Raw genomic sequence first — 89,024 nt, 5'->3', positions numbered from 1 at the left:
TCAACGTCGGGAAGGTGACGATCGGGGGTACGTTCACCAACACCTACGCGATGAAGGCGAACAAGCTGGAGGGCACGAAGGTGACCACCACCCCGGCCGGCGCCACCGGCTGACCGAGAACGCACGAGGGCTCTGATCGCGGCCGCGATCAGAGCCCTCGTCGTCTGGTGGGATCGATCCGATACGTGAGCCGGAGACAGGAGTCGAACCTGCGACATCCTCATTACAAGTGAGGCGCTCTACCAACTGAGCTACACCGGCGCAGGTCCGCGACATCGCGCGGACCGGCACCGATCGTACCGGCGGTCTCAGGTGGCGGTGAGCAGCGCTCCCAGCGCACCGACGAGCAGCGACGGGCCGAGCGCGACGTGGGTATGGCGAGTCGCCCGGCGCGCGAGCACCAGCACGAGCGAGACGATCCCGCCGATCACGAAACCGCCCGCCAACCCTTGGATCAGCACCGGGTAACCCCACCATCCGAGCGGCAGCCCGAGCAGGGCGGCCAGCTTCACGTCGCCGAGTCCGAGGCCGCCGGGCACCGCGAGCGCCAGGAGCAGGAAGACCCCGCCGGCGAGCACCGCGCAGACCAGCGCCCGGAGCATCCGGCCGCCGTCCCACTCCAGCGCGAGCAGCACGGCGACCGCCGGGATCGCCGGCAGGGTGAGGCGATCGGGCAACCGGTGCACGTCCAGGTCGATCGCTGCCAGCGGGAGCGAGACCGCGATCAGCACGGCGTACGCCGCCGACAGTCCCCAGCGGTGCACGTCCCCCAGGTGCCAGACGGCACCGGCGGCCGCCAGCGCCGCGACGGGCGCGAGCCACCTGAGCGCGGGCAGCGGCCCGGTCTCGTCGACGAGCCGGTAGCCGCCACGGGCGAGCGCACGCCGCAGCCACCCGCCGTACGCCGCGCCGAGCGCGGCAGCGAGGACGACGGCGACCGCGGTCATCGCGTCAGTCTGATGGAGCGAGCGCCCGCGCGTGGGCGGTCTGTGGACAAAGCCGACCCCCACCACGGACCACGGGGGCGGGCACCCCACGTTGTGGACTGAGCGGGCCCGAACGAGGCCCATCACTCTGCCGTGCAGCACGTTTCGGGCCGAGCGGGCCAAAACGAGCCCGCGCACGTCGCTAGGGCGTGCGTTGCGGGCCGAGCGGGCCACAACGTGGGCGACGCCGCGACAATCCACCCGCATCACGACGAACCGCCCGCCCCTGCGAGAGGGACGGGCGGTGCGAACGCTGGCTCAGACCAGCACGTACGTGTTCAGGAAGGTCTGCAGACCGCGGACGGTGCGCGTGTTCATGTACGACGCGCCGTCGCGGCTGATGCCGATCTTGGTCTGCAGGGCGGCGATCGTCTTGGGACCGACGTCGCCGTCGGGGGTGGTGCCGACCTTGCGCTGCAGGGCGGTCCGGGTGCCGTAGGTCATCGTCCCGGTCTGCGACACGCCGACCCACTGCTGCAGGGCCTTGATGGTGAGCGGGCCCATCGAGCCGTCCACGGCCAGCTTGCGGACGGTGCCGCGGGAGGGCGGCGGCGCGGGGGTGGGGTTGCCGGCGCCGGGGTCGACCACCACGGCGAGACCGTTGGCGCGGGTGAGGCCGGCGCGCACGCTGCACACCGGCCAGGCACCGGGGCCCTGCGCTCGCAGCACGGCCTGGGCGATGTAGATCTGCTGATCACGGGTGGCCAGGTTGGCGGTGGTGCCGTACTTCGAGCCGCCGAAGCCGGTCCAGGTGCTCGCCGAGAACTGCAGTCCGCCGTAGTACCCGTTGCCGGTGTCGATGGTCCAGTTGTTGGTGCTCTCGCAGGTCGCGACGCGGTCCCAGACGTTGTACGGCGACTCCGCGTGGGCGGCACCCGCCGTGGCGAGACCGGCTCCGACGGTGGCGGCGGAGGCCATCATGACTCCGGCCGTACGCCGTCCGGTGATGGACGATTGTTTCGTTGCAGCGTGCTTGGGGGCGTAACGCAACAGCGTTCCTTCCTGACGAACGCCTACGGGGTGAGCTGTCGGGTTCGGGCTGTCAGGTGCCCGGCCGGTGTACCGGCTTCACCCCTAGGCAGACACGCACGGCGTCCGCCGTTGTTGGGTCCCCCGTCCTCGGCCGGCGTCCTCGGGAGTGAGGGGCCGGTGCGTCCGATGAGGTTCGGCGTCCGGACGCGCGAGTGGAACGGTATGAAGTTGTGGCAGATCCAGATCCATCCAGGCCGCGATCGTGTGACGCATGAGGTGCGTGTGACTGGTGATCACATCGCTCGCGGCGGCAAACGTTACCGGAGGTTTGCGACACGCGGGCGAAAATGCTTGCTCTATTTGAAAGATCAGCGTATGCGCGCTCGGCGGCGGCGCAGTGCGTTGCGATCCAGCGGTGCGGCGAGCACGTCACCGAGCACGACCCCCGTGCTGATGGCGAGCGCGACCCCCGCCGCGCCCAGCAGGGTCGGAAACGCCGCCGCGCTCTGGGTGTTGGAGGCGGCGGAGCCGATCACCGAACCGACGATGGCGTCGTACATGCCCTCGAAGATCCGCAGACCGGGAAGCATCGGCGAGACCGCCGGCAGCACCAGCACGAGCGCGGGCGCACCGAGTCGGAGGCCGATGACGCGGGCGAGCAGTCCCACCGCCACCGACGCGACCGCGATGGAGGTGGTCGCCCCGACGGCCCACACCAGGTGCGCCAGCCCCGACAGCCCCAGCGCCAGGCTGCCGAGCACGGCGGTCGGCAGGATGAACCGGGGCTTGCTGCGCATCGTCAGCGCACCGGCGGCCGCACCGACCGCGCCGTAGACGAACTGCAGACTGAGCGTCGCGCTCGAGGATCCGAAGTGCAGGGCCCCCGGGGAGGTCAGCTCGAGGTTGAGCGCCGAGTCGAGTTTGAGCGTGAGGGACAGGCCCCCGGCGACCCCGACGATGATGCCCGCGGCGCTCAGGAAGACGGTGAGCAACCGTCCCGCGCCGGTCACCGGATACCCCGTGATGGCGTCCTCGACCGCCGAGGCCATCGCACGTCCGGGCAGCAGCACGACCAACCCGCCGGAGACGGCGTACGCGAAGTCGGACGTCGACATCTGCAGCCCCAGACCGCCCTTCGCGGCCAACAGGTACCCCAACCAGGCCAGCATCACCGACACCGCGCTCCCGACCGCGTCGATGTAGAACGACGGGATGTTGCGCTTGCGGATCAGGCGCCCGAGATAGTCGGTGACGAAGGCGGACAACACGGCCACGACGATGGCCATGCTGCCGCCGCCGAGCAGCGCGCACACCGACCCTGCCAGGGCCGAGTAGCCCACCGCGATCGACCAGCGCGGGTAGATCCGTGTACTGCGCTGGATCCGCTTGAGCCTGCCCAGCGCCTCGTCGATGTCGGTGAAGCCGCCCCTGGTCAGCTCCTGCACCATGACGTGCACATCGGTCAGCCGGGCGAAGTCACGGGTGCTCGACCGTACGACGCGCAGCATCGTGACGGTCTCTCCCGATGGTCCGGGCGCCTGCACCAGCAGCGACTGGTTGGTGATGTCGACCTCGAGGCGCCGCAGCCCGGCCGCCGCGGCAACCGCGACCACGCTGGCCTCGACGTCCCTGGTGCCCGCACCGCAGCGCAGCAACAGCTCGCCCACGCGCACCGCGAGATCCAGCGCCTTGCGGGTGCCGTCGTCCTTCTCCGGTGCGCTCATCGTCGCCGGGTGGCGGTACGGCGAGGTGCGCAGCGCGTCCGCGATCGGCATGGGCTCGGTGACCGGCTCGCCGCGCAGGAAGCGCATCCGTCGCTGCACCGGGAAGCCGTGGGACGGCGACTCGGCGAACGGGGCGTCGGTGCCCTGGCGGCTCGGATAGCTTCCGGAATCCGGATCGGGCAGGGGTGCCTCGTGGCCGTACTGCGCCATGGGTCTCACGCACCTCCAGTACGTCGTTGGGGAAGGGTTCGATGGTCCCGCACCGCACCTGGCGTGCACAGGGGACCACGCGGGTCGGTGGCACACCCCCTGCGCAGGACGTGCGGGCACCACCCTCAGCGGAGCGATCCCGTCATGCTGCCTCAGCCACCTGGCAGGGAAGGAAGAACGTCGCTCAGTGGGAGCTGTGAGGTGTCGGCGTACGGGAACGTGCTCACGCCCTGGTCCAGGGAGCCCAGTCCGTAGAGCACCGCGATGACCGCGAACGCCAGACACACCCCGATCACGACGCGGGTGACGAGCTGCTCGCGGGCCACCGATCGCACGATGCTGCGCGACCCGCGGCGCATCCCGGCACTGCCCGGGCCCCACCACAGCACGGCGCACCCGGCCAGGGTGCCGAGCACCATGGGGATCGGACGGTCCACGGCGGCGGGCGCGTGTCGGGCCAGCGCGGTCACCACGGCGGTACCGGCGGCGACACACGCCCCGACGAAGAACGGGACGACCATCGTCAGCAGCGCCGAGAACGCGCCGATGACGGCGTGCAGCGGCGAGGTCGCGACCGCGACCATCGGATCGGATCGGCGCGGTCCGGAGTTGTAGCGGCGCAGCACCATCGAGGTGATCGCCCGATCGTTCCACCGCGCGGCGAACGACCACAGGAACGTCAGGATCAGGGCCAGCACCGGCCAGTGGACCGCAAGCCCCACGTCGGCGGCGGCGAGCGACGCCAGGGTCCCCGTCCGAGCGGGCCGTCCGATGCGCGGGTCGAGGTGCGAGCGCGCGGGGCCGGCGTACGACGGTTCCTGCGCCGGCGTGGCGCCGTACCCGGGCTCGACGCCCTGCCGTGCGACCGGTTGATAGTTCCGAGTCGGATCCGGGGTGCGGGCGACCGGAGGCAGAGCGGGCGCAGCGCCTCTCGGCTCCGTACGGCGCGGCGCCTCGGGGCCGGGGGCGACGTCTCGACGGCCCCCGCGATCCCTGGGACTCTCGCGCCCCTCGGGCAGCTGGGTGGTGGCGGGCCGCGTGGCGCGACGGACGGCGATACCGGTGGTGTGCCCGCCCGTGGAGTAGACGTGCAGCTGCTCGAGCACCTCGGCCGCGCTGGGGCGGGCTTCGGGCTCCGGGCTGAGCGCCGCAGCGAGGAGGGGCCGCATCCGCGGATCCACCCCGCGCAGGTCGGCCCGGCCCTCCGACACCCGGTCGAGGACGGCATGCATCGGGCCGCGGCCGAACGGGGGCGTGCCGGACGCGGCGTACGCCAGGGTCGCCGCCCAGCCCCACCAGTCGGTGGCCTCCGTGACAGCACCCCCCTCGACGATCTCGGGAGACAGGTAGCCAGGCGTGCCCATCACCAGACCGGTGCTGGTCAGCCGGGTCTCGTCGGCGACGTGCGCGATGCCGAAGTCGATGAGCACCGGCTCGTCGCCGTCCATGAGCACGTTGCCGGGCTTGAGGTCGCGGTGCACGATGCCGGCGCGGTGGATGTCGCGCAGCGCCTCCGCGACGCCGCTGCCGAGCGCCGCGAGCGGGCCCGCCTGCAGCGGCCCGGTCTCTTCGACGACGGCGTCGAGCGGCGGACCGTTGACGTAGCGGGTCACGAGGTAGGGGCGGTCCCCGTCGACGTCGGCGTCGAGCACCCACCCGATCCGGGCGGAGCGCACCAGCGAGAGCGTGTTGACCTCACGGCGCAGCCGCTCCCGGGCACCGTCGTCGTAGGCGATGTGGGCACGCAGCACCTTGAGGGCGACGACCTGGTCGCGGCGGTCCAGCGCCTTGTAGACGACACCCATGCCGCCCTCGCCGACCTTGCCGAGCAGCCGGTACGGACCGATCGTGTCGTACGCCGAAGCGCTCTGGTGCGGGATCTGCCGGGTCGGCCCGGTGGGCAGCCGAACGGCGTCGGTCGATGCACCGGTGGCGCCCGGTGACGCATCGGCGCGGCGATCGGAAGACATGGTTCAACCGTAAGTGCTCGCAGGGAGAGGTGCGCGAGAGCGTGCCCGGCGCGGCGTGGCACGGCGCCTGTTCACTCGGTGCGCGAGGCCGCCGGGCGAGCATCGCGGCGATCAGGAGCGTGCGACCGTCCAGCGGCCCGACCTTGCCGGTGCCGGCCTCGCCGCGGGCCGAACCGGTGAGGAACGGCACCACGACGAGCACCCCCAGCCCCAGCACCGTCTCGCCGACGGCGACCCTCGGGCGGTGGCAACGGCGAACTCCGTCATAGCTAGGGAAAGCTCGCCTAATTTTGAACAAGACGCAGACGTGGGCCAACGCGGGCGCATTGCGTGCTGACCCGGCGAACGCGGTAGACCTGAGGGTGCGACGATCAGCCCGAGGATCCCCAGCGCAGGAGCGTGTTACGTGCCCGACCCAGATACCTTCGATTTCGTCATCGCCGCAAACCGGCTTCCGGTGGACCAGACCACCGACGACGCGGGCAACGTGACGTTCTCGCGGAGTCCCGGTGGCCTGGTCACGGCCATGGAGTCGGTGATGCGCGGGCGCGAGGGCGCCGCGTGGATCGGCTGGGCGGGCGAGACCGGCGAGCCGCCCGCGCCGTTCGAGGACAGTGAGATGTATCTGGTCCCGATCGGTCTCAGCGACGACGAACACGTCGACTACTACGAGGGATTCAGCAACGACAGCATCTGGCCGCTCTACCACGACGTGATCGTGCCGGCGACCTTCAAGCGGCGGTGGCGCACGGCGTACGAGCGGGTGAACCAGCGCTTCGCGCAGAAGATCGCCGACCTGGCAGCGCCGGAGGCGACGGTCTGGGTGCACGACTACCAGCTGCAGCTCGCGCCTGCCATGGTCCGCGAGCTGCGCCCCGATGTACGGATCGGGTGGTTCAACCACATCCCCTTCCCACCGGTGGAGCTGTTCATGCAGCTGCCCGGCCGCGAGGATCTGCTCTGGGGACTGCTCGGCGCGGACTTCCTCGGCTTCCAGCGTGCGGCCGATGCCGAGAACTTCCTGCGCTCCTGCCGCCGGCTGCTGCACGTGCATGTGCGCGGTGACGTGGTGCAGCACGGCGACGGGCGGACGACGCGAGCGGCGGCGGTGCCGATCTCGATCGACTCCCACGACGTGTACGAGCTCGCGCACTCCGACAAGGTGCGCGAACGTGCCGCCCAGATCCGCAAGGACCTCGGCAATCCCCAGAAGCTGCTGCTCGGCGTGGACCGGTTGGACTACACCAAGGGCATCCGGCACCGCCTCAAGGCGTACGGCGAGCTGCTGGCCGAGAAGACCCTCGACCCTGCCGACGTCACGCTGGTGCAGGTGGCCACGCCCAGTCGTGAGCGACTGCAGGCCTACCGCACGCTGCGGGGGCAGGTGGAGCAGACCGTGGGGCAGATCAACGGTGAGTACTCCCCAATCGGCTCGCCGGCCGTCACCTACATGCACCGGTCCTTCCCGCGCGAGGAGATGATCGCGCTCTTCGTCGCGGCCGACGTTGCCCTCGTCACGCCGCTGCGCGACGGGATGAACCTGGTCGCCAAGGAGTACGTCACGTGCTGCGCCGACGACGGCGCCCTGGTGCTGAGCGAGTTCACCGGCGCCGCCACGGAGCTCGCCCGCGGGTCGTTCCTGTGCAACCCGCACGACATCCGCAGCCTGAAGAAGACCATCGTCGCCGCGATCGACGCGCCCGAGAAGGAACGCCGGGCGCAGATGAAGCGGTTGCGCAAAGTCGTGCTGGACAACGACGTCCAGAAGTGGGCGGGCAGTTTCCTGGACGCGCTCAAGGCTGCTCCCGAGCGTCCGGCGTCATGACGGACCTCGACCCGGCCCTGCGGGACGCGCTCACGGCGTACGCCGCGCACGACCGCATCCTCTACGGCACGGACTTCGACGGGGTGCTGGCGCCTCTGGTGCTCGACCCGTCGACGTCGGCGCCGATCCCCGGCTCGGTGCAGGCCCTACGCGAGCTGGCGGCGTCGGACGGCGCCACCGTCGCCATCGTGTCGGGCCGCGACCTGGCGACGCTGCGCCACCTGTCCGGAATCGCCGAGGACGAGCCCATCGTGCTGATCGGCTCGCACGGCGCCCAGCCGAGCGTCCCGCTGGACACCGGTGAGGCGTGGGACGACGCCGCCGCGGACCGGCTGCGCACCGTCGTCGAGGCGCTCGAACGCGTCTCGGCGCAGCACCCCGGCACCCGCGTTGAGCGCAAGGCAGCCGGCGCGGCGTTGCACACCCGCGGGCTGGACGACGCCGTCGCGGCCCCCGCGATCGCGGCGGCCGAGGGGGCTGCCCGGCAGATTCCCGGCGTTCACGTGATCGCCGGCAAGAACGTGCTGGAGATCGGCGTCCTCGACACGAACAAGGGCGCGGCCCTGCACGCGCTCGCCGAGCACGTGGGGTCGAAAGTCACCTGCTACCTGGGCGACGACCGCACCGACGAGCGGGCGTTCGAGGTGCTTCCGGCGAGTGACGGGCACGTCACGATCAAGGTGGGCACCGGCGACACTCTCGCCGCGCACCGCATCGAGGACTCCGCCGACGTGCTGGCCGTGATCCGCCAGGTCGTTTCCGCGCGCGCCGCGCGATCGCTGACGTAAGTGCCCGCAGCCGCATCCCGCCTTGTCGGGCTACCGCACCGGCGAGGCTTATGCGGAGAGGCGGGCGTAGACCACCGTGTTGTTGCGCAGGTGCCCGGTCGCCGGGTCGAAGGAACCGCCGCAGGTGATCAGGCGAAGTTCGGGGTCACTGGTATTGCCGTAGACCGCCTGGGTGGGGAACGCGTCCTTCGGGAAACTGGCGACGCGGTAGACGTCGTAGGTCAGGACCTTGCCGCTCTTCAAGGTCACCTGCACCTTGGCGCCGTTCTTGATCTGGGCCAAGTGGTAGAAGACCGCTCCCCCGCGTGAACTGGTCACGTGCCCGACGATGGTCGCCGGGCCGACCGCGCCGGGTGTCGGCGAACCGGTGAACCAGCCGGCCTGGTCGGCGTGCTTGTCGTCCGGTACGACGATCTCCCGGTTGGCGGTCGCACCCAGGGTCAGCAGCGACGAACCCTCCTTGAGGCTGGGGATGTTGATGCTGCTCGGCGCTGAGATCGGTGCGGCGGCAGGGGCGTTGGTGGATGCGGACGCCGACGGCGCCGAGGGGGTCGAGGTCGACGAACCGGACGGGGCGCTCGAGGCACTGACCGACGTACTGGACGACGAGCTGGACGATGAACCCGAGGCGCCGCCACACGCGGCCAGAGTCAGAGCAAGACCGACGCCTGCGATCGCGACGGCGGGAAAGCGGGTGAAGGACTGGGTCATTGGGGTGCTCCTGGGATCGAGGCGGTCGGCACGGACGTCAGGCGAATCAGTGCCCGCACCGCCAGGTGCCGTTGCACCGAACGACCGCTTGGTAGTACGGAACGACCACCGCAATGGATCGGGTCCCGGACCTGCAGGTCCAGGTTGAGACCCTCGTCGCCGACGACGACCCGGTTGCTACTCGATTCGTGGCAGTAGCGCAGCGCTTCCGTCAGCCGGCGGGGGTGCCGACCGGGACGGGCTGTTCCGCGGCCAGGCTGTTGCCTGCCGGGATGGTGGCACAGGTGCTCGGTGCAGGCACGCCGGCGAACCGGGCCTGCACCCAGGCGGCCGCCGACGTCAACCAGGTGATGCCCACGTCGGTGTGACCCAGCGTGCCGAACTCGGTGTACTGGACGGCGTTCCCGGCCGCGCAGTACTTGCGGGCGATGCTGCGCACGTCACCGGTGACCATCACGCCGTCGCCGGTGCCGTACTTCGCCGACGGCTGGGTGCCCTCGCCCACGCCGTACGCGCCCTGCAGGATCTGGAACGGGATGGTGGGCGACGGCGCGAGACCGGCGTTGACCGTGTTGAGGACCTTGGGCAGGCCCGGGATGGAGTTGGGGTTGGCGTACTGCGGCTTCACCAGCTGCTGGAACGTCAGGCCCGGGTACTTGCCCTCGGCGTCGCCGATGCCCGCGTTCTTCGTCGCGCCGAGCACGGCCTTGCCGTACGTCGACAGGTACGGCGTCAGGTCCATGTTGAACCCGCGCTCCAGCCCGTTGATCGCGAGCAGGGCGACGCCACTCCACTTGGTCGAGCCGTTGACGTACTTCAAGTTGTGTGCCGGGTCGACGTACACGCCGCCCTCGGTGGCGCCGACGAGGTGGCGGTTGATGTCGGGCGCGTACGACGGCGCAAGTTGCGCGGCCCACTCCGTCGCGATCGATCCGCCGGAGTACCCCATCATCGCGAAGTCGGTGTTGGCTCCCAGACCCACCGCGGTGGACTTGCCGACCGCGCGCATCGAGTCCAGCGTCATGTAGCCGTTCTCCGGGCCCACCGTGTAGTGCGGCACCTGTCCCTCGAAGTCCGGCACGTTGACGTCGTACCCGGCACTCAGCAACGAGGTGAAGGCCAGCTGCTCCTCCGCGAAGGTCTGAGCGCCCGGCGAGGTCGAGCCGGCGATGCTGCGCGACGGGCTGTCCTCGACGTTCAGCGAGTCGTAGAACGAGTTGTAGGTGACGACCTTGTGCGTCACGTCCGGGACGGGTGAGTGGATCACGCTGGTCACGTTGGCGACGGCCTGACCCAGCTGGGTGCGGGTGCGGTAGAGCAGCTGGGTGACCTGCACCGGGGTCGCGATGCCCTGCACGTGGTAGGTGATCGTGCGGCTCTTCAGCACCGTGCCGGGCTGGAACGACGCCAGCGTCCGCGCCCCCGTATAGGTGTAGAACGATCCCGTCCGGGCCCATCCACCCGTGGACCGGGGCGCCGCGGCGTGCGCCGGGAGGGCTCCCACCGCGATGCCGCCGCTCGTCGCGAGCAGCGCTGCGGTGGCGACGGCGTAGCGGCGCAGGGGGGTGATTCGCATCGTGGATCCTTCGAGAAAGAGGGAATCAGCACCCGGCGGCGATGTGTCGTGGGTCACTGTCGTGACCTAGACGTTACCTTCGGGTAACCACGCGGACAAGGGACCCGGGGTCGGCCGGGCCATGGTTGGTGTTCGCCGGAGGTGACACGATGCAGGTGTGGGCCTGGACATCACCGCCGCCCGGCCGTGGCCGGCACTGCTGGATCTCCCGTGGGAGACCCCGTTGGAAGACTGGCCGGAGGACCTGCTGGCGGCGCTGCCACGCGGGATCTCCCGGCACGTCGTGCGTTTCGTACGCATCGAGGGCCGGATCATCGCGGTCAAGGAGATCAAGGCCGACATCGCGCGCCGCGAGTACGCGCTGCTGCGCAACCTGCGCCGCCTGGACCAGCCGGCGGTCGAGGCCGTCGGCATCATCGCCGGGCGCACGGACGTCGACGGCGGACCGCTCGACGCATGCCTGCTCACGCGGCACCTGCAGTTCTCCCTGCCCTATCGCGCGATGCTCAGCCAGGCGCTGCGATCCGGCACGGTGCAGCGCCTCATCGACGCGCTTGCGGTGCTGCTGGTACGGCTGCACCTCAACGGTTTCTGGTGGGGCGACGTGTCCTTGTCCAACACGCTCTTCAAGCGCAACGCCGGCGAGTTCGCGGCGTACCTGGTGGACGCCGAGACCGGCGAGCTGCACAACCGCTTGAGCGACGGTCAGCGCGCCCACGACCTCGACATCGCCCGGGTCAACATCGCCGGTGAGCTGATGGATCTGCAGGCGGGCGGGCTGCTCTCCGTCGAGATCGACGCGATCAGCGTCTCCGAGCGGATCATGACCAGGTACGCCGAGCTGTGGGCCGAGCTGACCCGCGTCGAGACCATCGACCGGGGCGAGCGCTGGCTCGTCGACGAGCGGATCCGGCGCCTCAACAACCTCGGTTTCGACGTCGGAGAGCTCGATATCACCACGGACGTCGACGGCACCCGGATCCGCATCCAGCCCAAGGTGGTCGATGCCGGGCACCACTCGCGACGACTGTTGCGGCTGACCGGACTCGACGTCGAGGACAACCAGGCGCGGCGGCTCCTCAACGACCTGGACTCCTTCCGCGCGGCGCACGACCGGCAGAACGATGACGAGGAGATCGTGGCGCACGACTGGCTGACCACGATCTACGAGCCGATCACCCGCGCGGCGCCCCCGGACCTGCGCGCCAAACTCGAGCCCGCGGAACTCTTCCACGAGGTCCTCGAACATCGGTGGTACATGTCGGAGAAGCTCGAGCGCGACGTGCTCATCGAGGAGGCCGTGCGCGACTACGTGGACTGGGTGCTCCCCGACAAGCCGGACGAACGATCCGTCGTCGGCGTCGACACCCAGTCGATCCCCGTACGCGCCAAGGACTGACTCCATTCGAGGCCGCGAAACACGGTCTCGCGGAGCGTGATCCCGCTACTCTGCTGGGCATTGACCACAACGTCGACGGGGATGGCGCATGAGCAACAACGACAATCCGTACGGACAACCTCCCGAGGGTGAGGGGCAGCCCTCGGGGTATCCGCAGTACGGCGGATACCCCGACCAGGGCGGGTACGGCCAACCGCCCGCGCAGGGCGGGGACTACGGGAAGCAGGGCGACTACGGCCAACAGGGCGGGTACGGCCAGCCCCCCGCTCAGGGCGGCGCGTACGGCCAGGCGCCCGCTCAGGGTGGCGGCTACGGATCCGCGCCGCAGTACTCCGGTGCGCCTGCGCCGACGCAGGGCAACCTGTCCAGCTGGGGCAAGCGGGCCGGCGGTTACCTGATCGATGCCCTCGTACCGAGCCTGGTCGTCTACATCGTGGTCATCATCGCGGCGGCCATCAACAGCAAGCTCGGCGCGCTGGTGGCGGTCGTGCTCTACCTGGGCCTGCTCGCGTTCCTCATCTGGAACCGGTGGATCCAGGGCGGCAGAACCGGTCAGACCATCGGGCGCCGCCGGTTGGGCACCAAATTGATCAGTGAGGAGACCGGGCAGCCGATCGGCGCGCTGATGGCGTTCGTGCGCGACATCGCGCACTTCGTCGACAGCCTGATCTGCTACATCGGGTGGCTCTTCCCCCTGTGGGACAGCAAGCGGCAGACCCTGGCCGACAAGATCATCAAGACCGTGGTCATCGACGTCCGCTGAGCACGCGACGCTGCACGAAGCAACGAGCCCGCACCCTCCATCGAGGGTGCGGGCTCATCTGCCGCTGGGATCACCGCTCGTCGTGGGGTACCAGCGCACCCGACAGGTGGTCGTACGCCACGTGGGCGTGCAGCCGCACCCCGGTCGCCAAGGCGTCGTCGTCGGCGTCGACACCCACTCGATCGCCTACGCGCCGACAACTGCCCAAAAGCGCTGCTGCGCTTAACCACTGGGAGAGTTCCAGCGTTGTTAGGTTATGCGCGCGGCACGTCGCACATGCGTCGCCGCTGGGGACACACAACGCACTTTCAAGGGGTATCCATGTCTGATTACGGAAACGCACCACAACCGCATTACGGCGAAGATCAGGGCCCCGGCGGCTACCAGGGCTCCGGCGGACCCGGCCAGCCCGGCGGCCCTGGAAACGCCTACCCGCCGGGGCCGCCTATCCCATCGGGCGGTCCGCAGGCCGCCCAGAACTCGAAGGGCTTCTTCGGCGCCCTTTTCGACTTCTCGTTCACTCACTTCGTCACACCGATCATCGTGAAGGTCGTCTACATCCTCGCCACCGTCGTCCTCGTACTGGGTTGGCTGGGCTTCGTGATCGTGGGCTTCAACCACTCGGCCGGCTCGGGTCTGCTGTTTTTGATCGTCGGGGCGATCGGCCTGATCGTCTACCTCGCCCTCATCCGGATGACGCTCGAGTTCTACCTGGCGATCGTGCGGATGAGCCAGGACATCCACCAGCGGCTGCGCTGACGCCCAACGAAGCGACGAGCCCGCACCCTCCATCGAGGGTGCGGGCTCGTCGCTGCTGTCAGGACTTGGTCGCGCGCTTCCGAGCGATCTCGTAGAGCGTGACCGAGGCTGCGATGCCGGCGTTCAGCGATTCGGTGCTGGCGCTCATCGGCACGGACACGATCTGATCGCAGTTCTCCCGGACGAGCCGGGACAGCCCCTTGCCCTCCGAACCCACCACGATCACGAGCGGCTCGGTCGCCAGCTGTACGTCGGGCAACTCGACCTCGCCGTCCATGTCGAGTCCGAGGACGAAGAACCCGGCCTTGCGGAAGTCCTCCAGCGTGCGGTTCAGGTTGCCCGCCAGGGCGACCGGCACCCGCGCCGCAGCACCCGCCGAGGTCTTCCAGGCCGACGCCGTCATCCCCACCGACCGCCGTTCGGGCACGATCACGCCATGGCCGCCGAAGGCGCCGACCGACCGCAGGATCGCGCCGAGGTTGCGGGGGTCGGTGATCCCGTCCAGGGCGACGACCAGGGGGATCCCGGGTGCCTCCGGGTCGAAGAAGTCGTTCGGGTGCGCATATTCGTACGGCGGCACCTGCAGTGCCAACCCCTGGTGCACGGCCCCGTCGGTGATCCGGTCGAGCTCACCGCGCGGCGTCTCCAGGATCGGAATCGCCCGGTCGGCAGCGAGTTTCAGCGCGCTGCGGACCCGATCGTCGGACTCGATCCGCCCGGCGACGTACATCGCCGTCGCGGGGATCTGCGCGCGCAGCGCATCGAGCACCGAGTTGCGGCCGGCGACGATCTCCGAGCTGGGCTTCTTCGAGCCCGAGCGGCCCCGCGACGGGCCGCGCGAGGCGGAGCCGCTGCTCCCACCGCTCGACGAGGACTTGCTGTACGCCTTGTGATTGGGCCGCTCAGCCGCCTTCGGGGTCGGGCCCTTGCCCTCGAGGCCGCGTCGTCGCTGGCCGCCACTGCCGACACTGGCGCCCTTGCGGCTCGCACCCTTGCGGATGGCGCCGCGGCGCTGGGAGTTGCCGGCCATGATGTGCTCTTTTCCTTGAAGTACGTGGTGCGCGGTCGCTGTCGCGCTCGGGTCAGGTCTGTTCGGAGGGGGGCTCGGCCAAGGACCAGCGGGCGCCGTCGGCGGTGTCCTCCACGACCACGCCGGCCGCGGCCAGCTGGTCTCGGACCCGGTCGGCCGCGGCGAAGTCCTTGGCGGCACGAGCCGCGGCACGCTGCCCGATCAAGGCCTCGACGAGGCTGCCCAACGCCTGCCCGGTCCGGTCACCGCCACCGGAGACCCATTCCGGCGCATACGGATTCACCCCGAGCACATCGGTCATCGCGACCACCTGCAGCGCCAGCTCGCGCGCTCTGGCGGATTCGTGTTCGTCCAGAGCGATGTTGCCCTCGCGCACCGTGTCGAAGACGACGGCGAGCGCGCCCGAGACGTTCAGGTCGTCGTCCATCGCAGCCGAGAACGCCTGCGGCAGCCCTGCGTCGTACGCCGTCGGCGCACCTCCCAGCGCACGATCGAGGAACCCCTCGATCCGAGCCACCGCGGCCGCGGCCTCGTCGAGGGACCCCTCGTGGTACTCGATCGTCGAGCGGTAGTGCACCGCGCCCAGGTAGTAGCGCAGCACCAGCGGCCGCACGGTCTTGGTGATCTCGGTGACCGCCAGGGTGTTGCCGAGCGACTTGCTCATCTTCTCGCCGCCGAGCGTCACCCAGCCGTTGTGCATCCAGTAGCGCGCGAAATCCATTCCGGCCGCGCGCGACTGGGCCATCTCGTTCTCGTGGTGCGGGAAGCGCAGGTCGATGCCGCCACCGTGGATGTCGAACGTCTCACCCAACCAGCGGCGGGCCATCGCCGAGCACTCCAGGTGCCAGCCGGGGCGACCGCGGCCGAACGGCGTGGGCCAGCTCGCCGACTCCGGTTCGTCGCTCTTGCGGCCCTTCCACAACGCGAAGTCACGGGGGTCGCGCTTGCCGCGCGGGTCGGCGTCGGCGGCGTCCTCCATGTCGTCGATGTTCTGGTGAGTCAGCTCGCCGTACGCGGGCCAGGACCGCACGTCGAAGTAGACGTCGCCGCTGTCGTCGGGCGCGGCGTAGGCGTGGCCCTTCTCGATGAGCGTCTCCATCAGCTCGATCATGTCGGTGATGTGCCCGGTCGCCCGGGGCTCGTAGGTCGGGCGGCCGACTCCGAGCAGGTCGAGCGCGTCGCTGGTCTGCCGCTCGTGGTCGTAGGACCACGCGAACCACTGCGCGTCGTGCGCGCGTGCCTTGTCGAGGATCTTGTCGTCGATGTCGGTGACGTTGCGGACCAGGGTCACGTCGTACGCGTGCCCGATCGTGAGCCAGCGACGCAGGATGTCGAACGCGACGGCGAAACGGACATGCCCGATGTGCGGGCTCCCCTGGGTGGTGAGGCCGCAGATGTAGAGCCCGACCCGGCCTTCCTGCAACGGCTGGAACTCACGCAACTGCCGCGTGGCGGTGTCGTAGATGTGCAGGCTCACCCGCCGAGTTTATCGGGACCGCGCGGGCACGCCGGACCATCGCGGGTGTATGGGTGGGTTGTGGGCGCCGCGGTCACTTTCCTGCACCGGCGTACGGGTCGGGTCAGGAACCGGCGTCGATCCACTCCTGCAGGTGCGGCGCCTCGTCCCCGATGGTGGTGGCGTCACCGTGCCCGGTCAGCACCCGGGTCTGCGGCGGCAGCGTGAGCAACCGGTCCCGGATGGAGTCGATGATCACCGGGAAGCTGCTGAACGAGCGTCCCGTCGCGCCCGGGCCGCCCTGGAAGAGGGTGTCGCCCGTCAGGACGACGCCGAGCTCCGGCAGGTGGAAGCAGCAGGCTCCCGGTGAGTGACCCGGGGTGTGCAGCACCTCGATGCGCGCACCCGCCACCGTGCGCACGTCGCCGTCGGTCAGGTCGTCGTCGAAGCGCTGGTCGGGGTAGGTGAGCTCCCACAGCGGCCAGTCGTCGGGGTGCAGCGCGATGCGCACGTCGGGCTGCACCTGCTTGATCCCCGCGGCGGCGTCGATGTGGTCGTTGTGCGCGTGGGTGCACCAGATCCCTGCGATCCGCCGCCCCCCGACCGCCGCCAGGATCGGACCGGACTCGTGCCCGGGATCGACGATCAGCACGCTCTCGTCGTCGCCGATCAGCCAGACGTTGTTCTCAACGTCCCACGAACCGCCGTCGAGCTCGAAAGCGCCGGAGGTGGTGACCTTCTCCACCCGCACGCCGTCGCCCTGCGCCACGACCTCGCTCACAGCACGACCACCGAACGCAGCACGACGTCCTCGCCGCCACCCTTCATCGTCTCGAACGCCGCCTCGACCTCATCGAGGGCGATTCGCTCGGTGACGAAGGTGTCCAGGTCGAAACGACCCTGCCGGTAGAGGTCGATCAGCATCGGGAAGTCGCGCTCGGGCAGGCAGTCGCCGTACCAGCTGGACTTCAACGCACCGCCGCGGCCGAAGAGGTCGATGAGCGGCAGCTCCACCTTCAGATCGGGCGTCGGTACGCCGACCAGCACCACCGTGCCGGCCAGATCCCTTGCGTAGAAGGCCTGTTCGTAGGTCTCCGGCTTCGCGACGGCGTCGATGACGACATCGGCTCCATTGCCGTCGGTTAGTTCGCGGACCCGTTCGACCACGTCCTCGGAGCGCGGGTCGACGGTGTGGGTGGCACCGAAGTGCTTGGCCAGCTCCAGCTTGCGCGGGTCGACGTCGATCGCGATGACGGTCGTCGCACCGGCGATGGACGCGCCGGCGACAGCGGCATCGCCCACCCCGCCGCAGCCGATGACGGCGACGCTGTCGCCGCGGGTGACACCGCCGGTGTTGACGGCCGCGCCGAAGCCCGCCATCACCCCGCACCCGAGCAGCCCGGCCGCGACGGCAGGCGCCTCCGGATCGACCTTCGTGCACTGCCCGGCGGCCACCAGGGTCTTGTCCGCGAACGCGCCGATGCCGAGGGCGGGAGTCAGCTCGGTGCCATCGGTGAGCGTCATCTTCTGGGTCGCGTTGTGCGTGGCGAAGCAGTACCAGGGCTTGCCCTTCTTGCAGGCCCGGCACTGACCGCAGACCGCACGCCAGTTGAGGACCACGAAGTCGCCGGGCGCCACTTCCGTGACGCCCTCGCCGACCGCTTCGACGACACCGGCGGCCTCGTGCCCGAGCAGGAACGGGAAGTCGTCGTTGATCCCGCCCTCGCGGTAGTGCAGGTCGGTGTGGCACACCCCGCAGGCCTGCACCGCCACGACCGCCTCGCCCGGCCCCGGATCGGGGACCACGATGTCGACCACTTCGACGGGCTGGTTCTTGGCGCGGGCGATGACTCCCCGGACGGTCTGCGGCATACCGAAACTCCTCGATCGACGTTTCCCCCAACCTAGGGGTCGGCCTCTTCACCCATCGAGCGGAGGGGTTCGCCGCCGAACGGAGGGGTCCTATGCCCTCCGCTCGACACGGGACCCCTCCGCTCGATGGAACGGCAACCGTCAGGCGGTGCGCCGCCGACGCAGGAACGGGTCGGTGAGCGCGTCGGTGACGTACGCGTTGCCGTCGTCGGAGATGTCGGTGCCGGGTGCCACGATCTCGTCGATCCGATCGAGCACCTCGGCGCTCAGGTGCACCGCGGGGGCGGCGAGCTGGCTCTCGAGCTGTTCCATCGTGCGCGGACCGATGATCGCGGAGGTGACGCCCGGGTGCTGCATCACGAACGCCAGAGCCAACTCGATCAGCGTGATGCCGGTCTGCTCGGCGAGCACCGCGAGATCCTCGACCGCGTCCAGACGGCGTTGGTTCGCCGGGGTCGACAGGTCGAAGCGCTTGGGCATCATCTTGGTCCGGTTCGTCGTGGGCATGTCCTGGCCCTTGCGGAAGCGCCCGGACAACCAGCCGCCCGACAGCGGGCTCCACGCCAGCACTCCCATCCGGTACTTCTCGGTGACAGGCAGCACCTCGCGTTCGATGCCGCGCGCCAGGATCGAGTACGGCGGCTGCTCGGTCACGAACCGCGACCACCCGCGGTCGCGTGCGATGACCTGGCCCTCCACGATCCGGTACGCCGGGAACGTCGAGGACCCGAATGCGCGGATCTTGCCCGCCCGCTGTAGGTCGGTCAAGGCGGCGATCGTCTCGTCGTCGTCGGTGCCCGTGTCGGGGCGGTGCACCTGGTAGAGGTCGATCCAGTCGGTCTGCAGCCGCCGCAGGCTGTTCTCGACCTCCTGCACCATCCAGCGCCGGGAGTTGCCGCGCTTGTTCGGATCGCCGCCCGGTGCGCCCATCGCAACGTCCATCGGGCTGTGGAACTTGGTCGCGAGGATCACGTCATCGCGCCGGCCCTTCAGCGCTTTTCCGACGATGGTCTCGGACTCGCCCTGGGAGTAGACGTCGGCGGTGTCGACGAAGTTGATGCCGGAGTCCAGCGCGCGGTGGATGATCCGCGCTGACTCCTCGTGGTCCTTCTCGCCCCACGCGCCGAACATCATGGCGCCGAGGCAGAGCGGGGTGACGTGCATGCCGGTGTGACCGAGGTTGCGAGTGTCCATGTCTCGCAGCGTAGGCCTGCCCCCGAGTGGCATACATATGCGTCGAGTGGCGCACCTCTACGGGGTGCACTCGATGGATATGTATGCCACTCGGCGGGGTCAGGTGGTGGGTACGACGAGGGCGGTGGCGATCGCCGCCACACCTTCGCCGCGGCCGGTCAGGCCGAGCCCGTCGGTCGTGGTCGCCGCCACGGAGACGGCAGCACCACCCAGCGCATCCGACAGGGCCCGCTGCGCCTCGAGACGACGGGGACCGATCTTGGGCCGGTTTCCGATGACCTGTACGGCGACGTTGCCGATCTCGAACCCGTTGTCCTGCAACAGCTCTCGCACCACACCGAGCAGCACTGCACCTCGCGCTCCGGCGAGCTCAGGCCGAGAGGTCCCGAAGTGCTCGCCCAGGTCGCCGAGTCCGGCCGCGCCGAGCAGGGCGTCGCACATCGCGTGCGCGGCGACGTCACCGTCGGAGTGGCCCTCGATCCCGCGCTCCCCCGGCCAGTCCAGGCCGGCGAGGTGCAGCGGACGGTCGTCGTCGGCGTACGGGTGGACGTCGACACCGATACCGATACGCGGCAGGGGACTCATGGCGCGATCCTCTCCTGGACACCACGGGAGGTCAGCGCCGCCAGGATCGCGTCGGCGGCCTGGCCGGGTGAGTTCGCGGCGGTGTCGATCCGCAGGTCCGGATGCCACGGGTGGTACTCCCGCTCCTGGATCTGCTCCCAACTCGGCTGCGGCAGACCTTCGATGTCGCGGACCCGGGTGGACGCGCGACGCCGGTGCTCGGCCTCGTCGTTGCAGACGAGTTCGACCTCCAGCAGACGGACGTCGCGACGATCGGCCAGTGCGCGCCACGCGTCGCGCGCCTCCGGCACGCCGTTCACCATGTCGGCGACCACGGTCATCCCGAGATCCAGGTGGTGCGACGCGAGCTCGTAGGACACGCGGTAGCCGACCTCGCCGACGGGATGCTGCTCGAGGCCGCTGTCGACGACAGCCTGCTCGATGACGTCGACCCGCAGGTGCGTCAACGCCTTTCGCGCGGCGAGCGCCCGCGCCGTGGTGGTCTTGCCCACCCCGGGGAGACCGCCGAGCACGATCAGCGTCGCGCCGTCCGCCGGCTGCAGGCGGCTCGCGGCGTTCTGCAGGTCGGCCGCCGTCGTGATCTTCTCGGCGCGACGGTCACCCTCGATGACGAGCACCCGGCCGCCGGATCGCTCGACCATGGCCGCGTCGTCGGTGGCGGCGGCACCGCCCGCGTGGGCCCGCTGCAACGCCTCCCTGGTGAATCCCTGCGGAGTCTGTACGGCGCGCAGCTCGTCGCGCTCGGGGGTCGCGGTGACCAGCCCCGCGCCGTCGACCTGCTTGACGGTGTCGTGCACGGCCAGCCCGGGAACCACCGCGTCGTACCCCTCACGGACGGCGGTCACGACCCGATCGAAGAGGGCGGTGGGCGCCAGCGCGCGTGCCGCGTCGTGCACCAGGACCACGTCGATGCCGGGCTCCAGCACGCGCAGCCCCGCCGCGACCGAGTCGGTGCGTTCGCTGCCGCCGGCCACCACCACGGCGTCGGGGACGAGGGAGCGGAACTGCTGCAGGTGGGTGGCGGGCGCGACCACGACCAGTTGCCGCAGACCCCGCACGGCACGCGCCGCACGGGCGGCGTGCACGACGAGGGGTTCGCCACCGAGCGGCACCAAGGCCTTCGGCATACCGGCGCCGAGGCGGGTGCCGAGCCCTGCGGCCACGATGACGACGCCCACCTCAGCGGAACTGGGGTGGGCGTCGGTCATCTGCGGATCGGACGTCAGGAGGCGAGCACCTCGTCGAGCGTGGCCTCGGCCTTGTCCTCGTTCGTGTGCTCGGCGAGCGCGAGCTCGGAGACCAGGATCTGGCGCGCCTTGGCCAGCATCCTCTTCTCACCGGCGGACAGGCCGCGGTCCTGGTTACGACGCCACAGGTCGCGCACGACCTCGGACACCTTGATGACGTCGCCCGAGGCGAGCTTCTCCAGGTTGGCCTTGTAACGACGCGACCAGTTGGTCGGCTCCTCGGTGTGCTCGGCGCGCAGCACCTCGAACACCTTGTCCAGGCCCTCCTTGCCGACGACGTCGCGGACGCCGACCAGGTCGCAGTTGTCTGCGGGTACCTCGATGGTCAGATCGCCCTGGGCGACCTTGAGCTTGAGGTACAGCTTCTCCTCACCTTTGATCGTTCGTTTGTTGATCTCTTCGATGAGAGCCGCACCGTGATGCGGGTACACGACCGTCTCGCCGACCTTGAAAGCCATCTGTTGTTAGCCCCTTTCGCGACCTCAAGAATACCACGGCTGAACGGGCCGCCAGAAACGTTTCCGCAGGTCAGAGGCCATGCCGACGATCCACAGACCGGAAATCGACCCTTGACAGATCGGCGTCTGTCGTGCACGCGCGCGGTCCATCCGGACTCCCGGCCCAGCAACCGGCCCGCACCCCCGTCCGTGGGAGCCGGTAGTCTCAGCGCCGTGACGCGACGACTTCGAGCCGGCAGGGCCGCGTTCGGCGCCCTCGGGCTGGCGACCTCGGTTTCGCTACTCAGTGGCTGCATGTACCTGTCACCGACGCAGACCGACGTCAGCTACAACGGGAGCAACGGGACGAACGCGACCGTCGGCGACCTGACCCTCTCCGGCGTGCTCATCGTCGCCTCGAGCAAGGGCGCGCCCGGCGCCCTCCAGGGGATGGTGACCAACAACAGCGGGTCCGCGATCGCCGTCACCGTGGCCATCGGCAGTTCCACGGCCCAGCTGTCCGTGCCTGCCGACACCGCCGTGCGTCTCGACGGGCAGGCATCGGGCAACTCCACCCACACCGTCGGTCCGGTCAAGGTCGCCTCGACCCCGGCCGCCCCCGGCGCGAAGACCACGGTCACGTTCGCGACCGCCGGCACCGGCAACTCCCCCGTGGTCGTGCCGGTGCTCCTGCCCGGCCAGACCTCCGGCTGACCTTCGGCCGCGTACGTCGGCCGTCAGTCGGTCGCCTCGAACTTGTAGCCCAGTCCACGCACCGTGAGGATGAAGCGCGGGTTCGCTGAGTCCGGCTCCAGCTTCGCCCGCAGACGCTTGATGTGCACGTCGAGCGTCTTGGTGTCGCCCACGTAGTCGCTGCCCCACACCCGGTCGATGAGCTGACCGCGGGTGAGCACCCTGCCGGTGTTGCGCAGCAGCATCTCCAGCAACTCGAACTCCTTGAGCGGCAACGCGACCGCTGCACCGTCGACGCTGACCGTATGCCGGTCGACGTCCATCCGCACCGGCCCGGCGGCGAGGGTGGGGGCCATCAGCTCCTCCGGCTCCTGACGGCGCCTGATGACCGCCTTGACCCGGGCCAGCAGTTCGCGTGAGGAGTACGGCTTGGTGACGTAGTCGTCCGCGCCGATCTCCAACCCGACGACCTTGTCGACCTCGCTGTCCTTGGCCGTCAGCATGATCACCGGCACGTTGGAGCGCTGCCGTAGCGCGCGGCATACGTCGATCCCGGACAGCCCGGGGAGCATCAGGTCGAGCAGGACGAGGTCGGCCCCGTTGCGGTCGAACTCGGTCAGCGCGTCCGGTCCCGTTTCGGCCAACCCGACGTCGTACCCCTCCTTGCGCAGCAGGTAGGACAGCGGGTCCGAGATGGACTCCTCGTCCTCGACGACCAGGATTCGGGTCATGGGGTGGCCTTTCCAGAGACGGTCCGTGAGGCGTGCGACGGCAGACGGTCGACTGACCGGCCGCCAGGGTGCGGCGCGTCCTCGAGAGCGGGCGGGACGGGAAGGTGGAGGGTGAACGTCGAGCCCTGGCCCTCCTCGGACCAGACCGACACCTCCCCGCCGTGGCCGGCGACGACGTGTTTGACGATGGCCAGCCCGAGGCCGGTGCCTCCGGTACGCCGCGAGCGCGCCGGGTCGACCCGGTAGAAGCGCTCGAAGATGCGCTCCTGGTCCGCGGGCGAGATGCCGGCCCCCTGATCGGTGACGGCCACCGAGGCGAGGGCGCCCTGACGGCGCACCGTGAGCGCCACGCGGGTGCCGGGGTCGGAGTAGTGGATGGCGTTCTCCAGCAGGTTGCGGATCGCGGTCGTGAGCAGCGCCGGGTCGCCGAAGATCCGCACGTCGGTGCCGATGGGGCTCGCCTGGACCAACTCGATCCGCTTGTCCTCGGCGAGCAGCCGCACGTGTTCGACGGCCTCCCGGGCGCACGCGACGACGTCGACCGGCACGGGTTCGTCGAAGGTGTCCGACACCTGCAACCGGGACAGCTCCACGATCTCCTGCACGAGCCGGGTGAGGCCTGCGGTCTCGGCATGCATCCGGCCGGCGAAGCGGCGTACGGCCTCAGGGTCCTCCGCAGCACCCTCGACAGCCTCGGCCAGCAGTGACAGGCCGCCGACTGGGGTCTTGAGCTCGTGACTGACGTTGACCACGAAGTCGCGCCGGGTCTCCTCGACCCGGCGGGAGTAGGTCAGGTCCTCCACCAGGGCGATGACGTGCTCGGCGCCCAGCCGCGCCACCTGAATACGCAGAGCCAGTGTGCCGGGACCGACCGGTCCCCGGGCGACGTCGACCTGGACCTCGCGGGTGTCGCCGTCGCGGCGTACCGATCGGACCAGGTCGAGGATCTCCGGGTGGGCGAGCTCGCTGCGACGCACCAGACCCAGCGCGTCGGCGCGCGGCGACGCGCGCTCCACACGGTCGGAGGCGTCCACCACGATCGACATGCCCGGCAGCGCCTGGATGACCTCGATGACCTGCGGTGACAGGCTCGTGAGCCGCGTGCTCGCAACGGCCTGAGCGGTCGAGGTACGCCGACGCCATCCCGCGGCGGCGACACCGAGGAGGAGGCCGACGACCAGAGCGGCAGCCAGACCGAGCACGACGTACACGCGGGTTAGCGTACGCAGCGATCGGGACGTGGATGACGCGTCGGTTCGTGTCTGCCTGGTGTTCACCTGCGAGTCTGGTCCCGTTCACCGACCGATGTCAGCCTCTGGGCGACCCGCCCGGCAAGCCGAGGACAATGAGCGTATGCGCGACGCCTTTCACGAAGACCTGGACAAGATCTCCGACGACCTGGTCGAGATGACCCGACTCGTCGGGATCGCGATGACCAGGGCGACCGACGCACTCCTGCAGGCGGATCTGTCCCTGGCCGAGAGCGTCATCGCGGCCGACGACGACATCGATCAGCTGCGCCGGCAGGTCGACGACCACGCCATCGACCTCCTCGCCCGCCAGCAGCCGGTCGCCACGGACCTGCGGATGGTCGTCACGGCCATGCACATGGCCTCGGACATCGAGCGGATGGGCGACCTGGCCCGGCACATCGCCAAGGTGGCGCGGATGCGCTACCCCGAGCACGGCGTGCCCGACGAGCTGCGCGAGGTCATCACCGACATGGAGACGACCGCCGCGCACCTGGCCGCCAAGACCGGTGAGGCGATCGCCCACAAGGACGCGCTCGCCGCCGTCGAGATCGAGAAGGACGACGACGCGCTGGACCAGCTGCACCGGAAGGTCTTCGCGACGCTGGTCGACCACAGCTGGGCGCACGGCACCGAGGCGGCCGTCGACGCGACGCTGATCAGCCGCTACTACGAGCGGTTCGGCGACCACGCGGTCGCCGTGGCGGCCCGCATCGTCTACCTGGTCACGGGCCGGTACGCCGACCAGCAGAGCTGACGCTCGCGCGCCGGCCGCACCCTGACGGCGTTCGCGACGGTTGACGGCGTTCGAACGCCGTCAATGAATGCGAACGCCGTCAGGGCGAAGCCCACCGACCGGCGGTCAGCGGCCCTGGTTGGCCACCGCTTCGGCCGCGGCCTTCGCGGTCTCGGGGTCCAGGTACTCCCCACCGGCCACGGTCGGCGTGAAGTCGTCGTCGAGCCGGTAGACCAGCGGCATCCCGGTGGGGATGTTGAGGCCCACGATGTCCTCGTCGCTGACGCCGTCCAGGTGCTTGACCATCGCGCGCAGGCTGTTGCCGTGCGCGGCGACCAGCACGGTCTTGCCCTGCTGCAGATCCGGCTTGAGGTCCGACTCCCAGTAGGGCAGGAAGCGGGCGATGACGTCCTTGAGGCACTCGGTGCGCGGTGCGTCGGCGCCGAGGTCGGCGTACCGGGGGTCGCCGTCCTGGCTGTACGGCGAGCCGGGCTCGATCGCGGGCGGCGGCACGTCGTACGAGCGGCGCCAGGTCATGAACTGCTCCTCGCCGAACTCCTCCAGCGTGGCCTTCTTGTCCTTGCCCTGCAGCGCGCCGTAGTGCCGCTCGTTCAGCCGCCACGAACGCTTCACCGGGATCCAGTGGCGGTCGGCGACGTCGAGCGCGAGCCCCGCGGTCGTGATCGCCCGGCGCAGCAACGAGGTGTGCACGACATCGGGCAGCAGCCCGGCGTCCTTGATCAGTTCGCCGCCGTGCGTCGCCTCGTCGCGGCCCTTGTCCGTCAGCGGGACATCGACCCACCCGGTGAAGAGATTCTTCGCGTTCCAGTCGGATTCGCCGTGCCGCAGCAACACCAGGGTGTGAGTCATGCGGGCCAGTCTAGAAGTGGGGAGCGGTCAATCCTGGAGCAGATGCTGGAACGCCTCGAGGTTGCGCGTGGACTCCCCGCGCTTGATCCGCCAGGCCCATTCGCGTTTCATCGACGACAGGAAGCCGATGACGAGCAGTTCGTTGAAGGGCGCGTCGGCCGCCTCCAGGACCGCACCCAGTACGTCGTCCAGGTAGTCGGCCCCGACACCGGCGAGCGGTACCCGACCGCCGACGTACACATCGCCGGTGCCGTCGATGGAGTAGGCCACCGCCCCCATCCGCAGATTGCGCCGCAGCAGGAAGGTGTAGAACTGCTCGGCGTTCTCGTCGGGATGGCGGATGACGAACGCCGTCGTGGTCAGTGCCTTCTCGCCGACCAGCAGCGACGTGACCGTCTTGAGCTTGCGATCGCCGGGGAGGGTCACGATGTACTCGCCGTCGCGCGCACCCGTCTCCCACTCCAACTCGCTGGCGGCGAGGAAGTCCCGGATCGTCTCGTGCACGTCGCCGTTCACGGGGCTCACGGGATCACCGCCTCGGCCAGCGGCAACTCCAACAGTCGGGCGGAGCCCTCGTCCTGCGCCGAGATGTCGGTGCGAGCGTCGCGGCAGGCGCGCTCGTAGACCGCCAGCAACTCATCGGTCGTGCGCTCCCAGCCGTACCGCTGCGCATGCTCGACGGCCTTGCGCGCCACCTCGTCCCGCTCATCCGGGGCGTCGAGCACGGACAGCAGCTGCTCGGCCCAGACGGCCGGGTCGTGTCCCTGCACGAGCACGCCGGCAGCTCCGACCGCGCGCGGCAGGCCGCCGACATCGGCCGCCACGACCGTCGCGCCGCACGCCTGAGCCTCCAGGGCCACCAGGCCGAACGATTCGGAGCGGGACGGCACAGCGACCGCGTCGCTCGCGCGGAACCACCGCGCCAACTCCTGGCGGGGCACCGGGGGCACGAACTGCACGATGTCCGCGATCCCGAGCTCGCGCGCAAGAGCCTGCAGGGCCCGGGGCTTGTCCAGCCCCGATCCGCTGGGACCACCGATCACCGCGACGATCAGCCGCCGCCGGCGCTGCGGGTCGCGCCGCACCATCTCGGCGGCCGCCTTCAGCAGCACGTCCGGGCCCTTCAGCGCCTGGATCCGGCCGACGAAGAGCACCAGCTCCGCGTCCTGTGGCAACTCCAGCGCCTCCCGCGCCGTCCCGCGGTCACCCGGCGCGAAGGTGACCAGGTCGACACCGGGCGGCACGACGCGCACTCGGGCGGGGTCGGCGTCGTACAGCTCGACGAGCTCACGCGCCTCGATCTCGGTATTGGCGACCAGCAGGCTGGCAGCGCGGACGACCTGCTCCTCGCCGATCTCCCGACCGGGGGGCTCGGGCCGATCGCCTTGTGCCAGAGAGCGGTTCTTCACCTTGGCCATCGTGTGCATGGTGTGTACGAGCGGCACGTTCCACCGGTCGGCGGCCAGCCACCCGACCTGTCCGGACAGCCAGTAGTGGGAGTGCACCAGGTCGTAGTGGCCCTCGGGGCTGATCGCGACCAGCCGCATCACCCCGGCCGCGAACGCGCACAGCTGGCCGGGCAGGTCGTCCTTGGACAGACCCTCGTACGGTCCGGCGTCGATGTGGCGCACCAGGACCCCGGGGGCCACCGGCACGACCTCGGCCGAGGCAGCACTGGTGCGGCGGGTGAAGATCTCGACCTCCACGCCACGCTCACCGAGACGTCGCGCGGTCTCCAGCACGTAGACGTTCATGCCGCCGGCGTCTCCGGTGCCGGGCTGCTCCAACGGCGAGGTGTGCACGCTGATCATCGCCACTCGCCGCACGGCGGAGGGGATCTCGGGGAGGAGTGACATCGCCATCCAGTCTGGCACGGCCCCGATCGGGCAGGTTGGGTAACCTTCGCCCCGTGCAACAGGTGAAACTGGTGGGTCTGACCACCAGGGGCACCACCGCACCGAACCGGTTGCGGCGCTGCGACCGATGGCTCACCGGGCCCCAGGCGTGGCGGTTGCGGACCGTCGATCGGCCGCTGGTCGTCGATCTCGGATACGGCAAGTATCCCGTCACCGCCGTCGAACTGCACCACCGGCTGCGCGCCGTACGCCCCGACACTCACGTGGTCGGCGTCGAGATCGAAGCCGCGAGGGTCGCCGACGCGCTCCCCCTACAGCGACCCGGACTGTCCTTCGTACGAGGCGGATTCGAGATCCCGGTGAGCGGACGTGTGCAGGTGGTGCGCGCGTTCAATGTGCTGCGCCAGTACGACGAGGCGCACGTCGAGCAGGCCTGGTCACGGATGCGTGAGCGATTGGCGCCGGACGGCCTGGTGGTCGACGGCACCTGCGACGAGATCGGCCGGGTCGCGAGCTGGGTGGCGCTGGACGCCGACGGGCCGCTCTCGCTGACCGTCTCACTACGGTTGGCGGATCTGGCGACACCCTCGATCGTGGCCGAGCGGTTGCCGAAGGCGCTCATCCACCGCAACGTCCCCGGCGAGCGGGTGCACGCGTTCCTGGCCGCACTGGACGAGGCGTGGGAACGAGCCAGTCCCCTGTCGGCGTACGGGCCGCGGCAGCGCTACCTCGCGGCCGCGCGGGCGTTGCACGACGCCGGCTGGCCGTTGCACGACGGACCCGCCCGGTGGCGGATGGGTGAGATCACGGTCGACTGGGCCGCCGTACGACCCGGCTCCTGATCAAGGAGGTGCCGGGCCGGCTCAGGCAGGTCGACCGGGGGCCGCGACGTACGCCGTCCCGGGGCCGCTGATCGTCAGGGCACCCTCTGCCGCCTCGACGAAGGCAGCCTCGCCCACAGCGAGAGCCAACGCCTCCCCGTCGCACGCCACCCGCACCGGCCCGCCCAGCGCCAGCACGATGCGCGGGCCGGCCACGGCGACCGGCGCGGGCTCCTCCCCCGGGTCGACCAGACAGAGTGAGAACTGTTCTGCCGACTGTGGATACCGCACCACCCGCCCACGCCGCTCGCCGACCTCGGAGACCATCTGGCGGTGCACCTGCACGATCCTCAGCAGCTCGGGCACGTCGATCTTCTTGGGTGTCATGCCCGCGCGCACGACGTTGTCGGAGTTGGCGAGGATCTCGATCGCGGCGCCTCGCACGTACGCGTGCAGCACCCCCGCGGGGACGAAGAGGTAGCTGCCCGGAGCCTCGACCCGGTGCTGCATCGTCAGCAGCACGATGAGGCCGATGTCACCGGGATAGTCCTGCGCCACGGAGCGCAGCGCGTCGGCCACGCCGTCGGGCACGGCGTGAGACCCGTCGAGGGCCGACAGCATCCGCTCCACCAGATCGGGCCGTGCATCGGCCGGTGTCGCGAGAATGCCCGCCAATATGTCGTGGGCGGTGAGGGATTCGGCGGCGAGCGCGTGCAGCTCGGGGATCTTCAGACTGACCAGCCGGGCCACGATCTCGTCGTACGGGAGCATCCCGGCGAACATCTCGAACGGCGTCAGCGGGACGACGGCCTCCGGCTTCGGCGACCGGTCGGCGTACGTGCCGGGCACGGCGTCGAGGGCCTGCCGCGCGTCCGGATGACACTGGATCGACAACGCACGCTCGGGTGCCAGCACCTTGAGCAGGAAGGGGAGCCTGCCGCCGGTGTGTGCCGCCAGGTCGGCGCCGAGGGTGCCGGCGGGGTCGTCGGCGATGACGTGGTCGAGGGTGTTGTCACCGACTCCGGCGGGCGCCGCCTCGTGCGCGCCCAGCCACAACTCCGCCTCCGGCCCCTCCGCCGGTGAGGGGCGTCCGGTGAGTTCCGCGAGCACGGTGCGCGAGCCCCAGGCATACGGCTGCACCCGGCCGATCAGCTTCCGCATCAGCGCAGGTGATTCACCAGGGTCCGTAGGGGCCCTGGTTGCTGGACTCCCGTGCCTTCCCGAGCACCTGTCGCAGCGCGGGGCGTACGTCGACCAGATAGACGGCCGAGCCCACGATCGCGATGATCCCGAGGAACCCGATCGGGTTGGTGACGGTCAGGAAGCCGAGCACCAGCGCGATCCCGGTGATGAGCAGCCATTTGTTCTTGGTCAGCTTGCCGGCGGCACGGAACGCGTCCTCGCGGTGGCGCAGGCAGTCCACGAACGCCACGACCTCGCATCCCAGCATGACCAGGCCGAGGACCAGACCGAGCCAGAACTGGACGACGAAGAGGCCGTTGAGCGGGTTCATGGCGAAAGTCTACGGTCGCCGCCTGTGCCGACCGCCCGATATCCGCAGCGACGATGCGGGACAACCGGGATCAGGAGCCCGCGGCGGCCGGTCTCAGGTCTCGACGAGGACGGTGAAGGGGCCGTCACCGGTGAGCGTCACGCTCATCTGCGCTCCGAAACGCCCCGTCTCGACGTGCACGTCGCGCTGCCGCAACTCCGCCACCAGGTGCTCGACGAGCGGCTCGGCGTGCGCCGCGGGCGCCGCCGCACCCCAGGACGGGCGCCGCCCGCGCCGGGTGTCGCCGTACAACGTGAACTGGGAGACGACGAGCACCGGTGCGCCCAGGTCGAGCACCGACTGCTCGCCGGAGAGGATGCGCAGCTCGGCGATCTTGCGGGCCAGAACGTCGGCCTCGGAGGACGAATCGTCATGCGTGACACCGACGAGCGCGACCAGGCCGGGGACGTCGATGCGCCCGACGCACTCGTCACCCACGTCGACGCGCGCCCGGGTGACGCGTTGCAGCACGGCCCGCATCGCGGTCTCAGATGCCGATGGGGAGGACGGCGCCCACCGGCTCGCCGTGGCCGAGCACCGGCACCGTGCCGATCTCGTCCAGACCGGCAGCGTCGATACCCGCCGCGCGCAGCAGCGCGACCATCACAACCTGACGCGCACGCTGGGTGCCGTCGGCGATCTTCACGGCGAATCCCCGACCGTCAGGGAGCCCGACGGCGTAGACGGCCTCCGCGCCGTCCTTCGCGACGGCGCCCGGTACGGCGCGGATGAGTGCCGTGACGTCCCGGCGCGTCCCGCCGAGGTAGTCCGGGTGGGCGCGGATAGCGCCCGCCACGCGGCCCTCGTGGGTGCGCTCGGGCGCGGCCGCGACCCTCCCGAACGCGCGCGCGAGCCCGGTCAGCGAGATCGCCATCACGGGCGCGCCGCATCCGTCGGTCGCGGTCGCGCTGACCTGCTCACCGGCGAGCTCGGAGATCGTCTGCTCCATCGACTGCTGCAGGGGATGCTGCGGGTCGAGGTAGGTCGCCGGGTCCCATCCGGCCGCGCGGCACGCGCCGAGCATCCCGGCGTGCTTGCCGGAGCAGTTCTGCGTCAGGGAGGTGGGGCCGTGGCCCGCCGCGAGCCAGGCGTCGCGGGCCTGCACGTCGTACGGCAGATCCGGGGTGTTCTGCAGGTCGTCCGGCGTGAAGTCGCTCTCGGCCAGTATCTGCCGCACCCCGTCCAGGTGGAAGGCCTCTCCCGAGTGGCTGGCGGAGGCCAGCGCGAGCAGCGGGGCGTTGAGCTGCAGCCCGGCCTTCAGCATCGCGACCGCCTGCAACGGCTTGTTGGAGGAGCGGGGAAAGCACGCGGCGCCGGCATCCCCGACCTCCCGGACCACCGAGCCGTCGGGGTCCGTCACGACGGCGCACCCGTGGTGCACCGACTCCACGAACCCGTTTCGTACGACGTGCGCCACCACGGGCGCACCGGACAAGGCTTGGACCGAACTCACCCGCAGCACGATAGGTGCCCACCCCCGAGAACGCCGAAACTCCCCGTCGTACCGACGAATCGGTAGGACAGGGAGTCGCGGGGAGTCGCGTGGTGCTGCCCGGTGCGCCGCCGTCGGGCAGCGCACCGGACAGGGCTCAGGAGTTGGAGCTCGTCGTGCTGGGGGTCGAGCTCGAGGTCGTGCTGGTGCTGGTGCTCGCGGTGGTGCCGGTCGAGGCGGGCGTCGAGGACGTGGTCGTCTTCTTCGCCGCGGTCTTGCGGGCCGGCGTGGCCTTCGCGGTGGTGGTCTTGCGGGCGGCGGTCGTCCGGGCGGAGGTGGTCTTGGCCGCGCTCTTGTTGGCGGTGGCCTTCTTCGCGGTGGACTTCTTGGCAGCCGCCTTCTTCGGGCCGGGCTTGCGGGCGCTCGGCTTGGCGTTGCCCTCCTTGGCGGCGGCGCTGCGGCCGTCGCGCTCGGCGGCGCGCTCGAGGCGCGCGGTGTCACTGGACACGCGGGCGGCCACACCGGCGACGTTGCGGGCGACCTCCTTGCGACCGGCGAAGACGGTGCTCTTGGCGGTGGAGGTGGTCCCCACGGCGGCCTTGCGGGCCTGCTTGCGCACGCCATCGGCCTGCTTACGCACGTCGTCGGCCTGCTTGCGGGCCCGACCGGTGAGGCTGTCGGTCTGTGCCTGCAGCTTCTTGGCGACCGGCTGGTTACGCAGGTCGTCGATGACCTTCTGGCCGCGGGCGACCAGGTCGTTGTAGGACTTCTCCAGGTCGCTCTGCACCTGGGTGACGGTGGACGTCGCCGTCTGCGGGAGCGCCTCGATCTGGGCGACGAGGTCGTTCACGGCCTCGGTGACGCGGCCCTGGGTCTCGGCGAGCCGGGCCTGGACGGCCTTCGGCTGGGTCTCGGTGCGCAGCGCCTCCGCGCGCTCACCGGCCTGGTCGAGCAGTTCGAGCACGTTGTTGACGGCCGCGTCGGCAGCACCGACGAGCGCGTAGAGCGGGGTGTTGTTCTCGGTCTTCTTCGATGACTTGGCAGCCATGATCGGTACCTTTCCGTTGGACGTGATGGATGTTCGGTTCAGCTGGAGCGCATCGGTTCGTCATCGACGAACGATGCGTAGAGGTCGAGCAGGACACCGCGTTGGCGATCGGTGAGCAGCGGATCGGCGCGGATCGCCGTACGCACGTCGAGGGCACTTCGCTCGCCGCCCGACGGATCGGCGTCGAGCAGACCGGCGTGCACGTAGAGCTGCTCGGCGGAGATGCGCAACCCCTTGGCCAGGGCCTGCAGGATCTCGCCGCTGGGCTTCTTCAGACCCCGTTCGATCTGGGACAGATAGGGATTGCTGATCCCGGAGCGCTCCGCCAGCTGCCGCAAGGACAGCTGCGCCTGCTGGCGCTGCTCCTTGAGGAAGCCGCCCAGATCGCTCACGGGACTCGGTGTCATACGAACAGTATGCTTGCTGCAGTTAGCAAGATGCAAGATCAAGCAAGCGTGATGCTACTCACAAGTAGTAAGTAAGACCGCGTACGCCGTCGGCGAGGTGGGTCGGAGCGGGCGGGAGCGGAGCCGGGGGGTTACGCCGGGCGGGCGAGGAACAGGTAGCAGCGGCGGCTCGGGTACTCGAGGTCCGGGATGGGCGCGCGTATGCAGCGGGCCACCTCCACCAGCCCGGCCTCCACGGCGACCTCCGCGATGTCGTCGGGATCGAGGAACCAGCCGTCGAAGGTGACGTCGTGGCCCAGGAACTGAGGCTCCCGGTGCGCGGTGCCCATCGGGATGCCCGGGGCATCGACGTGGAAGGCGACCAGCACCTGACCGCCCGGCCGTAGCACCCGGGCCATCTCCCGGAGCACGGCGAGCCGCTGCGACGGGTGCAGATGGACGATCGAGTAGAACGCTGTCGCACCTGCGAGGACGCCGTCCGCCAACGGCAGCGCGCGCAGGTCCCCCGCCGCGAAATCGAGGTCGCTGTGCCGCGCGTGACCGGCGGCGAGCATCAGCGGGGACAGGTCGATGCCCACCACGTGCTCGACCCCGCAACGGCGAAGCTGCGCGGCGACCTGCCCAGGTCCGCATCCGAGGTCGGCCACCGGGCCGCCGCCGGTGCTGTCGACCAGCCCCGCGAGCAGTGCGCGGTCCAGGGGCTTGCCGTCCAACTCGTTCGCGAGCGCCTCGTCGTACGCCGTCGCGACCGTGTCGTAGAGGGCGCGAACCGGGTCGCTCACGGCGTGACGATCACCGTTTGCGCTGCGGCACAGTCGTCGGCGACCAGGTCGACGTCGGTCGGGGTGCTGCGCTTGATGACCGCGAGCGCGATCGGGCCGTCCTCGTGGTGCCGGGCGACCGTCGTCACGGTGCCGACCGGACGCTCGACGCCGGGGACGCGCAACTGCGCGCCCGGCTCGGGCAGTACGTGACCGGAGCCGTCGAGGTGCAGGAAGACCACCCGACGCGGCGGGCGACCGAGGTTGTGCACCCGCGCGACCGTCTCCTGCCCGCGGTAGCACCCCTTGTGCAAGTGCACGGCGGTGCGCAGCCAGTCCAACTCGTGCGGGATCGAGCGGTGATCGGTGTCGGAGCCCAACCGGGGCCGCCAGTCGGCGACCCGCAGTGCCTCAGCGGCCAGGGTGCCTGACAGGGGCCGGTCGCCGATGAACTCCGCGGCGCGCTCGCGCGGCACGATGACCTCGCGCCAGCGCCGTCCGGCCGCCGGGTGCGGGTCGGCGTCGGAGTACGACGCGGTGTCGGGTCCCATGGTCGGCCACGGGTCCACCCAGACCAGCGTGCCGTCCGCGGCGTACTGCTCGGCGCTGCCCGCCTCGCTCGACACCTGACCGAACTGAGCGAAGTCGGCGCTCACGTCCGTGACCTGCACCCGGAGCATGAACTGCATCGAGGTGAGCCACTGCACCAGCGCCTCGGCCGTGCCCGGCTCCACCCCGAGCCACACCGACTCGCCGTCGTCGACGACATGGATCGCGTGCTCGACGTGCCCGTGCGGGCTGAGCACCAGCGTCTCGGCGCCCTGGTGCGCGGCCAGGTCGTCCAGCTTCTGGGTGGTCATCGAGTGCAGCCAGGTGAGGCGGTCGGGTCCCGTCACCCGGACGAGGCCGCGGTGCGAGAGGTCGACGAGTGCGTCACCGGCGACGAGGCGCCGCTGCTCGCCCATCGGGTCGCCGTAGTGCGCGGGAACCCCCGCGTCCATCCCCTGTCCGTCGACCGCTCCGGAGCGGGTGAGCGAGGGACTCGGCGTTGTCGTGGTCACCATGTCAACGGTACGCCGGGACTGTCCCGGGCAGTCCCGGGCACGGACCCGCCCGACCCGTCGGACCTGTCAGCGCCCGCGGCGGAGCGTCTTCGCTTCACCCGATGACCAGGCTCGGGACCCGTTCTCGGCCCGGACGCCGACCTACACTGACCGCCATGACGCAGGACCCCGCGCATCAGGGCGCCGCCTCCGAGCCCGTCGACGACCTCGATCAGGGCGGCGGCCCGGAGCTGCCGGAGGAGAAGAAGAAGGCCGGCTGTTTCAAGGTCGGGTGCCTGACCCTGCTGTCGATGCTCCTGGTGATCGTCCTGGTGGTCGGCGGCCTCGCGCTCTACGTCAATCACCAGCTGGACCAGATCCAGCACTCCAACTCGTTGCTGCCCTCGGACGGGCCGACCCGCGACGCTGCGGCCGGCAAGGCGCAGAACATCCTGCTGCTCGGCTCGGACTCCCGCGGCAAGAACCTGCGCGAGAACGGCCGCTCGGACGTCATCCAGCTGATGCACGTGAGCAGCGACCGGCGCAGCATCCAGGTGGTGCACTTCCCCCGCGACCTCTACGTGGCGATCCCCGGACACGGGATGAACAAGATCAATGCGGCGTACTCCTACGGCGGGTCCAAGCTGCTGGTCTCGACGCTGCAGAACCTGCTCGGGCTGCACATCGACCATGTCGCCCAGATCGGCTTCGACGGGTTCACCAGCCTGACGAACGCGATGGGCGGGGTCGACGTCTACGTGCGCTACCCCTACAGCGAGGGCAGCTTCGGCTCCTGGACCCAGGGCTACCACCACATGAACGGCCAGCAGGCACTAGGCTTCTCCCGCGAGCGCCACCAGCTGCCGCGCGGCGACATCGACCGCGGCGTCGACCAGCAGGAGTGGATCAACGCCATGGTCACCAAGGCGCTGTCCCGCGGCACGCTGGAGAACCCCAAACGAGCCCTCGACATGGTGTCGGCCATCGCGCCGTACACGCTGACGGACACCTCGACGTCATACCTGATCGGGCTCGGCGTGAGCCTGCGCAACATCAGCGGCAACGACCTGACCTTCTACACCGCGCCGTTCTCCGGCTTCGCCACGAACTCCGTCGGTGACGTCGACGTCGTCGACATGCCCAAGATGAAGCAGCTCGGCACCAGTCTGCGGACGGACACGATGAGCAGCTCCTCGGCGACGCCCAACACGGTGAGCTGAGCGCGCCCGCCCGCATCCGCCGTACGATTTCGCGCATGCCTTTCGAACTGGACACGGACATGCCGCGCGAGTTGGCACCCCTGGCGTGGCTGATCGGCCGCTGGGAGGGTGCCGGCGTGATGGGCTACCCGGGCATGGACTCGGTGAACTTCGGCCAGGAGGTCGTCTGTGGCCACGACGGTCGCCCGTTCCTGGAGTGGCGCAGCACCACGTGGCTGCTCGACGAGGCGGGCAACCAGGTCGAGCCGCTCACCAGCGAGCTCGGCTACTGGCGTCCGCTGCCGGACGGTGAGGTCGAGTTCGTGCTGGCGCACCCGACCGGAGTCGTGGAGATGTACTACGGCAACACCACCCCCGCGAAGATCGAGCTGCGGACCGACGGGGTGCTGCGCAGCCCCACGGCGATGGAGTACGCCGCCGCGACCCGCCTCTACGGCTACGTCAACTCCAACCTGATGTGGGCCATGGACATGGCCGCCACCGGTCATCCGCTGCAGAGCTACGCGTCCGCGGAGCTCAAGCGGGTCAACTGATCCGGGAGAAGATCCAGACCGCCGCGGTCGGCAGCACACCGACGAACAGCACGGTCGCCGCTCCCAGCGCGAGCTGAGCCTGCGGCCCACCCGTACGCGCCGGCCCGCGCAGGATCGTGCGGAACGCGTGAGACACCGCGGCGCCGAGCAGACCCGCGACGAGCGGCGCGTTCCACGGGACACCGGCGATGCCCGCCGCGATGAGTCCGGCGCCGATCCCCAGCAGCAGTGAGACCGGCAGGGTCGCCTCGGACAGCCGACCTCGCCCGTGCAGCACGGCATCCAGCGCCGTACCGAGCGCGGCCCCGGCCAGGGCGGCGACGACCGCCTCCCGGCCGTGCACGCGCAGCGCCGCGTCCGCCAGGAACGCACCGCTGGCGAGCGCTCCGAGGCCGAGGCTCATCACCGCGAGGGAGATGACGACCCGCTCGCGCTCACCCCGACTCACCAGCGACTGCAGGAAGACCAGCGCCAGGGAGATGGCCAGTGCCGCGGTGACCCAGCGGATCCCGTCGGCGGTGTCGGCCCAACCCACGATGATGGCCATCGAGACCGCGCCGATCCCCAGTACGAGCGCACTGGACCGCTCGCGCTGCAGGCCGAGCAGCATCGGCCAGCCGACCGCGACTACCAGGGCACTCAACAGGTAGGCGGCGGCGAGTGCGACAGACCCGGCGTACACGCAGACGACCAGAAGGACGGCGAGCACGACCGCGCCGACCCCCGCCAGCAGCGGGGACGCGGAGCCGCTCCTCGCCTGCGTCGCGGATGCGTCGACCTGTTCGGCGGCGGTCTCGCTTCCCTCGGGCACGACCCGAATCCTGCCATCACCTCGGCGATGAGCGCGCCGCGTGGCGCAAGCAGGCGGGTCGGGGCGCCTGCAGAGGGCGCCGCGGACGATGTCAGCCGCCGGCGAACGGCGGCAACACCTCGAGGGTCGCGCCGTCGACCAACGGGACTTCCGCGTCGACCCGACGACCGTTCATCAAGAGCGCGGCGAGCGCGAAGACCGGGCGCAGCTCGGGGTGCCGCTCGGTGGCCGAGTCGACCACGTCGCCCACGGTCAGGCCCTCCAACTGCTCGGTCGCGGTGCCGGCGGCGGCCTGCGCGCCGGCCCAGTACCGCACGACGATCTGCACCATGTCCCCTCCTGACCCCTCCTGGTCGTTCGGCCAGGATCCCACGCCCCGAGCCGCCTCCGCGCGGTGTGGCACGCGTCACGCCCGGCCGTTCCGGCCCGTCGCCCTGCCTGCGGCATCGTATTCTTGAGCAGCATGGCACGCCTGTTGCTCCTCACCGACGCTCGCGGCGCGAGTGTCGAGGTGCTTCCGGCCCTCGGTCTGCTCGGCCACCGGGTGCGTGTGCTCCCCACCGAACCGCAGGCGCTGGTCGACCCGCCGGAGTGCGATGTCGTGCTCCTGGACGCCCGGCGCGACCTGGCCAATGCGCGCGGCCTGACGCGCGTGCTGCGAACGACGGGCCTCTCCACGCCGCTCATCGCCATCTTCACCGAGGGTGGTTTGACGGCGCTCACCAGCGAGTGGCAGCTGGACGACGTCCTGCTGGAATCGGCGGGGCCGGCCGAGGTGGAGGCCCGGATCCGGCTGGCCATGACGAGGACGACGCCGCAGACCGAGGACGAGCCGACCCGCATCTCTGCCGGCGAGCTGACCATCGACGAGGACGCGTACTCCGCCCGGATCCGCACCCGGGCGCTCGACCTGACCTACAAGGAGTTCGAGCTGCTCAAGCACCTGGCGCAGCATCCCGGCCGAGTCTTCACGCGTGCCCAGCTGCTGCAGGAGGTGTGGGGGTACGACTACTTCGGCGGCACCCGCACCGTCGACGTGCACGTCCGCCGGCTGCGCGCGAAGCTCGGCCCGGACAACGAGTCGCTGATCGGGACGGTGCGCAACGTCGGCTACCGCTTCGTGGGCGTCCACGAGATGCGCGCGCCGGAAGAGCAGACCGCTCCGGCCTAGTAGCCGCTGCCGGGCGAGCTCGTCACGACGCCGGCCCGCGCGCCGCGTGTGCGAGGAGTCAGGACAGTGTGAGGAAGAGCTTCTCCATGGTGGCTTGATCCTCGGCACTGATTCCGTCGGGCGAGGTGAGGCACTCCCGCATGCCGGAGGACACGATCGCGAACCCGGCGCGATCGAGGGCTCGGTTGACGGCCGCCAACTGGGTGACGACGTCCCGGCAGTCGCGACCGTCCTCGATGAGGCGGATGACGCCTCCCAGCTGCCCTTGCGCTCGGCGCAGTCGGTTGAGGACGGGTGTCATGTCGTCGGAGGGGAGAGTGACCATGGGTGGGTGTCCTTTACGGGCTCGGAGTCAGTGGCTGATGGGTCAGGACGCGGTGGGTCCGGTCAACGAGGCGAGGGCCCGGGTGAGCCTGCCACGAGCGTCGGCGGCAACGTCCGCCAGCCGAGCGTTACCCGTCAGGGTCACCATGACGTCCGGATCCATGGCCTCGACGGCGGTTCGCCGCTCGTCGATCGAGCGGACGACGACGTTGCACGGCAGGAGAAGTCCGATGGACGGCTCGGCCTGAACGGCGGCGTACGCCAGCGGCGGGCGACAGGCACCCAGAATGACCTGCGGCTCGATGTCGGCGCCGATCTTGGTCTTGAGGGTGCCGGCGAGGTCGATCTCGGTGAGGACCCCGAAACCCTGGTCGGCAAGGGCCTCACGGGTCGCCTGGACCGCGTCGCCGAACGGCCGGTCGATGGTCGTGCTGAGGGTGTAGCTCATGAGAGTCCTCTTTCGTGTCGCGCCGGAGCCGTGGGTCGAATACCCACTGGGGTATGCAACGACGGGGCCGGCCGCACCATTCCTGCCGCCCCCACTCCCGCCGCGTGACGTAGACCACCGACAGATCCGCCTCGTCATGGAATACCCCTAGGGGTATGTACTCTTGTATCTCTCGATACCCCCCAGGGTATCGATTCATCCCCGTTACCCACAAGGAGCTCCTCATGTGCCGACCCGCCACCTGCAAGGCCTGCGGCAAGACCACCTGGGCCGGCTGCGGACATCACGTCGACCAGGTCATGGCCGGCGTCCCCCGCGCCGACCGCTGCCCCGGCCACCCCGCCGGCGCCACCGCGCCTCAGGTATCCCTCCTGCGCCGGCTCCGTGGCCGCAACTGACCCACGCCCGACCACACCGCGAAAGAGACCGACGTGACTTCCATCAGCCGGGCCACAACGCCCCACCACTCGACCCCATCCCCCGCTACCACCGACGGCGAACAACCTGACAAGAGACGTCATACCGGTCTGGCGCGCCTCGGAGCCTGGGCAGGGTCGCACCTCGGCGCGGTCCTAGTCCTGTGGCTGATCGCGCTGGCCCTCTTCGGGGCCTTCGCACCCAAGGTCGAGTCGGCCCTGTCCGGAGCGGGATGGCAGGACAGCGGTAGCCAGTCCGTCCAAGCGCGCCAGGTCATCCAGCGCAACTTCCACGGTATGGGTGCGACTGCCTTGCAGGTCGTCATCCACGACGGCACCGGGCCGATCGCCAAGGACCCCCATGCGCAGAAGCTCGTCTCCCAGGTCGAGGCGCTGCTCAAGGCCGACCCACGGGTGAGTACGGTCCTCGGCCCGCAACCGGGGTCGTCACTGTCGCGCGACGGCGCGACGGCGATCGTTCAGGCGGGCGCCGCAGCGGACGCGAACACGATGGTCCGCGCCGCGGACGATCTGACTGCGCCGCTGGCGCACCTGGCCACTCCCACCGTGTCGGTCGACCTCACCGGCGACAGCGCCCTGTGGTCGGACTTCAACAAGGTCAACCACGCCGCCATGATCAAGTCCGAGGTCCTGTCCTGGCCGGTCACCATGATCGTCCTGGTCCTCGCGTTCGGCGGCCTCGTGGCCGCCGGACTGCCACTGATGCTCACCATGGTCGGGCTGCTCACCGCCGCCGGCGCGCTGGTCATCTCCACCCACATCGCGCCCGTCAGCGTGTGGGCCCTGAACTTCGCGATGATGTTCGCCCTCGCGCTCGGGATCGACTACGCCCTGTTCCTGGTCGTACGGTTCCGATCTGCACTGCGCCACCGGTCCGCCGCACCCGGAGACCGACAAGCCGCGGTCGACGCGATCGCCGAGACCATGGGCACCGCCGGCAAGGCCGTCGCATTCTCCGGGATCACCGTGCTGGTCTCCCTGTCCACCGTGCTGCTGGTGCCCAGCCCCGCGTTCCGTTCGATGGCCCTGGGCATCATGCTCGCCGTCATCGCCGTCCTGGCTGCCACGCTCACCCTGCTACCCGCCGTCCTGGGCACACTGGGCACCAAGATCGACGCCGGCCGCGTACGACTGCCCGGCACTCTCCGCCGCACCGCCCGTCACGCCGCCACCGGTCGACGAGGAATGGAACTGGTGATGCACCGCTGGGGCGCCCTGCTGCACCGTCACCCTTGGGCCACCGGCACCATGGCGTTGGCGGTCCTGGCGATCCTCGCCGCCCCGGTCGCGGGGCTGCGCACCGGGATGCCCTCGATCGCGATCATCCCCGCCGATCAGTCCGCGCGCGCCGGCTACCAGCAGGTCACCACGGCGTTCGGGCCGGGCGCACCCGGCATGCTCCAGGTCGTCACCCCCACCACCGAGGCCACGGCCACCCGAGCCGCCCTGTCCAAGGATCCCGGCGTCGCGGCGACACTGCCCGGGGGCCAGCACAACGGATGGACCATGGTGATGACCGTCCCCACCACCGACGCGTCCGCGAAGGCCACCGGCACCACCATCGATCGGCTTCGCACCGAACTGCCCCGCGGCACCCTGATCGGGGGTGCCGCCGCGGAGAACCACGACCTGGAGAAGGTGCTGTCCTCGCGCACTCCTCTCGTCTTCGGCCTGCTGATCGGGCTCGGCTTCCTGCTCCTGCTCATCGCGCTGGGCAGTCCCCTGGTCGCGTTCGTCGGCACGGTCACCAACCTCGCCTCGATCGCCGCGGCGTTCGGCGTCGGCAAGCTGATCTTCGCTGACGGCCACCTGTCCGGTCTGCTCGGATTCCAACCCCAGGGGTTCGTCGACGCGTGGGCGCCACTCTTCTTCGGCGCGATGCTCACCGGGGTCGCGATGGACTACACGCTCTTCCTGCTCTCCGCGGCTCGGGAGCACTACGACGCCACCGGCGACCCCCAGCACGCGATGCGAGAAGCGCTCCGCACCTCGGGGCGGGTGGTCGTCGCTGCGGCCGGGGTCATGGTCGCGGTCTTCATGACGTTCGCGTTGTCCGGGCCGCTGGCGCCCAAGGAGATGGGCATCATCCTCGCGGTCGCGGTCTTCCTGGACGCGCTGTGCATCCGGCTCATCCTGCTGCCGGTCGTCCTGCGGCTGACCGGCCGCGCGGCCTGGCATACCCCCGCCTGGCTGGCCCGGGTCCTGCCGAACGTCCGGTTCTCCCACTAGGGGGGCAGCGGCGACGTCAGCGGCGACGTCTCGGCCGTCAGTCGGTGCCGAGCTGGTTGCTCAACCCCAGGCGCAGGTGCTCGGTGTGGTCCAGGGCCTGGTCCAACAGCTCGGCCACGTGCCCGTCGTACAGGGCGTAGATCACCGAGCGACCCTGGCGGGTGCTGACGACCAGTCCGAGCGTGCGCAGCAGCCGCAGCTGGTGAGAGCACGCCGACTGCTCCATCCCGACCGCCGCCGCCAGCTCGGTCACCGGCAACGGGCCCTCGCGCAGGCAGTCCAGGATCAGCAGCCGCGACGGCGTCGCGAGGGCCTGCAGGGTCTGCGCGACGGCCGTCGCGGTCGAAGCACTCAGCCGACCGACCGCCGCCTCCGACGCACGAGGCGCCCCTGCATGACCCATGGGGCGAAGCATATTCGAGGAACGTATGAATTTATGTTCATGTATTCCTGATACCGTGACGGCCGGTTCGACGACGGTAACGGGAGCAGCGAGACAGATGGCCACACGATCACCGCAGCTCGATGATCACCGCCCTCATGAGCATCGGCACGACCATGACCACGACGGGTCGGGATGGGGGCGGATCCGGCATGCCGTCTCAGAGGTCTTCGGCGCCCACGCGCACGACAGCGCCGACCAGATCGACGACACCCTGGAGGCCAATGCCGAAGGCAGGCGTGCGCTCGTGATCTCGTTCCTGCTGCTCGCACTCACGGCCCTCGTCCAGGGCGCGATCGTCGTGCTCAGCGGCTCGGTCGCCCTGCTCGGGGACACGCTGCACAACATCGTGGACGCGCTCACCGCGGTCCCGCTGCTGATCGCCTTCCGCCTCGGGACCAGGGCGGCCACCAAACGCTTCACCTACGGCTACGGCCGCGCCGAGGATCTCGCCGGGGTGTTCGTGGTCGCGATGATCACGCTCTCCAGTGTGCTGGCGGCGTACGAGGCGATCCGACGGCTGCTGCATCCCCAGGAGGTGACCCACCTGTGGGCGGTCGCCGGTGCCGCGATCATCGGGTTCGCCGGCAACGAGGTCGTCGCCCGCTACCGGATCGGCGTCGGGCGCAGGATCGGCTCGGCCGCACTGGTCGCCGACGGGTTGCACGCTCGCACCGACGGTTTCACCTCGCTCGCCGTGCTCCTGGGCGCCGCCGGAGTCGCGCTCGGCTGGCGTGCCGCGGACCCCATCGTCGGGCTGCTCATCACCGTCGGCATCCTGGGCGTCCTGCGCTCGGCGATCCGGCAGGTCGGCGACCGGCTGATGGACGCCGTCGACCCCGACCTCGTCGACCACGCCACCGCGGCCGCCCTTGCCGTCCCGGGCGTCGAGGACGTCCGTGAGTTGCGGATCCGATGGATCGGACACACCCTGCGCACGGAAGTCGACGTCTCGATCGCACCGGAGCTCAGCCAGGCCGAGGCGCACGACCTGGCACACCACGTCGAGACCCGACTCGTGGCCCAGGTACGCCGGCTGACGGCTGCGACCGTCCACACCAGCCCCGCGGGCTCGCACCGCGCCTGAGACGAGCCATTCTCCGGCATACCCCATAGGGGTATACCGTATGAGCGTGAATAAGCCTGTGACGACAAGGAACGTGACCCGCCGGTCACTGTTCACGCTGGCCGCGGCTGCGGGCGTGGGCGTCGTCGGCGCGTGTTCGAACGACGCGGCGACGACCCGTACGGCGGCGTCCCCGAGCTCCCCTGTGAGACGCGTCGGCCCCACGGATCCACTGGTGCGACGGACGGAAGCAGGGCGGCCGGGAAGTGGGCGCACGATCGGCGCCGCGCTGAACGCGACCGCGATGAGCACACGGATCGGGGGCGCCCCGGTGCAGACCTGGGGCTACAACCGGGGACTGCCCGGCCCGCTGCTGCGCTCCCGGGTAGGAGACACCCTGGCCGTCGCGCAGCACAACGGCCTGCCCGAGGCGACCTCGATGCACTTCCACGGGCTGGCGCTGCGCAACGACATGGACGGCGTCCCTGCCCTGACGCAGGCCGCGACCGCGCCCGGTGCGGCGTTCACCGCGACGTTCAAGACCGCGCACCCGGGCACCTACTGGTACCACTCGCACATGGAACTCCAGCGCGACCGCGCGCTGTACGGGCCGTTGATCGTCGACGACCCGCACGAGCCGCTCCCCTACGACGCGGAGTGGGTGGTCCTGCTCGACGACTGGCTGGACGGGATCGACGGTCGCACGCCGGCGATCCAGGCGGCCACGCTGTCCAAGGGCATGGGCTCGACGGGCTCGGGCAGGTCCGGGATGTCGGGGATGTCGGGGATGAGTGGCGGCGGTTCGTCGACGGCCAGCCCGTTCCTCGGCAGCGACGGAGGGGACGTGAACTATCCGCTCCACCTGGTCAACGGTCGGGACCCGCTGGATCCGGAAGTGTTCCGGGCCAAGGCCGGGCAGCGGGTCCGCATCCGGCTGATCAACTCCGCCGGTGACACCGCGTACCGGGTCGGCATTCCGGGGGTCCGGCTGACCGTGACGCACACCGACGGCTTTCCGGTGGTGCACCAGGAGGTGGACGCCCTCGTCCTCGGGATGGGTGAGCGGTTCGACGTGCTGGTCACCGTGCCGGATCATCCCGTGCCGTTGACGGTGCTGGCGGAAGGGAAGACCGGCCGGACTTTCGCGATCCTGGATGCCGGCCGCGGCCGCCGCCCGACCGCCGCGAGCGTGCCGACCCGACTGGGCGGGAAGGTGATCGGGGCGAGGATGACGGCCGCCGACCCCTCAGTGCGGCTGGCGCCCAAGGAGGCGGACGTGACGCACACGCTCGCGATGACCGGCTCCATGTCGAGGTACGACTGGGGCATCAACGGCCGCCGGTACGACGAGTCCGACCCGTTCGCGTCCGCCGTCGATATCCGGGCCGGCCACCGGGTGCGCCTGGATTTCGCGAACCGCACGATGATGTGGCATCCGATGCACCTGCACGGGCACACCTTCCAGGTCGGGGCCACCGGGCCCCGCAAGGACACGGTCGTGGTCAAGCCGATGGAGACCGTCAGCGTCTTCTTCGACGCTGACAACCCTGGGCAGTGGCTGACGCACTGTCACAACGCCTACCACGCAGCCCGCGGGATGATGGCCGTCGTCTCCTACGTGCAGTGAACGGAATCCGCGGCGGCGAGGGTGAGCTCAGCCTCGCGGGGTGCGGCGAATCAGCCGGATGATGCTGACCGGCAGCGCGACCAGGACGAAGGCCGGCAGCAACCACCAGGCCGGGGCTGCGGTGGCGTGCGCAAGCAGATATGTCCCGTCCAGGCCGAGGACGACGAGAGCGGCCACGAGCCAGTCGTCGCCGATGACGAATTCCCAGCAGAACCGCCCGAAACCGACGATCCAGCGCATCTCAGACCGCCCCCGTGGCGCCCGCGTCGCGCGACGCCGGTCCGGGCTGCCAGCGACGGAATGCCTGGACGTGTGCCCAGGTGACGACCGCCGTGAGGGGAACGATGACGAGCAGTGCGGCGTCGCCGCCGGGCCAGCGCGCGCCGGCTCCCTCGGCCCCCCAGAAGGTGCCGAACGACACGAGCATCACGCCGACGACCAGCTTCATCGCGTTCTCAGGCACCCGTGCCAGAGGTGCGCGCACCGCGAAACCCGTTGCCGCCACGACGAGTACGGCGGCCAGTGCGGCCACTGCAGCCAACGGGACGTCGTGCTGGTTGCTGCCGAAGGTGAGCGCGATGAAGACGACCTCGAGCCCCTCGAGCAGGACCCCCTTGAACGCCAGGGTGAAGGCGAACCAGTCACCGACCAGCGGCCGTCGATCCGGGTCGGCGGCACGAGCCGCCGCGACCGCGCGCTGGTAGGCCGCGTCCTCGTCCCGCATGGCCTTCTGCCCGCTCGCGCGCAGGATCGCCTTCCTCAGCCAGCCGATCCCGAAGATCAGGAGTAGACCTCCGACCAGCAGTCTGAGCGCGGTCAACGGGATTGCGCTGACCGCGGGCCCGAGCACCGCGACCAGGACCGCGAGGACGGCGATCGCGGCACCGACTCCCGTCAGTGCCGAGCGCCGGTCGCGTGACGTCCCGGCCGCCAGCGTGATCGTCAACGCCTCGACCGCCTCCACGGCACACGCCAGGAAGACGGCGAGGAACAGTGCGGTGCCGGTCATCGGGCTCCTCGACTCATGCGGACTGGTCGACTCCTATCGTGCCGCTGCTCCGGTGCTCTCAAGCCCGGTACGCGCGCGACGCGGACGCTCTCGGATCGGTGGCGGGCGTCGTACCGGCCTGGACGCGCGGGCCGAAGACGTTGCGCAGTCCCGGCAGGACGCGGATCCGGTGCACTGTCGCAACCAGGATGCGGCGCACGAGGATCCACCCGAGGACTGCCACGGCAGCGCCCAGGATCAGACCAGCGAGGACGTCGAGGGGATAGTGCGCACCGATGTATACCCGGCTGGCCGCCAGCACGAGCGCCGCGAGGAGCGCGAACAGGCCGAGCTTGCGGCTCGCGAGCAGGATCCCGACGGCGGCCGCACCGGCCATCGTGGCGTGGTCGGACGGGAAGCCCGGATCGGTGCTGCGCGAGGCCAGGACCAGGATGTGGGGATGGGTCGCGTACGGGCGCGCTTCGTGGACCAGGTGCACGATCGGCTGGTTGACCGCGACGGCGAGCAGGGTGGCCACGCACGCCCACCCTGCCTTGGCCAGTCGCGCGTCGTCGGCGGATCTGGCCGCCCACAGACCGATCAACAACAGGACCGCGAAGAGCAGGACGCCGTACTTCGCGAACGCCTCGATCGATCCGTGCAGCCAGGGTGTCCGCTGAGCGATCCGGTTGACCCACAGGAAGAGATCCAAGTTGCTGCCGGTGTCCAGAGCCATCGGTGGGTGATTCCTTCGATCATGGTGCGGCCCGAGATTGCATCGTGCCTGCCGATACCGCATCGTGTGGTTGTTGCAGAATGCGAATAGTACTACTCGATGAATAGTAGGTCGGAATGCGGCGCCAGCCGGGTGCACTGGAACGGGAGGTCGTCGCGGCCATCGCCGCCGCGGGCGAGGAGTTGACGACCCCCCAGATCCACGCGGCACTCGCCCGCCCGCTGGCCTACACGACCGTGATGACGACGCTGGCCCGGCTGTGCGACAAGGGCGTGCTGCGCCGCGCTCCGGCGGGACGCACCTACCGGTACGGCCTGGTCGAGTCGACCGCCACCATGGGCGCGGCACTGGCAGCACACCAGATGCGGCGCCTGATGGACTCGCATGAGGACCGGTCGGCGGTGATGTCCCGATTCATCGGTGACCTGAGCGCCGACGACGCGCGCCTCCTCGCCCAGCTCCTGACCGAAGCCACCGGGGCTCCGCAGGCCGACGAGCCGGGCGGGCAGCCGTGACCGTCAGCGCACTGATCGCCTGCCTCGGAGCGGGCATCGCCCTGGCCGTGGCCGCACCCGTCCTGGTGCGCTCGATGAGGCCGGCGTCGGCGACGATGCTGCTCACCGCCGGCGCCCTCGCGGTGAGTGCCTGCGCCGGGTTCATCGCCTGCATCCTGGGCTTCGAGACGGTCGCGGGCATTCCGTTCATCGCTGCCGCCGGCGGCTGGAGCGTGCGCCAGCTGCACGGTTCGAACCCGGCACCCTGGGCGGGCCTCCTGGCCGGCGCTGTCGTGTCGGTCCTGCTCATCCGGTCGCTCACGACGTTCGTCGGCCAGGGCCGTTCGCTGTGGCGCTCGGCGGCTGCGTGCCGGCAGATGCCGAACGTCGCCGGGCTGGTCATCACCGATGACGCCGAATCACCCCACGCGCTGGCCGGATTTCCGGGACGGGTCGTGGTGGGCGCACCGGTGCTGGCGGCCCTCGGCCCGGGGCACCGGCGGGCGCTGATCGCCCACGAGCAGGCGCACCTCGTCGCCCGGCATCACGTCTACCTTCAGCTGGTGGAGGTCGCGACGGCGGCCAACCCGATCCTGCGCCCGGTGCGGCGGGCGGTGCGCCTCTCGACGGAACGGTGGGCCGACGAGATGGCCGCCGATCAGACCGGTGACCGGCGCGTCGTCGCCGGTGCCATCGTCGCCGCGGCCACCAGCGTCACCTCGGCGGAGGCGACGACCACCCGGCTCGCCTCTGCCGAGGACGCCGTGGCCTACCGGGTGCGGGTGCTGCTGCAGCCGCGACGCCGTACCCGCCTGCCCGCCGCGGTGCTCGGCGCCTTGCTGGTCATCGTCCCGGCCGGCGCGGCGGCCGTCGCCGCCCACACGGCCGAGGGCGCCTTCGAACGCGCTCACGCTCAGCTCGCCCACGCGCACCCTCCGCAGGTCAGAGGGGTGCACCGCTCGATCGCGGCAGGCGACCCGGCCGGCAGCAGGTCGCACACTGCGGCTCAGTAGCCTGGCGACGTCCCACGAGTTCGAGTCGGGACCAAACCGGCGCGTTGATCGATCCGCTGCCGCAGCACGATCAAGTGACAGCCATCGGCGGCGCCGCACTCCGTACAGATCTTCCGACAGGAGCTGACATGACCACGATCGCGATCATCGGAGCAGGCAAGGGCCTGGGCGCCGCCGTCGCTCGCCGGTTCGGCGAGGAAGGGTTCGCGGTCGGCCTGATCTCGCGGCACCGCGGACGAGTAGACGCCCTGGCGGCCGAGCTACAGGACGACGGCGTGCAGGCTGCTGGCTTCGTGGCCGATGTCCGCGACCCGGCGTCCATCGCGGCGGCACTGGAGCAGGTCACCGAGACCCTCGGCCCGATCGAGGTCCTGCAGTACAGCCCTCTGCCGCAGAAGGACTTCATGCGCCCGGTGCTGGAGACGACCCCGGCCGACCTCGTCGGCCCGATCGAGTTCTCGATCTACGGACCCGTCGCCGCCGTGCACCAGGTCGTCCCCGGGATGCGCTTCCTCGGCAAGAACCGCGGCACGATCCTGTTCGTCAACGGCGGATCGGCCGTCACCCCGGGTCGCAACGTCACGGGCACCTCGGTCGCGTTCGCCGGACAGGCGGCGTACGCGCAGCTGCTGAACGAGGTGCTCGGTGAGGAGGGCATCCAGGTCTCCCAGCTGATCATCGGCGGTCAGATCATCGCCGGCGACAAGGAGAAGAGCCCTGAGGTACTCGCCCAGCACCTGTGGGAACTGCACTCCGAACGCAAGGAGTTCCGCCGGCAGATCAGCGCCGACTGACCCCGTCGAGCAGCCCCTGCGCGGAACGCCCACCGTGTGACAGCCTGCGAAGAGAGCGATCGTCCCGCCATCTCGTGCGGGACCGCTCCCATTCGGAGGAGACCTCATGGCAGATCCCACGATCAGTGCCGTCGCGCTGGTGTGCACGCTCAACTCGAGCCCGACCGCATCGAGCAGTGAACTGCTCGCGCGTCAGGTGCTCGAGGCGATGCCCGGTGTCGCGAGCAGTGTCGTCAGGGTCGTCGACCACGACGTGCGGCCCGGGGTCGAACTCGACATGGGTGAAGGCGACGCGTGGCCGACGATCCGCCGACAGGTGATCGACGCCGACATCCTGGTCCTGGCCACGCCGACCTGGATGGGTCAGCCCAGCAGTGTCTGTCAGCGCGTGCTGGAGCGCCTGGACGCGGAACTGTCCGAGACCGACGATCACGGTCGCCCACAGACCTTCGGGAAGGTCGGCGTGGCGGTCGTGGTGGGCAACGAGGACGGCGCTCACCACATCAGCGGCATCATCTACCAGTGCCTGAACGACGTCGGGTTCACGATCCCGGCCCAAGGCGTGAGCTACTGGAACGGCGAGGCCATGCACAGCACCGACTACAAGGACCTCGACAGCGTCCCGGAGACGACGGCGGCCACCACCAAGGTCGCCGGGGCCAACGCGGTGCACCTGGCGAGACTGCTCAAGACGCAGGGGTACCCGGCGACCGACTGAGCGCGCTCCGGCGTACCGAACGAACGCCGGCCGGACACCCCGCGGGTGTCCGGCCGGCGTCGCCGTTCAGGGGTGCAGCAGGACCTTGGTCCACCCGTCGAGCCGGTCGTCGAAGTTCTTGTAGCCCTCGGCGGCCTGGTCGAGGTTCAACTCGTGCGACACGATCAGACCCGGGGTCAGCTTGTCCCGGTGGATCAGGTTGCGCAGCTGCCGGTTGTACTGCTTGGTGTTGCACTGGCCGGTGCCCATCGACTGGCCCTTGAAGAAGAACGTGCCGAAGTCGAAGCCGAACTTGCCCTCCTTGGCCAGATCGTCCTTCGCCTCGGGGTCCTCGGGCACGAACACACCCACGACTCCGATCCGCCCGGTGGGCCGGACCGCCTGGATCAGGCTGTTGATGGTGATGCCCGGCCGTTCCTGACCCTCGTGGTCGTGCGCCTGGTAGCCGACGGCCTCCACGCCCTTGTCGGCGCCCTCGCCGCGGGTGGCGTCCAGGATCTGCTGCACCGCATCGCCCTTGCTGTCATCGATCGGCGTCGCATCCACCTGCTCGACCAGCTTCAGACGGTCCGGCTGACGGTCGACCACGAAGACCTGGTCGGCGCCCCGCAGTCGCGCCGAGATCGCCGCCATCAGACCCACCGGGCCGGCGCCCCAGATCACCACGGACTCGCCGATCCCGACCTGCGCCAGTTCGGTTCCGTGGTAACCGGTCGGCAGGATGTCGGAGAGCATGACGTAGTCCTTCTCCTTCTCCCGGGCGTCCTCGGGGAGCACGAGCGCGTTCCAGTCGGCGTACGGCACCCGCAGCAACTCCGCCTGACCGCCGTTGTACGGACCCATGTCGGCATATCCGTACGCCGCGCCGGCGGAACCGGGGTTGGTCGTGAGACAGAAACCGGTGCGACCCGCCTCGCAGTTCTTGCAGAAGCCGCAGCCGATGTTGAACGGCAGGCAGACCATGTCGCCGACCTTGACCCGGTCGACGCCCGGGCCGACCTCGATGACCTCGCCCATGTTCTCGTGGCCGAGGACCTTGCCCTCCTCCACGTCGGTGCGGCCCTCGTACATGTGCAGGTCGCTCCCGCAGATGTTCGTGGTGGTGATCTTGATCAGAGCATCCGTCGGCTTCTCGATCGTCGCGTCCGGGACCTCGTCGACGGAGACGTTCTTCGGACCGTGGTAGACCAATGCGCGCATCATGCGTCCTTTGCTTGAAGGCGTCCACGACAGGTCGCGGACGGGCTGAGCTGCTGTTGTCGACCCGTGGGCCGGCCGTTCCAGTACCGAGGTGGGGGATCTACCACTCCCTCGATCCGGCGGATCGGATCCGGGAACCCCATACGCCGATCCGCTCGCTGCCGCTGGCCTCGGAGCACTCGACCTGCACGACGCAGGATCGGCACCGATGTGCTGCTGCCTCCCGGTCGTCGACGTTGTTACTCGTCCACAGGGACGGATCGGTCTCACACGGGACATGTCCATCGGCCGAGCGCACGACGCGGAGGGCGTCGTGCAGACGGCGCTGGCTGTCGCTTGCGTCCTTCGGTGGGATCCATTTCATGCGCCTGTCTCCCTCTCACCGAGTTCGCCCAGGTCGACCTGGGACGTCTCGTGCGGGATACCCATCGAGCGCACACGTGAATCACTCACCGATCGACTCGCACAGGCCCCTGGCGGTGTCCGATCCGATCGCGCACCGCCGTCGACGAACGGACGGGCGTCTGGTGGAATCGCCGGTATGACGCTCACCGCCGAGCAGGTCCGTGCCCAGCTGCCCGATCTCGCACGCGCCGCCGAGGACGCCGACGGCGTGGCCCCCCTGTCCGAGCAGACCTTGCTGACCGCCCGGCGCGGGCAGGCCTCCGATGACACGACGAGTGCACGGGGCACAGAGGGCACAGACGAGGGCGAGCCCGCGATGGTGTGGCACGACGTCGACGGTGAACTGATCGCGATCGCGATTTCCGACGCGAGTCGCACGTCGTACGAGTTGGTCGTCCACCCCGCGCACCGGCGCCACGGTTACGGCGCCAGCCTGCTGGATCTGGTCGTCAACGAACACAGTCCGGGCGCCCGGGTCTGGGCGCACGGCGACCTGCCGGCCGCCCGGTCCCTGGCCACCAGCCACGGGCTGCGCGTGGTGCGCGAGCTGTGGATGATGGCCCGACCCGTGCTGGGTGAGCCCGCGATCGCGGAGCCGTCCCTGCCGACGGGGTTCGCGTCCCGGCACCTCGTACCGGGCGCGGACGACGAGGCGTGGCTCGCGGTCAACGCACGCGCGTTCGCCCACCACCCCGAGCAGGGCCGGATGACCCTGGCGGACCTGCAGGAGCGTATGCAACAGGACTGGTTCGACCCTCGCGGCCTGCTGCTCATCGAGGACGTCAGCGGCCAGGATCCCGTTCTGGCGGCGTCGCACTGGACCAAGATCGAGCCGCCCGGTGCCGCGGAGGGCGAGGTGTACGTCGTCGCCGTCGACCCGGCGTACCAGGGTCTCGGCCTCGGCCGCGCGGTCACGGCGCTCGGTCTGGCGCATCTCGCGGCGGCAGGTGTGCGCACCATCGACCTGTACGTCGAGGGCGACAACGCGCCCGCGATCGCGACCTACCGCGGCTGGGGGTTCGAGAAGGCCAGCGCGGATGTGATGTACACGCTGTAGCCATGGATTGACCGGTGTCCAGGCGTTCCCGACCGTGGGAGGATCGCGCCATGGAATCCCAGTCCGGAGCCACGTCCCACCGCATCGACGAGAAGACCGCCGAGAACGACCGGACGGAGGACATCGACCATTCGACGTCCAGCGACGCGAATCTGGTGCGTCTGGCGCGGCGTTCGGCGGGCGCTCATGCCCGCGCGCGCGGTGCGAACGGTCGCTTCGTACGCGTCGCGCCCGAGCTGAAGTTCGACCCCCAGGACGAGGAGCTGCCCGACGACCGGTTCCTGGACCGGGAGATCTCTTGGATGCAGTTCAACGAACGCGTCCTGCAACTCGCGGCCGACCCGGCCGTGCCCCTGCTCGAGCGGACCCGGTACCTCGCGATCTTCGCCAGCAACCTCGACGAGTTCTTCATGGTGCGGGTGGCCGGCCTCAAACGCCGCATCGCCACCGGCCTCGCCGTACGCTCCGCCTCCGGCCTGGAGCCCCGCGAGGTGCTCGACGAGATCTCGCACGCCGCGCACAAGCTGATGCACGTGCACGCCCAGCTGTTCCAGAAGCAGATCCGGCCGGCCGTGCAGGACGAGGGCATCCGGATCCTGCGGCCCGCGGAGCTCACCGACGCCGACCGCACCCACCTCGGCGACCTGTTCCAGTCGCGGATCTACCCGGTGCTGACGCCGCTGGCCGTCGACCCGGCGCACCCGTTCCCCTACATCTCCGGACTGTCGCTCAACCTCGCGGTGATCCTGATCAACCCCAAGACCGAGCGCGAGCACTTCGCCCGCGTGAAGGTGCCGCCGCTGCTGCCGCGGTTGATCGAACTCGAGCCCGACGAGGGGGAGGATCCCCTCTTCAACACCCGGTTCGTGGCCATCGAGGACGTCATCGCCGAGCACCTGGGGGCGCTCTTCCCGGGGATGGAGGTGCGCGAGCACTTCACCTTCCGGGTCACGCGCAACGAGGACCTCGAGGTCGAGGAGGACGACGCCGAGAGTCTGCTGACCGCGCTGGAACGAGAGCTCACCCGCCGCCGGTTCGGGCCCCCGATCCGCCTCGAGGTCGCCGACGACATGGACGACCACGTGATGGACCTGCTCGTCCGCGAACTCGGCGTGCACGAGCGCGAGGTCTACCGGTTGCCCGAACCGCTGGACCTGCGCGGACTGAACGCGGTCGCCGACCTGGACCGGTCCGAGCTGCGCTGGCCCGCGTTCGTGGCGATGGTCCACCCGGATCTGGCACCGATCGAGCGGTCCACCCAGTCCGACGTCCTGGAGGCGATGCGCGGCGGCGACATCCTGCTGCACCACCCCTACGACTCGTTCTCGACCTCCGTGCAGGCGTTCATCGAGCAGGCCGCGGCCGATCCCCACGTGCTCGCGATCAAGCAGACCCTCTACCGCACGTCCGGCGACTCCCCCATCATCGACGCCCTGATCGAGGCTGCCGAGACCGGCAAGCAGGTGCTGGCCGTGGTGGAGCTCAAGGCACGCTTCGACGAGGAGAACAACATCACCTGGGCCCGCAAGCTGGAGCGCGCGGGCGTGCACGTGGTCTACGGGATGGTCGGGCTGAAGACGCACGCCAAGCTGTGCCTCGTCGTACGCCAGGAGGGTGAGTCGATGCGGCGCTACTGCCACGTCGGCACCGGCAACTACAACCCGAAGACGGCGCGGCTCTACGAGGACCTGGGGATCCTCACCTGCGATCCCGAGGTCGGGGAGGACCTGTCCCGGTTGTTCAACCAGCTCTCCGGGATGGCGCCGCGCGCCAAGTTCCGCCGGCTGCTGGTCGCACCGCGTTCGGTGCGCACCGGCCTGGTCGAGCGGATGAGCAAGGTCGCCGAGGCCGCGCGCGGGGGTAAGGACGCCCGCATCCAGATCAAGGTCAACTCCCTCGTCGACGAGCAGATCATCGACGCCTGCTACCGCGCGTCCCAGGCGGGCGCCAAGGTCGACATCTGGGTCCGCGGCATCTGCGCCCTGCGACCGGGCATCGAGGGCCTGTCGGAGAACATCAAGGTGCGCTCGGTGCTCGGGCGCTTCCTGGAGCACTCCCGCGTCTTCCGCTTCCAGGTCGAGGGCGAGGACGACGTCATCTTCATCGGCAGCGCCGACATGATGCACCGCAACCTGGACCGGCGCGTCGAGGCGTTGGTGCGCATCACCGCACCGCGCCATGTCGCGACCCTCGGCAACCTGCTCGACCTCGGTGTCTCGGACGAGACCTCGTCGTGGGCGTTGCACGGAGACGGCCGGTGGGAGCGTCACAACCTCGACGAGCACGGGGTGCCCCTGAGCGACCTGCAGCAGCACCTGATCGATACCTACGCCAAGCGCCGCAAGAAGGCGCGGCGTCGGTGACCGCCCCGGGCGGTGGGCAACCAGCTGCGGGTGCGCTCGTATGGCGTCGCAAGAGTGGGGTGCTCCAGGTCGCCTTGGTGCACCGACCGCGGTACGACGACTGGTCCTGGCCCAAGGGCAAGCTCGACCCCGGTGAGTGCTGGGCCGGCGCGGCCGCCCGGGAGGTCCTGGAGGAGACGGGGCTGCAACCGCGCCTCGGCGTGCCCCTTCCCCGCGCCGTCTACGGCCTGCGTGACGGCAGTCTCAAGGAGGTGCGCTACTGGGCGGCCCAGGTCGTCGGAGGGTCGGGAGACCTGGAGAACGAGATCGACCAGATCGAGTGGCTCACCCCGCCCCAGGCGCGGGCGCGGCTGACCTACGCGCGGGACTCCCTGCAGTTGCAGGCGCTGCTCGACGCGGACCGACGCGGCGCCCTGCGGACCTGGGCACTGGTGCTCGTCCGGCACAGCGACGCGGTGTCACGGTCCTCATGGAACGACTCCGACACGGATCGCCCCCTCAGCCAGGCGGGCAGGAAGCGTGCCGATTCCCTGACGGCGGCGCTCGGCGCGTACGGCGTGCGCCGCCTGGTGACCTCCCCGTCGGCCCGGTGCGTGGCGACCGTCGCGCCGTACGCCCGCGCGCAGCACCTGCAGCTCCGGGAGAAGCGCGGGCTCTCCGAGGAGGTCTTCGCCACCGAACCGGAGCGCGCCGTGCGGCACGTGGAACGTGCGCTGGACCGCGGCGAGTTCACCGCGCTGTGCACCCACCGGCCGGTCCTTCCGGCCCTGCTCCGACGGCTGGCCGAGCAGGCGACCCCCGGTGCGGCCTGCACCGCGCTGCTCGAACGGGCCCGCGACGGGCTGGAGAAGGGTGAGGCTCTCATCTGTCAGATGGTCGACGTGGGCGACGCGGCCCGGGTCGTGTCGGTGGAGCGCAACCGGCCCTGACCGGCGTACCGACTCCCGCTCGACACTTTCGCTTGACCGCCTATATACCTCACCGTCTCCCGGTGTCGGTGTCGTCGCCGCCCGATTGATAGGTGTCGTTCACCCGGCGTTCACCCGGTAGGGGCCAACGGGTCACCCGGTCTCCTTAGCGTGCGGTCTCGTCGGGCCAGTCGGGTCCGCCAGTCGTTCGTGTTTATGTCGCCTGACCCGAGAGGTCCCACGAAGTGAAGATCACGTCCATCGGCCGCGCCAGCGGTGTCGCCGTTGCCGCAGCCCTCGCCCTGTCCGCCTGCGGTAGCTCCTCCAACACCGGCTCGACCGGCTCTGGCTCCGCCTCCGGCTCCGGCTCGTCCTCCAGCTCGAGCGTCGCGGCCGGCACCAAGACTGCTGACAGCAGCTGCTTCAGCGGCAGCCTCAGCGGCCAGGGCTCGACCGCCCAGGGCAACGCCATGCAGCTCGCGACCACCGACTTCGCCAGCAAGTGCTCCGGCGCCAAGGTGAACTACGCCCCCACCTCCTCGGGCCAGGGCGTCACCGCATTCCTCGCCAAGCAGGTCGGCTGGGCCGGTTCGGACTCCGCGCTGAACTCCGAGAAGGGCGAGCCGGCCAAGGCCGCCGCCGCGTGCGCATCCCCGGCCTGGGACCTGCCGATGGTCGTCGGCCCGATCGCGGTCGCCTACAACCTCAAGGGTGTCGGCAAGCTGACGCTGACGTCGACCCTGATCGCCAAGATCTTCAGCGGCAAGATCACCGCCTGGAACGACCCGGCGATCGCGGCCGCGAACAAGGGTGTGAAGCTGCCGAGCACCAAGATCTCCGTGTTCTTCCGCTCTGACTCCTCGGGCACCACGGACAACTTCACCAACTACATGAACACCACCGACCCGACCGACTGGACCGCCAAGCACGCCAAGGCGTGGGCCGGCAAGGTCGGCCAGGGCAAGCCCAAGAGCGCGGGCGTCGGCTCCGCCGTCAAGGCGACCGACGGTGGGATCACCTACGTCGAGTGGTCCTACGCGATCACCAACAACCTGACGATGGCCCAGGTCGACAACGGTGGCGGCGCCGTCGCGCTGACCGCTGCGACTGCCAGCAAGGCCGCCGAGGCCGCGAAGATCGCCGGCACCGGCAACGACCTGAAGCTGAAGCTCGACTACGCCACCAAGGCCGCCGGGACCTACCCGATCGTCCTGGTGACCTATGAGATCGTCTGCAGCAAGTACGCGGATGCGACCACCGGCAAGGGCGTGAAGTCGTTCCTGTCCTACTTGGTCTCCCCGGAGTTCCAGGGCAAGCTGTCCACGGTCGGGTCAGCTCCGCTGCCCTCGGCCATCCAGGCCAAGGTCGTGACCGCGGTCAACGCCATCAGTTGATCGACCTCGGGCTCCGCGAGACTCTGGGAGTCTTGCGGAGCCCGAACCGGCCCTCTCCCTCCCACGCCTTCCGAGGAACTCATGTCATCGATCACCGGAGTCTCCGTCGGCGACGGACTGTCCGATCCGTCCGACGGTCCGGATCCGGGTGCTGGAGCCTCGACCGGTACGACGGGTGATCGGGTCTTCGGCGGTCTGGCCATGGGTGCCGGGCTCCTCGTGGTCGTCGTGGTCGCGCTCGTCGGGATCTTCCTCTTGGCGCAGGCGATCCCGGCCATCGGCAAGGACCAGATCAACTTCCTGACCTCCCGCGAGTGGAACGCCGCGGGCCAGCGCTTCGGGATCGCCCAGTTGCTCTGGACGACGGTCGTCTCCTCCGTCGTCGCGCTGCTGCTCGCCGTGCCGTTCTCCGTGGGCATCGCGCTCTTCCTCACGCACTACGCACCGGCGTGGCTCTCCCGCATCGGAGCTGTCCTGATCGACCTGCTGGCCGCCGTGCCCTCGATCGTCTACGGCATCTGGGGCATCTACGTCGTGGCCCCCAAGTTCACCCATGTGCAGAACTTCCTGCAGGACTGGCTGGGTTGGATCCCGCTCTTCAAGGCAGTACCAGGCGTGACGGGCGGCGCCACGATCCTCATGGTCAGCGTCGTACTGGCGGTGATGATCCTGCCGATCATCACCGCGCTGTCGCGCGAGGTGTTCGCCCAGACCCCGGTGACGCACAAGGAGGGCGCTCTCGCGTTGGGCGCCACCCGCTGGGAGATGATTCGCACCGCGGTGCTCCCGTTCGGTCGGCCGGGAGTGATCAGCGCCTCCATGCTCGGTCTCGGACGGGCTCTCGGCGAGACCGTCGCCGTGCTGTTCATCCTCACGGCGCTGCCGGGCGGACAGCGCTTCACAGCATCCCTGATGAACGGCGGAGCGACCTTCGCCTCTCAGATCGCCGGCGACGCCCCGGAGAACCAGAACAACGCCGACGCGATGGGAGCCCTCATCGCCGCCGGACTGGTGCTGTTCATCCTGACGTTCATCGTCAACGCGATCGCCCGAGTGATCGTCGAGCGCCGTAGGGAGTTCTCTGAGTGAGCACCACGAACCAGGGCAGCAGCGCCGCACCGGCCCCTGCCGTCGACGAAGCCCTCCCCGACCTCGACACCGGTCGCTCCGGCGGGCGGGCGTTGCGCAACAACGCGGCGACCGTCCTTGTGTGGCTGGCCTTCCTCATCGCCCTCATCCCGCTGGTCTGGATCTTGTGGATCGTGGTGTCGAAGGGCTGGCACTCGGTCGCGTCCATGACGTGGTGGCAGAAGGACCAGTCCGGGGCGCTCCCTCCCGGCTTCGACACCAACATCCGCGGCGCCCGACACGCGATTGTCGGCACCGTCGAGATCGGCCTGATCACCTCGTTGATCGCGATCCCGATCGCCGTGATGACGGCGATCTATCTCGTGGAGTACGGCCGCAGCGGCGGGCGCACCAATGCCCGCATCGCACGGGTGGTCAGCTTCATGGTCGACATCCTGAGCGGCATCCCCTCGATCGTCGCCGCGCTCTTCGTGTTCGCCGTCTGGGTGACCACGTTGCAGCAGCAACTGGTGCCGATCTGCGTAGCCCTGGCGTTGACGATGCTGATGATCCCGGTCGTCACCCGGTCCACCGAGGAGATGCTGAAGCTCGTACCGAACGAGTTGCGTGAGGCGTCGTATGCCCTCGGCGTGCCGAAGTGGAAGACCGTGGTGCGGGTCGTGCTCCCCACTGCCATCTCCGGCATCATCACCGGTGCGCTGCTCGGGCTGGCCCGCGTGCTGGGCGAGACCGCGCCCTGGCTGTTCCTCACGACGTACTTCCAGTACCTGACCTACAACCCGGCGGCCTCGGCGGGCATCGCGTCCCTGCCGACGCTGATCTACAACCAGTCCGGGAACATCAGCAGCCCGATATCCGCGGACCGCGTCTGGGGTGGGGCCTTGACCCTCATCCTGCTTGTCCTCGCCATCAACCTCCTCGGCCGGCTGATCGGTCGACTGACCCGGGTCAAGCGCTGACCCGTCTAGACGAAAGCGACTGAATCAACCCCATGGGCAAGCGAATCGACGTCAAGGACCTCAACGTCTTCTATGGCGACTTCAAGGCGGTGGAGGACGTCACGATGACGATCGAGCCGCGGTCCATCACGGCCTTCATCGGACCGTCGGGCTGCGGCAAGTCAACGTTCCTGCGCACGCTGAACCGGATGCACGAGGTCATCCCCGGCGGCCGGGTCGAGGGGTCCGTGCGGCTGGACGACCAGGATCTGTACGCGCCCGGAGTGGACGCGGTCGGCGTACGGCGCACCGTCGGCATGGTCTTCCAGCGCCCCAACCCGTTCCCCACCATGTCGATCCGGGACAACGTGACCGCCGGGTTGCGCCTCAACGGCGTCAAGGGCAAGAAGCTGCTGGAGGAGAAGACCGAGCAGTCGCTGCGAGGCGCGAACCTATGGAACGAGGTCAAGGACCGCCTCGGCAAGCCCGGCGCCGGACTGTCCGGTGGTCAGCAGCAGCGGCTGTGCATCGCGCGGGCCATCGCGGTCGAGCCGCAGGTGCTGCTGATGGACGAGCCGTGCTCGGCGCTGGACCCCATCTCGACGCTGGCCATCGAGGACCTGGTCACCGAGCTGAAGGACCGCTACACGATCGTGATCGTCACCCACAATATGCAGCAGGCATCGCGGGTGTCGGACAAGACGGCGTTCTTCAACCTCGCGGCCACCGGCAAGCCGGGCCGCCTCATCGAGATGAACGACACCCAGAAGATCTTCAACAACCCCGAGGTGAGCGCGACGGAGGACTACATCTCCGGTCGCTTCGGCTGAGCTGAGGAGCGCGCAGCGGAGGTTGCGGGCGAGCGAAGCGAGCACGCGGCCGAAGCGGAGCGCGACGAAGCTCAGCCGAGAAGGCACAGCTGCGCATCTCAGGACCAGTGCACCGTCGAAGCCGCTCCGCACCGCAGCATGCGTGCGCGACAGTGGGCGCCCGGGCGTCAGGGTGGGGTACGGCGAGGTGCGCGGTTTGCGTCCGTGGCCAGGGCTGCAGCACTGGCCGGAGACGCAAAACCCCCACCTCGGCGTGCGCAGCAATGTCGAGGCCCGACCCAGCCCGGCTTGAGCAGGCGTGCACAATTGCCGGGTGGCGAAGGACAAGGACAAGAAGAAGCGGAAGAAGGCTTCAGCCGACGTCCCTACGCCCGCTCCGGAGCCCGACAGTTCCACCAAGGACGACGGCAGCTTCGCCTACGGGTTCTGCAAGAGCTGCGAGTGGCGGGGCCGGGCGCGACGCTCGCGGGACAAGGCGCGGGCTGACGCCAAGGACCACGAGAACTCCTGCAAGGGCACCCACAAGGTCAAGCTGAAGACGACCGACCACCGGGACTGACGGGTCGCCCTACAGCGACGCACGCGGTCAGCTGGCCCAGGAAGTGTGCGCGTCGGGCCGGGAGCGCCTCACGGCGCGTGGCCGCTCGTAGCGGCTTTATTTGGGACCCGGGGCTGCCGCGGCCCGACGCACACCCGATCCTAACGGGGCGACCGGCCGGAATGTTCCGCACCGGGGGCTCGGTCGATCGATCGTCGCTGCGCAGCGATCCGGGCTCCGGCCGATCTCCCACCAGGGCAGCCGCATACGGTGGCTGCATGCGAACCGTGATGCGCCCCGGCGACGATGGCGTGAAGCCCTATCCGTTGCTCAACTCGCTTGTCGTTCCGCGGCCCATCGCCTGGGTGTCGACGGTGTCCGGCGACGGTGTCGGCAACCTGGCGCCGCATTCGTTCTTCACGGTGGTGTGCGCGGATCCGCCGATGGTCGCCTTCTCCTCGGTCGGCGAGAAGGACACTGTCCGCAACGTGCGCGACACCCGTGAGTTCGTGGTCAACGTCGCGACGCAGCGTCTCAAGCACGCGGTCAACAACAGTTCGGCGCGCTTCGATCCCTCGGATGACGAGGCCGCCGAGCTCGGCCTCACGATGGAGGACAGCGACACGGTGCGGCCGCAGCGGGTCGCGGCGTCGCCGGCGTCCATCGAGTGCGTGATGCACACGATGCTCCAGCTCGGCGACTCCACGCTGATCATCGGTCGGGTGACGGCGTTCGCCATCGATCCGGACATCCTCGACGGCGACCACCCCACCTTCGAGGGGCTGGCACCGATGTCGCGGCTGGGTCTGGACGAGTGGGGCAACCCGCCGGAGGTCATCCACCTCGACCGACCGGGCCCGCCGTCGGACATCCACCGGTTCGACTGACCCGGAAGATCCACCGACCCGCACCCTGACGGCGTTCGCGACGGTTGACGGCGTTCGAACGCCGTCAACGAACGGGAACGCCGTCAGCGTCGTACGGCGGCCGTGCCGTCAGTCGAGCTTGCCGGCCCGCCAGAGCGCGGCGCAGCGGGACAGATCGCTCGCCGTGGTAAGCAGCGCAGCCGCGCGAGTGGTCTGCGTGGACGCCGCACTGTCCGCATCGTCGACCCGGTGGGCGCGACCGACCGAGACGACCCGGCAGAACGCCGCTGCGCGCTCGAGCGCGACCGCGAGGTCGCCCTCGAAGACGCCGGCGAGGATCTGATCGGTCAGCTGCTGGACGGCCTCGGGTGTCGGGGGCTCCGCCGACCCGGCCACGGCGTGGGCGACCTCGGCGCTCCCGCGACCGGCCTCGTAGTCGCGTGCGGCACCGACCGGGTCACGGCGTACCCATTCGCGCAGCGTGTAGAGGCGCCAGAGCGCGCCGGGGAGACTCGTCGCGGGCCGGTCGGCCCACAATTCCGCGAGCGTGGAGATGCCGAGCTCGTCGACCAGGTTGACGAGCTTGGCCGTCACCTGCGGATCGTGCGCTGCTCGGCCGGTCCCGACCAGTGCCGCCGCGGTCTCGTGCGCGGCCTCGGACAGCTCGGCAGGGTCACTCGACCCGGCGTACGCCTCCAGCTCCCCGGACGAACGCAGAGCCGGGCGGCGTGGTGGACGAGAGTCGTTGTCGGACACTAGGTCTCACTCCCTCGATGAGGGTCCGTAGATGGCCGAGCCGTTCGGCTCGAGCGTGAGCACGCCACCGCAGCACTCTGCATCCCACGAGGCGAGCAGCTCGCTGTCACCGCCGAACGGATGGGTCGCGCAATTAGCTGACAGATTGACGACGACTGTATAACCGCCACGTTGGTAGGACAGCACGTCCCCATCACGGCGCACGTCGGTCACACCGAGCGTCGGATCGGCGAGGTGGGGCACCGCACGTCGCAACCGGATGAGCTCCTGGTACCAGGCCAGCAACCGGGTGTGATCCGGCCGCGCGACCTCGTCCCACCGCAGCGTGGAGTCCTCGGCAGTCGATGCGGCCTGCGGGTCGGGCACCGCATCGCCCCACCCGTGCTCGGCGAACTCGTTGCGCCGCCCCTCGGACACGGCCTTGGCCAACTCGGGCTCCTGGTGGTCGGTGAAGTACGCCCACTTCGTCGAGGCACCCCACTCCTCCCCCATGAAGAGCATCGGGGTGTACGGCAGCGTCAGCAGCAGGGTCGCCCCCGCGGCCAGCCTGCTGCGGCCCACCAGGTGCGAGAGACGTTCACCGGTGGCCCGGTTGCCGACCTGATCGTGGGTCTGCAGCGACGCCACGAATTTCCAGCCCGGGGTGAACGCGGGTACGACGGGCCGGCCGTGGTCGCGCTGCCGGAAGCTGGACCAGGTGCCGTCGTGGAAGAACGGCGTACGGGCGATCTTGGCGAAGGCGCCGGGGTCGGTGAAGTCGGCGTAGTAGCCCTGCGACTCCCCGGTCAGCAGCACGTGCAAGGTGTGGTGCACGTCGTCGGCCCACTGACCGGCCAGGCCGAGGCCACCGTCTCCCCCGTCGCCTCGAGCCGTGACGGTGGCCGGGTCGTTGCGGTCCGACTCGGCGATCAGCGTGAGCGGTCTGCCCGACTGCGTTGCCAGCTGGTCGGTTTCGGTGGCGAGCTGCTCCAGGACGTGCACCGCACGTTCGTCCACCAGGGCGTGCACGGCATCCAGCCGGAGAGCGTCGAGGTGGTAGTCACGGAACCACATGAGCGCGTTGTCGATGATGAAGCGGCGTACCTCGTTGCTTCCTGGGGCGTCGAGGTTGACCGCAGAGCCCCAGGGCGTCTGGTGCCGGTCGGTGAAGTACGGACCGAACTCCGACAGGTAGTTGCCGCTGGGCCCCAGGTGGTTGTAGACGACGTCCAGACACACCCCGAGGCCACGCGCGTGGCAGGCGTCAACGAACCGTGCCAACGCCTGCGGACCGCCGTACGCCGCGTGCACCGCGTAGAGGTCCACGCCGTCGTACCCCCAGCCGCGATTGCCGGGGAAGCTCGCGACCGGCATCAACTCCACCAGCGTCACACCGAGGTCGACGAGGTGGTCGATCTGCTCGATCGCGGAGTCGAGCGTGCCGTCGGGGGTGAAGGTGCCGATGTGCAGCTCGTAGATCACCGCGGCCTCGAGGGACGCTCCCAGCCACGCCTGATCGGTCCACGAGAACGTCGACGGGTCGACGATCTCGGACGGTTCGCCCGGACCCTCGGGTTGATACCGCGAGCGCGGGTCCGGGAAGGGACCCGCGCCGTCGACCCGGTAGGAGTACCGCTGCCCCGCAGCGGCGGGCCGGTCGGTGGTCCACCGCTCACCGGTGCGGGTCATCGGCACCGTCTCGTCCGCCAGCACCAGCTCCACGCGCTCGGCCGTGGGTGCCCACACCTCGAAGCCCTGCATCAGGCCACCTTCTCCAGGAACAACACGGGCGTGCCGGCGAAAAGGTCCGCCGCAGCGATGCGTTCATCGACGTCGAACGACCGACCGCTCAACAGGTCGGTCCAGGTGCCCGACTCCAGGGTCACCGTCTCACCGGTGAAACCGCCCTCCCGATCCCACCGTGAGGGGGCCCGCAGCACCAGCGTCGCGAACGTCGCGCGGCGACCACGATGCAGCACCCCGGACACCCGACCCGGTGCGTGAGCGCGGACGAAACCGACCACGTGCTCGGAGTCGGACAACACCGGCGTGTATGACGATTCGCCACCGAACGCGGCCGGCTCGCGGTGCCGCGCGGCGAGCACGGCAGCGACCAGCTGCAGTTTCTCGACGGCCAGATCCGAGCGATCCGTCGCGCCCAGCGACCGCGCGCGGGCGGCGTAGTCGACGGGCCGCCGGTTGTCCGGATCGACCAGCGACAGGTCCACCGACTCACACCCCTGATAGGTGTCGGGGACCCCGGGCATCGTCAGCTGGATCAGCTTCGCACCCAGGGTGACCGCCCGGATCGCGCCGCTGTTGGCGGCGACCACGCGGTCCAGAGCCTCGTGCAGCGGCCCCTCGCGCATCGCGGTGGTGGCGAAGTCGATGACGCGCCGCTCGTACTTCTCGTCACCGTCGACCCATGCGGTGTGCTCCTTGGCCTCCCGCAATGCCTTCTGCAGGTAGCCGGTGAGCCGCTCGTCGCCGATGTCGCCGACGCCGAGCAGGGTCTGCCAGACCAGGTGGGCCGTGGGCAGGTCGACGTCTGCCGTGACGGCGAGTTCCCGTGCGATCCGGGATAGTTCGGACCACGCGGCCGGGTCGCCGGCGACGGCCAGGATGCGCGCGCGGGTGTCCTCGCTGCGTTTCGTGTCATGAGTCGACAGGGTGGTCATCGTGTGCGGCCAGTACTCCTGCTGCCACGCCGCCCAGTCGTGCAGGGACGCCGGTGACGCGTTGCCGAGCACGGTCGGGTCGCTGCCGACCTCGTTGAGCGCGATGAGCCGGTGCCAACGGTAGAACGTCGTGTCCTCGATGCCCTTGGCCATCACCGGGCCCCAGGTCTGCTGCAGCCGGACCGCGAAATCCGTTGCGGCGTCGTCGTCCTCGGCCATCACCGTGAGCGGCACGAGCGCCTCAAGCGTGGCCGAGAGGTCGGGCCGGGCCTCAATGGCGCGCCCGAAGGCCTCCGCCAGCCGCTCGCGCGCGACCCTGCTCATCCGGTGCTCCGGGCGCACGTACGCGCGGTAGACCTCACCGGCCACCAGCAGCTCCACGATCGCCTCGCGCAACTGCTCGGTGTCCAGGTCTGGCAGCGCCTCACGGGCCCGACGGATGAGCCGTTCGACCTCCGGCGCCAGCGACTGCGCCACGACCTGACGCTTGGCGGCCAGCACCTCTTCCTCGAAGTCGGCGTCGCCGCCGGTGGCAGCCCACTCCTGCGCGATCACGGGCGCGGCCACGGGGTCGGTGAGTGCGGCCTGCAGCACGCGGAGGCCGTCGTACCCGGTCGTGCCGGCGCACTGCCAGTTGCGCGGCAGTCGTTCGTCCCCCTCGAGGATCTTCTCCACCCAGATCGGGGTGCCGCCACGGCACGCTCGCGTGAGCCGCTCCAAGTACTCCACCGGGTCGGCGAGACCGTCGGGGTGATCGATCCGGAAACCGTCGATGAGCCCGCGGTGGTGCAACTCCAACAGCAGCGCGTGGGTGGCGTCGAAGACCTCCTGGAGCTCCACGCGCACGGCGATCAGTCCGTCGACCTCGAAGAACCGGCGGTAGTTGAGCACCTCATCCTTCTCCCGCCAGCTCGCCAGCCGGTAGTGCTGCCGGTCGAGCAGGGCGGCGAGGTCCTCGGTGTGCTCGGAGCCGAGCGCCAGCGGGAAGACGTGATCGAAGTAGCGCAGCACCGGCTCGCCGTCGAGCTCGTCGCGGGTGATCTCCCCCGCGTCGAGCACCTCCTGCAGCGACGACCCGAGGATCGGCAGCCCGAGGCGCCCGCCGCCGGCCTTCCAGTCCACGTCGAACCACTCCGCGGTCGGCGCATCGCGCCCGTCACGCAGCAGCTCCCAGACCGGGTGGTTCACATTCTCCGGCGCCACGAACGACATGTGGTTGGGCACGACGTCGACCACGATGCCCAGGTCGTCCGCGTGCGCCGCTGCGACCAGTGCCTCGAAGCCGGCGAGGCCGCCCAGGTCGGCGCTGATGCGCGAGTGGTCCACGACGTCGTACCCGTGCATGGAGCCGGCCGCCGCCTGCAGGATCGGCGACAGATAGAGATGGGAGACGCCGAGGGAGCGCAGGTACCCGGTCTGGGCTGCCGCGTCCGCGAAGGTGAAGCCGGCGTGCAGCTGCAGGCGGTAGGTGGCGGTCGGTGTCTGGCTCACATGTCCTCCGGTTCGATGCCGCGGGGAGTGCTCGGTGCTGCCCGCACCTGCCACGCCACGCTCGTTGCCTCGACCACGTCAGTGGTCGAGGCGGTTGAGTCCGAGGACCACGACGACCGCGGTGCCCGCATCGTCGCACGCGGCGATCGGCAGCTGGGCGTCGATGCCCCAGTCGTGGTCACCGGCGGGGTCGTCGATGACCTGGCGCACTTCCCAGACGTCCTTACCTTCTCGGATCTGCAGATATGCCGGCCCGCGCGCCGCCGAGCCGTCACCCATCTCGTCATGGTCGGCGAAGTACGCCGCGAGATCCTCGACCCACGCCCGCTCGTCCATCACGATCTCGGTCGGCGGCTCGGTCGCCGCGGCGGCGTCCCGATCGAGGACGGCGAGCGCGACGATGTCCCGGCGCGCGGCCAGCTGCACCCGGCGGAACATCGCGTTGCGGATCTGCACCCGGAACGCGCGGGGGTTGCTCGTGATCGACCGCTTCTGGGGCGGTGCGGGGGTCGTGGTGAGGAGTTGCGCCGCGGGGTCGTTGAGCCGGTCCCACTCGTCGATGAGGCTGGAGTCGGTTTGTCGGATGACCTCGCCGAGCCACTCGATGAGGTCGGCGAGCTCGGGCGTCTTGCGAGAATCCGGCACCGTCTGTCGCAGCGTGCGGTAGGCGTCCGTGAGGTAGCGCAGCACGATCCCCTCGGACCTGCTGAGCTCGTACTGCTTCACCAGGTCCGCGAACGACCATGCGTACGAGTACATCTCGCGCACCACTGCCTTGGGCGAGAGCGCGTTGTCGCCGACCCAGGGCTGGTTGCTGCGATAGGTCTCGAACGCCGCGTCGAGCAGCTCGGCCAGTGGCTGCGGCCAGGTGACCTCCTCCAGCAGCTCCATCCGCTCGTCGTACTCGATCCCCTCGGCCTTCATCCGGGCCACGGCCTCACCCCGGGCACGGAAACGCTGCCCCATCAGGATCGGTCGGGGATCCTCCAGCACGGCCTCGATCACCGACACCGCGTCGAGCGCGTACTCGTCGGACTCGGGGTCGAGCAGTTCCAGCGCGGCGAGTGCGAACGGCGCCATCGGCTGGTTGAGCGCGAAGTTGTCCTGCAGATCGATGGTGAGGCGCACCCCGCGCCCGTCGACCTCGGGGGTGTCGAGCCGTTCGACGACGCCCGCCGCGAGCAGTTCCCGGTAGAGGTCGATCGCCTTGCGGGACAGACGTGCCCGTCGACGCGGGTCCTCGTGGTTCTCCCGCATCAATCGACGCAGGCCCTGGAACGGATCGCCGTCGCGCGCGATGACGTTGAGCAGCATGGAGTGGGTCACCCGCATTCGGGACTGCAGGGCCTCGGGCTCGGCGCCGACGAGCCGGTCGAAGGTCTCCTCGGTCCAGTTGACGAAGCCTTCCGGCGGCTTCTTGCGCTGCACCCTGCGCAGCTTCTTGGGGTCGTCGCCGGCCTTCGCGACCAACCGTGCGTTCTCCACCGCGTGCTCCGGCGCCTGCACGACGACCGACCCGCTGGTGTCGAAACCGGCACGGCCTGCGCGACCGGCGATCTGGTGGAACTCCCGCGCCTTGAGCACCCGCTGGCGCGTGCCGTCGTACTTGGTGAGACCGGTGAAGAGCACGGTGCGGATCGGCACGTTGATCCCGACCCCGAGAGTGTCGGTGCCGCAGATGACCTGCAGCAGACCCGCCTGGGCGAGCGTCTCGACCAGGCGGCGGTACTTCGGCAGCATCCCGGCGTGATGTACGCCGATCCCGTTGCGCACCAGCTTGTTCAGCGTCTTGCCGAAACCGGCGGAGAAGGGGAAGTTGACGATCGCCTCGGCGATGCGCTCCTTGTCGGCCTTGCTCGCGATGGTGATGCTGAGCAGCGCCTGGGCCCGTTCGAGCGCCGACGCCTGGGTGAAGTGCACGACGTAGACCGGCGCCTGGTGGGTGCTGAGCAGCTCCTCGATCGTCTCGTGGATCGGTGTTATCGCCCAGGAGAAGGACAGCGGCACCGGGCGGTCCACGCCGGTCACGACGGCGGTGGACCTTCCGGTACGCGCGGTCAGCTCCCGCTCGAAGAGTCCGACGTCACCCAACGTCGCCGACATCAGGACGAACTGCGCCTGCGGCAGTTCCAGCAGCGGCACCTGCCAGGCCCACCCGCGTTCGGGCTCGGAGTAGAAGTGGAACTCGTCCATCACGACCATCCCGACGTCCGCCTTCGCCCCTTCGCGCAACGCGATGTTGGCGAGGATCTCGGCGGTGCAGCAGATGATCGGGGCGTCGCCGTTGACCGACGCGTCGCCGGTGAGCATCCCGACCTGATCGGCGCCGAAGACCTCGCAGAGCGCGAAGAACTTCTCCGAGACCAACGCCTTGATGGGTGCGGTGTAGAACGAGACCCGGTCGTCGGCGAGCGCGGCGAGCAGGGCGCCCGTGGCGACCAGGGACTTCCCGGAGCCGGTGGGTGTGGACAGGATCAGGTTGGCGCCGGCCAGGATCTCGACGACGGCTTCGTCCTGGTGCGGGTAGAGCGTCAGCCCCTGCTGTGCCGTCCACGTGGTGAAGGTGGCATAGACCTCGTCGGGCCCGGCGTCGGGTGGAAGGGCGTCGAGGAGGTTCATCGCCTCCAAGTTTCCCCTACCCGCGCCGGCGCGCGGACCACCGGCGCGGCGCGGGTCAGGCGGGGCGGGTGCGCTGCTCGCGAGCGCGCAGCACCAGACGGTCGCCAGCCCGGGCGCGGGCCGCACCCAGCGCAATCTGATCGCTGGTGCTGCCGCGGAAGCCCGGTTCGGCGTGCGCCAGCCACTCCAGCGCCCGTGGCATCACCGCCTGCCACACATCGAACCGGTGACCGGCCTGCGCGAGATAGACGGCGGTGACCGACATCCGCCCGTGCGTCGCGCGGATCAGGTTCTCGCTCGGCGGCCCGGCGAACCGGTCGCCCTCGGAGACCTCGACCCACACGTCGACGGGAGGCGGCTGGCGTCGTACGACGCTGAGCATGGAGTAGCGCGCGGGCCATGCGTTACGACGGCCGTACGGCAGCCAGTTGCCCCAGTCGGGGTTGTTGTAGGTGCCGAAGAGCAGCGCCGCGCCGTACTGCTGCGGGTGCAGGAACGCGCTCACCTCCGCGCAGAAGCCGCCCGCGCTGAACCCCATCACGGCCCACGACGCCTTGTCGGGGCGTACCCGCAGGTGTCGCACCGTCCACGCGGGGACGGTCTTGGTGAGCCAGGTCTCCATCGCGATGCCACCGCTGTTGGTGCACTCGGTGTCGATGCCCGACGGCGTGTAGTCGGGGACGACCACGACCGGCTCGACGAGGCCGGCGGCCTGGTGGGCGTGCACGATGATGTTCTGCAGGCCCATCCGCTTGGAGTAGTCCGCGGGGCTGCCGGGGACGCCGGCGTACGCCTCGATGACCGGGTACGTCGCCTGCTGCGGGCCGTCGACGTACGCGGGCGGCAGCCAGACCATGGCCTTGCCGGCCCCGCGGCCCGCGGCCCGGCCGAGCCCGGGGATGACGACGTGCACCCACTGGCCGTGCGGGACGGAGCTGATGCGCAGCTTCGCGTTGCGAGCGAACACGGCCCGCTCCGCACCGAACAACCGTTGCGCACGCAGGTTGGCGGCCGCCGCCTCGCGCCCGTTGTACTGCGCCGACTGCAGGTTGCCCTTCAACGCCTCGCGTTGCACCGCCGGTGGCGTGCCGCTGATGTCGCGGGCGAGGTCGGACCAGCTGGCGTACCAGCCGTTCTGCTGGTTCAGGGTCGCGGCGACGGCCAGCACGGCCAGTGCCGACGCGCCCACCTGGGTGGCGAGCCGCCCGAGCACCATCGTCGGCCGACGCGCCGCGAGCAGCGGCCACACCAGAGCGACGGCCACGATGGCCGCGGCGCTGAGCACCCACAGCAGCACCACGAGCACCGCGCTGTTCGGTTCGAACATCTGAAGATCCCCGTCTCCTTAGGCGCAGCATCGCGCGCCTCATATGCTCGCTCGCTCGCCTGAAAGCTCGATGAGTAAGCGCTGCACGCACCGCGCAGGGCGTTGTGCGCTTCGGGGGCCCCTCCGGCACTCGTCTGTACGGCGTTTTCGCGGCGGCGAAGGCGTGCAACTACGCTGTCGGGGCGCTGCACGCGCACGGGCCTTTAGCTCAATTGGTAGAGCTGCGGACTTTTAATCCGTAGGTTCCGGGTTCGAGCCCCGGAGGGCCCACTCAGGCAGCCCACGCCGGTCATGCTGCTGGGTTCTGCCCGGGCCTGGTGGGCATGAGTCCTGGCGTGAGGTCCCAGGTGACACCGGTGGTGGTGACCTGGGCGGTGAGCAGGTCGCGGTGGACGATGGTGTGGTGGCGTGCGCAGAGCAGTGCGGCGTTGGTCAGGGTGGTTTCGCCGCCGGCCCACCAGGGCGTCACATGGTGAGCGTCGCACCAGTCCGGTGGTCGATCACATCCGGGGAAGCTGCAGTGCTGATCTCGGTGGATGATCGCGGTCCGTAATCCGCCGGTGAAGAGGCGTTTGGCACGGCCGACGTCCAGCGGTTCAGAGTCTGTGCCGAGGACGGTCGGGATCAGGTCCGCATCGCACGCGAGCCGCCTCAGCGTGCCCCCGTCGAGGTAATCCCCGTCGGTGGTGCGTCCGATGCCGGGCAGGTACGTCGGTGCGGATCCGCTGTCTGGTGAACCGAGTTCGAGCCGGCCAGCGTCGCGAAGCCCTTCGTACAAGGTCGAGTAGTCCATGGTGACCAGGATCTTCGCGGTCCCACCGAACTCCCCGACCGGCCGCTGCGTCGTGCTGTCCAGAACACCTGCCGCGGTGTCGACCAGCCGCACCAGCGCGTCCGCGCGGCGCTTGGCCGGAGTGCGGGTATCCCGCTCGGGCGTATCGGTCTCGGTTTCCAGCAGGGGACCCGCATCCGACGGGCCGTCGGGTGCGCTCGGGGTGTCGGCGGGGCAGGCTCGTGGTGCCGGTGCGGACAAGGCTCGCAGGGCGTGTTTGACGACGCCGGCGTGGCCACCGGAGAGTTCGGCGACGAACCGGGTCAGTCCGGAGGCCAGCTCGGCCCAGTACACCGACTCGCACTCCTGCTGGCGTTCCTCGTCCCGGACGAGGCGTTCGGGGGCGTACTCGCCCAGGATCCGGGTGCTCAGCTCCCGCAGAGTCCGCCAACCGTGATCCGACAGCGACAGGTACCGACCCAGCAGGTCGTCCCGGTCCGCGCAGGGCAGCTGGGGCAGGATCCGGGGCACTTCCCGCAACGCGGCCGCCGCCACCGGCACGCTCGCGGACCCGGTCGCCAAGGCATCGGCCACGACCCGGTTACGTGGATCGGCGCAGTCCACACCCACGGCACCGACCCGGCGTACGACGCCCGGTTCCACACCGGCAGCCTGGCGGGCCACCCACGCGGGCGCACCGGTCGCGGTGGAGTTCGCGACCGTTCCCCGACCGAGGGCGTCCGCGGTGGCCAGGGCGGCAACGTTCTCTCCCCGTGTCCCGATCTGCAGCATCGACCCGACGACCTCGCCCAGCTCGGTCTCACCCAGTTGATACAACGCACCGGGCCACTCATCCAACGCGGTCTTGAACTCGCCCAGCAGACCCATCAACCGGGCACCCGTGCCCGGCGCGGCGGGTGCCTGCAGGTCGCTCGTCGACTGCGCCATGGCCCCTCCTCGGGCTGTCGGTTTCCAGATCGTCCTTATACGTTGAATCATACGCGTGTTCGAACAAAGACACAAGGGTGAATCTCGCCAATACCGCTGCGAATATTAATCATTCGTTCAAGAGTTATCCACATCCCCCTCCACGCGGTGGGGATTTCATGGGTTATCCACACCCGCCGGCGGACCCCACCGGCCGACTGCGTATGTCGCGATACGGATGTGACACCTGCGCCGCGTATGGCACGCGAATCGCGCAGTCGGCAGATGGCGCCAGGCGCGAATCCCGCAGTCGGCGAATGTGCCGGGGCGACCCGCAGCCGGACGCCGACGGTAGCTTTGCGGCGTGGCTGAGCCCGAACGGCACGCGTGGATCGATGCCGGAGCCGGTATCGCGGGCGACATGCTGCTCGGCGCCCTCGTCGACACCGGAGCCCCCCTGTCCGCGGTCCAGGACGCGGTGGACGCCGTCGTACCGGGCACGGTCCGGGTGACCGCGCACGAGGTGACCCGGGCGGGGCAACGCGGCACAAAGATCGACGTCGCACCCATCGCCGCCGATCAGCCGCACCGCCGGTGGTGCGACATCCGGGAACTCATCGCCGAGGCACCCCTCCATCCGGCCGTCGCGGCGTCGGCGCAGCGGGTCTTCGAGACGTTGGCGGCCGCCGAGGGGCGGGTCCACGGGGTGGATCCCGCGCAGGTGCACTTCCACGAGGTCGGCGCCTGGGACTCGATCGCCGATGTGGTCGGTGTCTGCGCGGCCCTGCACTGGCACGAGGTGCGGTCCGTCAGCGCAGGCCCGATCGCGGTGGGATCGGGCCGGGTGACGGGCGCGCACGGCGACCTGCCCGTGCCCGTGCCCGCGGTGCTCGAGCTCGGGACCGGATGGGAGCTGCTCGCGGGCGGCACCGGAGAGCTGGCCACCCCGACCGGCGTCGCAATTGTGCGAGCCCTGGCGGCGACCTGCGAACCCCTCCCCCCGATGCGAGTGCTGACGGTGGGTGTCGGCGCCGGCACGCGGGACATCCCCGGGCGGGCCAACGTCGTACGCGTCTGCATCGGTGAGCGCACCGCGGTGACCGGGCAGGCGGTCACCGAGGAGCTGTGGGTGCTCGAGGCGAACGTCGACGACCTCGACCCGCGAGTGTGGCCGACGGTCCTCACCGAGCTCGTCGACGCCGGTGCCGCGGACGCGTGGCTCACCCCGATCCTGATGAAGAAGGGACGCCCGGCACACACGCTGTCCGTCCTGTGCTCCGTCGGCGACCGACCGCGCCTGCAAGACCTCGTCCACTCGCTCACCAGCACTTTCGGGAGCCGGTCGTACGCCGTCGATCGCGTTGCGCTGCAACGGGACTGGCGGACCGTTGAGGTGCACGGCCGACCCGTCCGGATCAAGGTGTCGCTGGACGCCGCCGGACGGATCCTGCATGCGACACCCGAGTTCGAGGACGCAGCGGCCGCCGCGCGCGGCGCGAACGTGAGCGTCCGCCAACTGCTCGACGATGCCGCCGCTGCCGCGGCGGCGCACGGCCTGCACACAGGTGCGCTGCTGCCGCCGACCGATTCCTGACCGGTAGGGCCGGCCCGCGAGTCAGTCCGCGGGCGCGGCGATCTGCGCGGCCAGGTGGCCGGCGCCGTACCCGTTGTCGATGTTGACGACGGCGACTCCAGGAGCGCAGGCGTTGAGCATGGTCAGCAGCGGTGCGAGACCGCCGAACGCCGCGCCGTACCCGACAGAGGTCGGCACGGCCACGACAGGCGCCGACACCAGGCCGGCGACCACGCTCGGCAGGGCACCGTCCATGCCTGCCACGACCACGATGACCCGCGCGGCCCGCAGCACCGGCAGCCGCGCGAGGATCCGGTGCAACCCGGCGACCCCGACGTCGACGACGAGTTCGCAGTGCCGTCCGAGGTAGGTGGCGGTCAGCACCGCTTCGCGCGCCACCGGCAGATCCGAGGTGCCAGCACACACCACGACGACCGGGCCACCGACCGGCACCGGAGGCTCCGGCGGCCACGCGACGAGACGGGCGGTCTCGTCGATCGCCGCATCGGAGAAGACGTCCGCCAGAACGTCCAGGTGGTCATCCGAGCACCGGGTGAACAGCGTTGCGCCGGAGGGCTTTTCGCTCGGGTCGGCATCCCGTAACGCCTGGGCGATCGCGCGCACCTGGTCCGGACTCTTGCCCTCGCAGTAGACCGCCTCGGGGTAGCCCCGGCGCGCCGCCCGCTGCAGGTCGAGCTCGGCCACCCCCTCCAGGGGATCCGGCTCAGCCACCGTTCACCGCCACGAGGGGCAGGCTGAAGGCGCCGGACTGGATCCCCACGAGGTCGAGCGCCACGAAGTCGAATCCGGCCCGCCGCCCGGCGGCGACCAGCTGTTCGCGCAGCGGTGACGTGGCCGCGCGGGTCAGATCGTCGACGGTCACCTCGACGCGCGCGACCTCCCCGTGGTGACGCACCCGGCAGTCGGCGAAGCCGAGCTCCCGCAGCGCGTGCTCGACCGCCTCGACCTGGGCCAGCCTCTCTGGGTCGACGGGCGTGAAGTGCGGGATGCGGGACGCCAGGCAGGGTGCGGCCGGTTTGTCGGCGTTCGGCAGTCCGAGCTCACGGGCGAGCGATCTCACGTCGTCCTTGGTGAGTCCGAGGTCCGCGAGCGGTCGCAGCACGCCGTGCTGGGTCGCCGCCAACGCGCCCGGCCGGTCGGGACGACGGGTGTCGTCGGCGTTCTCGCCGTACGCGACGGCCGTGAGACGGTACGCCGCGACGACGTCGCTCCCGATCCGGGTGAAGAGCTCGTTCTTGCAGTGGTAGCACCGGTCGGGGCCGTTGGCCCGGTACGCCGGGTCGTCACCCTCGTGCGTGACGATCTCCACGACGGGGACGCCGATCGCGGCGGCGACATCATGGGCGCCGGCACGTTCGTCGGCGGCCAGCGACGGCGAGACACCGAGGACGGCGACGACCCGGTCGGGGCCGAGCGCGCGTACGGCCAGTGCGAGCAGCAGCGAGGAGTCGACGCCGCCGGAGTAGGCGACCCCGAGGCGCTGCACACCGTCGAGCGCCCGCTCGACCTGCGGGGTGACCGACGCCAGATCTCGATTCATGACCTCAGCTTCCCTGACGACCTGGGCTGAGCCGGAAGAGCACCTCGCCCGCGTCGGGCACCACGAAGCTGCCGGCAGCCGCCTCCGCGTCCAGGTCGACCGAGTCCGGGTCGAGGTAACCGAGGTTTGCGGCGCGGCAGACGTCCTCCGGTATGCCGGTCGCGAGGGTGACCGTGACCCGGAACGCCTCGACGCCGGTCTCGGGGTCGTACGTGCCCGCACCCCGCAGGTGCGTGGAGTGGGCGAGGGTCCCCCAGTGCATGTGCTTGAAACGGTCCCACTGCTTCACGAAGTAGTCACGACAGTGGTAGCCGATGGTGTTGATCTCCGGGTGGCTGGTGGAGATCTCGGTGATGTGCGGCGCATAGAGGATCACCTCTCCGCCGTCGGCGACCGCGGGCTCGAGCTTGTAGAAGCCCTTCGCGCCGGTCCAGATGTCGTCGTACATCGTGGGCACCATCGAGATGACCCGTTGTACGGGCTCGTCGAGGTAGGCCACGTGGGTGGCAGCGCAGACCTCGGCGGAATCGACCCACGCCGAGATCGTGTCGCCGAAGGAGATGGAGTGCAGGTCACCGGTGCCGGCGGCTCCGACGAAACAGAAGGCGAGCTTCTCGGCGGGTACCAGTGCCGCCCCCTCGTTGATCAGGGCGCGGACCGGGGTGACATCCGTCGTACCGATGATCTCGGCCGAGGTGATCAAAGCGCCGATCCAGTGCGAGACGTCGATGATCTGCTGACCGGCCACCCCCGGGAAGAAGTACTTGTTGCCGCCGGAGATGCCGACGACCTCGTGCGGCAGGACCGGCCCCACGACCAGGGCCACGTCGTGCTCGACTACCGCCTTGTTCAGCAGCACCGGCACATCGAGGCTCAGCCGGCCCTCGGACAGCTCCGCCAGGCGCGCGGCCGGGATCGTGCCGAGATCGGCGAAGGTCTCCGGACGCCACCACTCGTGGTTGAGCACGGTCATCCCCGGATAGGTCTCCTGCAGGGCGCCCGGCGCGTACCCCAGGTGCCGGGCGATGGCCTCCTCGTTCATCGCCTGGTGCGTGCCGAGGGCGATGAGCACCGTCATCCGCTCCACCCGGCCCGCGAGCGCTTCGTGCACGGCGCCGAGCAGGAGGGGCAACGGGCAGCTGCGGGTGGCGTCCGGCACCAGGATGCAGATGCTGCGCCCGTCGAGGTCCACCGTGCCCAGCCGCTCGAGGACGAAGCGGCGCACCTCGTCCTCGCTCAGCACACCCTCGACGCCCCCGATCCTCGTGACGGGAAGGTGGGTCTGCGCGGGGCCGTCGGCGAGGCTCGTCATGCCTCCACCTTCACCGGCCACCCTGCGAGCGGCAAGTGGGACCTGCCCGTGGTGGGGTGATCGAGCGCGCGACGATGGCACCATGACGTCCTTCGCTGCGCCCACGGATCGGCTCACGCTCTCGCCCGACCGGCTGCTCCCCGCGGACCCGGGCGTCCGGGCGATCGCGCGACGGCTGTACGCCGCGGTCCAGGACCAGCCGATCATCTCCCCGCACGGACACGTGCCGGCGCAGTGGCTCGCCGACGACTCGCCGTTCGGCGATCCGACCTCCCTGCTGCTCTCACCGGACCATTACGTCTTCCGCCTCCTGCATGCGCAGGGAATCCCCCTGGAACAACTCGGCGTCGGCGACGACACCCCGGACGCGGAGGGTGCCCGGCGCGCCTGGCGGTTGTTCTGCGGTCAGTGGGCCGCCTTCCGCGGCACGCCGAGCCGGTTCTGGATGGAGACCGTGATCGCGGACGTCTTCGGCGTCACCGTCCGCCCCTCCCTGGAGTCCGCCGACTCCATCTACGACCAAATCGCCGACGCCCTAGCCCGTCCGGAATTCCGGCCACGGGCGTTGATGGACCGGTTCGCCATCGACGTCCTGGCGACGACCGACGACCCCGTCGACGACCTGCGCTCCCACGCCGCCCTGCGCGACGACGCCGGATTCGCGCACCGGGTGGTGCCGACGTTCCGGCCGGACAAGTACCTCGAGCCCGCCCGGTCCGACTTCCCCGACCTCATGGCAGCGCTGGCGCAGGCCTCGGGGATCGACACCGGCTCGTACGCCGGGTACGTCGCGGCCCTGGCCGATCGTCGTCGCTACTTCAAGGACCACGGCGCCGTGTCCTCCGACCACAGCCACCTCGACGTCGTCACGTTGACGCTGGACGACGCCGAGGCGGCCCGGATCTACGACGACGCGATCGCCGCGCGGGTGCGGCCGCAGGACGCCACGGCCCTGCGCCGGCACATGCTCGTGGAGATGGCTCGGATGGCCACCGAGGACGGTCTGGTCATGACGCTGCACCCCGGCGTCCACCGCAACCATCACACCGCGACGACGCGGCGCTTCGGGCCGGACACCGGCAGCGACATCCCGGTGACGGTGGAGTTCACCCAGGGGCTGCAACCTCTGCTGGACGAGTTCGGGACAGCCGACGGTTTCCAGCTGATCCTCTTCACCCTCGACGAGACGGTCTTCTCCCGCGAGATCGCCCCTCTCGCCGGGTTCTACCCGAGCGTCTACGCCGGCGCGCCGTGGTGGTTCCTCGACGCACCGGATGCCGTACGCCGCTTCCGCGCGGCGACCACGGAGACCGCCGGCTTCTACCGCACGTCCGGTTTCGTCGACGACACCCGGGCCTTCCTGTCCATCCCCGCCCGGCACGACATGTCCCGTCGCCTCGACGCGGGGTACCTGGCCCGCCTCGTCGCCGAGCACCAGCTCGAAGAGGACGAGGCGCTGGAGACTGCCCTCGACCTCGTGACCACTGTGCCGACCACGGCCTTCAAGCTGTGAGCGGGCCGCTGCGCCCGCTCGACCGCCGTCGGGACGGCCGCCCGCCCGCACCCGTGCGCCTGGTACACCTCGGGCTGGGCAACTTCTTCCGGGCGCACGCGGCCTGGTACACCGAGCACGCCCCCGATGCCACCGAGTGGGGCTACGCGGCCTTCACCGGCCGGTCGCCGGCGGCCGCAGTCGCGCTCGGCGCGCAGGACTCGCTCTACACGCTGCTGGTCCGCGGCCCGGACGGGGCCCGCCCTGAGGTCGTCTCGAGCCTCAGTGCGGTCCACGCGGCCGACGACATGGTGGCGCTGCGGGCGTATTTCGCGAGTCCCGACCTGGCCGTGGTGACCGCCACCGTGACGGAGGCGGGCTACTGCCGGTCCTCCACGGGTGACCTCGACACCGAGTCCCCCGCCGTCCGCGACGACATCGCGGCCCTGGTGGCCGACCCGGTCGCCGGGGTCGTGGCCACGACACCGGGGCGCATGGTGGCCGGCCTGCTAGCCCGGCGCGCCGCGGACGCCGGGCCGCTCGCCGTCGTCTCCAACGACAACCTGCCCGACAACGGCGCGGTGATGGCGAAGGTCGTCGGCCAGCTCGCCACCGCTGTCGATCCGACGCTGACCGGCTGGATCGAAAACAACGTCTCGTTCGTCACGACCGTCGTCGACCGGATCACCCCGCGCACCACCGACGAGGACCGCACCGAGGTGTCCCGGCAGCTGGGCGTGGACGATCCCGAGGTTGTGCCGACCGAGCCGTTCACCGAGTGGATCCTCGCCGGGGACTTCCCCAGCGGCCGACCCGCCTGGGACGACGCCGGGGCACGGTTCGTGCAGGACGTACGTCCCTTCGAGCAGCGCAAGCTCTGGCTGCTGAACGGCGCCCACTCGCTGATGGCGTACGCCGGGTCGATCCGCGGCCACGAGACCGTCGCCGAGGCGATCGGCGACCCCGTGGTGAGTGGGTGGGTCGAGCAGTGGTGGCGGGCCGCCTGCGCCCACCTCGAACTTCCCGCCGCAGAACTCGACGACTACTGCGCGAGCCTGCGGGACCGCTTCGGCAACGCCGCCATCCGGCACCTGCTCGCACAGATCGCCGCCGACGGTTCGCAGAAGGTGCCGATCCGAGCGGTGCCGGTGATCCTGGCCGGGCTGGAGGACGGACGGGTCGACCCCGGTGCGACGCGTCTGGTCGCCGGGTGGATCGCCCACCTGCGCGGCCACGGTGCATCCGTGAGCGACGTACGCGCTGACGAGGTCACCGACCTGGCGCGGGGTACGTCGGACGAGGCTGTCCAACGCGTGCTGAGCTGGCTCGGGATCCACGACGAACGGGTGAGGCAGACCGTCCTTCGGCAGGTCGCCGAGCTGGACAAGCGGGCGGCCGGCTGAGCCGTACTTGACGGACCGTATTCCACCCTGCACCGCGAAGACGACCCTCCCTGCGGTCAACCGCAGGTAAAGAGGGCATACAACCTGTCTGAACTCTTCGCGACACGCCGATAACGACCAGATACACAGGGATTCAAAGCTCTTCCGGCGGGCGCCGGCTACCTAGATTCCGTGGCCTCACGTGCCACACGCGCCCCAAGGAGAATCCATGGTCACAACGATCCGCCGCGCCACAAGCGTTGCGTTCGGTATCGCCGCCCTCGTCTCACTCGCCGCCGGTCCGGCCCAGGCCGCGCAGTTCCACCCCGATGCCAGCACGCAGACAGCGACTGCTCCGGCGACCATCCGACCCGCGAGCTCGACGGTCTGGACGTTGTACGCCGGAAGCGCAGGCGCATCGTTCCGCACGAACTCCTCCAACACCGCGACCTTCGTCGCGAGGCCGGGCACCGGGTACGAGTTCAGCGGTGTCCTCGGCAGCGGCAGCACTGCCGGGTGGGTGCAGGCGACCTCGGGCACGTACACGGGCCGGTGGATGAGCGCGTACAGCGTCACCACGACCAACCCGGCACAGCCGCTGGGCTCCGGCGCGGGCTCGAGCGCCGTGGTGTCCACCCCCAACGTCACCCGGTACGTCGTCACCGGCTGGGCCACCCCCAACATCCGTGCGTCGTACAGCTACCGCTCGGCGGTCGTGGCGACCGTCAAACAGGGCGTGGCGTTCACCGGCACCTACGTGAACTACGCCTGGTTCCGGATCACCGCCGGCACGTACGCGGGCCGCTTCATCAGCACGGCGATGCTGCAGACCTCGCCCACCCAGGCGTCCTACAACGGCGTGATGCCCGCGGCGGAGATGTGCGCCGCTGACAGTGCCCTCGGCACCTCTTGGGAGCCCACCACCCCGCGCTACCTGGCGTGTGGAGCGCGGGACTCGCTGGCGGCGATGAACACGGCGTTCAAGGCCGCCTTCGGCTACAACCTGTCCATCTCCGAGGCCTACCGGCCGCTGGTCAAGCAGCAGTTCTACTACGCCCTGCTCGGCTCGCAGGCCGCCGTTCCCGGTACGTCCAACCACGGCCTGGGTCAGGCGATCGACTTCGACACCCAGACCACCAAGGGCGGCTCGACCTCGATCTACTACTGGGGCACGCCCCAGGACAAGTGGCTGACGGCCAACGCCCTCAACTGGGGCTTCCAGCGCCCCAAGGAGTACTCCACGCCGGGCGTCGGGGAGTACTGGCACTACACCTTCGTGGGGTGAGCGCCGGCGGCGGTCCGGGGCACGTCGCCCCGGGCCGCCGCCGTACGTCGCTCGTCAGCCCGCGAGGTCGCCCGCGGCCAACTCGACGTCGCCGGTCGCGATGTTGTCCTCCAGGTGCGCGACGGAGGACGTGCCCGGGATGAGCAGCACGTTCGCCGCCCGGCGCAGCAGCCACGCGAGCCCCACCTGGGCCGGCGTGACACCGAGGCGCTGGGCGACGGCCTTGACCTGCTCGTCATCGGTGACCTTGGGCAGGTGCGGGAAGGCCGAGCCGAGCGGGAAGTACGGCACGTAGGCGATGCCCTGCTCGGTGCAGTAGTCGAGCACGCCCGCATCGCTCTGATCGACGTAGCTGAACGCGTTCTGCACACAGACCAGGCCGACGCTCTCGTGCGCCGTGCGCACCTGGTCCAGCGTCGCCGTCGAGATGCCGATGCCGGCGATCTTGCCCTCGTCGCGCAGCTGCTTCATCGCTTCGAGCTGGGCCGCCAGCTCGTCCTGCGGCTCGGCGTCCTGGACGGAGCCGTCGTCCTCGTGCAGCCGCAGGTTGACCGCACCGAGCTGCTCGGCGCCGAGGGTGCGCAGGTTCTGCTCGACGTCCTCCTTCAGCTGGGCGGGCTCCAGCGCGGGAAGCCAGGCGCCGGTGGTGTCCCTGCGCGCGCCCACCTTGGACACCAGGACCAGGTCGTCGCCGTACGGATGCAGGGCTTCGCGGATGAGTTCGTTGGAGACGTCCGGGCCGTAGAACTGAGCGGTGTCGATGTGATCGACGCCGAGCTCGACGGCACGACGCAGGACGGCGATCGCCTGGTCGTGATCGCGGGGCGGGCCCATCACTCCGGGACCGGGCAGCTGCATGGCACCGAAGCCGATGCGGTGGACGTCGTGGCCGGCAAGGGGATATGTGGATTTCAGCACTCCCGAAACGCTACTCCGGGGCACCACCCCGCGCGTACGGCTGTGCGAGTGTGAGCGCCATGAGCATCTCCCTGCGGGACATCGGCCGCCACGTGCAGTCGCAGATCTACCAGGCGGGTGTCTTCGGCACCACGCCAGGGGTGCCGGTCAGCCCTGACCGGCTGGAGCACGAGGGACTGCGTGCGATGAGCGGCGATGCCCGGTCGTACGTCGAGACCGGCGCGGGCACCGGACGCACGATCGTCAACAACCGCAACGCTTTCGCGCACTGGCAACTTGTGCCCCGGGTGCTGCGCGATGTGTCCGAGCGCGACCAGTCCATCGAGTTGTTCGGGCGCCGGCACCCCAGCCCGTTCCTCACCGCGCCGGTCGGGGTGTTGGAGATGTGCCACCCGGACGCCGACCTCGCCGTGGCGCGCGCGGCGAAGGCGAGCGGCGTACCCATGATCATCTCCTCGCAGGCGTCCTACCCGATGGAGGCGATCGCGGACGAGCTCGGCGACCACGAGCGGTGGTTCCAGCTCTACTGGAGCGCCGACGACGACCTCGCCCGCAGTTTCGTACGTCGCGCGGAGGCGATCGGCGCCAGCGCCATCGTCGTCACGCTCGACACCATGCTCCTGGGCTGGCGCACGCTGGATCTGGACCGCGCGTACTCCCCGTTCGCCCGCGCGCGGGGCATCGCCAACTACACCTCAGATCCGGTCTTTCAGGACATCACTCGAAAGCGCCTGCAGGACGGGCAAATTCCCTCCGTCGACCGACGGCCGACCCCATCCGCCGTGCGTGCGCTCGGCACCATCGCGCGGGCCCACCCCGGTGACTTCCGGGCCAACCTGCGGTCCAAGCTCCCGATGGCCTCGGTCCGCACCTTCCAGGAGCTCTTCGGACGTCTGTCGCTGAACTGGGAGGAGCTGGCGTGGCTGCGCGACCTCACCGACCTGCCGATCCTCGTCAAGGGCATCCAGTCGCCGCAGGACGCCGAGCTGGCTCTGAAGTACGGCGTCGACGGGGTCATCGTCTCCAACCACGGCGGCCGCCAGCTGGACGGGGCGATCGGTTCGCTGGACGCGCTTCCGGCGGTCGCCGAGCGTGTCGGTGGTCGGGTGCCGGTCCTCTTCGACAGCGGGATCCGTTGCGCCGCAGATGCGTTCAAAGCACTGGCGCTGGGCGCGACCGCGGTCTGTATCGCCCGGCCCTACATCTACGGGCTCGCGTTGGCCGGTGAGGACGGCGTGCGCGAGGTGCTGCGCAACTTCCAGGCCGAGTTCGACCTCAGCATGGCGGTGGCCGGGCTCACCTCGACCGACCAGTTCTCGCCGGACATCCTGGTGCCCGCCGCGCACTGACGGACGACTCCCTGCGTCGGGAGTACGCGCGCGCGCCGGATCGAGCGCGCGCGTACACCCGATGTGCGGGCCCGATCAGCGGCCGGCGTCCAGGTGCTTGAGCAGGTTGCTCGCGAACCGGCTGCCCATCGCCGCCATCACCGTGTTCATCCCGGCCAGCACGCCCGGCTTGGCGAGCTTGGGCAGGGGCAGATCCACCGACACCTCCAGATCGATCGCCAGGTGCGTCTTCGCGCCGTTCGGCGTGAGGGTGTAGGACCCCTCCGCGCCCGCCTGCTCGTCGGTCTTGCTCGGGTCGTGGGTGAAGGTGATCTTCGTCTGCGGCTCGAAGGTCATCACCTCGGTGAAGCTCGGTGAGATCTGCTTGGTCAGCACCGGGATCGAGGTCAACGTCCACACCCACCTGCCGTCGACGACGTCGATCCGCTTGAGGAACGGCGTCAGCCGGGGCAGCAGATCCGGATCGGTGAGCGCCGCCCAGATCTGCTCTTTCGACGCGTCGACGTCCGCAGTGGAGTGGTTGTGCGCGGTGAATCGGGTCATGGTGTCCTTGAGAGTCGTTGTGGGAGAGAGCAGATCGGGCCTGGTCAGCCGGCCCAGGTCGGGTCGGCCACCGTCCGGTACGCCGGGTCCTGGGCGCCCGGCTCGGGCAACCGGCCGTGCTCGCCCCGCCCCTCGTTCTCCAGCGCGGCGAGTACGGCGAGCTCGAAGCTGAGCAGGCCGCCGAGCTCGGGCTCGATGAGCCCCTGGATGTCGTGCTCGTGGCAGATGACCTCGTGCACCAGGCTGCCGACCAGCGGGGCCGCCACTCCCCGGGGCACCGGCGTCAAACGCCCGACCACCTCGCCGGCGATGCCGGTCAGCAGCTTCGGCGCGCGCAGGGTGAGCAGGTGACGGCGGCGCAGACCCGCGATGTCGGCGTACTGCAGGACCATGTCGCGGTAACTGAGCACGTCGGGTCCGCCGATGTCGAAGGACCTGTTGATGCCCGACGCCATCGAGGCGCTCTCGACGAGGTAGTGCAGCGCGTCACGGATCGCGATGGGCTGCAAGCGATTCAGCACCCAGTCGGGCGCCGGCGCCACGATGAGCCGGGCGCTCAGGTGGCGTAGCAGCTCGAACGACGCCGAGCCGGCCCCCAGCACCACGGCCGCCTGCAGCACGGTCGTCGGCACCTCGCCGGCGAGCAGGATCTCGCCCACCTCCACGCGCGAGGCCAGGTGCGGGCTCAGCGGGCCGCTCGGGTGCAGCGCGCCGAGGTAGACGATGCGGCGTACGCCGGCGTCCGCGGCGACCTGCGCGCAGACGTCTGCCAGCTCGCGATCCCGCTGGGCGAAGTCACCCGTGCCGTCCATCGAGTGCAGCAGGTAGTAGACGACGTCGACGTCCGCACACGCGGCCGCCATGTCCTGCGCACGTGACGCATCGCCGCCGACGACCTCCGCGCGCGCACTCCAGGCACGGTCGGCCAGTCGCTGCGGATGGCGACTCATGACCCGGGTCGACCATCCGGCGTCCAGCAGCTGCGGCACCAGCCGGGACCCGACGTATCCGGTGGCGCCGAGCACGAGGGCGCGGCCGGGGGTCATGGTTTCCATGCGCCTACGTCGTCCAGCACGGGCCCGCCTCAGCGGCGGTACTCGATGAGCGGTGGCAGCACCAGCAGCATGCCCGTCGACCAGGTCAGGTGGATGATGATCGGTCCCTGGACGCCGCCGGTGGTGCGCCGTTCGATGGCCACTAGGAGGCCGAGGACCCCCGCGGCGAAGACGAGCATCGGGTTGCCGGTGATCCCGGTGGCGACGGTGTAGACCGCTGTCGTGATGGCGATCTGGTGCGGCTGCTTGGTCGCGGCGTAGAGCGCGCCGCGGAAGAAGAACTCCTCGCCGACCCCGGTGATGAGCGTGAGGGGCACGACCACCGGGAGCGAGCCGAAGCGCGCGTGGTTGAGGACGGCGAGCACCGGCCGCCGCAGGACCGGGATGCGGGCGATGACCGCCGCGCCGGCGGCGAAGAAGACGACGGCGCCGGCACCGATGGCCATGGGGCGCACGACGGGCCGGGTGTTCTTACCGGGATTGCGGGTGCTGCTCCAGCCGGCGTGCAGCGGGCCGGAGGCGAACGCACCGCCGGCCCAGATGCCCGCCAGGACCAGGGTGGACGCGTAGAACTCCCGGCTACCGGGCTTGCGGGACAGGGCGTAACGAAGCACCGGCGTCCCCACGACCAGCGTCGCGGCGGTGACCTTGCGGCGGTGCTGGAACTCCCGCTGGGTCTCCCAGTGGTCGCGCTCGATCGGCACCACCCACGACAGCTGCGAGCCCTTGCCCACCCAGTCGCGGGCGCGTGCCACCACGGCATCCCACGCGCTCATACCCGCGAGTCTGCCAGTCGATCACCCGGCCACGAGGCCCCACCAGCCTTGAACTGCACCGGCAGCCTCAGGGGGCCGAGTTCTGCTGCGCCCACACCTGGGGTTCGATGCCGTCCAGACCAGGGGCCAGTCGAGCGTCTCGGCCCGGCGCGAAGACCTCGGCGCACCCCGTGAGGGTCACGACGGCCATCTGCTGTCGAGTCGAGCCGGCGTAGGCGAAATAGAGGTCGACGCGAGTGCCGTCGTCCATGGGGCAGCTGATCGGGCCGTCGGGGAAGGGTTTCGACGCGTCGATCTGCCGCGCGATGGCTGTCGCCTGGGTGCGATCCACCCGGGTCACCAGGATGTGGCAGACCTTGTTGTTCAGACCCGGCTGCCACACGGCCGTCGCCCCGGTCGGGTCCGGATCCACCCAGACCAGCTTCCCGGCCTCGGGTGCGCTCGGCGTCCGCGGGGAGAAGCAGCCCGCACCGGTCCGATGGGGCGCTTCCGCGCGGTGGGCGTCGTACGGCGCGACGAACGCCACTGCGTGACCCTCGTGTCGGTTGTTCTGCACGATCACCCAGGCGGCGATCCCTGCGACGAGTGCGAGCACGACGGCCACGGCCGCCCATCGCTGCCGCGCCGAGGAGGGCCGGGCCGTCGGCCGAGGTCGCCACGTCGTCCCCCACGGGGGTAGGTCACTCGCCCGGCTGGGGTCCGTCATAGCCCTCGACCACGATCAGCTCGATGGTGGCCGCGTTCTCCCGCAGAGCGCGTGCCGACTGATAGAGATCCGAGTGATAGCACGCCAACGCCTGCTCGTACGAGGGAAACTCGATCACCACGTTGCGCGACCGCGCGGCGCCCTCGACCGCTTCGAAACCCCCACCGCGCACGAGAAGACGACCGCCGTACGCCGCGTACGCGGCCCCGTTGACGGCGGCGTACTGCGCGTACCGATCCGGGTCGCTGACATCGATCCGACCGACCCAATATCCCTTTGTCATGCTCTGCACGCCCCTCGAGTCGTCTGATCCTGCCCCGCCCACGATGCGCGGACGTCCCCGATCATGCCGGTAGAATCGGTGCCGCACAGGGAACATGGCGCGACCGTTGGGTGGGAGGTCGCGCGCCGAACCGCACCATCGGAGTCACCCCGCATGTCCCCTGTCGCGTCCTACCGAGCGCTCTTCGCCATCAGCGGTCGCCGGTACATCGCCATCGCGTTCCTCGCGCGCCTGCCACTCGCGATGAGCCAGCTCGGAGTCCTCCTGCTCGTCGCGGGACGCACCGGCAGCTACGGCATCGGTGGCGGCTGCGCCGGTGCGCTCGCCCTCGCGAACGCCGTCGGCGCGCCACTCTTCGGCTCCGCCGCCGACCGCATCGGCCAACGACCGATCGCGTTCTTCCAGTCGGTCGCCGGTGCGATCGGACTGGCCCTGGTGGTGGTCCTCACCCGGTCGGGGACCGCCTGGCAGGTCGATGCCGCGATCTGCGCCGTCACCGGCTTCCTGCTGCCCCAGGTCGGGCCGCTGGCACGGGTGCGCTGGCGGCCGATCATCGCCCGGCGTGGGCATCCCGTCCGCCTGGTCGATACGGCGTTCTCCTACGAGGGCGCCGCCGACGAGGCGTCGTTCGTGCTCGGCCCGGCGTTCGTCGGCATCTTCGGAGCGCTCGCGGGTCCGCAGTTCGCACTCGAGGGAGCCGCCGTGATCCTCGCGGTGTTCGGTTCCTGGTTCGCGCTGCACCCCACGGCCGCTCTCGCCCGGCGCACCAGCTCCGGCGACGTGCCCCGCACCCGCCTGCTGACCCGGTCGATCGCCGTCCTCTGCGTGGCGCAACTGCTGATCGGCGCCGTCTTCGGATCGGTCCAGACCGGCACGACGGTGATCGCGACGAATGCCGGACACGCGCCTCTCGCCGGCCTGTTCCACGCCCTGCTCGGCGTGGGCAGCGTGCTGGCGGGCATCGGCATGGCCGCGGTACCTGCCTCGTTCGGGTACGCCGCGCGCCTGCGCGTCGCTGCCGTCGCGCTCTTCGTGCTGTCCACCCCGCTGCTGCTCGTGCACTCGCTGGTGACCCTGGTGCCGGTGCTGCTGGTGCTCGGCCTCTGCGTCGCGCCGTACATGATCACCACGTTCACGCTCGGCGAGACCCTGACTCCCGCACCGCGCGTCGCCGCCGCGATGACGCTGCTCGCGGCAGCCACCGGACTCGGATATGCCTGCGGGACAACGGTCGCCGGGCACCTCGCCGACGCGCATGGCGCCACCGGTGCGTTCGCGACCACCGTGTCGGCGTGCGCATTGGCCGCCGCCCTCGCGATCACCGCGCGCAGTGCGCTGCACCGGTCGAGCTCGCGGGTGGACGAGGCGGCGTACGCCGCGGCATAGGCTGACGCGCATGGCCTCCACCGACCTGTTGCGCTCCCCGATCGTCCAGAACGCCGCCGCGGCCACCGCCGCCGGGGCCGGCGTCTTCCTGCAGCCCGCGCGGTTGCCGAAATGGGGACGCCGCGGACTGCGGCTCGCCAACACCGCCGGCACGGCCGGCTCGGTCTTCCTCGCATCGCGCGGCAACGCCGACGACGGTGGCGAGCTCGGCACGAAGCCGACCCGCACCCGCGCGGCCACCGCGGCCTCCGCCGGATCCGCGATCGCCGCCGCAGCGGGCGGTCTGACCCTCATCAGTTCCGGATTCGGGCTCAAGATGGACGCCCGCGCCGAGCGCTACCTGATCGGGAAGGGCATCAAGCACCCGCGCGTGTGGATGGCCGTCGGCACCGTGGTGATCGTCTTCGCCGCGAAGCAGGCGCAGGACTACGGCACCAAGAAGGCCGAGGCCGCCGCGCGCAAGCAGCTGGAGAAGCAGCAGAAGTCCTGACCGTGCCCGGCCAGGTCCAAAGCAGTCCGGACATCGCCGCTGTGCGCGCCGCCGCGGAACGCCTGCACGGCGTCGCACACCGCACGCCGGTGCTCACCTCCACCCGGCTCGACGCCGAGCTCGGTCTGCGGCTCTTCCTCAAGGGTGAGCACCTGCAGCGCACAGGCTCCTTCAAGTTCCGCGGCGCGTACAACGCGCTGTGCGGCCGCGTCGGCCCGGCCGGGGTGGTGGCGTTCTCCTCCGGCAACCACGCGCAGGCCGTCGCGTTGGCGGCGCAGGTGCTGGGTGTGCCGGCCACGATCGTCATGCCCTCCGACGCGCCGACCTCGAAGCTGGCGGCCACGCGGGGATACGGTGCGGACGTCGTTCTCTACGAACGGCATACGCAGGACCGGGCAGCCATCGCCGCCGAGATCTCCGAGCGCACCGGTGCCATGCTGCTGCCGCCGTTCGACCATCCCGACGTCATCGCCGGCCAGGGCACCGCTGCACTGGAACTGCTGGAGCAGGTCGGCCCGCTGGACGTCGTCATCACCCCGCTCGGTGGCGGCGGACTGCTGGCGGGCACCTGCCTCGCCGTCCGGGCGATCTGCCCCGAGGCGGTCGTCTACGGCGCCGAACCGGCGGCCGGCGACGACGGCAAGCAGTCTCTGGATGCCGGCCGGATCGTGCGGATCGAGGTGCCCCGCACCCTCGCCGACGGCGCCCAGACGACGGCCCTCGGCGAGTTGACCTTCCCCGTCATCCGCCGCGAGGTGCGCGACATCGTGCGGGTCGCCGACGCCGAGCTCGTCGCGGCGATGCGGTCACTCGCCGGCACCTGCAAGGCCGTGGTCGAGCCGACCGGCGTCCTGGCGTACGCCGCCGCGCGCAGCCTGCGCTCCGAGCTCGCCGGGCTGCGGGTCGGCGTGATCCTGTCCGGCGGCAACGTCGACCTCCCCCGGTACGCCGCCCTCCTCGCCGACTGACCGACCGTCGCGGCGGTTTGCGTCGGTGCTAGCGGTTTGCGTTTGCGGCCAGT

87 protein-coding genes, 2 tRNA genes and 1 riboswitch are annotated in these 89,024 nt (G+C 70.2%); of the genes, 37 read left to right on the top strand and 52 right to left on the bottom strand.

Going from position 1 to position 89,024, the window contains the following annotated elements; genetic code table 11:
* Positions 1–188 precede the first annotated feature (188 nt).
* The 5 genes from J4030_RS01915 to J4030_RS01895 form a co-directional block, all read right to left on the bottom strand.
* Positions 189–261, bottom strand: a tRNA-Thr gene (locus J4030_RS01915).
* A 47-nt stretch (positions 262–308) separates the two neighbouring features.
* Positions 309–947, bottom strand: a complete 639-nt coding sequence (locus J4030_RS01910; RefSeq protein WP_208047504.1) for an A24 family peptidase — start codon at positions 945–947, stop codon at positions 309–311.
* A 297-nt stretch (positions 948–1,244) separates the two neighbouring features.
* On the bottom strand, positions 1,245–1,904 hold the full coding sequence (locus J4030_RS18205; protein WP_279538044.1) for a transglycosylase family protein: 660 nt from the start codon (positions 1,902–1,904) through the stop codon (positions 1,245–1,247).
* 77 nt (positions 1,905–1,981) lie between these two features.
* Positions 1,982–2,125, bottom strand: a riboswitch (cyclic di-AMP (ydaO/yuaA leader).
* Between the two features lie 201 nt (positions 2,126–2,326).
* Positions 2,327–3,892 carry a threonine/serine exporter ThrE family protein gene (locus J4030_RS01900; protein WP_208047502.1) on the bottom strand — a complete coding sequence of 522 codons (1,566 nt, stop codon included), beginning with the start codon at positions 3,890–3,892 and terminating at the stop codon, positions 2,327–2,329.
* A 152-nt stretch (positions 3,893–4,044) separates the two neighbouring features.
* Positions 4,045–5,862: a serine/threonine-protein kinase gene (locus J4030_RS01895; RefSeq protein WP_208047501.1), complete on the bottom strand. Its 1,818-nt coding sequence runs from the start codon at positions 5,860–5,862 to the stop codon at positions 4,045–4,047.
* 406 nt (positions 5,863–6,268) lie between these two features.
* On the opposite strand from J4030_RS01895, the gene J4030_RS01890 reads away from it, so the two are divergent.
* Together J4030_RS01890 and otsB are read left to right on the top strand one after the other, a co-directional pair.
* Positions 6,269–7,687, top strand: coding sequence for a trehalose-6-phosphate synthase (locus J4030_RS01890; RefSeq protein WP_307864519.1), 1,419 nt, complete (start codon positions 6,269–6,271; stop codon positions 7,685–7,687).
* On the top strand, positions 7,684–8,475 hold the full coding sequence (gene otsB, locus J4030_RS01885) for a trehalose-phosphatase (protein WP_208047500.1): 792 nt from the start codon (positions 7,684–7,686) through the stop codon (positions 8,473–8,475). Before J4030_RS01890 ends, otsB begins: the two co-directional genes overlap by 4 nt.
* A gap of 48 nt (positions 8,476–8,523) precedes the next feature.
* On the opposite strand, the gene J4030_RS01880 is transcribed toward otsB, so the two are convergent.
* Both J4030_RS01880 and J4030_RS01875 read right to left on the bottom strand, forming a co-directional pair.
* A complete protein-coding gene (locus tag J4030_RS01880) occupies positions 8,524–9,186 on the bottom strand; it encodes a class F sortase (protein WP_208047499.1) in 663 nt (220 codons plus the stop codon).
* A 211-nt stretch (positions 9,187–9,397) separates the two neighbouring features.
* A complete protein-coding gene (locus J4030_RS01875) occupies positions 9,398–10,762 on the bottom strand; it encodes a lipase family protein (protein WP_208047498.1) in 1,365 nt (454 codons plus the stop codon).
* 157 nt (positions 10,763–10,919) lie between these two features.
* Between J4030_RS01875 and J4030_RS01870 the strand changes: the two genes are divergently transcribed.
* The 3 genes from J4030_RS01870 to J4030_RS01860 all read left to right on the top strand — a co-directional run bounded on the left by J4030_RS01870 (position 10,920) and on the right by J4030_RS01860 (position 13,683).
* Positions 10,920–12,161, top strand: coding sequence for a DUF4032 domain-containing protein (locus J4030_RS01870; RefSeq protein WP_208047497.1), 1,242 nt, complete (start codon positions 10,920–10,922; stop codon positions 12,159–12,161).
* A gap of 88 nt (positions 12,162–12,249) precedes the next feature.
* Positions 12,250–12,924, top strand: coding sequence for an RDD family protein (locus J4030_RS01865; RefSeq protein ID WP_208047496.1), 675 nt, complete (start codon positions 12,250–12,252; stop codon positions 12,922–12,924).
* A 321-nt stretch (positions 12,925–13,245) separates the two neighbouring features.
* Positions 13,246–13,683: a DUF4282 domain-containing protein gene (locus J4030_RS01860; protein ID WP_208047495.1), complete on the top strand. Its 438-nt coding sequence runs from the start codon at positions 13,246–13,248 to the stop codon at positions 13,681–13,683.
* A 58-nt stretch (positions 13,684–13,741) separates the two neighbouring features.
* On the opposite strand, the gene rlmB is transcribed toward J4030_RS01860, so the two are convergent.
* From rlmB to J4030_RS01820, 8 genes are all read right to left on the bottom strand, one after another.
* Complete coding sequence (gene rlmB / locus J4030_RS01855) at positions 13,742–14,713, bottom strand: 23S rRNA (guanosine(2251)-2'-O)-methyltransferase RlmB (RefSeq protein WP_208047494.1); 972 nt, start codon at positions 14,711–14,713, stop codon at positions 13,742–13,744.
* Between the two features lie 52 nt (positions 14,714–14,765).
* Positions 14,766–16,190, bottom strand: a complete 1,425-nt coding sequence (gene cysS, locus J4030_RS01850; RefSeq protein ID WP_208047493.1) for a cysteine--tRNA ligase — start codon at positions 16,188–16,190, stop codon at positions 14,766–14,768.
* 103 nt (positions 16,191–16,293) lie between these two features.
* Complete coding sequence (locus J4030_RS01845) at positions 16,294–16,950, bottom strand: MBL fold metallo-hydrolase (RefSeq protein WP_307864518.1); 657 nt, start codon at positions 16,948–16,950, stop codon at positions 16,294–16,296.
* Positions 16,947–18,041, bottom strand: a complete 1,095-nt coding sequence (locus J4030_RS01840; RefSeq protein WP_208047492.1) for an S-(hydroxymethyl)mycothiol dehydrogenase — start codon at positions 18,039–18,041, stop codon at positions 16,947–16,949. Before J4030_RS01840 ends, J4030_RS01845 begins: the two co-directional genes overlap by 4 nt.
* A 141-nt stretch (positions 18,042–18,182) precedes the next feature.
* Entirely contained in the window at positions 18,183–19,235 is a 1,053-nt protein-coding gene (locus tag J4030_RS01835; protein ID WP_208047491.1) for an aldo/keto reductase, read from the bottom strand.
* A 99-nt stretch (positions 19,236–19,334) separates the two neighbouring features.
* Positions 19,335–19,820: a 2-C-methyl-D-erythritol 2,4-cyclodiphosphate synthase gene (gene ispF, locus J4030_RS01830; protein ID WP_208047490.1), complete on the bottom strand. Its 486-nt coding sequence runs from the start codon at positions 19,818–19,820 to the stop codon at positions 19,335–19,337.
* Complete coding sequence (gene ispD / locus J4030_RS18415; RefSeq protein ID WP_208047489.1) at positions 19,817–21,028, bottom strand: 2-C-methyl-D-erythritol 4-phosphate cytidylyltransferase; 1,212 nt, start codon at positions 21,026–21,028, stop codon at positions 19,817–19,819. Before ispD ends, ispF begins: the two co-directional genes overlap by 4 nt.
* A gap of 14 nt (positions 21,029–21,042) precedes the next feature.
* Complete coding sequence (locus J4030_RS01820; RefSeq protein WP_208047488.1) at positions 21,043–21,525, bottom strand: CarD family transcriptional regulator; 483 nt, start codon at positions 21,523–21,525, stop codon at positions 21,043–21,045.
* Between the two features lie 213 nt (positions 21,526–21,738).
* On the opposite strand from J4030_RS01820, the gene J4030_RS01815 reads away from it, so the two are divergent.
* Positions 21,739–22,218 (top strand): hypothetical protein, encoded by a 480-nt coding sequence (locus J4030_RS01815; RefSeq protein WP_208047487.1) that lies wholly within the window; start codon positions 21,739–21,741, stop codon positions 22,216–22,218.
* A 23-nt stretch (positions 22,219–22,241) separates the two neighbouring features.
* Here J4030_RS01815 and J4030_RS01810 read toward each other — a convergent pair whose 3' ends face one another.
* Both J4030_RS01810 and J4030_RS01805 read right to left on the bottom strand, forming a co-directional pair.
* The gene (locus J4030_RS01810; RefSeq protein WP_208047486.1) at positions 22,242–22,928 is read right to left on the bottom strand and encodes a response regulator transcription factor; all 687 of its coding nucleotides are present in this window, start codon (positions 22,926–22,928) and stop codon (positions 22,242–22,244) included.
* The gene (locus J4030_RS01805) at positions 22,925–24,139 is read right to left on the bottom strand and encodes an ATP-binding protein (RefSeq protein ID WP_307864516.1); all 1,215 of its coding nucleotides are present in this window, start codon (positions 24,137–24,139) and stop codon (positions 22,925–22,927) included. Before J4030_RS01805 ends, J4030_RS01810 begins: the two co-directional genes overlap by 4 nt.
* 142 nt (positions 24,140–24,281) lie before the next feature.
* Here J4030_RS01805 and phoU point away from each other — a divergent pair, with 142 nt between their 5' ends.
* Positions 24,282–24,935, top strand: a complete 654-nt coding sequence (gene phoU, locus J4030_RS01800; RefSeq protein ID WP_208047485.1) for a phosphate signaling complex protein PhoU — start codon at positions 24,282–24,284, stop codon at positions 24,933–24,935.
* A 105-nt stretch (positions 24,936–25,040) separates the two neighbouring features.
* Here phoU and J4030_RS01795 read toward each other — a convergent pair whose 3' ends face one another.
* From J4030_RS01795 to mshA, 3 genes are read right to left on the bottom strand one after another with little or no spacing between them, the layout of a single operon-like run.
* Positions 25,041–25,784 (bottom strand): phosphoglyceromutase, encoded by a 744-nt coding sequence (locus tag J4030_RS01795; protein WP_208047484.1) that lies wholly within the window; start codon positions 25,782–25,784, stop codon positions 25,041–25,043.
* Between the two features lie 27 nt (positions 25,785–25,811).
* Positions 25,812–26,309 (bottom strand): YbjN domain-containing protein, encoded by a 498-nt coding sequence (locus J4030_RS01790; RefSeq protein WP_307864515.1) that lies wholly within the window; start codon positions 26,307–26,309, stop codon positions 25,812–25,814.
* A complete protein-coding gene (gene mshA, locus J4030_RS01785) occupies positions 26,306–27,640 on the bottom strand; it encodes a D-inositol-3-phosphate glycosyltransferase (RefSeq protein ID WP_208047483.1) in 1,335 nt (444 codons plus the stop codon). Before mshA ends, J4030_RS01790 begins: the two co-directional genes overlap by 4 nt.
* Positions 27,641–27,693: 53 nt before the next feature.
* Between mshA and J4030_RS01780 the strand changes: the two genes are divergently transcribed.
* The gene (locus J4030_RS01780) at positions 27,694–28,482 is read left to right on the top strand and encodes a class I SAM-dependent methyltransferase (RefSeq protein ID WP_307864514.1); all 789 of its coding nucleotides are present in this window, start codon (positions 27,694–27,696) and stop codon (positions 28,480–28,482) included.
* Positions 28,483–28,503: 21 nt separating this feature from the next.
* On the opposite strand, the gene manA is transcribed toward J4030_RS01780, so the two are convergent.
* The 8 genes from manA to J4030_RS01745 form a co-directional block, all read right to left on the bottom strand.
* The gene (manA, locus tag J4030_RS01775) at positions 28,504–29,622 is read right to left on the bottom strand and encodes a mannose-6-phosphate isomerase, class I (RefSeq protein WP_208047482.1); all 1,119 of its coding nucleotides are present in this window, start codon (positions 29,620–29,622) and stop codon (positions 28,504–28,506) included.
* Positions 29,623–29,635: 13 nt separating this feature from the next.
* Positions 29,636–29,974, bottom strand: a complete 339-nt coding sequence (locus J4030_RS01770) for a DUF2516 family protein (RefSeq protein WP_208047481.1) — start codon at positions 29,972–29,974, stop codon at positions 29,636–29,638.
* A gap of 93 nt (positions 29,975–30,067) precedes the next feature.
* A complete protein-coding gene (dtd, locus tag J4030_RS01765) occupies positions 30,068–30,493 on the bottom strand; it encodes a D-aminoacyl-tRNA deacylase (RefSeq protein ID WP_208047480.1) in 426 nt (141 codons plus the stop codon).
* A 7-nt stretch (positions 30,494–30,500) separates the two neighbouring features.
* Positions 30,501–31,466: an asparaginase gene (locus J4030_RS17765; protein ID WP_307864513.1), complete on the bottom strand. Its 966-nt coding sequence runs from the start codon at positions 31,464–31,466 to the stop codon at positions 30,501–30,503.
* Between the two features lie 136 nt (positions 31,467–31,602).
* The gene (locus J4030_RS17760) at positions 31,603–32,493 is read right to left on the bottom strand and encodes a hypothetical protein (RefSeq protein WP_243762729.1); all 891 of its coding nucleotides are present in this window, start codon (positions 32,491–32,493) and stop codon (positions 31,603–31,605) included.
* Between the two features lie 38 nt (positions 32,494–32,531).
* Positions 32,532–32,900, bottom strand: coding sequence for a helix-turn-helix domain-containing protein (locus J4030_RS01755; RefSeq protein WP_208047478.1), 369 nt, complete (start codon positions 32,898–32,900; stop codon positions 32,532–32,534).
* 131 nt (positions 32,901–33,031) lie between these two features.
* Positions 33,032–33,682, bottom strand: a complete 651-nt coding sequence (locus tag J4030_RS01750; protein WP_208047477.1) for a class I SAM-dependent methyltransferase — start codon at positions 33,680–33,682, stop codon at positions 33,032–33,034.
* Entirely contained in the window at positions 33,679–34,725 is a 1,047-nt protein-coding gene (locus tag J4030_RS01745) for a folate-binding protein YgfZ (protein WP_208047476.1), read from the bottom strand. The genes J4030_RS01750 and J4030_RS01745 overlap by 4 nt, the downstream gene beginning before the upstream one ends.
* A gap of 155 nt (positions 34,726–34,880) precedes the next feature.
* On the opposite strand from J4030_RS01745, the gene J4030_RS01740 reads away from it, so the two are divergent.
* A complete protein-coding gene (locus tag J4030_RS01740) occupies positions 34,881–35,924 on the top strand; it encodes an LCP family protein (RefSeq protein ID WP_208047475.1) in 1,044 nt (347 codons plus the stop codon).
* A gap of 35 nt (positions 35,925–35,959) precedes the next feature.
* Positions 35,960–36,457, top strand: a complete 498-nt coding sequence (locus J4030_RS01735) for an FABP family protein (RefSeq protein WP_208047474.1) — start codon at positions 35,960–35,962, stop codon at positions 36,455–36,457.
* On the opposite strand, the gene J4030_RS01730 is transcribed toward J4030_RS01735, so the two are convergent.
* Together J4030_RS01730 and J4030_RS01725 are read right to left on the bottom strand one after the other, a co-directional pair.
* Positions 36,450–37,268: a hypothetical protein gene (locus J4030_RS01730; protein WP_208047473.1), complete on the bottom strand. Its 819-nt coding sequence runs from the start codon at positions 37,266–37,268 to the stop codon at positions 36,450–36,452. The two genes, J4030_RS01735 and J4030_RS01730, sit on opposite strands and share 8 nt — an antisense overlap.
* A gap of 91 nt (positions 37,269–37,359) precedes the next feature.
* Positions 37,360–37,599 (bottom strand): MoaD/ThiS family protein, encoded by a 240-nt coding sequence (locus J4030_RS01725; protein ID WP_208047472.1) that lies wholly within the window; start codon positions 37,597–37,599, stop codon positions 37,360–37,362.
* 132 nt (positions 37,600–37,731) lie between these two features.
* Here J4030_RS01725 and J4030_RS01720 point away from each other — a divergent pair, with 132 nt between their 5' ends.
* Entirely contained in the window at positions 37,732–38,439 is a 708-nt protein-coding gene (locus tag J4030_RS01720; RefSeq protein WP_208047471.1) for a response regulator transcription factor, read from the top strand.
* Between the two features lie 58 nt (positions 38,440–38,497).
* Here the strand turns inward: J4030_RS01720 and J4030_RS01715 are convergent, their stop codons facing one another.
* Together J4030_RS01715 and J4030_RS01710 are read right to left on the bottom strand one after the other, a co-directional pair.
* On the bottom strand, positions 38,498–38,764 hold the full coding sequence (locus J4030_RS01715) for a metal-sensitive transcriptional regulator (RefSeq protein ID WP_243762728.1): 267 nt from the start codon (positions 38,762–38,764) through the stop codon (positions 38,498–38,500).
* A 42-nt stretch (positions 38,765–38,806) separates the two neighbouring features.
* Entirely contained in the window at positions 38,807–39,211 is a 405-nt protein-coding gene (locus tag J4030_RS01710) for a DUF302 domain-containing protein (RefSeq protein WP_208047470.1), read from the bottom strand.
* Between the two features lie 224 nt (positions 39,212–39,435).
* Here J4030_RS01710 and J4030_RS01705 point away from each other — a divergent pair, with 224 nt between their 5' ends.
* Both J4030_RS01705 and J4030_RS01700 read left to right on the top strand, forming a co-directional pair.
* Positions 39,436–39,609, top strand: coding sequence for a hypothetical protein (locus tag J4030_RS01705; RefSeq protein ID WP_208047469.1), 174 nt, complete (start codon positions 39,436–39,438; stop codon positions 39,607–39,609).
* Positions 39,610–39,642: 33 nt separating this feature from the next.
* Complete coding sequence (locus tag J4030_RS01700) at positions 39,643–41,877, top strand: MMPL family transporter (protein WP_307864512.1); 2,235 nt, start codon at positions 39,643–39,645, stop codon at positions 41,875–41,877.
* Positions 41,878–41,914: 37 nt separating this feature from the next.
* Here the strand turns inward: J4030_RS01700 and J4030_RS01695 are convergent, their stop codons facing one another.
* Positions 41,915–42,280: a metalloregulator ArsR/SmtB family transcription factor gene (locus J4030_RS01695; protein WP_208047468.1), complete on the bottom strand. Its 366-nt coding sequence runs from the start codon at positions 42,278–42,280 to the stop codon at positions 41,915–41,917.
* A gap of 97 nt (positions 42,281–42,377) precedes the next feature.
* On the opposite strand from J4030_RS01695, the gene J4030_RS01690 reads away from it, so the two are divergent.
* Positions 42,378–43,406 carry a cation diffusion facilitator family transporter gene (locus J4030_RS01690; RefSeq protein ID WP_208047467.1) on the top strand — a complete coding sequence of 343 codons (1,029 nt, stop codon included), beginning with the start codon at positions 42,378–42,380 and terminating at the stop codon, positions 43,404–43,406.
* Positions 43,407–43,689: 283 nt separating this feature from the next.
* On the top strand, positions 43,690–45,012 hold the full coding sequence (locus tag J4030_RS01685; RefSeq protein ID WP_243762727.1) for a multicopper oxidase family protein: 1,323 nt from the start codon (positions 43,690–43,692) through the stop codon (positions 45,010–45,012).
* A 27-nt stretch (positions 45,013–45,039) separates the two neighbouring features.
* Here J4030_RS01685 and J4030_RS01680 read toward each other — a convergent pair whose 3' ends face one another.
* From J4030_RS01680 to J4030_RS01670, 3 genes are read right to left on the bottom strand one after another with little or no spacing between them, the layout of a single operon-like run.
* Positions 45,040–45,252: a hypothetical protein gene (locus J4030_RS01680; protein WP_208047465.1), complete on the bottom strand. Its 213-nt coding sequence runs from the start codon at positions 45,250–45,252 to the stop codon at positions 45,040–45,042.
* A 1-nt stretch (position 45,253) separates the two neighbouring features.
* Positions 45,254–46,021, bottom strand: coding sequence for a hypothetical protein (locus tag J4030_RS01675; RefSeq protein WP_208047464.1), 768 nt, complete (start codon positions 46,019–46,021; stop codon positions 45,254–45,256).
* Positions 46,022–46,079: 58 nt separating this feature from the next.
* Positions 46,080–46,736: a phosphatase PAP2 family protein gene (locus tag J4030_RS01670; RefSeq protein WP_208047463.1), complete on the bottom strand. Its 657-nt coding sequence runs from the start codon at positions 46,734–46,736 to the stop codon at positions 46,080–46,082.
* Positions 46,737–46,852: 116 nt separating this feature from the next.
* On the opposite strand from J4030_RS01670, the gene J4030_RS01665 reads away from it, so the two are divergent.
* From J4030_RS01665 to J4030_RS01650, 4 genes are all read left to right on the top strand, one after another.
* Positions 46,853–47,251 (top strand): BlaI/MecI/CopY family transcriptional regulator, encoded by a 399-nt coding sequence (locus J4030_RS01665; protein WP_208047462.1) that lies wholly within the window; start codon positions 46,853–46,855, stop codon positions 47,249–47,251.
* A complete protein-coding gene (locus J4030_RS18410) occupies positions 47,248–48,243 on the top strand; it encodes a M48 family metalloprotease (RefSeq protein WP_208047461.1) in 996 nt (331 codons plus the stop codon). Before J4030_RS01665 ends, J4030_RS18410 begins: the two co-directional genes overlap by 4 nt.
* 128 nt (positions 48,244–48,371) lie before the next feature.
* On the top strand, positions 48,372–49,037 hold the full coding sequence (locus J4030_RS01655; RefSeq protein ID WP_208047460.1) for an SDR family NAD(P)-dependent oxidoreductase: 666 nt from the start codon (positions 48,372–48,374) through the stop codon (positions 49,035–49,037).
* 106 nt (positions 49,038–49,143) lie between these two features.
* Positions 49,144–49,755 (top strand): flavodoxin family protein, encoded by a 612-nt coding sequence (locus J4030_RS01650; RefSeq protein ID WP_208047459.1) that lies wholly within the window; start codon positions 49,144–49,146, stop codon positions 49,753–49,755.
* A gap of 66 nt (positions 49,756–49,821) precedes the next feature.
* On the opposite strand, the gene J4030_RS01645 is transcribed toward J4030_RS01650, so the two are convergent.
* Entirely contained in the window at positions 49,822–50,958 is a 1,137-nt protein-coding gene (locus J4030_RS01645; protein WP_243762726.1) for a glutathione-independent formaldehyde dehydrogenase, read from the bottom strand.
* Between the two features lie 538 nt (positions 50,959–51,496).
* Here J4030_RS01645 and mshD point away from each other — a divergent pair.
* From mshD to J4030_RS01595, 9 genes are all read left to right on the top strand, one after another.
* Positions 51,497–52,417 (top strand): mycothiol synthase, encoded by a 921-nt coding sequence (gene mshD / locus J4030_RS01635; RefSeq protein WP_208047457.1) that lies wholly within the window; start codon positions 51,497–51,499, stop codon positions 52,415–52,417.
* A 50-nt stretch (positions 52,418–52,467) separates the two neighbouring features.
* Positions 52,468–54,780, top strand: coding sequence for an RNA degradosome polyphosphate kinase (locus J4030_RS01630; RefSeq protein ID WP_208047456.1), 2,313 nt, complete (start codon positions 52,468–52,470; stop codon positions 54,778–54,780).
* Positions 54,777–55,709 (top strand): NUDIX hydrolase, encoded by a 933-nt coding sequence (locus J4030_RS01625; RefSeq protein ID WP_208047455.1) that lies wholly within the window; start codon positions 54,777–54,779, stop codon positions 55,707–55,709. Before J4030_RS01630 ends, J4030_RS01625 begins: the two co-directional genes overlap by 4 nt.
* A 224-nt stretch (positions 55,710–55,933) precedes the next feature.
* Positions 55,934–57,082 carry a phosphate ABC transporter substrate-binding protein PstS gene (pstS, locus tag J4030_RS01620; RefSeq protein WP_208047454.1) on the top strand — a complete coding sequence of 383 codons (1,149 nt, stop codon included), beginning with the start codon at positions 55,934–55,936 and terminating at the stop codon, positions 57,080–57,082.
* An 81-nt stretch (positions 57,083–57,163) separates the two neighbouring features.
* Positions 57,164–58,171 carry a phosphate ABC transporter permease subunit PstC gene (pstC, locus tag J4030_RS01615; protein WP_208047453.1) on the top strand — a complete coding sequence of 336 codons (1,008 nt, stop codon included), beginning with the start codon at positions 57,164–57,166 and terminating at the stop codon, positions 58,169–58,171.
* Entirely contained in the window at positions 58,168–59,130 is a 963-nt protein-coding gene (gene pstA / locus J4030_RS01610) for a phosphate ABC transporter permease PstA (RefSeq protein ID WP_208047452.1), read from the top strand. Before pstC ends, pstA begins: the two co-directional genes overlap by 4 nt.
* A 32-nt stretch (positions 59,131–59,162) precedes the next feature.
* Positions 59,163–59,939 carry a phosphate ABC transporter ATP-binding protein PstB gene (pstB, locus tag J4030_RS01605; RefSeq protein WP_208047451.1) on the top strand — a complete coding sequence of 259 codons (777 nt, stop codon included), beginning with the start codon at positions 59,163–59,165 and terminating at the stop codon, positions 59,937–59,939.
* A 313-nt stretch (positions 59,940–60,252) separates the two neighbouring features.
* Positions 60,253–60,498, top strand: coding sequence for a hypothetical protein (locus J4030_RS01600; RefSeq protein WP_208047450.1), 246 nt, complete (start codon positions 60,253–60,255; stop codon positions 60,496–60,498).
* A 257-nt stretch (positions 60,499–60,755) separates the two neighbouring features.
* Positions 60,756–61,364: a flavin reductase family protein gene (locus tag J4030_RS01595; RefSeq protein ID WP_208047449.1), complete on the top strand. Its 609-nt coding sequence runs from the start codon at positions 60,756–60,758 to the stop codon at positions 61,362–61,364.
* A gap of 108 nt (positions 61,365–61,472) precedes the next feature.
* Here the strand turns inward: J4030_RS01595 and J4030_RS01590 are convergent, their stop codons facing one another.
* From J4030_RS01590 to J4030_RS01570, 5 genes are all read right to left on the bottom strand, one after another.
* Positions 61,473–62,099: a hypothetical protein gene (locus J4030_RS01590; protein ID WP_208047448.1), complete on the bottom strand. Its 627-nt coding sequence runs from the start codon at positions 62,097–62,099 to the stop codon at positions 61,473–61,475.
* A 6-nt stretch (positions 62,100–62,105) separates the two neighbouring features.
* Entirely contained in the window at positions 62,106–63,839 is a 1,734-nt protein-coding gene (gene treZ, locus J4030_RS01585; protein WP_243762725.1) for a malto-oligosyltrehalose trehalohydrolase, read from the bottom strand.
* Positions 63,839–66,247 (bottom strand): malto-oligosyltrehalose synthase, encoded by a 2,409-nt coding sequence (gene treY / locus J4030_RS01580; protein ID WP_208047447.1) that lies wholly within the window; start codon positions 66,245–66,247, stop codon positions 63,839–63,841. Before treY ends, treZ begins: the two co-directional genes overlap by 1 nt.
* 78 nt (positions 66,248–66,325) lie before the next feature.
* Positions 66,326–68,866 (bottom strand): RNA helicase, encoded by a 2,541-nt coding sequence (locus tag J4030_RS01575; protein WP_208047446.1) that lies wholly within the window; start codon positions 68,864–68,866, stop codon positions 66,326–66,328.
* Positions 68,867–68,921: 55 nt separating this feature from the next.
* Complete coding sequence (locus tag J4030_RS01570) at positions 68,922–70,193, bottom strand: esterase family protein (protein WP_208047445.1); 1,272 nt, start codon at positions 70,191–70,193, stop codon at positions 68,922–68,924.
* 197 nt (positions 70,194–70,390) lie between these two features.
* Between J4030_RS01570 and J4030_RS01565 the strand changes: the two genes are divergently transcribed.
* A tRNA-Lys gene (locus J4030_RS01565) sits at positions 70,391–70,463 on the top strand.
* Between the two features lie 19 nt (positions 70,464–70,482).
* Here J4030_RS01565 and J4030_RS01560 read toward each other — a convergent pair.
* A complete protein-coding gene (locus J4030_RS01560; protein ID WP_208047444.1) occupies positions 70,483–71,913 on the bottom strand; it encodes an HNH endonuclease signature motif containing protein in 1,431 nt (476 codons plus the stop codon).
* Between the two features lie 343 nt (positions 71,914–72,256).
* Between J4030_RS01560 and larC the strand changes: the two genes are divergently transcribed.
* Complete coding sequence (gene larC / locus J4030_RS01555; protein ID WP_307864511.1) at positions 72,257–73,486, top strand: nickel pincer cofactor biosynthesis protein LarC; 1,230 nt, start codon at positions 72,257–72,259, stop codon at positions 73,484–73,486.
* A 21-nt stretch (positions 73,487–73,507) separates the two neighbouring features.
* Here larC and larB read toward each other — a convergent pair whose 3' ends face one another.
* From larB to J4030_RS01540, 3 genes are read right to left on the bottom strand one after another with little or no spacing between them, the layout of a single operon-like run.
* Positions 73,508–74,197, bottom strand: coding sequence for a nickel pincer cofactor biosynthesis protein LarB (gene larB, locus J4030_RS01550; protein ID WP_208047443.1), 690 nt, complete (start codon positions 74,195–74,197; stop codon positions 73,508–73,510).
* Positions 74,190–75,026, bottom strand: coding sequence for an ATP-dependent sacrificial sulfur transferase LarE (larE, locus tag J4030_RS01545; protein WP_208047442.1), 837 nt, complete (start codon positions 75,024–75,026; stop codon positions 74,190–74,192). The genes larB and larE overlap by 8 nt, the downstream gene beginning before the upstream one ends.
* Before the next feature lie 4 nt (positions 75,027–75,030).
* The gene (locus tag J4030_RS01540) at positions 75,031–76,338 is read right to left on the bottom strand and encodes a lactate racemase domain-containing protein (RefSeq protein ID WP_208047441.1); all 1,308 of its coding nucleotides are present in this window, start codon (positions 76,336–76,338) and stop codon (positions 75,031–75,033) included.
* 82 nt (positions 76,339–76,420) lie between these two features.
* On the opposite strand from J4030_RS01540, the gene uxaC reads away from it, so the two are divergent.
* From uxaC to J4030_RS01525, 3 genes are all read left to right on the top strand, one after another.
* Positions 76,421–77,851 (top strand): glucuronate isomerase, encoded by a 1,431-nt coding sequence (gene uxaC, locus J4030_RS01535; protein ID WP_208047440.1) that lies wholly within the window; start codon positions 76,421–76,423, stop codon positions 77,849–77,851.
* Complete coding sequence (locus J4030_RS01530; protein WP_208047439.1) at positions 77,848–79,233, top strand: mannitol dehydrogenase family protein; 1,386 nt, start codon at positions 77,848–77,850, stop codon at positions 79,231–79,233. Before uxaC ends, J4030_RS01530 begins: the two co-directional genes overlap by 4 nt.
* A gap of 208 nt (positions 79,234–79,441) precedes the next feature.
* On the top strand, positions 79,442–80,497 hold the full coding sequence (locus J4030_RS01525; RefSeq protein WP_208047438.1) for a M15 family metallopeptidase: 1,056 nt from the start codon (positions 79,442–79,444) through the stop codon (positions 80,495–80,497).
* Positions 80,498–80,551: 54 nt separating this feature from the next.
* On the opposite strand, the gene J4030_RS01520 is transcribed toward J4030_RS01525, so the two are convergent.
* Positions 80,552–81,415: an oxidoreductase gene (locus J4030_RS01520; protein WP_307864510.1), complete on the bottom strand. Its 864-nt coding sequence runs from the start codon at positions 81,413–81,415 to the stop codon at positions 80,552–80,554.
* Between the two features lie 59 nt (positions 81,416–81,474).
* Here J4030_RS01520 and J4030_RS01515 point away from each other — a divergent pair, with 59 nt between their 5' ends.
* On the top strand, positions 81,475–82,764 hold the full coding sequence (locus J4030_RS01515) for an alpha-hydroxy-acid oxidizing protein (RefSeq protein WP_208047437.1): 1,290 nt from the start codon (positions 81,475–81,477) through the stop codon (positions 82,762–82,764).
* Between the two features lie 75 nt (positions 82,765–82,839).
* Here J4030_RS01515 and J4030_RS01510 read toward each other — a convergent pair whose 3' ends face one another.
* From J4030_RS01510 to J4030_RS01490, 5 genes are all read right to left on the bottom strand, one after another.
* A complete protein-coding gene (locus J4030_RS01510; protein WP_208047436.1) occupies positions 82,840–83,307 on the bottom strand; it encodes an SRPBCC family protein in 468 nt (155 codons plus the stop codon).
* A gap of 44 nt (positions 83,308–83,351) precedes the next feature.
* Complete coding sequence (locus J4030_RS01505; protein WP_208047435.1) at positions 83,352–84,362, bottom strand: NAD(P)H-binding protein; 1,011 nt, start codon at positions 84,360–84,362, stop codon at positions 83,352–83,354.
* Positions 84,363–84,391: 29 nt separating this feature from the next.
* A complete protein-coding gene (locus J4030_RS01500; RefSeq protein ID WP_208047434.1) occupies positions 84,392–85,138 on the bottom strand; it encodes a CPBP family intramembrane glutamic endopeptidase in 747 nt (248 codons plus the stop codon).
* 67 nt (positions 85,139–85,205) lie between these two features.
* Positions 85,206–85,742: a hypothetical protein gene (locus J4030_RS01495; protein ID WP_208047433.1), complete on the bottom strand. Its 537-nt coding sequence runs from the start codon at positions 85,740–85,742 to the stop codon at positions 85,206–85,208.
* Positions 85,743–85,818: 76 nt separating this feature from the next.
* Complete coding sequence (locus tag J4030_RS01490; RefSeq protein WP_208047432.1) at positions 85,819–86,127, bottom strand: DUF1330 domain-containing protein; 309 nt, start codon at positions 86,125–86,127, stop codon at positions 85,819–85,821.
* 153 nt (positions 86,128–86,280) lie between these two features.
* Here J4030_RS01490 and J4030_RS01485 point away from each other — a divergent pair, with 153 nt between their 5' ends.
* Genes J4030_RS01485 through J4030_RS01480 form a run of 3 tightly spaced genes read left to right on the top strand, consistent with a single transcriptional unit; the run spans position 86,281 to position 88,971 of the window.
* Positions 86,281–87,513 carry an MFS transporter gene (locus tag J4030_RS01485; protein ID WP_208047431.1) on the top strand — a complete coding sequence of 411 codons (1,233 nt, stop codon included), beginning with the start codon at positions 86,281–86,283 and terminating at the stop codon, positions 87,511–87,513.
* Positions 87,514–87,523: 10 nt separating this feature from the next.
* On the top strand, positions 87,524–88,003 hold the full coding sequence (locus J4030_RS17750; protein ID WP_243762724.1) for a hypothetical protein: 480 nt from the start codon (positions 87,524–87,526) through the stop codon (positions 88,001–88,003).
* A 2-nt stretch (positions 88,004–88,005) separates the two neighbouring features.
* Positions 88,006–88,971 (top strand): pyridoxal-phosphate dependent enzyme, encoded by a 966-nt coding sequence (locus tag J4030_RS01480; protein ID WP_307864509.1) that lies wholly within the window; start codon positions 88,006–88,008, stop codon positions 88,969–88,971.
* Positions 88,972–89,024 lie beyond the last annotated feature (53 nt).

The sequence above is a fragment of the Allobranchiibius sp. CTAmp26 genome, from assembly GCF_017565405.1.
GTDB lineage: Bacteria > Actinomycetota > Actinomycetes > Actinomycetales > Dermatophilaceae > Allobranchiibius.
Note: the sequence above shows the minus strand (reverse complement) of the source record. Positions and strands in the feature narration are given on the sequence as shown.

Excerpts from the sequence above, each read along its gene's own strand:
- otsB (WP_208047500.1), top strand. The coding sequence starts at position 7,684 with ATGACGGACCTCGACCCGGCCCTGCGGGACGCGCTCACGGCGTACGCC.
- J4030_RS01900 (WP_208047502.1), bottom strand. The coding sequence starts at position 3,892 with ATGGCGCAGTACGGCCACGAGGCACCCCTGCCCGATCCGGATTCCGGA.
- rlmB (WP_208047494.1), bottom strand. The coding sequence starts at position 14,713 with ATGGCCGGCAACTCCCAGCGCCGCGGCGCCATCCGCAAGGGTGCGAGC.
- J4030_RS01570 (WP_208047445.1), bottom strand. The coding sequence starts at position 70,193 with ATGTTCGAACCGAACAGCGCGGTGCTCGTGGTGCTGCTGTGGGTGCTC.
- J4030_RS01515 (WP_208047437.1), top strand. The coding sequence starts at position 81,475 with ATGAGCATCTCCCTGCGGGACATCGGCCGCCACGTGCAGTCGCAGATC.
- J4030_RS01525 (WP_208047438.1), top strand. The coding sequence starts at position 79,442 with ATGGTCACAACGATCCGCCGCGCCACAAGCGTTGCGTTCGGTATCGCC.
- J4030_RS01505 (WP_208047435.1), bottom strand. The coding sequence starts at position 84,362 with ATGGAAACCATGACCCCCGGCCGCGCCCTCGTGCTCGGCGCCACCGGA.
- J4030_RS01645 (WP_243762726.1), bottom strand. The coding sequence starts at position 50,958 with ATGATGCGCGCATTGGTCTACCACGGTCCGAAGAACGTCTCCGTCGAC.
- J4030_RS01670 (WP_208047463.1), bottom strand. The coding sequence starts at position 46,736 with ATGGCTCTGGACACCGGCAGCAACTTGGATCTCTTCCTGTGGGTCAAC.
- J4030_RS01795 (WP_208047484.1), bottom strand. The coding sequence starts at position 25,784 with ATGACTCACACCCTGGTGTTGCTGCGGCACGGCGAATCCGACTGGAAC.
- treZ (WP_243762725.1), bottom strand. The coding sequence starts at position 63,839 with ATGCAGGGCTTCGAGGTGTGGGCACCCACGGCCGAGCGCGTGGAGCTG.
- J4030_RS01820 (WP_208047488.1), bottom strand. The coding sequence starts at position 21,525 with ATGGCTTTCAAGGTCGGCGAGACGGTCGTGTACCCGCATCACGGTGCG.
- J4030_RS01860 (WP_208047495.1), top strand. The coding sequence starts at position 13,246 with ATGTCTGATTACGGAAACGCACCACAACCGCATTACGGCGAAGATCAG.
- J4030_RS01500 (WP_208047434.1), bottom strand. The coding sequence starts at position 85,138 with ATGAGCGCGTGGGATGCCGTGGTGGCACGCGCCCGCGACTGGGTGGGC.
- J4030_RS01665 (WP_208047462.1), top strand. The coding sequence starts at position 46,853 with ATGCGGCGCCAGCCGGGTGCACTGGAACGGGAGGTCGTCGCGGCCATC.
- J4030_RS01485 (WP_208047431.1), top strand. The coding sequence starts at position 86,281 with ATGTCCCCTGTCGCGTCCTACCGAGCGCTCTTCGCCATCAGCGGTCGC.
- J4030_RS01575 (WP_208047446.1), bottom strand. The coding sequence starts at position 68,866 with ATGAACCTCCTCGACGCCCTTCCACCCGACGCCGGGCCCGACGAGGTC.
- mshA (WP_208047483.1), bottom strand. The coding sequence starts at position 27,640 with ATGTCACTCCTCCCCGAGATCCCCTCCGCCGTGCGGCGAGTGGCGATG.
- J4030_RS01875 (WP_208047498.1), bottom strand. The coding sequence starts at position 10,762 with ATGCGAATCACCCCCCTGCGCCGCTACGCCGTCGCCACCGCAGCGCTG.
- J4030_RS01895 (WP_208047501.1), bottom strand. The coding sequence starts at position 5,862 with ATGTCTTCCGATCGCCGCGCCGATGCGTCACCGGGCGCCACCGGTGCA.
- pstB (WP_208047451.1), top strand. The coding sequence starts at position 59,163 with ATGGGCAAGCGAATCGACGTCAAGGACCTCAACGTCTTCTATGGCGAC.
- J4030_RS01880 (WP_208047499.1), bottom strand. The coding sequence starts at position 9,186 with ATGACCCAGTCCTTCACCCGCTTTCCCGCCGTCGCGATCGCAGGCGTC.
- J4030_RS01725 (WP_208047472.1), bottom strand. The coding sequence starts at position 37,599 with ATGGTGCAGATCGTCGTGCGGTACTGGGCCGGCGCGCAGGCCGCCGCC.
- J4030_RS01910 (WP_208047504.1), bottom strand. The coding sequence starts at position 947 with ATGACCGCGGTCGCCGTCGTCCTCGCTGCCGCGCTCGGCGCGGCGTAC.
- dtd (WP_208047480.1), bottom strand. The coding sequence starts at position 30,493 with ATGCGGGCCGTGCTGCAACGCGTCACCCGGGCGCGCGTCGACGTGGGT.
- manA (WP_208047482.1), bottom strand. The coding sequence starts at position 29,622 with ATGCGGAAGCTGATCGGCCGGGTGCAGCCGTATGCCTGGGGCTCGCGC.
- J4030_RS01865 (WP_208047496.1), top strand. The coding sequence starts at position 12,250 with ATGAGCAACAACGACAATCCGTACGGACAACCTCCCGAGGGTGAGGGG.
- mshD (WP_208047457.1), top strand. The coding sequence starts at position 51,497 with ATGACGCTCACCGCCGAGCAGGTCCGTGCCCAGCTGCCCGATCTCGCA.
- J4030_RS01755 (WP_208047478.1), bottom strand. The coding sequence starts at position 32,900 with ATGACACCGAGTCCCGTGAGCGATCTGGGCGGCTTCCTCAAGGAGCAG.
- J4030_RS01560 (WP_208047444.1), bottom strand. The coding sequence starts at position 71,913 with ATGGCGCAGTCGACGAGCGACCTGCAGGCACCCGCCGCGCCGGGCACG.
- ispD (WP_208047489.1), bottom strand. The coding sequence starts at position 21,028 with ATGACCGACGCCCACCCCAGTTCCGCTGAGGTGGGCGTCGTCATCGTG.
- phoU (WP_208047485.1), top strand. The coding sequence starts at position 24,282 with ATGCGCGACGCCTTTCACGAAGACCTGGACAAGATCTCCGACGACCTG.
- J4030_RS01690 (WP_208047467.1), top strand. The coding sequence starts at position 42,378 with ATGGCCACACGATCACCGCAGCTCGATGATCACCGCCCTCATGAGCAT.
- J4030_RS01655 (WP_208047460.1), top strand. The coding sequence starts at position 48,372 with ATGACCACGATCGCGATCATCGGAGCAGGCAAGGGCCTGGGCGCCGCC.
- J4030_RS01510 (WP_208047436.1), bottom strand. The coding sequence starts at position 83,307 with ATGACCCGATTCACCGCGCACAACCACTCCACTGCGGACGTCGACGCG.
- J4030_RS01770 (WP_208047481.1), bottom strand. The coding sequence starts at position 29,974 with ATGAACCCGCTCAACGGCCTCTTCGTCGTCCAGTTCTGGCTCGGTCTG.
- J4030_RS01680 (WP_208047465.1), bottom strand. The coding sequence starts at position 45,252 with ATGCGCTGGATCGTCGGTTTCGGGCGGTTCTGCTGGGAATTCGTCATC.
- J4030_RS01840 (WP_208047492.1), bottom strand. The coding sequence starts at position 18,041 with ATGCCGCAGACCGTCCGGGGAGTCATCGCCCGCGCCAAGAACCAGCCC.
- J4030_RS01490 (WP_208047432.1), bottom strand. The coding sequence starts at position 86,127 with ATGACAAAGGGATATTGGGTCGGTCGGATCGATGTCAGCGACCCGGAT.
- J4030_RS01745 (WP_208047476.1), bottom strand. The coding sequence starts at position 34,725 with ATGGTGACCACGACAACGCCGAGTCCCTCGCTCACCCGCTCCGGAGCG.
- J4030_RS01710 (WP_208047470.1), bottom strand. The coding sequence starts at position 39,211 with ATGAGCTACACCCTCAGCACGACCATCGACCGGCCGTTCGGCGACGCG.
- J4030_RS01810 (WP_208047486.1), bottom strand. The coding sequence starts at position 22,928 with ATGACCCGAATCCTGGTCGTCGAGGACGAGGAGTCCATCTCGGACCCG.
- J4030_RS01740 (WP_208047475.1), top strand. The coding sequence starts at position 34,881 with ATGACGCAGGACCCCGCGCATCAGGGCGCCGCCTCCGAGCCCGTCGAC.
- J4030_RS01595 (WP_208047449.1), top strand. The coding sequence starts at position 60,756 with ATGCGAACCGTGATGCGCCCCGGCGACGATGGCGTGAAGCCCTATCCG.
- J4030_RS01540 (WP_208047441.1), bottom strand. The coding sequence starts at position 76,338 with ATGACGAGCCTCGCCGACGGCCCCGCGCAGACCCACCTTCCCGTCACG.
- J4030_RS01735 (WP_208047474.1), top strand. The coding sequence starts at position 35,960 with ATGCCTTTCGAACTGGACACGGACATGCCGCGCGAGTTGGCACCCCTG.
- pstC (WP_208047453.1), top strand. The coding sequence starts at position 57,164 with ATGTCATCGATCACCGGAGTCTCCGTCGGCGACGGACTGTCCGATCCG.
- larE (WP_208047442.1), bottom strand. The coding sequence starts at position 75,026 with ATGAATCGAGATCTGGCGTCGGTCACCCCGCAGGTCGAGCGGGCGCTC.
- ispF (WP_208047490.1), bottom strand. The coding sequence starts at position 19,820 with ATGAGTCCCCTGCCGCGTATCGGTATCGGTGTCGACGTCCACCCGTAC.
- J4030_RS01650 (WP_208047459.1), top strand. The coding sequence starts at position 49,144 with ATGGCAGATCCCACGATCAGTGCCGTCGCGCTGGTGTGCACGCTCAAC.
- J4030_RS01630 (WP_208047456.1), top strand. The coding sequence starts at position 52,468 with ATGGAATCCCAGTCCGGAGCCACGTCCCACCGCATCGACGAGAAGACC.
- J4030_RS17760 (WP_243762729.1), bottom strand. The coding sequence starts at position 32,493 with ATGGCTGCCAAGTCATCGAAGAAGACCGAGAACAACACCCCGCTCTAC.
- J4030_RS01675 (WP_208047464.1), bottom strand. The coding sequence starts at position 46,021 with ATGACCGGCACCGCACTGTTCCTCGCCGTCTTCCTGGCGTGTGCCGTG.
- J4030_RS01705 (WP_208047469.1), top strand. The coding sequence starts at position 39,436 with ATGTGCCGACCCGCCACCTGCAAGGCCTGCGGCAAGACCACCTGGGCC.
- uxaC (WP_208047440.1), top strand. The coding sequence starts at position 76,421 with ATGACGTCCTTCGCTGCGCCCACGGATCGGCTCACGCTCTCGCCCGAC.
- J4030_RS18205 (WP_279538044.1), bottom strand. The coding sequence starts at position 1,904 with ATGGCCTCCGCCGCCACCGTCGGAGCCGGTCTCGCCACGGCGGGTGCC.
- J4030_RS01695 (WP_208047468.1), bottom strand. The coding sequence starts at position 42,280 with ATGGGTCATGCAGGGGCGCCTCGTGCGTCGGAGGCGGCGGTCGGTCGG.
- J4030_RS01720 (WP_208047471.1), top strand. The coding sequence starts at position 37,732 with ATGGCACGCCTGTTGCTCCTCACCGACGCTCGCGGCGCGAGTGTCGAG.
- J4030_RS17750 (WP_243762724.1), top strand. The coding sequence starts at position 87,524 with ATGGCCTCCACCGACCTGTTGCGCTCCCCGATCGTCCAGAACGCCGCC.
- J4030_RS01685 (WP_243762727.1), top strand. The coding sequence starts at position 43,690 with ATGAGCACACGGATCGGGGGCGCCCCGGTGCAGACCTGGGGCTACAAC.
- J4030_RS01835 (WP_208047491.1), bottom strand. The coding sequence starts at position 19,235 with ATGGACACTCGCAACCTCGGTCACACCGGCATGCACGTCACCCCGCTC.
- J4030_RS01715 (WP_243762728.1), bottom strand. The coding sequence starts at position 38,764 with ATGGTCACTCTCCCCTCCGACGACATGACACCCGTCCTCAACCGACTG.